This window comes from Rubrivivax sp. A210 (assembly GCF_904426505.1).
In the GTDB taxonomy this organism is placed as follows: Bacteria; Pseudomonadota; Gammaproteobacteria; order Burkholderiales; family Burkholderiaceae_C; genus Rubrivivax.
The window spans coordinates 397,976-511,710 of sequence record NZ_CAJGBN010000001.1; the positions used below are offsets into that span (position 1 = coordinate 397,976).

General features: G+C 66.6%; 107 protein-coding genes, 2 tRNA genes, 1 pseudogene and 1 riboswitch (2 of these 111 running past the window's edge). Of the genes and pseudogenes, 67 read left to right on the forward strand and 43 right to left on the reverse strand.

Annotated elements, in window-relative coordinates; all coding sequences use genetic code 11:
* From JMV16_RS01650 to JMV16_RS01670, 5 genes are all read right to left on the reverse strand, one after another.
* A protein-coding gene (locus JMV16_RS01650; RefSeq protein ID WP_201492405.1) for a 2-hydroxyacid dehydrogenase crosses the window boundary here: on the reverse strand, positions 1-850 show its 5' portion. It extends 143 nt beyond the left edge of the window; only the first 850 of its 993 coding nucleotides appear in the window; the start codon lies at positions 848-850; the stop codon falls past the left edge of the window.
* A gap of 4 nt (positions 851-854) precedes the next feature.
* On the reverse strand, positions 855-2,207 hold the full coding sequence (locus JMV16_RS01655) for a citrate transporter (RefSeq protein ID WP_201492406.1): 1,353 nt from the start codon (positions 2,205-2,207) through the stop codon (positions 855-857).
* A 67-nt stretch (positions 2,208-2,274) separates the two neighbouring features.
* Complete coding sequence (locus JMV16_RS01660) at positions 2,275-2,979, reverse strand: nitroreductase (RefSeq protein ID WP_201492407.1); 705 nt, start codon at positions 2,977-2,979, stop codon at positions 2,275-2,277.
* On the reverse strand, positions 2,976-3,446 hold the full coding sequence (locus JMV16_RS01665) for an acyl-CoA thioesterase (RefSeq protein WP_201492408.1): 471 nt from the start codon (positions 3,444-3,446) through the stop codon (positions 2,976-2,978). Before JMV16_RS01665 ends, JMV16_RS01660 begins: the two co-directional genes overlap by 4 nt.
* Positions 3,443-4,420, reverse strand: coding sequence for a histone deacetylase (locus tag JMV16_RS01670; RefSeq protein WP_201492409.1), 978 nt, complete (start codon positions 4,418-4,420; stop codon positions 3,443-3,445). The genes JMV16_RS01665 and JMV16_RS01670 overlap by 4 nt, the downstream gene beginning before the upstream one ends.
* 160 nt (positions 4,421-4,580) lie before the next feature.
* Between JMV16_RS01670 and JMV16_RS01675 the strand changes: the two genes are divergently transcribed.
* The gene (locus JMV16_RS01675; protein WP_201492410.1) at positions 4,581-5,153 is read left to right on the forward strand and encodes a phasin family protein; all 573 of its coding nucleotides are present in this window, start codon (positions 4,581-4,583) and stop codon (positions 5,151-5,153) included.
* Positions 5,154-5,377: 224 nt separating this feature from the next.
* Here JMV16_RS01675 and JMV16_RS01680 read toward each other — a convergent pair whose 3' ends face one another.
* Positions 5,378-6,304 carry a patatin-like phospholipase family protein gene (locus JMV16_RS01680; protein ID WP_201492411.1) on the reverse strand — a complete coding sequence of 309 codons (927 nt, stop codon included), beginning with the start codon at positions 6,302-6,304 and terminating at the stop codon, positions 5,378-5,380.
* Between the two features lie 148 nt (positions 6,305-6,452).
* Here JMV16_RS01680 and JMV16_RS01685 point away from each other — a divergent pair, with 148 nt between their 5' ends.
* From JMV16_RS01685 to JMV16_RS01750, 14 genes are all read left to right on the forward strand, one after another.
* Positions 6,453-7,220: a sulfite exporter TauE/SafE family protein gene (locus tag JMV16_RS01685; RefSeq protein WP_201492412.1), complete on the forward strand. Its 768-nt coding sequence runs from the start codon at positions 6,453-6,455 to the stop codon at positions 7,218-7,220.
* 3 nt (positions 7,221-7,223) lie between these two features.
* Positions 7,224-8,933: a nitrite/sulfite reductase gene (locus JMV16_RS01690; RefSeq protein WP_201492413.1), complete on the forward strand. Its 1,710-nt coding sequence runs from the start codon at positions 7,224-7,226 to the stop codon at positions 8,931-8,933.
* A gap of 19 nt (positions 8,934-8,952) precedes the next feature.
* Positions 8,953-9,327: a DUF934 domain-containing protein gene (locus tag JMV16_RS01695; RefSeq protein WP_201492414.1), complete on the forward strand. Its 375-nt coding sequence runs from the start codon at positions 8,953-8,955 to the stop codon at positions 9,325-9,327.
* Positions 9,327-10,079: a phosphoadenylyl-sulfate reductase gene (locus JMV16_RS01700; RefSeq protein ID WP_201492415.1), complete on the forward strand. Its 753-nt coding sequence runs from the start codon at positions 9,327-9,329 to the stop codon at positions 10,077-10,079. Before JMV16_RS01695 ends, JMV16_RS01700 begins: the two co-directional genes overlap by 1 nt.
* Complete coding sequence (cysD, locus tag JMV16_RS01705; RefSeq protein WP_201492416.1) at positions 10,076-11,035, forward strand: sulfate adenylyltransferase subunit CysD; 960 nt, start codon at positions 10,076-10,078, stop codon at positions 11,033-11,035. Before JMV16_RS01700 ends, cysD begins: the two co-directional genes overlap by 4 nt.
* Positions 11,035-12,342 carry a sulfate adenylyltransferase subunit 1 gene (locus tag JMV16_RS01710; protein ID WP_201492417.1) on the forward strand — a complete coding sequence of 436 codons (1,308 nt, stop codon included), beginning with the start codon at positions 11,035-11,037 and terminating at the stop codon, positions 12,340-12,342. The genes cysD and JMV16_RS01710 overlap by 1 nt, the downstream gene beginning before the upstream one ends.
* Entirely contained in the window at positions 12,339-13,097 is a 759-nt protein-coding gene (gene cobA, locus JMV16_RS01715; protein WP_201492418.1) for a uroporphyrinogen-III C-methyltransferase, read from the forward strand. Before JMV16_RS01710 ends, cobA begins: the two co-directional genes overlap by 4 nt.
* A 62-nt stretch (positions 13,098-13,159) precedes the next feature.
* A complete protein-coding gene (gene fdxA / locus JMV16_RS01720) occupies positions 13,160-13,483 on the forward strand; it encodes a ferredoxin FdxA (RefSeq protein ID WP_201492419.1) in 324 nt (107 codons plus the stop codon).
* Between the two features lie 7 nt (positions 13,484-13,490).
* Positions 13,491-14,567, forward strand: a complete 1,077-nt coding sequence (locus JMV16_RS01725) for an NAD(P)/FAD-dependent oxidoreductase (RefSeq protein ID WP_201492420.1) — start codon at positions 13,491-13,493, stop codon at positions 14,565-14,567.
* 110 nt (positions 14,568-14,677) lie between these two features.
* Positions 14,678-14,778: riboswitch (TPP riboswitch) on the forward strand.
* Between the two features lie 60 nt (positions 14,779-14,838).
* Positions 14,839-17,016 carry a TonB-dependent siderophore receptor gene (locus tag JMV16_RS01730; RefSeq protein WP_201492421.1) on the forward strand — a complete coding sequence of 726 codons (2,178 nt, stop codon included), beginning with the start codon at positions 14,839-14,841 and terminating at the stop codon, positions 17,014-17,016.
* 36 nt (positions 17,017-17,052) lie between these two features.
* A tRNA-Asn gene (locus tag JMV16_RS01735) sits at positions 17,053-17,128 on the forward strand.
* A 927-nt stretch (positions 17,129-18,055) separates the two neighbouring features.
* Positions 18,056-18,676, forward strand: coding sequence for a hypothetical protein (locus tag JMV16_RS01740; RefSeq protein WP_201492422.1), 621 nt, complete (start codon positions 18,056-18,058; stop codon positions 18,674-18,676).
* A gap of 184 nt (positions 18,677-18,860) precedes the next feature.
* Positions 18,861-19,346, forward strand: coding sequence for a hypothetical protein (locus JMV16_RS01745; protein ID WP_201492423.1), 486 nt, complete (start codon positions 18,861-18,863; stop codon positions 19,344-19,346).
* Between the two features lie 140 nt (positions 19,347-19,486).
* Positions 19,487-20,941, forward strand: a complete 1,455-nt coding sequence (locus JMV16_RS01750) for an ATP-dependent nuclease (protein ID WP_201492424.1) — start codon at positions 19,487-19,489, stop codon at positions 20,939-20,941.
* A 101-nt stretch (positions 20,942-21,042) separates the two neighbouring features.
* Here JMV16_RS01750 and JMV16_RS24570 read toward each other — a convergent pair whose 3' ends face one another.
* The 7 genes from JMV16_RS24570 to JMV16_RS01785 form a co-directional block, all read right to left on the reverse strand.
* Positions 21,043-21,246 carry an HNH endonuclease gene (locus JMV16_RS24570; RefSeq protein ID WP_411565003.1) on the reverse strand — a complete coding sequence of 68 codons (204 nt, stop codon included), beginning with the start codon at positions 21,244-21,246 and terminating at the stop codon, positions 21,043-21,045.
* A 32-nt stretch (positions 21,247-21,278) separates the two neighbouring features.
* A complete protein-coding gene (locus tag JMV16_RS01760; RefSeq protein WP_201492426.1) occupies positions 21,279-21,974 on the reverse strand; it encodes a M48 family metallopeptidase in 696 nt (231 codons plus the stop codon).
* The gene (locus tag JMV16_RS01765) at positions 21,971-25,276 is read right to left on the reverse strand and encodes a type I restriction endonuclease subunit R (protein WP_201492427.1); all 3,306 of its coding nucleotides are present in this window, start codon (positions 25,274-25,276) and stop codon (positions 21,971-21,973) included. Before JMV16_RS01765 ends, JMV16_RS01760 begins: the two co-directional genes overlap by 4 nt.
* Before the next feature lie 117 nt (positions 25,277-25,393).
* Positions 25,394-27,058: an ATP-binding protein gene (locus tag JMV16_RS01770; RefSeq protein WP_201492428.1), complete on the reverse strand. Its 1,665-nt coding sequence runs from the start codon at positions 27,056-27,058 to the stop codon at positions 25,394-25,396.
* Complete coding sequence (locus tag JMV16_RS01775) at positions 27,055-28,371, reverse strand: restriction endonuclease subunit S (protein ID WP_201492429.1); 1,317 nt, start codon at positions 28,369-28,371, stop codon at positions 27,055-27,057. The genes JMV16_RS01770 and JMV16_RS01775 overlap by 4 nt, the downstream gene beginning before the upstream one ends.
* Complete coding sequence (locus JMV16_RS01780; protein WP_201492430.1) at positions 28,364-30,847, reverse strand: class I SAM-dependent DNA methyltransferase; 2,484 nt, start codon at positions 30,845-30,847, stop codon at positions 28,364-28,366. The genes JMV16_RS01775 and JMV16_RS01780 overlap by 8 nt, the downstream gene beginning before the upstream one ends.
* 152 nt (positions 30,848-30,999) lie before the next feature.
* The gene (locus tag JMV16_RS01785; protein WP_201492431.1) at positions 31,000-31,467 is read right to left on the reverse strand and encodes a hypothetical protein; all 468 of its coding nucleotides are present in this window, start codon (positions 31,465-31,467) and stop codon (positions 31,000-31,002) included.
* A 794-nt stretch (positions 31,468-32,261) separates the two neighbouring features.
* Here JMV16_RS01785 and JMV16_RS01790 point away from each other — a divergent pair.
* Together JMV16_RS01790 and JMV16_RS01795 are read left to right on the forward strand one after the other, a co-directional pair.
* Complete coding sequence (locus JMV16_RS01790) at positions 32,262-32,507, forward strand: helix-turn-helix transcriptional regulator (protein ID WP_201492432.1); 246 nt, start codon at positions 32,262-32,264, stop codon at positions 32,505-32,507.
* Between the two features lie 313 nt (positions 32,508-32,820).
* Positions 32,821-35,169, forward strand: a complete 2,349-nt coding sequence (locus tag JMV16_RS01795) for a VapE domain-containing protein (protein WP_201492433.1) — start codon at positions 32,821-32,823, stop codon at positions 35,167-35,169.
* A gap of 507 nt (positions 35,170-35,676) precedes the next feature.
* Here JMV16_RS01795 and JMV16_RS01800 read toward each other — a convergent pair.
* Positions 35,677-37,041, reverse strand: a complete 1,365-nt coding sequence (locus JMV16_RS01800) for a tyrosine-type recombinase/integrase (protein ID WP_201492434.1) — start codon at positions 37,039-37,041, stop codon at positions 35,677-35,679.
* Positions 37,042-37,171: 130 nt separating this feature from the next.
* On the opposite strand from JMV16_RS01800, the gene JMV16_RS01805 reads away from it, so the two are divergent.
* The 15 genes from JMV16_RS01805 (at position 37,172) to JMV16_RS01875 (ending at position 51,113) form a co-directional block, all read left to right on the forward strand.
* Positions 37,172-37,248, forward strand: a tRNA-Asn gene (locus tag JMV16_RS01805).
* A gap of 141 nt (positions 37,249-37,389) precedes the next feature.
* Positions 37,390-38,289: a ParA family protein gene (locus tag JMV16_RS01810; RefSeq protein WP_201492435.1), complete on the forward strand. Its 900-nt coding sequence runs from the start codon at positions 37,390-37,392 to the stop codon at positions 38,287-38,289.
* Complete coding sequence (locus JMV16_RS01815; RefSeq protein ID WP_201492436.1) at positions 38,286-40,208, forward strand: hypothetical protein; 1,923 nt, start codon at positions 38,286-38,288, stop codon at positions 40,206-40,208. The genes JMV16_RS01810 and JMV16_RS01815 overlap by 4 nt, the downstream gene beginning before the upstream one ends.
* Entirely contained in the window at positions 40,205-40,873 is a 669-nt protein-coding gene (locus tag JMV16_RS01820) for an STY4526/YPO1902 family pathogenicity island replication protein (protein WP_201492437.1), read from the forward strand. The genes JMV16_RS01815 and JMV16_RS01820 overlap by 4 nt, the downstream gene beginning before the upstream one ends.
* A gap of 37 nt (positions 40,874-40,910) precedes the next feature.
* Positions 40,911-41,510, forward strand: coding sequence for a hypothetical protein (locus JMV16_RS01825; protein ID WP_201492438.1), 600 nt, complete (start codon positions 40,911-40,913; stop codon positions 41,508-41,510).
* Between the two features lie 123 nt (positions 41,511-41,633).
* Positions 41,634-43,304 (forward strand): hypothetical protein, encoded by a 1,671-nt coding sequence (locus JMV16_RS01830; RefSeq protein ID WP_201492439.1) that lies wholly within the window; start codon positions 41,634-41,636, stop codon positions 43,302-43,304.
* 313 nt (positions 43,305-43,617) lie between these two features.
* Entirely contained in the window at positions 43,618-44,697 is a 1,080-nt protein-coding gene (locus JMV16_RS01835; RefSeq protein ID WP_201492440.1) for a PFL_4669 family integrating conjugative element protein, read from the forward strand.
* A gap of 187 nt (positions 44,698-44,884) precedes the next feature.
* Positions 44,885-45,421, forward strand: a complete 537-nt coding sequence (locus JMV16_RS01840; RefSeq protein ID WP_201492441.1) for a hypothetical protein — start codon at positions 44,885-44,887, stop codon at positions 45,419-45,421.
* Between the two features lie 304 nt (positions 45,422-45,725).
* Complete coding sequence (locus JMV16_RS01845) at positions 45,726-46,019, forward strand: hypothetical protein (protein ID WP_201492442.1); 294 nt, start codon at positions 45,726-45,728, stop codon at positions 46,017-46,019.
* A gap of 186 nt (positions 46,020-46,205) precedes the next feature.
* On the forward strand, positions 46,206-46,808 hold the full coding sequence (locus JMV16_RS01850) for a hypothetical protein (RefSeq protein WP_201492443.1): 603 nt from the start codon (positions 46,206-46,208) through the stop codon (positions 46,806-46,808).
* Positions 46,809-46,947: 139 nt separating this feature from the next.
* Positions 46,948-47,346: a single-stranded DNA-binding protein gene (locus JMV16_RS01855; RefSeq protein ID WP_201492444.1), complete on the forward strand. Its 399-nt coding sequence runs from the start codon at positions 46,948-46,950 to the stop codon at positions 47,344-47,346.
* A gap of 208 nt (positions 47,347-47,554) precedes the next feature.
* Positions 47,555-47,716, forward strand: coding sequence for a hypothetical protein (locus JMV16_RS01860; RefSeq protein WP_201492445.1), 162 nt, complete (start codon positions 47,555-47,557; stop codon positions 47,714-47,716).
* 42 nt (positions 47,717-47,758) lie between these two features.
* Positions 47,759-48,442, forward strand: coding sequence for a hypothetical protein (locus JMV16_RS01865; RefSeq protein WP_201492446.1), 684 nt, complete (start codon positions 47,759-47,761; stop codon positions 48,440-48,442).
* Positions 48,439-49,137: a hypothetical protein gene (locus tag JMV16_RS01870; protein WP_201492447.1), complete on the forward strand. Its 699-nt coding sequence runs from the start codon at positions 48,439-48,441 to the stop codon at positions 49,135-49,137. The genes JMV16_RS01865 and JMV16_RS01870 overlap by 4 nt, the downstream gene beginning before the upstream one ends.
* Before the next feature lie 203 nt (positions 49,138-49,340).
* The gene (locus JMV16_RS01875) at positions 49,341-51,113 is read left to right on the forward strand and encodes a DEAD/DEAH box helicase (protein WP_201492448.1); all 1,773 of its coding nucleotides are present in this window, start codon (positions 49,341-49,343) and stop codon (positions 51,111-51,113) included.
* Between the two features lie 24 nt (positions 51,114-51,137).
* Here the strand turns inward: JMV16_RS01875 and JMV16_RS01880 are convergent, their stop codons facing one another.
* Positions 51,138-51,662 carry a DUF1566 domain-containing protein gene (locus JMV16_RS01880; protein WP_201492449.1) on the reverse strand — a complete coding sequence of 175 codons (525 nt, stop codon included), beginning with the start codon at positions 51,660-51,662 and terminating at the stop codon, positions 51,138-51,140.
* 190 nt (positions 51,663-51,852) lie between these two features.
* Here JMV16_RS01880 and JMV16_RS01885 point away from each other — a divergent pair, with 190 nt between their 5' ends.
* The 20 genes from JMV16_RS01885 (at position 51,853) to JMV16_RS01980 (ending at position 67,097) form a co-directional block, all read left to right on the forward strand.
* On the forward strand, positions 51,853-52,731 hold the full coding sequence (locus JMV16_RS01885; RefSeq protein ID WP_201492450.1) for a restriction endonuclease: 879 nt from the start codon (positions 51,853-51,855) through the stop codon (positions 52,729-52,731).
* Positions 52,732-52,911: 180 nt separating this feature from the next.
* Entirely contained in the window at positions 52,912-53,190 is a 279-nt protein-coding gene (locus tag JMV16_RS01890; RefSeq protein WP_201492451.1) for a hypothetical protein, read from the forward strand.
* 151 nt (positions 53,191-53,341) lie between these two features.
* The gene (locus JMV16_RS01895) at positions 53,342-53,860 is read left to right on the forward strand and encodes a DUF3577 domain-containing protein (protein WP_201492452.1); all 519 of its coding nucleotides are present in this window, start codon (positions 53,342-53,344) and stop codon (positions 53,858-53,860) included.
* Between the two features lie 617 nt (positions 53,861-54,477).
* Positions 54,478-55,065, forward strand: coding sequence for a DUF3275 family protein (locus JMV16_RS01900; RefSeq protein ID WP_201492453.1), 588 nt, complete (start codon positions 54,478-54,480; stop codon positions 55,063-55,065).
* Positions 55,066-55,146: 81 nt separating this feature from the next.
* Positions 55,147-55,485 (forward strand): hypothetical protein, encoded by a 339-nt coding sequence (locus JMV16_RS01905; protein ID WP_201492454.1) that lies wholly within the window; start codon positions 55,147-55,149, stop codon positions 55,483-55,485.
* A 585-nt stretch (positions 55,486-56,070) separates the two neighbouring features.
* Positions 56,071-56,613 carry a hypothetical protein gene (locus tag JMV16_RS24090; RefSeq protein WP_236580306.1) on the forward strand — a complete coding sequence of 181 codons (543 nt, stop codon included), beginning with the start codon at positions 56,071-56,073 and terminating at the stop codon, positions 56,611-56,613.
* A gap of 62 nt (positions 56,614-56,675) precedes the next feature.
* Positions 56,676-57,245, forward strand: coding sequence for a hypothetical protein (locus tag JMV16_RS01915; RefSeq protein WP_201492455.1), 570 nt, complete (start codon positions 56,676-56,678; stop codon positions 57,243-57,245).
* Positions 57,238-57,876 carry a ParB N-terminal domain-containing protein gene (locus tag JMV16_RS01920; RefSeq protein ID WP_201492456.1) on the forward strand — a complete coding sequence of 213 codons (639 nt, stop codon included), beginning with the start codon at positions 57,238-57,240 and terminating at the stop codon, positions 57,874-57,876. The genes JMV16_RS01915 and JMV16_RS01920 overlap by 8 nt, the downstream gene beginning before the upstream one ends.
* A 285-nt stretch (positions 57,877-58,161) precedes the next feature.
* Positions 58,162-58,350 carry a hypothetical protein gene (locus JMV16_RS01925; protein ID WP_201492457.1) on the forward strand — a complete coding sequence of 63 codons (189 nt, stop codon included), beginning with the start codon at positions 58,162-58,164 and terminating at the stop codon, positions 58,348-58,350.
* 325 nt (positions 58,351-58,675) lie between these two features.
* The gene (locus JMV16_RS01930; protein ID WP_201492458.1) at positions 58,676-59,098 is read left to right on the forward strand and encodes a hypothetical protein; all 423 of its coding nucleotides are present in this window, start codon (positions 58,676-58,678) and stop codon (positions 59,096-59,098) included.
* Positions 59,099-59,243: 145 nt separating this feature from the next.
* Positions 59,244-59,555, forward strand: coding sequence for a hypothetical protein (locus JMV16_RS01935; protein WP_201492459.1), 312 nt, complete (start codon positions 59,244-59,246; stop codon positions 59,553-59,555).
* Between the two features lie 13 nt (positions 59,556-59,568).
* Complete coding sequence (locus tag JMV16_RS01940) at positions 59,569-60,774, forward strand: DUF6094 domain-containing protein (protein ID WP_255511405.1); 1,206 nt, start codon at positions 59,569-59,571, stop codon at positions 60,772-60,774.
* 319 nt (positions 60,775-61,093) lie between these two features.
* Entirely contained in the window at positions 61,094-61,615 is a 522-nt protein-coding gene (locus tag JMV16_RS01945; RefSeq protein WP_201492461.1) for a hypothetical protein, read from the forward strand.
* A complete protein-coding gene (locus JMV16_RS01950) occupies positions 61,612-61,941 on the forward strand; it encodes a hypothetical protein (protein ID WP_201492462.1) in 330 nt (109 codons plus the stop codon). Before JMV16_RS01945 ends, JMV16_RS01950 begins: the two co-directional genes overlap by 4 nt.
* 125 nt (positions 61,942-62,066) lie before the next feature.
* On the forward strand, positions 62,067-62,654 hold the full coding sequence (locus tag JMV16_RS01955) for a RadC family protein (protein ID WP_201492463.1): 588 nt from the start codon (positions 62,067-62,069) through the stop codon (positions 62,652-62,654).
* Between the two features lie 79 nt (positions 62,655-62,733).
* The gene (locus tag JMV16_RS01960; protein WP_201492464.1) at positions 62,734-63,351 is read left to right on the forward strand and encodes a hypothetical protein; all 618 of its coding nucleotides are present in this window, start codon (positions 62,734-62,736) and stop codon (positions 63,349-63,351) included.
* Positions 63,352-63,358: 7 nt separating this feature from the next.
* A complete protein-coding gene (locus JMV16_RS01965; protein WP_201492465.1) occupies positions 63,359-63,556 on the forward strand; it encodes a hypothetical protein in 198 nt (65 codons plus the stop codon).
* Positions 63,557-63,687: 131 nt separating this feature from the next.
* Entirely contained in the window at positions 63,688-66,006 is a 2,319-nt protein-coding gene (locus tag JMV16_RS01970) for an SNF2-related protein (RefSeq protein ID WP_201492466.1), read from the forward strand.
* 114 nt (positions 66,007-66,120) lie between these two features.
* Positions 66,121-66,327: a hypothetical protein gene (locus JMV16_RS01975; RefSeq protein ID WP_201492467.1), complete on the forward strand. Its 207-nt coding sequence runs from the start codon at positions 66,121-66,123 to the stop codon at positions 66,325-66,327.
* An 89-nt stretch (positions 66,328-66,416) separates the two neighbouring features.
* Positions 66,417-67,097, forward strand: a complete 681-nt coding sequence (locus tag JMV16_RS01980) for a hypothetical protein (RefSeq protein WP_201492468.1) — start codon at positions 66,417-66,419, stop codon at positions 67,095-67,097.
* Between the two features lie 278 nt (positions 67,098-67,375).
* Here the strand turns inward: JMV16_RS01980 and JMV16_RS01985 are convergent, their stop codons facing one another.
* Positions 67,376-68,599, reverse strand: coding sequence for an aminotransferase class III-fold pyridoxal phosphate-dependent enzyme (locus JMV16_RS01985; RefSeq protein WP_201492469.1), 1,224 nt, complete (start codon positions 68,597-68,599; stop codon positions 67,376-67,378).
* Positions 68,596-69,198 carry a DJ-1/PfpI family protein gene (locus tag JMV16_RS01990; protein ID WP_201492470.1) on the reverse strand — a complete coding sequence of 201 codons (603 nt, stop codon included), beginning with the start codon at positions 69,196-69,198 and terminating at the stop codon, positions 68,596-68,598. The genes JMV16_RS01985 and JMV16_RS01990 overlap by 4 nt, the downstream gene beginning before the upstream one ends.
* A gap of 127 nt (positions 69,199-69,325) precedes the next feature.
* Here JMV16_RS01990 and JMV16_RS01995 point away from each other — a divergent pair, with 127 nt between their 5' ends.
* The gene (locus JMV16_RS01995; protein ID WP_201492471.1) at positions 69,326-70,315 is read left to right on the forward strand and encodes a GlxA family transcriptional regulator; all 990 of its coding nucleotides are present in this window, start codon (positions 69,326-69,328) and stop codon (positions 70,313-70,315) included.
* A 400-nt stretch (positions 70,316-70,715) separates the two neighbouring features.
* On the opposite strand, the gene JMV16_RS02000 is transcribed toward JMV16_RS01995, so the two are convergent.
* The 8 genes from JMV16_RS02000 to JMV16_RS02035 all read right to left on the reverse strand — a co-directional run bounded on the left by JMV16_RS02000 (position 70,716) and on the right by JMV16_RS02035 (position 80,785).
* Positions 70,716-71,279, reverse strand: coding sequence for a hypothetical protein (locus tag JMV16_RS02000; protein ID WP_201492472.1), 564 nt, complete (start codon positions 71,277-71,279; stop codon positions 70,716-70,718).
* 13 nt (positions 71,280-71,292) lie between these two features.
* Positions 71,293-71,682 (reverse strand): hypothetical protein, encoded by a 390-nt coding sequence (locus tag JMV16_RS02005; RefSeq protein WP_201492473.1) that lies wholly within the window; start codon positions 71,680-71,682, stop codon positions 71,293-71,295.
* 49 nt (positions 71,683-71,731) lie between these two features.
* Positions 71,732-74,851, reverse strand: a complete 3,120-nt coding sequence (locus tag JMV16_RS02010) for an efflux RND transporter permease subunit (protein ID WP_201492474.1) — start codon at positions 74,849-74,851, stop codon at positions 71,732-71,734.
* 1 nt (position 74,852) lies between these two features.
* On the reverse strand, positions 74,853-75,971 hold the full coding sequence (locus JMV16_RS02015) for an efflux RND transporter periplasmic adaptor subunit (RefSeq protein WP_201492475.1): 1,119 nt from the start codon (positions 75,969-75,971) through the stop codon (positions 74,853-74,855).
* Positions 75,968-76,528: a hypothetical protein gene (locus JMV16_RS02020; RefSeq protein WP_201492476.1), complete on the reverse strand. Its 561-nt coding sequence runs from the start codon at positions 76,526-76,528 to the stop codon at positions 75,968-75,970. The genes JMV16_RS02015 and JMV16_RS02020 overlap by 4 nt, the downstream gene beginning before the upstream one ends.
* Before the next feature lie 38 nt (positions 76,529-76,566).
* Positions 76,567-77,901, reverse strand: coding sequence for a TolC family protein (locus tag JMV16_RS02025; RefSeq protein ID WP_201492477.1), 1,335 nt, complete (start codon positions 77,899-77,901; stop codon positions 76,567-76,569).
* A 162-nt stretch (positions 77,902-78,063) separates the two neighbouring features.
* Positions 78,064-78,426: a cation efflux protein, CzcI family gene (gene czcI, locus JMV16_RS24575; protein ID WP_411565004.1), complete on the reverse strand. Its 363-nt coding sequence runs from the start codon at positions 78,424-78,426 to the stop codon at positions 78,064-78,066.
* Between the two features lie 103 nt (positions 78,427-78,529).
* Positions 78,530-80,785: a heavy metal translocating P-type ATPase gene (locus JMV16_RS02035; RefSeq protein WP_201492479.1), complete on the reverse strand. Its 2,256-nt coding sequence runs from the start codon at positions 80,783-80,785 to the stop codon at positions 78,530-78,532.
* A 76-nt stretch (positions 80,786-80,861) separates the two neighbouring features.
* Here JMV16_RS02035 and cadR point away from each other — a divergent pair, with 76 nt between their 5' ends.
* Positions 80,862-81,302: a Cd(II)/Pb(II)-responsive transcriptional regulator gene (gene cadR / locus JMV16_RS02040; protein WP_201492811.1), complete on the forward strand. Its 441-nt coding sequence runs from the start codon at positions 80,862-80,864 to the stop codon at positions 81,300-81,302.
* 320 nt (positions 81,303-81,622) lie between these two features.
* On the opposite strand, the gene JMV16_RS02045 is transcribed toward cadR, so the two are convergent.
* The 6 genes from JMV16_RS02045 to JMV16_RS02070 all read right to left on the reverse strand — a co-directional run bounded on the left by JMV16_RS02045 (position 81,623) and on the right by JMV16_RS02070 (position 88,560).
* A complete protein-coding gene (locus JMV16_RS02045; protein ID WP_236580307.1) occupies positions 81,623-82,684 on the reverse strand; it encodes an alpha/beta hydrolase in 1,062 nt (353 codons plus the stop codon).
* Positions 82,685-82,789: 105 nt separating this feature from the next.
* Positions 82,790-83,968: an aldo/keto reductase gene (locus JMV16_RS02050; RefSeq protein WP_201492480.1), complete on the reverse strand. Its 1,179-nt coding sequence runs from the start codon at positions 83,966-83,968 to the stop codon at positions 82,790-82,792.
* A 20-nt stretch (positions 83,969-83,988) separates the two neighbouring features.
* On the reverse strand, positions 83,989-85,077 hold the full coding sequence (locus JMV16_RS02055; RefSeq protein WP_201492481.1) for an alpha/beta hydrolase: 1,089 nt from the start codon (positions 85,075-85,077) through the stop codon (positions 83,989-83,991).
* A gap of 1 nt (position 85,078) precedes the next feature.
* A complete protein-coding gene (locus tag JMV16_RS02060; protein ID WP_236580308.1) occupies positions 85,079-86,272 on the reverse strand; it encodes a cupin domain-containing carboxymuconolactone decarboxylase family protein in 1,194 nt (397 codons plus the stop codon).
* Positions 86,269-87,699: an MFS transporter gene (locus tag JMV16_RS02065; protein WP_201492814.1), complete on the reverse strand. Its 1,431-nt coding sequence runs from the start codon at positions 87,697-87,699 to the stop codon at positions 86,269-86,271. Before JMV16_RS02065 ends, JMV16_RS02060 begins: the two co-directional genes overlap by 4 nt.
* Positions 87,700-87,708: 9 nt before the next feature.
* Complete coding sequence (locus tag JMV16_RS02070) at positions 87,709-88,560, reverse strand: aldo/keto reductase (protein ID WP_201492482.1); 852 nt, start codon at positions 88,558-88,560, stop codon at positions 87,709-87,711.
* Positions 88,561-88,683: 123 nt separating this feature from the next.
* Here JMV16_RS02070 and JMV16_RS02075 point away from each other — a divergent pair, with 123 nt between their 5' ends.
* Positions 88,684-89,670: a LysR family transcriptional regulator gene (locus tag JMV16_RS02075; protein ID WP_201492483.1), complete on the forward strand. Its 987-nt coding sequence runs from the start codon at positions 88,684-88,686 to the stop codon at positions 89,668-89,670.
* Between the two features lie 349 nt (positions 89,671-90,019).
* On the opposite strand, the gene JMV16_RS02080 is transcribed toward JMV16_RS02075, so the two are convergent.
* Complete coding sequence (locus tag JMV16_RS02080; RefSeq protein ID WP_201492484.1) at positions 90,020-90,514, reverse strand: hypothetical protein; 495 nt, start codon at positions 90,512-90,514, stop codon at positions 90,020-90,022.
* Between the two features lie 9 nt (positions 90,515-90,523).
* Positions 90,524-91,249 (reverse strand): SOS response-associated peptidase, encoded by a 726-nt coding sequence (locus JMV16_RS02085; protein WP_201492485.1) that lies wholly within the window; start codon positions 91,247-91,249, stop codon positions 90,524-90,526.
* A 108-nt stretch (positions 91,250-91,357) separates the two neighbouring features.
* Between JMV16_RS02085 and JMV16_RS02090 the strand changes: the two genes are divergently transcribed.
* The 8 genes from JMV16_RS02090 (at position 91,358) to JMV16_RS02125 (ending at position 97,649) form a co-directional block, all read left to right on the forward strand.
* A complete protein-coding gene (locus JMV16_RS02090; protein ID WP_201492486.1) occupies positions 91,358-91,666 on the forward strand; it encodes a hypothetical protein in 309 nt (102 codons plus the stop codon).
* A 265-nt stretch (positions 91,667-91,931) separates the two neighbouring features.
* Complete coding sequence (locus tag JMV16_RS02095; protein WP_236580309.1) at positions 91,932-92,381, forward strand: antirestriction protein; 450 nt, start codon at positions 91,932-91,934, stop codon at positions 92,379-92,381.
* 3 nt (positions 92,382-92,384) lie between these two features.
* The gene (locus JMV16_RS02100; protein ID WP_201492487.1) at positions 92,385-92,789 is read left to right on the forward strand and encodes a hypothetical protein; all 405 of its coding nucleotides are present in this window, start codon (positions 92,385-92,387) and stop codon (positions 92,787-92,789) included.
* A gap of 90 nt (positions 92,790-92,879) precedes the next feature.
* Positions 92,880-93,263 (forward strand): hypothetical protein, encoded by a 384-nt coding sequence (locus JMV16_RS02105; RefSeq protein WP_201492488.1) that lies wholly within the window; start codon positions 92,880-92,882, stop codon positions 93,261-93,263.
* A 71-nt stretch (positions 93,264-93,334) separates the two neighbouring features.
* Positions 93,335-93,703, forward strand: a complete 369-nt coding sequence (locus JMV16_RS02110) for a hypothetical protein (RefSeq protein ID WP_201492489.1) — start codon at positions 93,335-93,337, stop codon at positions 93,701-93,703.
* Positions 93,704-93,822: 119 nt separating this feature from the next.
* Positions 93,823-94,413: a hypothetical protein gene (locus tag JMV16_RS02115; RefSeq protein WP_201492490.1), complete on the forward strand. Its 591-nt coding sequence runs from the start codon at positions 93,823-93,825 to the stop codon at positions 94,411-94,413.
* An 81-nt stretch (positions 94,414-94,494) separates the two neighbouring features.
* On the forward strand, positions 94,495-95,919 hold the full coding sequence (locus JMV16_RS02120; protein ID WP_201492491.1) for a DNA cytosine methyltransferase: 1,425 nt from the start codon (positions 94,495-94,497) through the stop codon (positions 95,917-95,919).
* A gap of 365 nt (positions 95,920-96,284) precedes the next feature.
* Positions 96,285-97,649, forward strand: coding sequence for a serine/threonine protein kinase (locus JMV16_RS02125; protein WP_201492492.1), 1,365 nt, complete (start codon positions 96,285-96,287; stop codon positions 97,647-97,649).
* A gap of 4 nt (positions 97,650-97,653) precedes the next feature.
* Here the strand turns inward: JMV16_RS02125 and JMV16_RS02130 are convergent, their stop codons facing one another.
* From JMV16_RS02130 to JMV16_RS02155, 6 genes are all read right to left on the reverse strand, one after another.
* Positions 97,654-98,160: a hypothetical protein gene (locus JMV16_RS02130; RefSeq protein WP_201492493.1), complete on the reverse strand. Its 507-nt coding sequence runs from the start codon at positions 98,158-98,160 to the stop codon at positions 97,654-97,656.
* A gap of 235 nt (positions 98,161-98,395) precedes the next feature.
* Positions 98,396-101,572, reverse strand: a complete 3,177-nt coding sequence (locus JMV16_RS02135) for a type I restriction endonuclease subunit R (protein ID WP_201492494.1) — start codon at positions 101,570-101,572, stop codon at positions 98,396-98,398.
* Positions 101,569-102,831, reverse strand: a complete 1,263-nt coding sequence (locus JMV16_RS02140) for a hypothetical protein (protein WP_201492495.1) — start codon at positions 102,829-102,831, stop codon at positions 101,569-101,571. Before JMV16_RS02140 ends, JMV16_RS02135 begins: the two co-directional genes overlap by 4 nt.
* A gap of 101 nt (positions 102,832-102,932) precedes the next feature.
* Positions 102,933-104,768, reverse strand: coding sequence for a class I SAM-dependent DNA methyltransferase (locus JMV16_RS02145; protein WP_201492496.1), 1,836 nt, complete (start codon positions 104,766-104,768; stop codon positions 102,933-102,935).
* Positions 104,769-104,864: 96 nt separating this feature from the next.
* On the reverse strand, positions 104,865-106,895 hold the full coding sequence (locus tag JMV16_RS02150; protein ID WP_201492497.1) for a phage integrase family protein: 2,031 nt from the start codon (positions 106,893-106,895) through the stop codon (positions 104,865-104,867).
* A gap of 274 nt (positions 106,896-107,169) precedes the next feature.
* Complete coding sequence (locus tag JMV16_RS02155; protein WP_236580310.1) at positions 107,170-107,415, reverse strand: hypothetical protein; 246 nt, start codon at positions 107,413-107,415, stop codon at positions 107,170-107,172.
* Between the two features lie 36 nt (positions 107,416-107,451).
* Between JMV16_RS02155 and JMV16_RS02160 the strand changes: the two are divergent.
* The 3 genes and pseudogenes from JMV16_RS02160 to JMV16_RS02170 form a co-directional block, all read left to right on the forward strand.
* A pseudogene (locus JMV16_RS02160) lies at positions 107,452-107,721 on the forward strand (Tn3 family transposase); the annotation flags it as partial.
* 103 nt (positions 107,722-107,824) lie between these two features.
* Positions 107,825-108,061 carry a type II toxin-antitoxin system ParD family antitoxin gene (locus JMV16_RS02165; RefSeq protein WP_236580311.1) on the forward strand — a complete coding sequence of 79 codons (237 nt, stop codon included), beginning with the start codon at positions 107,825-107,827 and terminating at the stop codon, positions 108,059-108,061.
* Complete coding sequence (locus JMV16_RS02170; RefSeq protein WP_201492500.1) at positions 108,058-108,384, forward strand: type II toxin-antitoxin system RelE/ParE family toxin; 327 nt, start codon at positions 108,058-108,060, stop codon at positions 108,382-108,384. The genes JMV16_RS02165 and JMV16_RS02170 overlap by 4 nt, the downstream gene beginning before the upstream one ends.
* Before the next feature lie 349 nt (positions 108,385-108,733).
* Here JMV16_RS02170 and JMV16_RS02175 read toward each other — a convergent pair whose 3' ends face one another.
* From JMV16_RS02175 to JMV16_RS02190, 4 genes are all read right to left on the reverse strand, one after another.
* Complete coding sequence (locus JMV16_RS02175; RefSeq protein WP_201492501.1) at positions 108,734-110,170, reverse strand: IS1182 family transposase; 1,437 nt, start codon at positions 110,168-110,170, stop codon at positions 108,734-108,736.
* A 372-nt stretch (positions 110,171-110,542) separates the two neighbouring features.
* A complete protein-coding gene (locus JMV16_RS02180; RefSeq protein ID WP_201492816.1) occupies positions 110,543-110,980 on the reverse strand; it encodes a carboxymuconolactone decarboxylase family protein in 438 nt (145 codons plus the stop codon).
* A gap of 86 nt (positions 110,981-111,066) precedes the next feature.
* Positions 111,067-112,563: an MFS transporter gene (locus JMV16_RS02185; protein WP_236580312.1), complete on the reverse strand. Its 1,497-nt coding sequence runs from the start codon at positions 112,561-112,563 to the stop codon at positions 111,067-111,069.
* The gene (locus JMV16_RS02190; RefSeq protein WP_201492502.1) at positions 112,560-113,105 is read right to left on the reverse strand and encodes a hypothetical protein; all 546 of its coding nucleotides are present in this window, start codon (positions 113,103-113,105) and stop codon (positions 112,560-112,562) included. The genes JMV16_RS02185 and JMV16_RS02190 overlap by 4 nt, the downstream gene beginning before the upstream one ends.
* Before the next feature lie 150 nt (positions 113,106-113,255).
* Between JMV16_RS02190 and JMV16_RS02195 the strand changes: the two genes are divergently transcribed.
* Positions 113,256-113,735, forward strand: the 5' portion of a protein-coding gene (locus tag JMV16_RS02195; RefSeq protein WP_201492503.1) for a LysR family transcriptional regulator. It continues 426 nt past the right edge of the window; the window shows 480 of its 906 coding nt (coding positions 1-480); it begins with the start codon at positions 113,256-113,258; its stop codon lies off the right edge, out of view.

Consider the following 113,735-nt stretch of genomic DNA (forward strand, 5'->3'; position numbering starts at 1 on the left):
GCACGACATTGGGCACGGTGAGCAGGTCGGGGTGGACCTGGGGCTCGCCCTCGAAGACATCCAGCGCCGCAGCGGCGATGCGGCGCTCGCGCAGCGCCCGCGCCAGCGCCGCGTCGTCGACGATGCCGCCGCGCGCCACATTGGTGAGCGTGGCGCCGGGCTTCATCAGCGCCAGCTCGGCCGCACCGATGGCGTGGTGGCTGGCGGCCGAGTAGGGCAGCACCAGCACCAGGTGGTCGGCCTCGGCCAGCAGCGTGGCCTTGTCGACCCAGCGCGCGCCGACGGCGGCTTCCTGCTCGGCCGCCAGGCGGCTGCGGTTGTGGTAGATCACCTTCATGCCGAAGCCCAGGGCGCCGCGCCGCGCGATGGCCTGCCCGATGCGGCCCATGCCCAGGATGGCCAGTGTGGCGCCGTGGATGTCGCTGCCGGTGAACATGTCGAAGGACCAGCGGTTCCACTCGCCGCGGCGCAGGAAATGCTCGCTCTCGGCCATGCGACGCGCCGCCGCCATCATCAGCGCGAAGCCGAAATCGGCCGTCGTCTCGGTCAGCACGTCGGGCGTGTTGGTGGCCAGCACGCCAGCAGCATTGCAGGCCGGGATGTCGAAGTTGTTGTAGCCCACCGCCATATTGGCCACCACGCGCAGCTGCGGGCAGGCCGCCAGCACCTCGGCGTCGATGCGCTCGCTGCCGGTGGTAAAGGCACCAGCCTTGCCCTGCAGCCGGCCAATCAGCTCGGCCTTGGTGAAGATGCTGTCCTGCGGGTTGTCGTCGACATCGAAATGCGCGCGCAGCCGCTCCACCACCTCGGGAAACACGGCGCGTGCCACCAGAACCTGTTGCCTTGCCATCTTGCTAATCTCCTGAAGCCGCTGTTGCTGCTGATGCCGCCACCGCCGGCGCCACCGGCGCCGCACTGCCCTTGAGCTGGGTGCCGGGATTGAAGCCGATGGTGGCGAGCATGACGAAGAAGCCCGCCACATAGGCCACCGGCACATGCCAGCCGTGGCGCAGCCAGAGGCCGACCGAACGCGCCTCGGGGTACATGTTCGACAGCGCCACGCCGGCCGACGAGCCAAACCAGATCATCGAGCCGCCGAAGCCCACGGCATAGGCCAGGAAGCCCCAGTCGTAGCCGCCCTGGCGCAGCGCCAACGCGGTGAGCGGGATGTTGTCGAACACGGCCGACAGGAAGCCCAGGCCCAGGGCCGAGGGCCACGAAGCCGCCGGCAGATGCTCCACCGGCATCATCGAGGCGCACAGCACCAGCGAGAGCAGGAAGACCGAACCCTTGGTGGCGCCCGGCAACAGGCCCCAGTTCGGCACGCGCAGCGGCGCGCAGGCCAGCAACGCCAGCCACACGGCCGCACCCAGGAAGGGGAAGGCGTCGGCCTGCTCGGTGTAGCGCAGGTTGACGGTGACATTGACGGCGATGGCCGCCGCCAGGATGAAGACGACGATGGCGACGCGCGCCCAGTCGATGTGGACGCCGGCGTCGGCGTCCTTCTGGATCGGCTGCCAGGCGTGCTGCTTGAGCGCGGCCGGAATACCGAAGACCAGCAGCGCCACGCTGGCGCCGATATAGGCCTCGAGCACCTCTTGCGGCCGCACGCCGGCGATCCACATCATCGTCGTCGTGGTGTCGCCCACCACGCTGCCGGCGCCGCCGCCGTTGGAGGCCGCCACCAGCGCCGCCAGATAGCCGATGTGGACGCGACCCTTGAACACCGTGTGCGCCACGGCGCCGCCGATCATGGCTGCGGCGATGTTGTCGAGAAAGCCGCTGAGCACGAAGACGCAGACCAGCAGCACGAAGCCGCCCTTCCAGTCGTCGGGCAGAAAGCGCGGCAGCACCGCCGGCACCTCGCTCTTCTCGAACAGGTCGGCCAGCAGCGCAAAGCCCAGCAGCAGCAGCAGCAGGTTGACCAGCACCACCCACTCATGGCCCAGGTGGCCCGCGAAGCCGGCCAGGCCGGCCCCGGTCTTGAAGGGCGAGAACAGGATCTTGTAGAGCGCAATGACGATGGCGCCCGTCACTGCCACGCGCAGCGTGTGGATGTGGAAGATCGCCACGCCGGCCAGCACGCAGGCGAAGAAGACGAACTCCAGCGGCACCGGCCCGAGGCTCGGGCCGGCGGCGGCTGCCAGCGCGGCACCGGGAAAGGCCAGCGCCAGGCCCAGGGCGCCAGCGGCAATTGTCTTGTTCATGGTCGGGCCCGTGGGAGAAACCGGGCCATTCTAGGAACGGCGCCCATGGCCCAGGCCGGTGCCTGCCCTACTCGTGAAACCGGGCAAACCCCGACACCGGCTCGCGCTCGGTGACCAGGCTGTTCTCCACCGCGGCCGGATCGGCGTGGCCCAGCGACATGCCGCAGACCACGATCTCGTCGGCGGCCAGGCCCAGCTGCCGCTCGATGATGCGGTGGTACTGGGTGAAGGCCGCCTGCGGGCAGGTGTCGAGGCCGCGTGCGCGCGCCGCCACCATCACGTTCTGCAGAAACATGCCGTAGTCCAGCCAGCTGCCCTGCTGCATCACGCGGTCTATCGTGAAGATCAGGCCCACGGGCGCGTCGAAAAAGGCGTAGTTGCGACCGTGCTGCTCGTGCATGCGCGCCTTGTCGGCCTTGCCTATGCCCAGCAGCGAATACAGATCCCAGCCCACCTTGCGCCGACGGTCGATGTAGGGGCTGCGCCATTCGGTGGGGTAGTAGGCGTATTCCTCGCTGTGGCGGGCGCGTTCGGCCGGGTCGTCATAGGCGGCACGCACCGCGCTGGACAGCGCCTGCTTGGCAGCGCCGGTGAGCACATGCACCTTCCAGGGCTGGGTGTTGGTGCCCGAGGGCGCGCGGGCGGCCACCTCGAGGATTTCCTCGATCACCTTGCGCGGCACCGGCGTGGGCAGGAAGGCGCGCAGCGAGCGGCGCGAGCGGATGGCGGCGTCGACCGCGGCGGTGGTCTGGGGAGTGATGGCGTCGTTCATGCTTGCAGGGTAGACGGAGTGGGCGGGGCGGGCAGGGTCAGGGCTTGGAGCGCGGCGCGCAGCACTTCAGGCAGCGGCACCGGGCGGCGCGAGTCCCGGGCAACGTAGACGTGGACGAAGTGGCCGACGGCCGCCGCCAGCGGCGCGGCGTCGGCAAAGAGGCCGATCTCGTACTCCACGCTCGAGCGCCCCTGGCGCAGCACGCGCAGGCCGGCATGCACCGTCTGCGGGAAGGCAATGGACTCGAAGTAATCGCACTGCGTGCGCACCACCAGGCCGATGACGGCGCCGGCGTGGATATCGAGCGCGCCGGCCTGAATCAGGTAGCGGTTGACCGCGGTGTCGAAGAGGCTGTAGTGGACGACGTTGTTGACGTGGCCGTAGACATCGTTGTCCATCCAGCGCGTGGCGATGGTCTCGAAGTGGCCGAAGTGGCTGCGCGGCAGGGGCTGGGGGCGGGTGCTCATGGCGCGCATTCTTCCATCGCCCGCCACGCACGCCAGGAATCGCAGGCCAGCTCCAGCGTGCGCCGGTGGACGGCCACCGTCTGGCCCAGCTCGCGGCCATAGCCGCCGGCCATCGAGATCGCCACCGGGATGCGGCGAAGTCGCAGCGCTTCGAGCACGCGGCGGTCGCGCTCGGCCAGACCCTCGGCGCTGAGCTTGAGGCGGCCGAGGCGGTCGTTCTCGTGCGGGTCGGCGCCGGCCAGATAGAAGGCCAGGCCGGGCGCGCCCTCGGTGTGGCGGGCCCAGGCCTGGGCCAGCGCGCGGTCCAGCGCCTCCAGATAGCTGTCGTCGCGGCAGCCGTCGGGCAGTTCGACATCGAGGTCGCTCGCCTCCTTGCGGAAGGGAAAGTTGCGCGCGCCGTGCAGCGAGAGCGTGAACACCGTGGCGTCGTCGCGGAACACCGCGGCCGTGCCATTGCCCTGGTGGACGTCGAGATCGATCACGATCACGCGCAGCAGCGCGCGGTGCTGGCGGTGCCATTCAGCCTGCATCAGCCGCGCCGCCACCGCCACATCATTGAAGACGCAGTAGCCCGAGCCCTTGTGCGGATAGGCATGGTGGGTGCCGCCGGCCAGGTTGGCGGCCACGCCCTCTCGGCACTTCGCGCCCTCGCCCCCTGCACCCATCAACGCCGTGCGCGCCGCCATGATGGTGGCGCCCACCGAACGCCGGGCGCGCTCGGCCATGCGCTCGCTCCACGGAAAGCCGATCTCGCGCTGCTGCGCCGCGGTGGTCGTGCCCTCGGCGACGGCGGCAATCCAGTCGGGCTCATGCACCAGGGCCAGCTCGCCGTCGCTGGCCGGTGGCGCCTCGCTCACGCGCACCGCCGGCAGCGTGGCCTCGGCCGCCTCGCGCAGCAGCCGGTACTTGCTCATCGGGAAGCTGTGGCCCGGCGGCAGCGGCAGCACGAAGTGGTCGGAGTGGAAGGCGCGCACGGGGCCGGATTCTAGGAAGCCGGACCTAAAATGTTGCATCGCAGCAAAAAGTGCTTGCATGGTGCGCCGGGTTCTCTATACTTCGCACCATGTTGCAGCGCAGCAATTCTGGCTGAACGGTGCGACGAGTCTTCCAAGTCAACCACCCCAGGAGATCCCCATGACTTTCACCACCGAACAATTCGCCGCCGCCCAGAAGGCCAATGTCGAGACCCTCTTCGGCCTCACCGGCAAGGTCTTCGAAAGCGTTGAGAAGCTGGTCGAGCTGAACCTGCAAGTTGCCAAGACCTCGCTGGCCGAAGCCGCCGAGACCACCTACGCCGCCCTGTCGGTGAAGGACGCGCAAGAGCTGCTGTCGCTGCAAGCCGGCCTGCTGCAACCGGCCGCCGAGAAGGCCGCCGCCTACAGCCGTCACCTGTATGACATCATGGCCGGCAGCACCGCCGAGCTGAACAAGGTCACCGAAGCCACCCTGGCCGACGGCCAGAAGAAGGTGCTGGCCCTGGTCGACAACGCTGTCAAGAACGCCCCGGCCGGCAGCGAGAGCGCCGTCGCCCTGGTGAAGTCGGCCGTCGCCGCCGCCAACAACGCCTACGAAAGCGTTCACAAGGCTGCCAAGCAAGCCACCGAAGTCGCCGAAGCCAACTTCACGGCCATCACCAACTCGGCCGTCAGCGCCACCAAGACCGCGACGGCCACCGCCGCCAAGGCCGCCAAGCGCGCCGCCGCCTAAATCAGGCGCCCTCGGGCTGGCTGCGGCCGGCCCGAACCGCTTGCCGCTTCAGGCCGGATTTCGATCCGGCCTGAACTTTTTTGCGCCGGCCGCATCCATCACCGGCCTGGGACGTGGTTCCAGGTCTCTCGAGTGGAAGGTTGTGAACCGGCGCCCGGCCTCTGCGGTGCGCCTTTCGGCCCGGTCGCAAGCCCGGGCCGATTTCTTTTCCGGCCTTGATGCTTCTAGCGCGATAGCGCCGTGATGCGGGCACGCAGCGCCGCCAGCTGCCCCTGGGCCGCCTCGCGGCCAGAGCGGATGGCGCGCACGCGCGAGGTGAAGTCGGCCGACGACACGCCCACCAGCGGCGGCCGCACCACGATGTCGGCCTCGCGCAACTCGAACTGGTTGATGCTCTTGCCCATGATGGCGAAGGTCTGCAGCAGCATCTTCATCACGCCGTCGGTGGCCGCACCCTCGGGCGGGCTGGAGATGTCGACCGCAATCACCAGCTCGGCCCCCATCTGGCGCGCCGAGCGCACCGGCACCGGCGAGACCAGGCCGCCGTCCACGTATTCGCGCTCGCCGATCTTGACCGGCTGGAACACCGCCGGCACCGCGCTCGAGGCGCGCACGGCCGCGCCGGTGTCGCCGCGCTGGAACAGGATGGCGGCACCGCTGTCCAGGTCGGTGGCGACGATGCCCAGCGGCAGCGGCAGCTGCTCGATGCTGCGGCCCTTGGTGTGCTCGCGCACGAAGCGCGCCAGCGCCTCGCCGCGGATCAGCCCGCGCGTCGGAAAGGCCCAGTCGGTGATGGCGCCCTCGTCCATGGTCAGCGCCAGCGACTCCAGCTCCGCGCCGGTCTTGCCCGCGGCGTACAGTGCCGCCACCAGGCTGCCGGCCGAGGTGCCGGCCACCAGGGCCGGGCGTATGCCGGCTTCTTCCAGCACCTGGATGACGCCGATGTGGGCAAAGCCGCGCGCCGCGCCGCCGCCCAGGGCCAGGCCTATGCGCGGCGGGCGCAAGGGCGGGCGCGGCGCCGAGGCCGCGGCGGCAACCGGCGGCGGCGTGGACGGCGTGATCGGTGGATGGGCCGGCGGTGTCTGGCAGGCCGCCAGCAGGAGCAGCCAGGCCGCGGCAAATGTCCCGCGGCAAAGAGGGGTTGTCTTCATGCGGCCATTCTAGGAAGCCGGGCCACCCTCCAAATTCCGAATAGGTATATGCAAGCTACTAATTTGTAGTTCCCGGCGATATGGATTTTTCTTACATTGCCCCACTTCGGCGAGCCCTCCGGGTTCACCCTCATCCTTCAAGGGCAGCATGGATCTGATTGCGGTATTGGCCGGTTTCGGCGTCGGCGCCATCGTCGGCATGACCGGCGTCGGCGGCGGCTCGCTGATGACGCCGCTGCTGATGAGCGTGTTCAAGCTCAACCCGGCGGTGGCCATAGGCACGGACCTGTGGTTCGCCGCCATCACCAAGTCGGGTGGCAGCTGGGCGCACTGGCGGCTGGGCCACGTCGACACCCGCCTCACCGGCCTGCTGCTGGCCGGCAGCGTGCCGGCCACGCTGGCCACGGTGGCGCTGATGCACTACACCGGCATCACCAAGGGCTGGGCCAGCGCGCTCACCACCTCGCTGGGCGTGGCCCTGCTGCTGACCGCGGTTGCGGTGTTCTACCGCCGCGCCTGGCACGGCCTGGGCCTGCGCCTCGAGCGCGTCCTCACGCCGCGCCGCCATCTCATCGCCACCGTGGCCAGCGGCGTGCTGCTGGGCGTGCTGGTCTCGCTCAGCTCCATCGGCGCCGGCGCCATCGGCGCCACCCTGCTGCTGCTGCTCAACCCGCGCCTGGCGGCGCACAAGGTGGTCGGCACCGACATCGCCCACGCGGTGCCGCTCACCCTGCTGGCCGGCATCGGCCACGCCACCCTGGGCCACGTTGAGTGGGCGCTGCTCGGCGCCCTGCTGCTGGGCTCGCTGCCCGGCATCTGGCTTGGCGCCCGCCTCACGCGCTCCATGCCCGAGCGGCTTGTGCGCGGCGTGCTGTGTGTTTCCCTGCTCGGAGCAGGCCTGAAAGTGCTTAACTGACCTATGTACGCCTACACCGATTTCGACCGCGAGTTCGTCCGCGCACGCGCCGCGCAGTTCCGCGACCAGTTGCAGCGCAATCTGGCCGGTGAGCTGGCCGACGACGACTTCCGCCCGCTGCGCCTGCAGAACGGCTGGTATGTGCAACGCCACGCCCCCATGCTGCGCGTGGCCGTGCCCTACGGCGAACTGGCTGCGCGCCAGCTGCGCCAGCTGGCCCGCATTGCCCGTGAGCACGACCGCCAGGACGCCGGCCTGCCCACCGAGCGGGGTGGCTTCGGCCACTTCTCGACGCGCCAGAACCTGCAATTCAACTGGATTCCACTGCCGCAGAGCGCCGACGTGATGGACCTGCTGGCCGATGTGGACATGCACGGCATCCAGACCAGCGGCAACTGCATCCGCAATATCACCACCGACGCCCTGGCCGGCATCGCACCGGACGAGGAGGTCGATCCGCGGCCTTATTGCGAGCTGCTGCGCCAATGGAGCACGCTGCACCCCGAGTTCGCCTTCCTGCCGCGCAAATTCAAGATCGCCGTCACCGGCGCCCGCGAAGACCGCGCCGCCACCGCCTGGCACGACATCGGCCTCACGCTGCGCCGCAATGCCGCCGGCGAGGTCGGCTTCGCGGTGGCCGTGGGCGGCGGCATGGGCCGCACGCCGGTGATCGCCGTGCCCTTCCACGCCTTCGTGCCCTGGCGCGAGATCCTCGTCTACATCGAGGCCATCGTGCGCCAGTACAACCTGCACGGCCGCCGCGACAACATGTACAAGGCGCGCATCAAGATCCTCGTCAAGGCCGAGGGCCAGCGCTTCGTCGACGCCGTCAATCGCGAGTACGAGGCGCTGCGCGCCGACCCGGCCACACCGCTGATCCCGGCCGCCGAGCTCGACCGCGTCGCCGCCCACTTCCAGCCGCTGCCACCGCTGCCGGTGCTGCCCACCGCCGCGGCCACGCCGCCGCTGCCAGCCTACGAACGCTGGCTGCAGCGCAATGTGCATGGCCACCGCGTGCCCGGCTACAAGGCAGTGACGTTGTCGCTCAAGCGTCCCGGCCTGCCGCCCGGCGACATCACGGCCGACCAGATGGACGCCGCGGCCGAACTGGCCGAGCGCTTCAGCCACGCCGAGCTGCGCGTCACCCACGACCAGAACCTGCTGCTGCCCTGGGTGCGCGAGACCGACCTGCGCGCGCTCTGGCTCGATGCCCGCGAGGACGGCTTCGCCACCCCCAACATCGGCCTGCTCACCGACATGATCGCCTGCCCCGGCGGCGACCTGTGCGCGCTGGCCAATGCGCGCAGCATCCCCATCGCCGCCGCCATCACCGAGCGCTTTGACGACCTGGACGAACTGCACGACATCGGCGACATCGACCTCCACATCAGCGGCTGCATCAACAGCTGCGGCCACCACCACAGCGGCCACATCGGCATCCTCGGCGTCGACAAGGACGGCAGCGAGTGGTACCAGGTCACGGTGGCCGGCTCCGACGGCAGCGCCATCAGCGGCCCCTCGGTGGCCGGCAAGGTGATAGGCCCTTCGTTCGCCGCCGACGAGGTGCCCGACGTGATGGAGGCCGTGATCGCCGTCTATCTGCGCGAGCGCCAGGCCGGTGAGCGCTTCATCGACACCTCGCGCCGCCTCGGGCCCCTGCCCTTCCGCCGCGCCGCCGACGAGGTGCGCCGCAGCACCGCCGCAGTGGACTGAACCAGGAAAGCCCCCCGACATGACCGATTTCCGCTTCATCGCCCCCGAGCAGGAACTGCCCGCCGGCGCCCTGGTGCTGGCCAACACAGCCGACGTGTTGGCCCATGCCGACGAGGTGCGCCGCCACGCTGCCGTGGTGCTGGATTTTCCCAAGTGGACCGACGGCCGCGCCTATTCGCAGGCCGTGCTGCTGCGCGGCCGCCTGCACTACGCCGGCGACATCGTCGCCACCGGCGACGTGCTGACCGACATGCCGCCACTGCTGCGCCGCTGCGGCTTCAGCGCCGCACGCCTGCGCGCCGACCAGAAGCTCGAAAGCGCGCAGCGCTCGCTGGGCTTCTTCGACACCCATTACCAGACCGTGCCGCCCGAGCGCACGGTGGAGCAAGCCTGATGAGCCGCGCCATCGCACTCAACGCCCGTGCCACGGCCGGCTTCGAGGACCGCGTCGCCAACGCCCTGGCGGTGCTGCAGGCCGCGGCCAGCGCGCACCCGGGCCGCATCGTCCAGACCACCAGCCTGGGCGCCGAGGACATGGTCGTCACCGACCTCATCGCCCGCCACGGCCTGCCCATCGCGCTGGCCACGCTGGACACCGGCCGCCTGCATGCCCAGACGCTGGCGCTGATCCCGCGCATCGAGCAGCGCTACGGCCTGGCCGTCGAGGTCTGGTCGCCGCCGGCCGAACAGGTGGTGCAGTTCGTCGACCGCCACGGCGCGATGGCCATGCGCCAGAGCATCGAACTGCGCAAGGCCTGCTGCGCGCTGCGCAAGCTCGAACCGCTGGCCCGCCTGCTGCAAGGTCGCCAAGCCTGGGTGACCGGCCTGCGCCGCGAGCAGAGCGGCGCCCGCGGCACCGTACTCTTCAGCGAAGCCGACGACCAGGGCCGCAGCAAGATCAACCCGCTGGCCGACTGGAGCTGGGCCGACGTCTGGCACTACATCCAGTTGAACGACGTGCCCTACAACCCGCTGCACGACGAATTCTTCCCCAGCATAGGCTGCGAGCCCTGCACCCGCGCCATCGCGCTGGGCGAAGATTTCCGCGCCGGCCGCTGGTGGTGGGAGGATGAAGCGGCCAAGGAATGCGGGCTCCATGTGAGCCATGACGTGAGCCACGACTACAACAAGGAAGCCACCGCATGAACGCGCCCGTCGCCATCGACCATCTCCTGCCAGGGCTGGACCACCAGCACCTCGACGCGCTCGAGGAAGAGGCCATCTTCATCCTGCGCGAGGTGGCCGCCACCTTCGAGCGCCCGGCCCTGCTGTTCAGCGGCGGCAAGGATTCCTGCGTCGTGCTGCGCCTGGCCGAGAAGGCCTTCAAGAATCACGTCTCGGGCCAGGAATTCAGCGGCCGCCTGCCCTTCCCGCTGCTGCACGTGGACACCGGGCACAACTTCCCCGAGGTGATTGAATTCCGCGACCGCCGCGTCGCCGAGATGGGCGAGCGCCTGCTGGTGGGCAGCGTCGAGGACAGCATCCGCCGCGGCACCGTGCGCCTGGCCCATCCGCTGGAGTCGCGCAACGGCCACCAGACCGTGGCCCTGCTGGAGGCCATCGAGGAGCACCGCTTCGACTGCCTGATCGGCGGCGCGCGGCGCGACGAGGAGAAGGCGCGCGCCAAGGAGCGCATCTTCAGCCACCGCGACAGCTTCGGCCAGTGGCAGCCCAAGGAGCAGCGGCCCGAACTGTGGACGCTGTTCAACACCCGCATCAAGCCGGGCGAGCATTTCCGCGCCTTCCCCATCAGCAACTGGACCGAGCTTGACGTGTGGCTCTACCTGGCGCGCGAGCGCGTGCCGCTGCCGGGCCTGTACTACAGCCATGCGCGCGAAGTCGTGCGCCGCAAGGGCCTGCTGGTGCCGGTGACCGAGGTCACGCCGCCGCTGGCGGGCGAGCAGATCGAAACGCTGCCGGTGCGCTTTCGCACCGTGGGCGACATGACGTGTACCTGCCCGGTGGAGAGCGACGCCGCCAGCGCCAGCGACATCGTCGCCGAGACGCTGACCGTCACCATCAGCGAACGCGGCGCCACGCGCATGGACGACCGCACCAGCGACGCCTCGATGGAGCGGCGCAAGAAGGAAGGGTATTTTTGATGAACGCCATTGCCCAGGCCAAGACCGTGGCCGTGCCCCAGCAGCACAAGGCGCTGCGCTTCCTCACCGCCGGCAGCGTCGATGATGGCAAGAGCACCCTGATAGGCCGTCTGCTCTTCGACAGCCGCGCCATCCTGGCCGACCAGCTCGACAACCTGCATGCGCGCGCCGCCGGCGAGCCCATCGACCTGAGCCTGCTCACCGACGGCCTCGAGGCCGAGCGCGAGCAGGGCATCACCATCGACGTCGCCTACCGCTACTTCACGACGCCGACGCGCAAGTTCATCATCGCCGACGCCCCGGGCCACGAGCAATACACGCGCAACATGGTCACCGCCGCCGCCGGCAGCGATGCCGCCGTGGTGCTGGTCGACATCACCAAGCTCGACCTCGCGGCGCGCCCCGTCGTGCTGCTGCCGCAGACCCGCCGTCACAGCCTGCTGGCCCAGTTGCTGCGCGTACCCAGCATCGTGTTCGCCATCAACAAGCTCGACGCCGTGGCCGACCCCGGCCCCGCCTATGCGGCGGTGAGGGATGCATTGCTGGCCTTTGCCGCCGAGGCCGGCATGGCGGTGGCCGGCGTCGTGCCGGTCTCGGCGCTGCGCGGCGACAACGTCACCACGCCGCTGGTGGCCGATTGGTACGACGGCCCCTCACTGCTGCAGCTGCTGGAGCAATTGCCGGCGACCCAGGAACGCCTGGACGGGGCTTTCAGCCTGCCAGTGCAATACGTGGCCCGTGAAGGCCAGGGCGTGGGCGCCCAGCCGCGCGTGCTGTGGGGCCGCGTGGCGCAAGGCGCTGTCAAGGCCGGCGACGAGATGCAGGTCTTCCCCAGCGGCGAACGCGCCATCGTGGCCGAGGTGCGCCGCGCCGGCGCCACCGTGGCCGCGGTCGAGGCCGGGCAGTCGGCCGGCGTGGTGCTGGACCGCCAGCTCGATGTCTCGCGCGGCGACTGGCTGGCCGCACCGGGCACGCTGACCCCGGTGCGCCGCTTCAGCGCGACGCTGGCCTGGCTGGACACCGAGGCCGCCACGCTGGGCCGCAAGTACTGGGTGCGCCACGGCAACCGCTGGGTGCAGGCGCGCCTGGTCGAGATCGTGCATTGCCTGGACATCCACACGCTGGAGCCGCAGGACGCGCACTCGCTGGCCGTCAACGACATCGCCGAAGTCGTGTTCGAGCTGCAACAGCCGCTGCCGCTGGCACCCTATGCCAGCAACCGCATCGGCGGCGCGCTGATCGTCGTCGACCCCGCCAGCCACCGCACCAGCGGTGCGTTGCTGGTGCGCGAGGTGCAACCGACATGACGGTGCGCGTCGTCTTCATCGGCGCCGGGCCGGGCGCGGCCGACCTCATCACGGTGCGCGGCGCGCGCCGCCTGGCCGAGGCCGAGGTGGTGTTGTTCGACGCCCTCACCGACCCCGCGCTGCGCAGCATGGCGCCCCAGGCGCTGTGGGTGGACGTGGGCAAGCGCGGCTTCCGCCACGGCACCGGCCAGGCCACGATAGACGCGCTCCTGGTGCGCTATGCGCAAAGCCATCAGCGCGTGGTGCGGCTCAAGGGCGGCGACCCCAGCGTCTTCGGCCGCCTCGAAGAAGAGCTGCAGGCCCTGGCCGCCGCCGGCATCGCCTGCGAGGTCGTGCCCGGCGTCACCGCGGCGCTTGCCGCCGCCGCCCAGACGCAGCGCCCGCTCACGCGCCGCGGCAGCGGCCGCAGCGTGAGCCTGGCCACGGCGATGACGCGCGAGGGCGAGCTGCAGGGCGGCCGCCACGCCGACACCGAGGTCTTCTACATGGCCGGCCGCCAGCTCGGCGCCCTGGGCCGCCGCCTGCTGGCCGCGGGCTGGGGCGCCGACACGCCGGTCTGCGTGGCCTCGCGCGCCGGCTGGACCGATGCGCTGGCCAGCACGCACAGCCTGGCTGAGCTGGGCGCCGCGGCCGTGCTGCACGCCGGCCGGCCCAGCATCGTCACCGTGGGCGCCGGTGCGCACGCCGTGGTGGCGGGTGCAAAGACCCCTGCGCGCCACGCCTTGGCGGCCGAAAAGCCCGTCACAGCACCGTAAAATCATGGGTTTTGCGGGTTGCGGCATGCGCCCGCGGCCCCTTCATCGACAAGAGCCTCCACATGACCCACGTCGTCCTCGAATCGTGCATCCGCTGCAAGTACACCGACTGCGTCGATGTCTGCCCCGTCGACTGCTTCCGCGAGGGGCCCAATATGCTGGTGATCGACCCCGACGAGTGCATCGACTGCGCGGTCTGCATCCCCGAGTGCCCGGTCAACGCCATCCTGCCCGAGGAAGACGTGCCGAACGACCAGCTCGCCTTCATCAAGCTCAACGCCGATCTCTCGCCCAAGTGGCCCAGCATCACCAAGCGCAAGGCCGCCCTGCCCGACGCCGACGAATGGAAAGACCGGCGCGACAAGCTCGATCAACTGGTGCGCTGAACCCCGAATGAACGCAGACAGCAACTCCGCCGCTCCCCTCATCGAGACCGACGCCGTCATCATCGGCGCCGGCCCGGTGGGCCTGTTCCAGGTCTTCGAACTCGGCCTGCTCGAGATCAAGGCCCATGTCATCGACTCGCTCGCCTACCCGGGCGGCCAGTGCATCGAGCTCTACCCCGACAAGCCCATCTACGACATACCGGCGGTGCCGGTGTGTACCGGCAAGGAACTCACCGACAACCTGCTCAAGCAGATCGAGCCCTTCGGCCCCACCTTCCACTTCGGCCACGAGGTGACGGTGGTGCGCAAGGAGGAAGACGGCCGCTTCTTCGTCGAAACGGCCAAGGGCACGCGCTTCCTCAGCAAGACCATCTTCATCGCCGGCGGCGTGGGCTCGTTCCAGCCGCGCCTGCTGCGCGTGGACGGCCTCGACAAGTTCGACGAGAGCCAGCTCTTCTACCGCGTGCGCAACCCGGCGCAGTTCGCGGGCAAGAACCTGGTCATCGTGGGCGGCGGCGATTCGGCGCTCGACTGGACGCTCAACTTCGTGCAGGACGGCCCCAACAAGGCCGAGAGCGTGATCCTGGTACACCGCCGCGATGGCTTCCGCGCCGCCCCGGCCAGCGTGGCCAAGATGCGCGAGCTGTGCGACGCCTACGAGATGCAGTTCGTGGTCGGCCAGGTCACCGGCTTCGACGAAGCCAACGGCCAGCTCAAGAGCCTCAAGCTCACCGGCGGCGACGGCGTCACCCGCGTGCTGCCGCTGGACATGCTGCTGGTGTTCTTCGGCCTCAGCCCCAAGCTCGGCCCCATCGCCGACTGGGGCCTGGGCCTGGAGCGCAAGCAGATCGTCGTCGACACCGAGAAGTTCGAGACTTCGATCCCCGGCATCTTCGCCGTCGGCGACATCAACACCTACCCGGGCAAGAAGAAGCTCATCCTGTCGGGCTTCCACGAAGCCGCGCTGGCCGCCTTCGGTGCCGCGCCCTATGTCTTCCCCGAGAAGCGCATCCTGCTGCAATACACCACCACCAGCCCCAAGCTGCACAAGGTGCTGGGCGTGGAGACGCCGGTCTTCGACTGAAGCCCTGGCCCCTTCACCCCGTAACAAGGCCCGCCGCGTGCGGGCCTTGCCCTTTTCTGGCGGGCTTCATGCATCTGCAATAATCCACCCGTCGCCGGCTCTGGCCGGCGTCACTTCGCTAGGGGTGTTGGTGCCGCAAGGCATCGACTGAGAAAGTCCCTTTGAACCTGATTGAGGTAATCCTCGCGCAGGGAAGCAGTCGAATGCCAGGGCCCTCATCGCGTGCCCGCGCCGCCGATACGCCGACCTGCCATCTAACCGGACGTGCAGGATGGCAAGCCCCAGACCCTTCTTCCCTCTCCGCCTCGTGGCCCTGGCTGCCGCGGTGGCCACCGCGCTGCCAGCGGCGGCGCAGCAGGACACCGTCACCATCACCGGCACCCGCCAGCAGGGCCATGCCGGCGTGGCCGGCTTCGGCGACATGCCCCTGGCCCGCACGCCGGTGCAGGCCGCGAGCTGGAGCCCGCAGCAGCTGGCCGACAGCGGCATCGCCTCGTTGGGCGCGCTGACGCGGCTGGACGCCAGCGTGGGCGATGCCTACAACGCCGAAGGCTACTGGGCCATCGTCTCGACGCGTGGCTACACGCTGGACAACCGCTTCAACTACCGCCGCGACGGCCTGCCCATCAATGCCGAGACCGCGCTGCCGCTGGACAACAAGGAACGGCTGGAACTGCTGAAAGGCACGAGCGGCATGCAGGCTGGCACCAGCGCGCCCGGCGGCCTCGTCAACCTGATCGTCAAACGGCCCGCCGGCACGCTGCGCCAGGGGCGCATGGAATGGCGCGGCGCCGGCAGCGTGTTGGGCGCGGTGGATCTGGGCGAGAGCTTCGGCAGCGACGGCACTTTCGGCCTGCGCATCAACGCCGCCTACGAGCATCTGAACCCGCCTCAACGCCACACGCACGGCGAGCGCCACCTGATCGCCGCCGCCGCCGACTGGCAGCTCGGCGACTACAGCCTGCTGCAGGCCGAGCTCGAAATCAGCCGCCAGCGCCAGCCCAGCGTGGCCGGCTTCAGCATGCTGGGCGCCAGCGTGCCGGGCGCGCAGGACATCGACCCCCGCCTCAACCTCAATGACCAGCCCTGGCGACAGCCGGTGGTCTTCGATGGCCAGACCGCCTCGCTGCGCTGGCGCCAGCGCCTGGCCGGTGACTGGCAACTGTTCGCCCATGCGATGCAGCAGAAGCTGCGCACCGACGACAACACCGCCTTCCCCTTCGGGCTCTTCGACCCCAATACCTTTGATTGCGGCCAGACCTGCGACCGCTACGCGCCCGATGGCAGCTTCACCTACTGGGAGTTCAAGAGCGAAGGCGAGCGGCGCACCAGCCGCGCGCTGCAACTCTCGGCCTCGGGCCCGGCGCGCATGGCGGGGCTGGAACACCGGGTCGAGGCCGGCCTGCTGTTCACGAACTACACGGCGCGCATGAACGATGCCGTGTTCGACATCGCAGGCCTGGGCAAGGTGGACGGCAGCCTGCAAACCCCGCCGTCGGCAGGCTTTCTCGACAGCAACACCCACCGCGACGAACGCAGCACCGAACTCTTTGCGCGCGACACCGTCAAGCTGGCCCCGGCCTGGCAACTGTTTGCCGGCCTTCGCCACTCGCGCATCGAGCGCAAGAGCCAGCGCACGATCACCCCGTCCGATGCCCTGGGCGACAAGCCCTACGAGCAATCCTTCACCACCCCGTGGCTGGCGCTGAGCCACGAACTGGCACCAGGGACCATCGCCTATGCCAGCTGGGGCCGCGGCCTCGAGTCCGAAGCCACGCCCAGCCGGGCGCGCTACACCAATGCCGGCGAAACCTTCACGCTGCAGAGCCGCCAGCTCGAGATCGGACTCAAGCATGCCGGCCGCGATGGCGAAGCCTCGGTGGCCCTGTTCGACATCACCCGCCCCCAGACCTTTGACCGCTGCGACTTCACCGCCAGCACGCCCTGCACCCGCATCGTCGACGGCAGCGCCCGCCACCGCGGCCTGGAGGCCGCCGGCACGATGCGCACCGGACCCTGGCTATGGCAGGCCAGCGCAATGTGGCTGGACGCCCGGCGCCAGGGCTCGAGCCAAGCTGCGGTGAACGGCCGTAGCCCCGCCAACGTACCGCGCGCCACGCTGCGCCTGGGCAGCGAATTCGCGGTCGGCCCACTGCCCGGCCTGGCGCTGCTGGCCCAGCTCAGCGCCGAGGGCCAGCGCCATGTGCTGCCTCCGGGACGCGAGGTCTACGCGAGCGACGCCGACGCGACCATCCCGGGCTGGACGCGCCTGGACCTGGGCCTGCGCTGGCGCCAGCAATGGCAGGCCACCACCCTGGTCTGGCGCCTGGGCGTCGACAATGCCACCGACCAACAGGCCTGGAAGGAATCGCCCTACCAGTTCAGCCATGTGTACTTGTACCCACTCGCGCCCCGCACATGGCGAGCTTCCGTGCAGGCAAGCTTTTGAAGCCCTGGATTTTCAGGCTATACTGAGCGGCTCTGTTCCCCGATAGCTCAGTCGGTAGAGCGCCGGACTGTTAATCCGTAGGTCCCTGGTTCGAGCCCAGGTCGGGGAGCCAAAAACTCGAAGTGCGACAAGCACTTACAACGCCCACCCCGTGTGGGCGTTGTGCTTTCTGGGGCCAGCGTTGCCGTTGCGTTGCCGTTATGCGGAGCCCTTGCCCTGCCCCGAACGACCAGAAAGCCCCGTGACGAGGCACGCTGTCCTGCTAGGGGCTGGCTCTTGGCCCTTGCGCAGCAGGCTGCCGATACCGCGCGCCCACCCGCAGTGATGGCTGCCGCGCCCGCCACGCAGAGCGATCAGGTGTACGAGGCCATGGAGCCCATTTTCCTAACCGACCCGACCAAGTTCAGTGGGGGACGACGCCCGACCCCCGGCAGCCCCCGGACACCCCCGCGGGCGGGCCGGTAAACCCTGGCTTAGTCATCCGGACCCATGGACCTGTTATCGGAGCCCCTGCCGAAAATTTGGCCAAAAATTCAGGGAGATGCATTCCCGGCGGTCACGGGCAACGACGTGGCGCCCAGCTCATGGATGCCGATGCCCAGGCCCAGGCCCAGGCCCAAGCCCGCCGTGCGCTAAATCTTGGAACTGCCGCCGCGGCCCGGCCCAATGCCCGCGATGCCCTTCAAGCCCCGCACGCGGCAGAGAGGCCCTGCCGGCACCGCAGCGCCATGCAAACGACACGGCTAGGGGCTGGGCCACACGACCGGGCTTCCAGGGCCCTGGGGAGCACCAAGTGGCCCGGGCAGTGGTTACCCTTCACGTCCCGGGGCGCGCGGGCTTGCGCGGGCCAGGGGCGCAAGCTACAAGAGCAAGAATCGCGTCTGAAAACTGCCGCTCCTACAGATCGGCCATATGGGGCTGCGACGCCTCGAATCTCAGGCAATTTCGATCAGGGCTAGCAAGAACAGGTCTACCGTGACAGAATTTGTTCCCGTCTGTGGCAACTTTGCGGCGCTGTCAATCACACGTTAGGCGTCACATGGATCAAAACGTCCAAGCTCTTGCCCAGTTCTTCGAAGAGAGTTGGCAACCAATGCTCGCGCTAATGGCGCGCGCCCGTGCCATTGAATTCCGAATCAGACTTGCAGCTGAAGTGCATGCGCAAGCAACGTTCTCGAACTCCCGAAACTGGGAAGAGTTTCAGAAGGGTTCCCGTCGAGTAGTCCGCCAAAAACTCGAGCGCCATGTTAAGGCCCTTTTTCCAGCGTCGGCAGATCAAATGATCCTGATTCGGCAGTGTGCCGACGGCCTAGCTCATGCTGACTACCGTGCTGCCCGTCTTCGCATAGATCAGTACGGACAGCAATTCCCGCTGTCTTCGCCGCGTTCTAAAGATGATGTTGGCGTGATGCTCTACAAGAATATTACGCACCCCGATGGATCGGCAGGCGACCTTGCGTACCTTCTCAATACATCGGACGATAATCTGATCCTCGAAGAATACGAAGTCTTCGCAAAGCAGGGCTACGTAGTTGCAGCAGAGGAGCTCTTGGCTCTTGCCGAACAACAATTGGGAGCAATCGCGCCAAGGCTCAATCTGAAGTACGCGGCACTTGTAATGTCTCGGGGCCTCAAGTACGGGAAACGCGTTGACGGCTAACCCCTCGCTCATGCGGAGCGGCAACGGCAGGCCACCAGGCCCGGGCTGGTGGTACGCGGTACATTTTCACCAGCCCGGGCCTGGCGTCCTGCCGTCGTCGCCCGCTTACCTCGAACGTTAGGCCGCACAACTACACCCGAGGTTGCTACGCGCGCCCTCTAAGGAAAGCCTAGGAGAACTCGCTTTGGGCCGACTTCTTGCAGTCTTCAATATTATTGCTGGTAGCTCATCAATCGTGGGCCTGTACATAACGGCTTTCACCGAATATCGCTCTTGGGTTATTGCTGTGATATTTGTGGTCACAGCAATATTTGTAGCCTACGTACTCTTCGTACCTGGCAACAAAGTCGAGACCAATGTTTCAGCGAAGCTAAATCAGTATAGGTCGCCAGATGGAGCTGGAACCATAACCAAATTGCATGATGAATTCATCGTTGGCGGGTTTGCCTGGAGGGAGATTCCTTTCCCGCATCCGTTTGCAGAACCTCCTCACGTTGAACTAATTAAGCTTTCCGGGCCTGGATCTGTTTCACATTCAGTTAGCCAAGTCACGGTTCACAAATTCGTAGTCATCGCGCATCCCAAAGCGCAGAGCAGCGAGGATGCTCGGTATCGCTGGATCGCCACAGGGACGCCACTCCAGAAGGCTGAGGCAACAAGTGCGGCCTAACCCCTCGCTCATGCGGAGCGGCAACGGCAGGCCACCAGGCCCGGGCTGGTGGTACGCGGTACATTCTCACCACCCCGGGGCTTGGCGTCCTGCCGTCGTCTCCAGCTGAGCCCCCACGTTAGGCCTCGAAAACAACCACTATGGCTGATCCGCGCTCTCAAATCCAGAAGAAGTACGCGCCGAAAAATCGCTATGCGAATTTCGGTCCCTCCCTGAAGTCAATCCGAATCCAGGGCTTCCGTGGGGTTACGGACCTTGAGATGGACTTTCCATTTCCAATCACTGCGATCTCCGGCCTCAACGGGGCAGGCAAGAGCACCGTAGGGCAGCTATGTCTTGGCGCATATCGAAAGCCATCGACAGTTACTGGAATCAAGCGTTTCTACGTTCGAGACTTCTTCCCTGCTTCGGCCGCCGATCCGAACCCGTTCGGACCGAACTCTTCAGTCATATTTGAGTACAACACGACCGATGTTGACAATCCGCAGACACTGACAGTAACGCGAGCCGCGAAGGAGTGGTCCGGCTACAAGCGTCAACCCGAGCGTAGCTGTTACTACATCGGATTCACGATTTACATTCCCAAAGTTGAGCAGCGCGATCTCAGTATGTATCGTGCTGCAGAGATCCAGCTCGGTGCTAAGAGGCCAATTCCTGATGATGTTAAGGATCGTGTTGGCCGCATTCTGGGGCAACAGTACCAGGGCCTCCACTTTCAGGGAATAACTCACGGCCCGAGACAGGGAGAACTGTGCATCGCAAGCAGGTTTGGAGCACAATACTCAGAGAACAATATGGGTTTCGGCGAGGGTCGCACATTATATCTGGTGGATCTGCTAGAAAACTCTCCTGAGCAAAGCCTTTTCGTCATTGAGGAGCCGGAGACTTCCCTTCATGAAAATGCCCAGTTCGAGCTTGGCAAGTACATTCTTGACGTTTGCAATCGGCGCCATCACCAGATAGTGCTGACGACGCACTCAAGCACGCTGCTGAACTCACTGCCAGCAGATGCTCGGGTAATGCTTCTGAGAGACGCCGCTGGAGTGGCGGCCTTTCCGCAGATGTCTGCCGCCCGAGCCCGCTCAATCCTCTCAGGCGGGCAACATCGCGACCTTTGTGTCTTGGTAGAGGATGACTTCGCCAAGCTCCTGCTGACCGAGATGATCCGAACCGTTGATCCGGTACTCCTGAAATGCATAGATGTGCACGGAATTGGGGACACCAAGGCCGTTCGCAGTGGCGCTCTATTTATGCAGAGATTGAAACGCCCATATGCTGCCGTGCGCGACCCAGACATCGGACCTGAACCGGCTATTGGACTCTTCTCATTTCCAGGCACCTTACCTCCAGAGCGTGAGGTGTACGGACAGCCGCACGTCCGGCAGCACCTAAAGGCAGAGTTTGGCATTGACGTAGAAAACGTCCTTGCGCAACACAACGTCACGGATCACCATGAGTTCACGAAGGTGCTAGCTGATGACGCCAGTGCAATTCCGGGGTACTTGTCAACGTGCGCGATTAAGGCTTACCTGGCTAGCATCGGTGTCGCGGCATACAAGCCTTTGGTACAAGCCATTCAGGGCCGGTTGCCGTGAGCGCGAGGCCTAACATCGCTCAAGCGGAGCGCCAACGGCAGGCCACCAGGCCCGGGCCGTGGCACGTAGAGCTTTGCGTCCAGCGCACAGGCCGCGCGGTTTTAGTCCACGCCCCCGACCGCTAGCCGCAGCCCCTCCACCCCCATCGGGGGCTCCACCGAGTGCGCGAACCGGTGGCAATTTGCGCACAGCACGGCCAGGTCCTCCAGCCGGGTGCGGCGCTGGCCCTCGGAGATGGGGTCCAGGTGGTGCAAGTCGAGCTGGCTGTCCCCCCGCGGCGCGAAGGCGCAGGCCATGCAGGCCATACCGGTGCAGCACGGCGCGGCTATGAACCGCCCTACAGCCCCTCAACCTCAATCCCCCGCGCCCCCAGCCACGCCTTGCGCCGCTCATAGTCCGGCATGGCCCGTTCCACCCGCAACCAGAACCCCGGCGTGTGGTGCCGCTCATGCAGGTGGGCCATTTCGTGCACCACCACGTACTCGGCCATCTGCGCGGGCAGCAGGATGGTCTTCCAGTGGAAGTACAGCACCTCGCCCTTGCCGCAGGACCCCCAGCGGTAGCCCAGGTCCTGCACGCGCAGGCCGGCGGGGTTGACTTCCATGCGGGCGGCGTAGTCCTGCACCTTTGCCGTTAGCCAGGGCCTGGCTCGCTCGGTGTACCAGCGGATCAGGTGCTCTCGGCCGTCGCGGGCCAGGGCCTGGGGCATGACCAGGCGGCCGCCCAGCAGCTTGACCGCGGCGTCGGCCTCGGGCACCAGGCGCAGGCGGTAGCTGCGGCCTAGGTACACGAAGCCCTCGCCGTCCACAAACGCCTTGCGCGGCGCCTCGCGGCCCAGGGCATCCTTGCGGGCGAGCTGCTGGTAGACCCACATGCGCTTGCGCTGCACGAACTCGCGCAGCCGTGCATCGGGCACCTCGGGCGGCGCCGACAGGATCAGCTCGCCGCCGCGGTCCACGGTGATTTCCAGCGCGCGGCGCCGGCTGCTGCGGCGCACGTCAAAGCGCAGGTCGTTTACGGTGAGGGTGCTCACGCCTGACTCAGCCGGTGGTGGTTGGCCCGGGCCAGCTCCATGAGCTTGTCCACCAGCGCCTCGATCTGCGGCGTGGGCAGCGCCAATGGTGAGCGCATCAGCAGCTCGAAGATGCGCGCGTTCAGCGCGTCCTGCGCCGGCCGGCGGTACGGCTTCCAGAAGTTGGGCACCAGCTCCGCGGCGATGGTGTCCACCACCTCCACGGTCAGGTCCAGCAGCAGCGCGCGCTCGGCCTCGGTCAGTGTACGGTCGCCGGCCGCGGCGTCCGCGATCAGGCGCAGGAAGGGCCCGTAGTGCTCGGGCAGTTCGGCATCTGCCGGGTCCGCGGGCACCTGCCCGCCGCGCAGCTCGCCGATCAGCCCGGCCAGCGCCTTGGCCAGCTCGTCCCATTGCCCTTGCAACTGGTCCAGCAGTTCGCGCAGCCGCTCGCTGAGCTTGCGGTAGGCCACGGGGTCCTGATCCAGGTTCTCGCGGATATGGGCGCGCAGGGCATGCTCCATCTCGCTGGCCTTGGCGCGGTCGTTCGCCTCACGCCCGATGTGGGTGTCGAAATTGGCGTCGGTCAGCGACACCGGCGGGATCTTGGGGTTCACGCCCATCGACAGCACGTGCTCGTCGATCAGCCGACGCACCTTGGCGCCCACGTCCTTGCCCAGCACCGGCGTGTCGCGGTAACGGTTGCGGGCGCGGGCGTAGATGAAGGCCAGCAGCTTGGCGTCGGGCGCAAAGGGCAGGCCCTCAGGCCGCGGCAGCACCACGTCCAGGCTGGCCAGAAACGCCTTGAGCTTGACCGTGAACTCGGCGCGCAGCCGCTCGTTGGCCAGCACGTCTATGCAGCCCTCGATGTCTGTCAAGCTTTCCACGCCGCGGGCGCGGAACAGGTCCACCACGCGCAGGTGGCGGTCGCGCAGCACCGGCACCTCGTCCTTCAGGCTCTGCAGGGCGCCTTCGATGTCTTCGTCGGCGTAGACGTTCAGCGCCTGCTTGAGGTGGTGGGCCAGGCCGAAGTAGTCCACCACGATTCCGAACTGCTTGCCGTGGCCGGTGCGGTTGACGCGGGCGATGGTCTGCAGCAGCTCGGCTTCGCGAATGGGCCGGTCCAGGTACATCACGCCTTCGATGGGGGCGTCGAATCCGGTCAGCAGCATGGACTTGACGATCAGGAAGGCCAGCGGGTCACGGCGGGCCGGGTCGGTGTGCTGCAGCGGCTTCTTGAAACGCTCGATGCGGGCCTTCTGCGCCGTGCTCTCGGTCCAGACCTTCCAGGCCGGGTCGTCGTTGTTGCTGCCCGAGATGACCGGCGCGAATTCGATGGCCCGCAGCGTCTCGCGCAAGCGCCAGGCCTGCACGCGGGCCTGCACGGCGGCCGGGCGGCGGCACAGCGCCTCGTCGTCCATGGCCTTGTCTTCGGTGGGCAGCGCCTCGGCCTCAGCCAGCAGCTCGTCGCGGGCGGCGATGAAGGCGTCCAGGTAGCGCACCACCGCCAGCCGGCTGTAGGCCACCACCTGCGCCTTCAGCCCGTTGGGCAGGATGTGGGTGACGTAGTGGCGCAGCATGTCGCGCGCCTTGTCGGCGATCAGTGCCGGGGCCTCGAAGATCTGGCCCTTGGTCGCGTACTTCTTGCGGATGGCCTCCAGCTCTTCGGGCGTGTGCTCGCGGAACAGGTCCTCGAACAGCTCATCCAGGCTGGCGCCGTCCTTGACGGCGCCGTGCGCCGTGCGGCCCTCGTACAGGATGGGCACGATGGCGCCGTCGGCCTCGGCCTCGCGGATGGTGTAGCGGTCGATGAACTCGCCAAAGATTTCGTGCGTGCGCTTCTTCTCGCCCATCAGGATGGGCGTGCCGGTGAAGGCGATGCGCGCGCAGTTGGGCAGCCCGGCCTGCAGGGCCGCCTGCAGATCACCGGCCTGGCTGCGGTGGGCCTCGTCCACCAGCACCAGGATGCTGTCGTCATCGTTCAGCACCTCGGGCGCCGTGGGTTCGCGGGCCTGCAACCGGGTGGGCAGGTCCGCGGCCTTCAGACCCGGTTCGCCCGTGGTGTCGCCGCCGCGCTGCTTCTGGATCATGCCGAACACCACGCCCGGGCCCTTGCGGCGCAGCAGCCGGCGCAGGGCCTCGGTGCTGGTGGCGATGTCCACGGTCTCGCCGGTCAGGGCCGCGGTGCCCGAGAGCTGATCCTCCAGGTCGGTGCGGTCGGTGACCACCACCACCTTGAAGCGGCGCAGCACCGGGTCGCTGCGCAGCTTGCGAATCAGGAACACCATGGTCAGGCTCTTGCCCGAGCCTTGGGTGTGCCAGACGATGCCGCCGCGGCGGTCGTGCTCGCCGTCCTGGCGCCGGGTCTTGCCGCTGCGCAGGCGCTGCACGGCATGGGTGACGGCGCGGTATTGCTGGTAACGGCACACGGCCTTGACGGTCGTGCCCTCCACGCTCATGAACACGCTGAAGTGCGCCACCACGTCCAGCAGGTTGGCGGGGGCCAGCAGGCCGGCCACCAGGCGCTCTTGCGGGCTCAGGGCGGCCTTTCCCAGGGCCGTGGCTACCTCGGCCTCGGTGCGCAGCCCTGCGGCCCCTGCAACGGTCTTCCAGGCCGCGTAGTGGCGGAAGGCGGCGCCCACGGTGCCCACGCGCGCCTCGTCGAAGCTGGTGGCCACCAGCAACTGGTTGGTGTGGAACAGCTCTTCGCTGCCCTCGTTGTCCTCGATTTCGTGGCTGGCGCGGCGCTGGTTGGTGTAGCGGCGGAGCTGGTCCACGGCCTCGGGCAACGGCTCGGGCACGCTGGGGCTCTTGCACTCCACCACCCCCAGCGGGATGCCGTTCACCAGCAGCACCAGATCGGGCACGATGAAAGCCTTGCCGCTGTCGTAGCCGGGCCGGCAGTCCACGCGGTACTGGTTGACCACGGTGAACTCGTTGCGCTCGGGGTGGGCCCAGTCGATGTAGTGGATGGTCTGCCCGCGGCCGCCGTCCCAGCCGGGCAGGCCTTCGACCACGATGCCGCCCAGCAGCAGCGCGGTGGCGGCGCGGTTGGCTTCCATCAGGCGCGGCGCCGGTATGCGGGTGATGGCGGCCACGGCCTGGGCGATGCGCGCCTCGTCCAGCCAGGGCTGGGCCGCGCCAGCGGCATCGCGCAGGTTCAGCGCGTGGAGCTGGCGGCGCAGCGTGCCCTCCTGCACCACTTCCACAAAGCTGCTGCGGCCGGTGGCGGCAGGGTCGTCGAGGTCGCCCGCGATGTAGCGCCAGCCCATGCCGACCAACTGCTCGACAAACGGGCGCTCCACCTCGTCCAATTCCCAGCCCATAAGCCTCCCTGGCCTGCGCTAAGTGCTTGATCCGTCGCGTCTCTTGCGGGGCCTACCCCTGGGCAGACCATCCGTTTCCATCCGATTCCCGGCCGTTTCCATCCGTTCTGCCTGCGTTCAGGGCTCCGGCTTCAGCCGGTACACCGATCCGCGGCCGGCGCCTTCTAGCTGCAGCAGGCCAGCGGCCTTCATGCGCTTGAGCAGGTCCTTGGCCTGGCCCTCCGACAGCCGGCACAGGTCCATCACCTCGGCGCGCCGGATGGCCTGATGCTGCCGCACATAGTTGAGCACCAGTTGCTCATGCTGCAGCGGCGCGAAGCCCGCCTGCCGCGTGTAGGCGGCCTTGTCGCCATCGGCCTGGTAGACGCCCGGCGCCAGCGTGTAGGTGCGGCCCTTGGTGGCGCCGTGGGCCTGCACCAGGCCGGCCTCCAGAAGCGTTTCCAGCGTGCGCCGGGCCTGGGCTGGCTCACGCTGGATGTGCCGGGCCAGCTCTTCGGTGGTCAGCCGCTTCAACTCGCGCAGCGCGGCCAGGGCAATCAGGCTGTCGATGGGCAACGCGGTGCCGCGCCGGCCTTCCTCGGCCACCACCAGCTTCAGGAAGGCCTCGTCGGCGTCCACCGTGGCCAAGCGCAGCACCACGTTCTGGGCATCGGTGCGGCGGTAATCCGGCTCGGGCCGGCCGAAGCGCAACATGCCGCGGTAGATCTTGTCCACGCCGCGACCGGATCGCTCGACCACACCCACGCGCTTCATCGCGTCGGCCAGCGCGCGGTTGCGCGGCCGCGGCTCGGTGGTCAGCAGGTTGGCCAGGGTCACGCCGTCCACCAGGCCGCCGGGGTTGCTGATGGTCAGGCCCTCGTCGTCCAGCCGCACGTGCATGGCGCCCAGGCGGTGGTAGTCGCGGTGTACCAGCGCATTGGCCACGGCCTCGCGGAAAGCGCCCAGGTCCACGCGCGGCACCGGCACGCGGAAGAGGCCGATCTGGATTTCGCGCTCGGGGTTGTAGGGGCGGAAATTGGTTTCAAGCCAATCCAGCGCCTTGAGCAGCGGGAAGCGGCGGAACTCATTGAAGCCCACGGCCTCGCGCGCCAGCACCTGGAAGGCGAACTCGTGCGTGGGCACCAGGTCGCGCAGGGCCTGCTCGCGGCCCACCAGCAGCAGGCCGGTGAGCGTGGGCACGCGCGTGCCATCGGCCTGGCGGATGGTCAGGCCCAGGGCGCCGTCCAGCGCCTCGTCGTCCAGCTCCAGCAGCACGCGGTCGCCGCCGTACTGTTGCACGCTCTGGCGCAGGCGCTCGCGCTCCAGCGGGTCCAGGTCTGCAAGCTGGGCGCCGGCCACGGCCTGGGCCGACGCATCGGCCAGCCCGAAGTGCGTGGCGCGGCTGGCGCGGTCATGCGGCAGCATGGGCGCACATTCGGGCGTGCCGTCGTGCCGGATGCGGCGGCGCAGGTAGACGCCGCTGCTGGTGGCTACCTCGGCGCTGCCCTTGGGCACGGCGATATGGGCCACCTTCACGCCGCCCAGGCTGACCAGCGTGACATTGACGGCTACCGAGGGCGAGGTGCGCGCCGCCACCAGCCCGGCCAGGCCCACCAGATGCAAGTGTTCGGCGTGCAGGCCAGTGGGCGTACCGTCGTCTTCCACGCCCAACCACAGCTCGCCGCCTTCGGCATTGGCCAGGCAGACCACGGCCTCAACCAGATCGGTGTCGGGCAGGCGCTTGCGGTCGCTCTTGAACTCGACCGTGAGCGATTCGCGCGGGGGCAGCGGCGGCGAGGTCATGCGGGGGCGGCGGCGTCCAGCAGCGGGGTGACACGGACGCGGCCGGTGAGGAGGTCGTCCATGAGGCCAGATTTCGCTAGGCGAAGTTTCCTCACGACACCTTCTTCAGTAGATAGCCGAACTTCTATAGGTCGGGCTCGCTCCACAACCAGCTCTTGCTCTCTACGACTGGGGAGCGCAATTGACATTTCAGCAAAACGATCAGCGCCAAGGTGTGCCATGCTTGTGGTCTGCTTGGCAACCTGCATGAACTTTCCTATGTCTAGCCATCGCTTAAACACGGCTCTCAGGTATTCAGGAATGGCGCCACTGCCGCACCGAAATCGAACCAACGAATTCTGATAGCAGTACGCATTTGGCGGTCCATCGTAGAGCGCACTGCGCCCAACCAACTCCAGACTTTGGCCTTCGTTCAGAAAAATGTCGCCGGGCAAGACAGAGAACACCTCCTGCTCTGTCGGGTTGAAATTCATTTCGTACACGTCCGAAAAGTCGATCAACCCGTCGAATACGTTTGCTACGCGCAAATATGGCATTAGGTAGCGGCCTCGCTCGTGCTGGGGTGAACGCTGCCGACCCAATTGAACCGTACCGGCGCCCCGAACGCTGACACATGCCCAGTCCCGCGGAATCCAGCCGAGCGGCGATTGCTTGTAGAGGTGAGGCGCCTCGCCCAGCGGCGGGCGCAGTTCTCCGTTGTCGTCGATGCCGCGGTTCAGCAGGTCGTGCAGCAGCCCATGCTTGACCAGCTTGAGCTTCTCGATGAGGGTCTCGGTCTGGTGGATGGTGGTGTCGAGGATGTCGAGCACCGTGCGAATCAAAACCTGATCGTCTTCGGGTGGAATCGGAACTCGATGCGCGCGAACGATGCCGCCGCTTATGTTGGCTTGCGTCGTCTGACCGGAGAAGCGAGACCACAGCGGCCGTATGTGTTCAAGGTGGTGGAAAAGGTATCCCGGATCGCACCGAAACGGCGGCACGAGTGCGCAAAGTGCTTGGTTGGCTGCTAGCGGAAGGGCACAAACCTTTGCTAAGCCAATCGTGCCGTACATCGACAGCAAGATGGTGCCCAACGGGTACAGCTTCGCGGCGGTCTCGCGAAGCGCGACATCTGTAACCCTCAGATTGCACAACTCCAGGTAGCGCCCTTTTGCCCGCGTCAGGTCCTCAATCTTGGCGAACGGGACGCCGCCATCAGCCGTGTAGTAACGAGGATTTCCTGCCTCCGGCGTAGCGCCACTTGTGACCGTCTGGGCTAGGTCGGCAAGCGATACCGCCGGCCAACTGGGGAGCGTGCCGGCGCTGTTACACATAGCGCATCCTCTGAAGGAAATCGCGAAGCGAAGCCTCCGCATGTTCACGCGCTGTCTCGACTTCGGTCAATGTCACGCTGTACTTGTCCCACCAGTTCTCAAACGTGGCCACGACCTTCTGCCGGTGCGCGCCGATATAGCGCGCCAAGATGGCCTGCATGTCGCTGCGCAAAATGCCCAGCAGCAGCGCCGCGGCGCCGCCCTCGTCCAGCGCGTCCACCGCCTCGTTCAACCGCTGCGCGAAACCCTGCCCCCGGGCTTTCAGGTCTTTCTTCAAGGCCACCAACTGCCGCTTCCACTCCTTGAGCTGCGCCTCGTCCACCGCCGGCTCGTCGTCACCGGCCTCGGTCTCGTCGCCATCCTCGCCAACCTTGTTGGGCGTCGCCGCCTTGATCTGGCCGTCCAGCTCGGCCTTGCGCGCTTCTAACTCGGCCAGCGCCTCAACGAACTCGGCCATCAGGAACTTGACCAGCTTGTGGTCCAGCGGGTTGTCTTTGCTCTGCTCGTCGTCCATCGCAGTCAGGATGCTGGTACGCCAGGCATCGACCACGCCGCGCGGCCCGCGGGCCACCAGGGTCAGGAACTCGTATTTGGCCGCTTCCCAGAACCCGGCCACGATGCCGCGCACCTGGAAGGGGTTGAGCAGGCCCGGCGGCTCCAGCGCCGCGCTGAAGCTGTTCAGCAACTCGGCCCGCAGGCCCACGATGCTCTGCTGGCCCTGGCCCCGGTTGCCCAGGGCCACGATGCGCGGGCTGTGGGCCTGCCACCAGGCCGCAAAGGCGTCCTGCACGGCCTGCTCGCGGGCCAGCAGGCCGGGGTTGGCTTCCGCCGCGGGCTTGATGGCCTGGCAGGTGGCGATTTGGGGCCGGAAGTCCAGGTAGGCCGCGTCCTTGCCCGTGGCGCCCGGCCGCTCGGCCAGCAGCGCCAGCGGGTCCAGGCCGTGCGCTGCAAACAGCGCGGCCTGGGCCTGTACCTCGGCCTTGGGGATGCCGCCCAGCAGGTGGGCGCGCACGTCGTGCGGCTCGGGCGCCGGCGCGTTGTCGGCGTAACGGCGGATGTTGAGGTTGTAGTCGTTGTCGCGCAGCGTGGCGTTGGGCACGATGGCGCTGAAGCCCGGCACCTCGGCAAAGGCGTCGAAGGTGTGGACGATCTTCTCGATGTGCTCGGGCAGCAGGTGGTTCTGCGCCCGGCCCTCGAAGTACTCGCGGTCGGCGTTGATGAACAGCACGCGGCCCTGGCGTTCGGCCGGCTTGCCGCTGTGCAGGCCCTGGCGCTGGCGCATCACCAGCACGCAGGCCGGGATGCCGGTGCCGTAGAACAGATTGGCCGGCAGGCCGATCACGGCCTCCAGCAGGTCTTCCTCGATCATCTTGCCGCGGATTCCGCGCTCGTCACCGCCGCGGAAGAGCACGCCGTGCGGCATCACCGTGGCCAGCAGGCCGCCCGCTCGCAGCACGGCCACCATGTGCTGCAGGAACATCAGATCGGCCTTCTTGCTGCCCAGCGGCACGGCGCCGAAGCGGAAGCGTTCGGGATGCCTGGGCTGGTAGACCGGCTGGCCCTTGCTGTCGGTGTCGGCCGTGCCCCAGTTGATGGAAAACGGCGGGTTGGACAGCACACGGTCGAAGCGCATCAGTTCGCCGCCCTCTACATGCTGCGGCTCGGCCAGCGTGTCATCGTTCAGCAGGTTGGCGGTGCTGATGCCGTGCAGCAGCATGTTCATCTTGGCGATGGACCAGACGGTGCCGTTGGCCTCTTGCCCGCACAGGTCGGCGCGAGCGCCGTTGCCTCCGTGCTCGTCGATGTATTCCTTGGCCAGGATCAGCATGCCGCCCGAACCGCAGCAGGGGTCGTAGACGCTGTGCTGCTGCTCGGGCTTGATCAGGCGCACCATCATCCGCACGACAGAACGCGGGGTGTAGAACTCGCCGCCCTTCTTGCCGGCCGAGTCGGCGAACTCGCCGATCAGGTACTCGTAGGCGGCGCCCAGCAGGTCCGGGAACTCGAAATCGCTGTTGCGCAAGCGGTAGCTGCTGAAGTGCACGATGAGCTGCCGCAGCTTGATGTCGGGGATCTGGCTCTGGCCCACCTTGCGCGTGAAGTCGATGTGCTCCAGCACGTCGTTCAGGCTGGTGTTGTTGCTTTCCAGGCCGCCCAGGGCCTTGTTGAGGTAGCCGCCGACGCCCTTGTGCGCGTCGTTGACCAGGAACTCCCAGCGCGACTCCAGGGGCACGTAAAACGATGAGCCGTACCAGCGTTTCAGCTCGGCACTCATCACGGCCTCGACCTTGTTCTTGCCGGCGGCCAGCTCCTGGGCTGTGACCTGCTCGCGGCGCTCATCGAACACGTCGGAACATCGTTTGAGGAACAGCATGCCGAAGATGTATTCCTTGAACTCCGACGCATCCATCTTGCCGCGCAGGATGTCGGCGGCTTTGAATAGATGGCGCTCTAGCTGGGGCAGGGTCAGGGGCATGGGGGCTCAGTCTTTGGGGTCGGCTGCCGGTGGGCTCCATTCTGGTGGCGCCGCGGGCCCGTCAGGCCATGCATTCGACGCCGTGGTTCAGGTCGACCTGGTCGGGCAGCACGGCCTGCCGGCGGCCGAGCCCGCAGGCGCCCGGCCAGGCGCTACTCATCGAACGTCAGCCCCCGGCCCGTCTGGTACTCATAGCCCAAGCCCGAGGCCGGCGGTAGCAGCCGGTTCAGGCGGTGCCGGGTGCGGTGGTGCCAAGCGGCCAGGCCTTCCCAGCCGACCGGCGGGCTGCCCGCCCACGCGAGCACGACGGGCGAGGGGTAGCGGCCTATCTCAACGCCGTACATGCCGGCGTCGAGCACAAGCTCACTGGATGCCGCCGGGCAGATGCTGATGCGCTCCAGTTCACCCATGATCGTCTTGAAGTCGGCCGGGGGCAGCGCGGCTTCACTCACTTCCGGCCCCAGCGCCCCTGGAGGCGTTACCTCAAGGTCGAGAGTGCGCCGCACCACGTGGCTGCGCGCTGCCGTGATGACTGACCACGTGTAAGGCGAGGCTAGTGGAGAGCTGTGCCACAGCCGCAGTACGGGCGGCTGGTCACGGTGGGCGTCGGGGAGTTGCATGGGCCGCATCGTAAGCGTGGCCGGGGGCGTGGCGCCCGTGCCGGGCGGGACCCGGGGGGCATGGATTCGCTATGGAATCTAGCCCGCATCGCGCGGCGATAGGGCGCTGCGCGCTGGTGTCGCTGGGCGACCGGGACTTGCTGAGACTGCTGCGGTGGTGTTGTCTGGCGCGGCGCCTGGTGCCTCAGCCTGGGCCCCGTGGTGCTGGTCGCGCTGCGCGCACGTCAGTCCATATTTCATAATGTGAAATTGCAGGCGCGCGGCGCGCAGGTCCAGGGGATGGGGGCGCAACACGCGCTCACTTAGCTCGCCCCCTCGGCCCCGCCCCTTTGCTCCGCAGGCCCGGTCGGGGGCAATACCCTGCTCCGTGCGTATCCCGTCCCGGCGCGCGCCGATTAGATGGTGGCGGCCGCCCATTGCACGCAGTGGCGCTGGGCGGCAGTGATCGCCGGGACACGGGGCTCCGCGCCCATTGCCTGCCCTGCCCTGCCTCGCTACCGGCAGGGCGAAGACCCGCCTGAGACCGTCAGCAGTCCTTTCAGGGGCTGAGAGCCTTGGAGAAAGTGGTGAAAGCGCAACGAATCATTGGGGATTTCCCTTCTCCTGCCAGACTTTAACGTGCAAGCAGGTGTCGCGCGGCTAACTACAGGAGTTAACAGGACATTACACCAGACTCCTACCTGGTTACAGGGCACATCCTTTCATGTCGAATTAGCTAAAATTAGGCTGCATTTGCAGGATGACTCGCCACGCGATACGGTGCGGTGTCAGTCAATATTTGGAGGTCCCAGCAAATGTCAGCGCGTATCCCACCGCCTCAATGCATCCAATTGCCAGCCACCGGCTATCTGCGCCTGAAGCAATTCACGCTTGACCGTGAGCATCCTCAGCTCCCCAAGCTGGTGCCCGTGTCCCCGGCCACGCTCTGGCGGATGGTCAAGAACGGCGACTTTCCCCAGCCCATCAAGCTCTTGCCCCACAACATAACGGTGTGGCGCGTCGAAGACGTTCTGCAGTGGATTGCCAAGGCGCAAGGTTGAAGGGCCCGCGATGCAGAACTTGACGCACGGCACATTGTTCCTGACGGAATTGACCAGTGATGGGCCAATGCTCTCCAAGCCTTGGCTTGCGGATGGGACCCTCGGCAATTACGCCCACGCCTTCCAGTTCACGGTGCGCATTAGACGCATGCACAGCATCTCAGAGCTACACGCGGCCATCGCAGAGATGGCCCGCGACCCTCGTTGTTGCTTCATCCGCGGAGTGCCTTGCGCCCCGGTCCCCGCTGGCCGCCGCACAACCAGGCGCATTGGCCCCTTCGTGGATGGCCCCAGCCGGCTACTAACGCTGGACGTGGACGTGCACGTGCCCGAGGGCATCGACCCGGTGGCCGACCCGCTGGCGGCCATCGAGCACTACATCGAGCACCACCTGCCCACCTGCTTCCATGGCGTGGGCTACGTCTACCAGCTCAGCGGCAGCATGGGCCACCCCTCCAAGCCCGGCCAGCTCCGGTGTCACCTGTACTACCTGATGGCCAAGCCCCTGCTGTGCGTCGAGGCCGAGGCCTGGGCCCGGCAGTGGGTGCCGGAGTGCGACCACACAGCGCACCGCATAGTGCAGGTCAACTACACCAGCGACCCGGTGCTCATGGGCCAGCAGGTAGACCCCCTGGCTGGCCGGCGCACCGGCATGGTCCAGGGCTACCTGCAGGACGAGCTGGAGCTGCCGCCGACGATGCCGGTGCCTGACCTAAGCCGGCTGCGCAGCCTGGGGGCGGCGGGGCGGCGGGCTCTGCTGGACCCCCGGGGCACGGCCGGCGTGATCGGGGCGCTGTGCCGGGCGTACCGGCCCGACCAGCTCCCCGAGCTGGTCCCGGACCTGTTCACCGCCAGCGCCAACGACCCCAGGCGCATCACGTGGCATGCCGGCGGGGGCACACCCGAGGGGGTGCGGGTGACGGATGACGGGCTGCACCTGTTCAACAGCCATCACATCGCACCGGTGCAGCACGCCTGCCATCTGTTCGATTTCATCCGCGCCCACGTCTACGGTGACCTCGACGTGGACCTGGACCCCGATGCCCTGGCCATGGCCCCGGCGCTGGCCCCGAGCTACAAGGCCACCGAGGCCTGGGCCCGCGGGCTGCCGGCGGTGGCCACCGAGCTGGTGGGCCCCGGCGCCGCGGTGGCCGAGGTGGCCCGCATCGAGGCCCGCGAGGACAAGGCCGCCGAGGGCCAGCTATCCGAGGCCGACGAGCGCGCCGCGCGCATGGACCGGGTGCTGGCGCTGGTGGACAAGGCCGACATGGACGGCCTGGAGCTGAAGCTGGCGCGCGAGGCCAGCTGCATCGACTGGACAGACGGCGAGCGCGCCAGGCTGGTCAAGGCCATGCAGGACCGCACCAAGGTGCTGCTGGGGGGCCGGGGGCTACCCCTGGACCAGATCAGGGCCTGGCTGGCACCGCGCGGAGCGGATGGGGAGGCGCTGTTCGCACGCCGCGGCGTTGCCGGGCAGCCGCTGGCCACACTCGAAAGCTTGGCCGCCGTGTTCGCGGCGCGCGGGTGGACCGCCCGCTACAACGTGATCGCCAAGAAGCAGGAGGTGCTGGGCGTCGAAGTCTCGGCCGACGACAGCCGAGCGAATGCGACCTTCGCGCGCGTGCAAAGCGAGTGCGCCAAGATGGGCCTTTCCATATCGCGCCCAGCCCTCAAGGCCTACCTGCTCTGTGTGTGCGGCAGCAACCCGTACAACCCAGTGGCCACCTGGATTGACTCTGCCCCGTGGGATGGCACGCCCCGGGTCGAGTTGCTGCTGGGCACGCTCACCCTGGCAGAGAGCGCCGACACCGAACTGGCGCTGACGGTGCTGCGCAAGTGGTTGATCCAGTGCGTGGCCATGGCACTCTCCGCTAAGCCCCTTCAAGCGCAGGGCGTGCTAACCCTGCTGGGGCCGCAAAACATCGGGAAGTCTCGATGGACTCAGCGGCTGTGCTGGGGCGGGCCGCCCAAGCTGGTGCTCACTGGGCGGCTCATCAAGCCCCGCGACAAGGATTCGGTGAAGACGTGCATCTCGTGCTGGATTTGCGAGATAAGCGAACTGGGCGCCACGGTGCGCAAGGCCGACCGGTACGCGCTCAAGGCGTTCATCACACAGGATGTGGACGCCATCCGCCTGCCCTATGCCGCCGAGGATTCCGAGTTCCAGCGCCGCACCTGCTTCGTGGCGTCGGTGAACGATGAGGAATTCCTCAACGATGAGACGGGCAACAGCCGCTTCTGGATCATGCCGGTAACGGCCTGCGACGCGGACCACGACATCGACATGCAACAGGTCTGGGCCGAGATGGCGGCTGCCTGGCGCGGGGGCGAGGCGCACTACCTGGAGCAGCAAGACATGCGCCGCGTGAACACCGCCATCGAGCGCCACCAGGTGGGAAATCCGATACAGGAGGCCATCTCTAGTTGCTTCGCCTGGCCCGAGCTGCCGGCCGGCCAGCACACCTACAACACCTCCCACACCTCGGATTGGACTTCCATGAGCTGCACGGCGATATTGAAAGTGTGCGGATACCGCACGCCGAGCAAGGCAGACACCACCAGCGCGGGCCGGGCGCTGCGGCGCCTGGGGGCCAGGCAGTCCTCGAAATGGCGCGAATGGATGGTGCCTGCGCGGCGAGCGGGCTTCGCCGAGGAGGGCTAGCACTCCTCGGCGACGGATTTCACTGTAAGGGATAACCCTTGGCTGTTGTTGTAAGTTGTTGACCTGCAACCATTTTCACGCTCTTCACTCCTTCAACACTTCTTTCTCTATGTAGTAGGAGGGGGATATATATTGAGATGGTAGGGTATACCCCATATTTAACAGTTCCTATATATATCTCCTATAGGGTTGGGGAACGCTCCCGTGGTGGTGTGGAGTGAAGTGTTTGAGGGCGTTCTTTGAGGGGTCTGAGACACGCGCGAGTTTGTAATCGAGAAGCACTTTGTAGACGGGGCCACCAGGCTGGGCGGCGAGGCCAACAAGGTCGGGCACAGCTCCTGGCCCGACCGGGTGGTGGTGGTGCCCGGGCGTGCACGGCTGGTCGGAACTCAAAAGGCCCGGCGAGGGGCCTAGGAAGGCCCAGGCTGCGCGAATAGCCCAGCTGCAGGGGCCAGGGGGGTGCAACGCGGGCGTTTGCGCGCCCCTGGCGCCCTGCATGGCCGCTGGCTAGGACGGCTCGGCGGCGGCCAGGCTCGCGACGTGCGCCGTGAACTGCGCCAGCGCGGCCCGCTTCTCTTGCATGTAGTCGTGCCGGTCGTAGTGGCGGTCCTGCACGCCCCCCAGGCCGTGCGACTGAACCTGCGCCCGCACATCCTTGCCCACGCCCAGCGCGGCCATCATGGTCTCCGCGGTGCGCCGCAAATCACGCACCTGGAAGGCCGCCGTGATGTCGCCCGCGTCGAGCAACGCGCGGACGATTTCGGCCCCGGCATCGCTGACCGTCTTGGTGACGGTGGCCGACTTCCCGTGCGCAAACAAAGCAGTGGACTGCTTGCCTGCCGCACGGGCCACCAGCGCCTTGACAATGGCCAGCGCGTCACCTTCCAGCGGCAGCACATGCTTGCGCGGCTGCTGTCTGCGGCCCTTCGGGTCGTGCAGCACCAGGGTGTTGCTGTCAGGGTTGAAGTCTTGCAACTTCGCCCGCAGTAGCTGGGTGGTGCGCTGGCCTCCCAACAAAATGACCAGAGCGATGGCGCAGTGCGCAAGGGGCGCGTCGGTCAGCGGCTTTTCGGTGAGGTAACGCCAGAGCGCGCCCAGTTCGGCGCCACTGAGGGCGCGCTCGCGGGCCCGGCTGAAGGCCGACAACGCCGCCGTGTTGGCCACGGGGTTGGCTTCTATGCCGAAGCGCGTAAGTTCCTCCGGCGCGGTGGCGTCAAGCTCGGCCTTCAGCGCCAGCGCGTAGGCCGCGTGCAGGTACGCGCGCAGCTTGGCGGCCGTGCGCCCGCGTCCGCTATCGACCACGCCGCGGACTAGCGCGGCCACCTGCTTGCTGGTGAGGTCACGCGCCGGCAAGACGGCCCATTCCGTGCCCTTGACGTTCTTGCTGAAGATCGTGCGCACGTCCGTGGCGGAGACCTTGCCGGCCTGCTGCAGGTGCTTGACGTACCAATCGCAAAGCGCGCTGACGGTGTAGTCGGTTGCCAGCATCTGCTCCAGGCGTTGGCTTTCGGCCTGCTGCACACGGCTGCGGGCCTCGGCCTGGCGGGCGCTCTCGGCGGCGTCGAGATGGGCGGCCACATCGCGGCTTCCTTCGGCCCGGTGGAGGGCCGAAAGCGCGCGTGCACGCTCACGGGCCTGCTCCAGCGTGTAGCGCCCTTCCATGGGCTTCGCGGTGAACGGGCACAGTGGGATGACCTTCCTGGCCCCGTCGATGGAGTAACGGTAGTACCAGAGCTTGGAACCAGTGCTGGACACCCGCAGCACAAGGCGGCCGCCGCCACGGGTGCCGTCGTTGTCGCTGAGGTAGTAGTCGTCGGCCCCGGGCTTAGCGCGGTCGATGGCCAGTGCGGTCAGTCTGCTGCCAGTGGCCATCCCGTTGCCTTTACGTTGCCGTTATGCGGCAAGATTGGCAGAGATGCCGTGAGACGTCAAGAGACGGCGAACCGCGATGCCTAACGTTTAATCTAATCAAATCAACAGCTTACGTAGTCACCGCAAAGTGTCCTGTAAACCAGAGTCTGTAGAGTTCAAGGACTGTTAATCCGTAGGTCCCTGGTTCGAGCCCAGGTCGGGGAGCCATAGGTGTACAGGGGCTCGCATGCATGTGCATGCGGGCCCCGCAAAGGCACCTAATGTCTTGGGGAATTCGCGAGTTCTTTGATGGCGTAGCAAGCGCCTCCTGCACCTCCACGCACCGTGTTTCACGGATCGGAGGAAGCAGTGATACGGACTTTCGCGGCTCTGAACAGCAAAGGTGGCGTCGGCAAGACGACGCTGCTCGCAAACATTGGTGGATTGCTCGCCGACATGGGTGCCCGCACCCTGCTCGTCGACGCCGACCCGCAGCCCAGCCTGACCAAATACTTTGACCTCGGCTACGAGGCCCCACAGGGCCTGGTCGAGGTAGTCACGGGCGGCACGGTCACGCACCTGTCGATCTCCCGGACGTCGATCGCCAACCTCGACCTCATACGGTCCAACGACGGCGAGGCCCAGCTGCAGCACTGGCTGCACGGTCGCGATGACCGCAGAGTGCGCCTGGCGAGGGCGCTCAACAACCCCTACGTCCGCGATCACTACGACTACGTCCTGATCGACACCCAGGGCGCCATCGGCCCCCTGCAAACCGCGGCCGCCTTCGCGGCCGACACCCTGATCTCGCCGCTGCCGCCCGACACGCCCAGCATCCGCGAGTTCCGCAGTGGCACGCTGCGCGTCCTGCAGCGCCTGGAGCACGACGAGAACGAGCCGCGCGCCGAGCTGGCGCCCATCCAGGCCGTCATCTGCCGCTACGACTACTCCCGCAACGCCAAGTCGCTGCTCTCGGCACTGCGCAGCGAGTTCGGCGAGCGCGACCGGGTGACCATCCTGGACACCATGATCCCGAATGCAGTCGCCTACAAGGACGCATTCACGGCTCGTGTCCCGGTCCACACGGTCAACGACCGCAGCGGTGCCCGCTATCCCTCGGGCTACGAGGTCATGCACCGCATCGTCTGGGAGCTGATGCCCGATCTCTACGGCAATTTCGCCGGTCGGCTGCAGGGCAATCCCGACGAAGTGTTCGGCACCCGCCCGACGGAATCGGGCCCGGCCGCGCGCCAGGGGGTACAGCCGTGACCGCCCCGAAGAACCCCAAGCCCCTCGGGTTGCCCATCAGCATCCCCGCCGCCCAGGCCATGGCCAACATGAAGGTGGCCGAGGAAATGGACACGAAGCGCGCCGCCCGCCGCGCAGGAACGAAGGTCAGCATGAACGCCCTCAAGCCTGCCGAAGTGGCTCCCTTTGCTCGCACCGCGACCGAACGGCAGCCCAACAAGTCCGAGCGCGAGGCTGCGGCGATGCGCGCGAGTTACCTTGTCGGTGACACCACGCCTTCGGCGGTGAACCTGTCCGTCAAGGATATCCCCGGGCCGATGCTGCTCGAAGTCACGGACATCGACTGCTTCGACCTCAACCCTCGGCTCTTCGCGAACGAGAAGGTCGAGGACATCGAGGTCAGCATCCGCGCCGGCGGCTTCCACGATGCGTTGGTGGTTACCCGTCGCCGCGACGGCGACCGCTACATGCTGGCCGCTGGCTCGAACACCACACTGCGCATCCTGCAGGAGCTGTGGCGGACCACCCAGAACGAGCGCTACCGCTGGGTCAACTGCATCTACCAGCCCTACGAGAGCGACGCACGGCTGCTTGCCCAGCACCTGGGCGAGAACCTGAACCGTGGTGACATGAAGTTCTGGGAGATCGCCAAGGGCATGGTGGATCTCCTGGATCAGATCGAAGGTGAAGCGCGTGCTGCTTCGACCTCGGCGAAGCCGATGTCGCTGCGGAACCAGGCGGACGCACTTAATGCCCGCGGACTCCGTGCCAACAAGTCAGATATTTCGCTGTGGAGGTTTGCGGTTTCGGGACTTTCTGAGCTGGGCGAAAAGCTGCAAGCCCTGACCTTTAGAGGCGTACAAGACCACATCCAGCCGAAGACAAATGCCCTATGCAAGCTAGCCAGCAAGTTTGGCATTGACGAAGCTGCCTTCTGGTCTGAAGTCGTCAGACCAACCTTGGCAATCGTCGCTGGGTCGCATGCCAATGGGGACATCGCAGTCGCCTTTGACGCCGCTGAGCTGTGCGACCAGATCGAGGCCGCGTTCGCCTACAGGGTCTCCGAGCCAGTGTCCAGCATTCGCCAGATGCTCAGCCTGCTCAAGCTGTCACCGGAGTTAACGCTCGTCGAGCTGCGCATGCCGTCTCCCAATCTCATCGCAGGCGGGCCCGGCGAGAGAGAGTCCACCGCCGATGCCTCCCTGGCGCCAGAAGCCGAGAAGCCCAATGCCGCCGCACCGGCCCTCCAGGCCGCGCTGCCGCTGGGCCCGGGCCAGGTTCGTGGCGCCGGCGTCAACCCGCCAGCCACGAGGCGCGCGCCATCTCCACCCGCAGACGTCGATCCGGCAGCCGGCCTGCCGGCCACACGCACGCCCGCCGCGGCACCCAAGCCCAGCGTCGCCGGCCCGCTTTTCGACGGCGTGCAAGGCGACGCGGACCCATTGCAGTTCCTGCACACAACGGTCGAGCGCCTCCTCTTCGTGGCCGGCCTGCAGGACACGCTCCGCTATCGCGATGAGATGCCCTTGGGCTTCTTCATCGAGATGCCGGACCCGACCATCCATGCACGCCGCAAGGTCGCACCTGGCAGTCCTGAGCATGGCGCGAGAGCCGTGAAGACGGTCGTCTGGTGGAGCCTTGTGCTGATGACCGGGCAGTTCCGCGACGGCTGCGTGCCCTACATCGATCACGACAGCCGGTTCTTCCGCCACTACTCGGTCGAGTCCGAAGCCACCAGTCCCCTGCATGGCACCGACATCGAGCAGTCGGCGCCCGAACTCGACGAGATGCTGATGCACCGGCTCACGCCGGGCCAAATGCGCGAGGCCATGCAGGCCCTGCGCGACGTGGAGGAAGCCGCCGTGGCATTGCTAGACCAGCGCCCCGAGCGGTGGCGCCGAATGCTCGAACTCCGCCAAGCCTGGGGAGGCCAGTCGTGAGCGCCCTACCCGCCTCCGGTTCCCTGTCGGCGGGAGGCGCCCGCGGCGTGCTCCTGCCCGTGCGCGATCCCGCCACCCGCCTCTTCCTGCTCACGCGTCTGATCGTGTCCTTCGACGAGTCCGACCAGCAGACGCTGGCCGCGCTGGTCGCCTGCGGCTTCACGCCGGAGCTGATCGACAAGCTGCGGTCCATGTCGATGGCCGACGCGATGCGCTTCGCCTCCTCCTGCTGCGGCCTGTCGGTGGGTGTCGACGGCGCTGCGGTACGACAGCAGATGAACAGCCTGGAGCGTGCAAGAACGGATCGCCAGATGTACGAAGGCTTCATCCGTGCGGGCGCCTCGCCAACCCTGGTGTCGCGGCTGTTCGGCGTGTCGTCGGACGATGTGCGCCGCCTGCGCAAGCTGATCGCGCCCGGCGCGGCCACCGGTGGCCGGCCGCGCATTCCCGACGAGGTCGTGCGCGGCGAAATCGAGTCCGTCTGGCGTGACCTCGAGAAGCAAGGGCACGGTGAGCGTGAGGCGCTGTGGCGGCTTCACCAGCAGTTTCAAGACCTGTCCATGGCCACGCTGGAGACGGTCATTCGCCCGCCCCGTCCACTGGTCGACGTGGGCCCGGCCTGGCCGCTCACGAGCCGCGGACTCGGCAACCAGGCCACCGCCTGAGCGAGTCCGAATTCAGTAGCGACTTCGAGGAAGCACCATGGCCACTCTGCCCGTCGAGAACGCCCCTCGCACCCTAGCTGAGGCGTCGAGCACGACTGCTGTGAGCGCCGAGCGAGCGCCGGCAATGCCTAGCACGAGCCCCGTGAGGGTGCGCCGCAGCCCCCGGCCGGCCGCCACCGACGAGCTGGCCATTGCGCGCCGCCGCAAGGCCCACGAGCGAAGCACCGTGGCCCGCTACGTGGACGAACGTCTGGACGCGATGGAGTGCGAAGAAATCTATTCCGTGCCGGTGCTGTACGTGGCCGTCGCCGGTAGCCTGGCTCCGGCGCATCTGCTCTTTCTGGTCGCGAAGTGGAGCGAGCGGACCTATGCAGACACCGGCTCAGGCTGGGTACGCCAACCGGTGCAGACCTGGGTGAATTTCTCCGGTCTGGCCGAGAACGACTGGATGGCAGCCCGCGAGACGCTGCGCGAGCGCGGCCTCATCGAGGAGCGCCGGGGCTTCGATCTTGTCGAGCACGAGATCGTGACCGAGATCGCCTTCGTTCCCAGTGTCTTCGCGGCCGAGGTCGCCCGCGTGAGAGACGAATTGAGGAACGACGCCTGGCAGCGACTGCGCGACGGCCAGGGCCTTTGAGGACGCCGAAGACAGCAAGCCTCCCGGAACCTCGTGGTCCCATTCCGCAAACCCGCTTCGACCGGCTCCGGCCTTCGGATGCCCGAGTTCGGGCGTCGGCTCCCCGGCGAACCTGAGCCGGACATGTCAGGCGCGGCCGCCGCCCAAGTCGGGGCCGCATTCGATTCACCCGATCCGAGCGCGCGGCAGCGCGCCAAGGCGCCGAAGTGGCCTAGAGCTGCTGCGCCGTCACCGGGCGCGGGCGAGACGGCACGCGGACCGCTCGCCGCCCCGGGCGTTCGCTCGAGATCGATCGCCATCGCGACGCGCGTGATGGGCATCGTGCGCGACGCGGCAGCCGGCGTGCTGCTCTGCCAGCTGATCTATTGGACTCGCCGCGGCGTCGACGTGCTGGACCGTGACGGCTGGGTATTCAAGACCGCCCGCGAGTGGGAGATTGAGACCGGCATGTCCTGGAAGGTCCAGCGCCGGGCCCGCAATACCTTGCTGGGCATGGGCGTAATGGAGGAACGCAAGCAGCTCATGCCTGCCCGTCTGGAGTTCCGGCTCAAGCTCGGCGCCCTGAGCCTGATGCTGGCCGAGCGTGCCGAGCTTGAGATCGACGGCATGGACCTGGAGCAATTCCGCGACAGCCGCAACCCGGCCGCCGACGAACTGGTCGGCCGGGCCTTCCTGTTCCATGGAGCACTGGCTCGGGTGCTTCCGCTGAACTCGGCCATGATGTGCTCGCGGCTGCTGGCCGGGGCCCGCATGCCCTCGTTGGAGCCACAGATGCTGCTCCAGACGGCGGCGCGCGTGCCTGGCGGCTGTACGCGCCTGGTGACCCTGCACCGCGACGAGTGGCGCGGCGAGACCGGCCTGTCGCGCGATCAGTGGCAGACCGCCCGGCGCAATCTTCGCGAGGCCGGCGTGCTGGTCGAGCGCCGGCACAACTTCCCTCGCCGCGTGGACCTCGCGGTGAACCTGCGTGCCCTGGCCGACGTGCTGCGCCAGTCGTCCAAGTCCCCGGTGTTCTTCGAGGAGGCCGAGGCGGGCCGGATGGACGGCGACAGGGATGCCGACCACTCTGGACACCCAGAACGCCCCTATAGGTTGGATCGGGCGAAACAGCAAGGTGGATTTGGGCATCGCCCGATCCCACCCAGCCAATCGCCCGATCCTGCCGATACGGATCGCCCGATCCTGCCGACAGTGATCGCCCAATCCCGCCTTTACCCTCTTGGATTACAGGATTCATTACACCCACCACGACAGGAAGCGCGGGCGCGCGGCCCGGAGCCAGTGCCGTCTGATCGCCCATTCCCACCCAGCCTCGGCACCTGGGGTGGGGGTGGGTTCTATGCAGCCATCAAGATGGAATACCGGCCGGTGCAGGCACCGGCAATGGTGGCGGCCCGAAGCAGCACGCCACCAAGCCCGCTGATCTGGCCCAAGCTTTTCGCCGAGACTGACCAGGCCATGGCCCAGCAGCACCTGCATGGGCTGGATCGGTCGATACAGCAAAGCGTGCTCGACGAGATCGACTGGATGCGCGAGTCGGGCAAGCCGATCCGCTCGCCGGTGGCTCTTGCCCGCGCCCTGGCCACCAGGGCCCGCAGGGGCGAATTCGCGCCCGACGGCGCTCACCGGGTAGCCAGCGCCCGCCTGCAGTCCGTGGCCGATGAAATGCGCCGACAGGAAGAAGCACGAGTGCGTGCCCAGCAGACCAAGGCCGCACTCAGCCCCGAGGCCGAAGAGGCGAGAAAGCGCGCGATGAGGGCCCGCGATGAGATCGTCAAGCGGAGGGTGGCGTGAGCACGTGGGCCCTCGGAAGTTGTAACTGTCCAGCCGCTGGACAGTTACAGACTGACACGTTCGACGGTCCTTCGGTCCATGTCGCCCGACCAACTGTCCACCGCGAACCCACCACAGTTGCGATTGATCAACCGAAAGCCGAATCGAGCATGGCGTCTCCAGATGCTAGGCGGGATCGGGCGAAACAGCCCCTCCGCCTAGTTCGCGCGGTTTGGACTCTCAGCGATCCACGAATTCCCCTCAATCCGTCTTCACCACCGCGCGCCGGATCACCTGCGCGTGCTTTCTCAACCTTTGCCCAAGGAGTAACCTGATGGCCACCACCAAATCGGCGGCAGGCGGTAAATCGGCCGCCAAATCCCCGCCACCGTTTCCGATCAGCGCCGGTTCGCCGTTCCCGGACAAGTACGACATCGAGGCCGAGCGCATCGCGCTGAAGGACTTGGTGGAGTTGGACGATTTCGACAAGGTGACGATCGATGCCAGGTATCCGCGGTATCTGGAGCTGGAGCGGCGCGAGGAATTGCTGCGCAGCATGCAAAACCAGCATGCCAAGCGCGGCGGCGCTGATGCCGAGGTCGGTTCGACCGAGGCGTCGATCATTAATTTCACGCTGGGAAATCTCACGAATGAGGAAGAGGACGCGATGCTGTTGCATACGCGGGAATCTTCCAGGCTATTCATGGGACGTACCGTCGAGCCCGGTCGCCAAGGTTATGGCCAATCCGGTGCCAAGAAAGTCGGAGCGGCCCTGCGGGCGGTCTGGTATCTGTCGGGCAACGACAATCCCTATGCCGACTTTGCCCTGATCGAGGCTGCGTCGAGAATATCGACCCTGGTCCGGGAGCTGGAAAAGGCCATCACGGAGATGGAAGACCGGCTGGGGCAGTTGAAGAAGCGCGGCCTGACGTATTCGGTCCTCAAGGCCGATCCGCCGGTGCGGGTGGGTCTTGGTTTTCGGTCGCCATATGGGTATTCGGTCGTGAACCTGGTTTCGACCTTCGATTACTACGTGCGTGTGATCAAGACGATGGTGCGCAAGGACATGCTGTCGGACAAGGAAGGGTATGCCGAGGTTTATACCCAGACCCGCCGCTGCCGCAGCATCTTCGAGCGGGTGATCTGGTTTCAGCGATATCTGCTGCGCGAGGAGATGCGCCCGCTGACGCGGTTGGACTGGCTGCCGACGGCCGACGAGGAGGCACGCAAGCGTGTCCAGGCGGCGGTGGCCTTGTTCGGCGAGCTTCCGCGGGAGGTGTTCAACGGCCAGGTGATGCCGCGCCATTCGCGCCGGAGGCTGGACCTGTCGGAAGAGGAACTGCGCCTGCTGGACGCGGTGCCGCTGGCCGGCGCCGACCAGGCGTTGGAAGCTGCGACAGCTGCGCTGGTATAGGCTGGTGCGGCGGACCCAGCCTTGAAGTGCGTGCGCCAGGGGTGTGCCAGTGGCCCGCCGCCTCGTACGCAGAGAGCTTCAAGGCTGGCATGGGAGTGAAAAGGGCTTAGGTAGAGACCTGTCGCAGTGGTGAAGCAGTGCGCTGGTCCAGTTGCTGGGTGTGGATTCCTGAAACAGGGGTGACTTCGTGAAGACGACCGTCGATGACATGGGTGTTGTCAAACAGGTGTTTGACCTCAAAGGGCCCTTAAAGGGTAAGGGCGGAACGCTGGCGCAATGGCGGGATGACACGCAGGCGCGGTTGGCCGAGGTCTACGCGGAGATGGCCCAGTTGTCGACCGAGTCGCGGTCCATCGATGGCCGACAGTTCGCCTTGTACGTTTATCGGCTGCGCGATGCGAGTCAGCTGCGCTGGCGCATGAAGAACAAGGACCATGCGACCTGGCCGGTGATCGAACCGCTGCTGGCGGACATGGCCCCGGGCCTGGCGCAGTGGTATCGGCGGGCCGAGGAAGTGGCGCAGATTCTCAATCACCGTGAGCAGGCGCTGAGGTACGAGCTGAAGACGGTGTGTCGGGTGATTTCTGTGGGGCCACGCACGGCCCAGAGTTACAGGGGTTCGATCGGGCGTGGTGTGGGCGGCGGCAGGCCTCGGAGTAAATCCTCGACTGCGGCAGTCAAGGCCACAGGGGATATCAGGGGTGCGGCGGAACTCAGCCGCTGACGGCCGAGTATTGAGTCGGTTGACAGGAAGAGGTCTTCGATGTCACACCAGCACTGGGATATGGATCGCAGCCCCGACAAGGGTGTCAGGGCGATCGTGAAGGTATATCCTGCTAGGCGTGCCAAAGCGAATGGCATGCGTTATCGGAGACTGTGCGGGCCTTGGGAAAATACGGGATCTGTTCTGCGTGATTTCTATGTCAGTCAGGAAGCGCTGAGAAATCGACTGGCTGCGCTAGAGACGCGGTTTTCATCCGACTGACGTGGAATCTGTCTTAAACTATCTTTCAATCCGAGGAATGATCATGAATCTCATGCCCATGGAATCAAGCACCCTGGTTTTGGCTGTGCTCGGTCTGGCGCTCACGGTGTATGCGGTTTATTACCGCTATTTCGAGATCGTGCAGCTGGCCGATCTCGACGATCCGCAATTGATGGCGGAATCCATCATCTGGATTCCCGACCACCAACTCGCGCGCATCTATTCCAGGGGTGGCATGACGCGCCACCAGTGGCGCCTGTTGCAGATCAAGCTGATGAAGGACTGCGACAAGGCGCTGGGCACGCACAAGGGACGTGGGCCGGCGACCTTGGCCTAATTCTCTTTCGGCTGACTGCGGGTCGGCCGGGCTTTCATTTATTTCTCTGCCTCAGCAGTTTCCATTTCTGGCTTTCCGAATATGCACGCTGCCAACAGCCGAAGGAAACGTGACGTGACTAATTCGATTGAGTCTATCGAGATTCACCTGAACACGAATACTCTCGAAGTCCGGCACTGCCTGACGATGAAGCAGTTCTACTATCACGATGCGTACACCAGAGCCGACGACGAAGCGGGCTGGGTGCAGGTCGAGGCCTTCCGCGCGGAAGGCGTCAGCGAGGCCGAAATCGAGGAGCACAAGGCCGCCGCGCTCAGTTCCCATCGCACCTACTGGCTGAACCTCCTGGCGTGCCAGGATGGACACTCCGTCATCTCCAAGGGCAAGCACTTCGTCCGCCATGACCTGGGTGTCGACTGGGGCTTCGGTGGTACGGTCTTCCGCGTCGACTGGATCGACCCACGTCGACCTCCGCTCACCTGCAACCTCACGGGCCAGGGCCGGATTCCGGGTTGGCTGCGGCCCCAGTATCCCGACAACGCCACGATCACCGACCTGGGCTATCTGCTCGACGAGCGGCCAGTGATGTCGCGCACGCGCCTGAGACGCCGCCTGCGTGCCGCCGGCGCCCGAGCGGCAGAGGTGAATGCCTTCCTGCGAGACCGATACACGCCGGGCCAGCCCAGCTTCTTCGACTACTGGCCAAGCAGAGGGCTGCATGAACTGATGAGGCATGGCAAGCGCCACGCGCATCGCTGGTTCCCGAACAACATCCTGATCGCTGGTTGAACGCAAGTTCAAGCCTGCGGAAAACAATATCAGAAATCTCTTTTCGACCCCGCGCCTTCTCTTCAACTGATCAATACAACTGCGCGGTATACAGGCTGGCGATTCACAGTGGAATGCAAACCAAACTGGAGTCGCAATCATGGGAATATGGGCCAAGGTCACGGGTAATCTGACCAAGAACCCCGAGGGCCGCACGGTGGTCGCCAACGGCGAACCGCGCGCGCTGGTCGAACTCAGGGTGTTCGCCGACGTGAACCGCAAGGTCGGTGACCGCTGGGAACAGGACGACGAACGCAGCACAGCGGTCGACGTGACGATCTGGAGCGAGTCGCTGGGCGCCGTCGTGCTGCAGCACTTCCGCAAGGGTGCGCGGGTGGTGGTCGAGGGCGAGATGCACCTCAACGAGTACGAGGACTCCGACAACGTGCATCACGCCGGCCTGCGGCTGACTGCCGAGTCGGTGGCTCTGGTGCCCTACCGCATCGACAGCTTGGTCTTCACGCCGTCGCGGCGCGAGCGCGAGGCGGCCGACGCCTGACGGCCGCGGCGCCCGGCCGGCCCGCCTTTGATCTGGACGCGCCATTTCGGCGCTGAGATCCAGGGTTGGGTGCGGCGGCGCGCTCGCGGCCGCAAGCCGATGCCACGCCAGCTCTGGAGGCTGCATGAGCCAGACATCCGGACCGGGTCTGACCGACCCGAGGACTGCGTCAACAACTTTGCCCGCATCCGGCCCAAGCCCGGCTGCCTTGCCCACGGACAGCGACGTGCTCAGTCGCCAGCTCTGGCGCCATCGCTTCGGCGAGATGCTGATCGAGACGCGCAACGACGGCACGGTGTGGATCGACGGCAAGGTGGTCCCCGACACCCTCCCCTCCGGCCTGGCCGATAGCGGCAGGCCGGCCCCCTGAATCCCTGTGCCGCCGGGTCGGTCCGGCGGCAGGAGAACGATCATGAAACTGTTGAATGGACTTGCCGCGTCCTTGTCGGCCCTGCTCGGTCCCCAGACTGCCCGGGCGACGGCGGCTGACGCGGCGAAGCCGCCCGGAGCCGCGGCACGCCATCGTCATGCCACGGAGGCGATGAGCGACTTCGGCCGGGATTACGGGCCCAACGATCCGGTGACGAGCGCTCCGGGCCTCATCTGGCCTTGCCCCTGCGGTGGCACTCCCGTCATGCGCTTTGAGCTGCACGACGAGGCCAGCCGGGAGCCCTACCACTTCGTGCAGTGCGTGCTGTGCGATCGCGAGGGTCGGCCCGCCCTTCTCCCCTGGGAGGCCGTGGCCGAGTGGGACCGCGCCTATCCGAACCTGAAGGTGACGATGGGCAGCTTCCCCTTCTTCATGATCGGCGAGCTTTCACCGCGCGATGCGCGCACACGGCTGTTGTCCATCCGCCACGATCTTGAGCGGCGCCGCGCCGAAACCAAACTGCGCAGCCGCGAAGGTGTGGTGGTGGGCAAGCGTTACCGAGAGCGCATCGACGCCTACCTGCGCTGGACCATCGTCGCCCAGTCGTTGGCGACCGCCCATCTGCGCCTGCAACAGCGGGAGCTGGCCGAAGGCGCCGTCGCATTCCGCGGCGCGAAGGCGCCGAATCTGGTGCCGTCGCTGGGTCAGCCGGAGTGCTCCGCATGACCGGCCTGGTCGAGGTGGTGGCCCCTCGCTGGTCGATGCGAGGCCAGCAATGCCACGGCCGCGGCACGCCGTCGCGGGGATGGATGGGAATCGCGCTGAGCCGTGGTCCAAAGCCCGATGGCCAAGAGATCGATCAGCTGATCGAGTGGCCTTGCAGTGCGGACCGCCTGGGTCAGCTGATAGACGCGATGCAGCGGGGTCTGGTGGGTCAATGGGCGCTGCGCCTGTATGGGGACGGTGGGTGCGGCGGCTCGGCTTCCGCGGAGCCGAGCGCCGCCTTGGAACTGTCCGTCTGGTTCATGGATCAGGCATCGGTCGCTGGGTTGGTGGGGCCGGTGGACTACCTGCTTGCATCGGGCCTGAACACCCACTGCGGAAGGGCGGTCGCGGTCTACGAGCGCCTGGAGCCGCTGCTGCTGGCCATGCCTCGCCTCGTGCCGGGCTGTTCCTACACCCTGGATGCAGCAAGCCCTGGTCCGGTTGCCCGGCGGCTGGTCGCCGAAGTGCGGGATCTGGAGATCTCCCGACTCGGCCATTCCCGCTGCCTGGAGCAGATGCCGCGCTGCCTCTTCGAGATGTTCTCCTGGTCAACGGGCGAAAGCCGTGTCTCCGCCGCCTACTCTGCATCGGTCGAACGCAAGTGCCACGCCGCCTTGCACCCGGACGCGGGGCGCGGCACAAGCCTGAGCGCATAGCACCGCCTATGGGCCCTGGTCCCGGTACGCTGGCGACGGCGTCGACCGCGTTGCCGCCCTTTGGGCCGGTGGCGCCGGCGCGGCGGCCTTTCGTGCTTCGGGCGGTGTGCGATGGCAGGCGCCTTGGCCTGGCCGTACCCTTTGGGGACGGCATAGCCGAGCTGATGCGCGATCTCGGCTGCACCTGGTCCGGGCCGCGGCGAATGTGGGTCTGCCTGGCGTCGCAGGCCCGTCAAGTCTTCGAGGGTCTGCAGCGGCAGGCGCCGCGCTGGCCGGCCTTTGCGATGGACGAGGTGCGCGAGCTGGCGGCGATCGCCTGGCGCGCGCCCGAGCCCGACTTCTTCGCCTGCATGCTGGACCTGCAGGTACTGCCGCTGGCCCATGGGGGCTTCGCCGTGTCCTCGGCCTATGACGCGCTGGTGGTGACCGCGCTCAAGGGCCTGGGCGGCCGATTTCACCGGCACGCCGCGGCCTGGGAGGTCCGCCGGTCGCGTGAGGAGATCATGCGCGCGTTGCTCGAGGTCGCCGGCGTGGCCGACACCTTTGTGTTCGTACACGACGGCCAGGTCGTGCTCGAAGACCTGGTGTCGGCGCCCAAGAGCGAGCTGCCGATCTCGGTGCCCGGCGCCTCGCCACCGCGCGGCACTGGACAGGGCGATGGCGAGGACATGGGGGCCGGCTTTCTATCGGCCTTCGGCGCGCCGATGCAACGCCTGCAGGTCGACGAGAAGGCCCTCGCGGCGGCCGCGGCGGCCTGCGGGCTACGGGACTACCAGGTCGGCGGCGTTCGCCACCTCCTGGGGCTTTCTGGGGGCTTGCTGGCGGACGACATGGGCCTCGGCAAGTCTCGTCAGGCGGTGGTGGCCGGCCGCATGGCCGCCGGCGCTGCCAAGGTGCTGGTGGTGTGCCCTGCCAGCCTGGGCATCAACTGGGAGCGCGAGATCCGCGCCGTGTACCCACGGGCCCTGATCGCCACCATTGGCCAGGCCGATGCGAGTGCGCTGCGCGCAGCCGACTGGATCGTGGCCAACTACGAAAGACTGGGCGGTCTGGTGCGCGACGCCTCGCTGGACATCGGTGTGATGCTGATCGACGAGGCGCACTACCTCAAGGAGCACCAGGCCGGTCGCACCCGCAACGCCTTCTTGCTGGCCGACCGCATCCCTCGCGTCTTCCTGCTGACCGGTACCCCGGTCCTCAACCGCGAGATCGAACTGCACACCCTGCTCAGGCTCTCCGGCCACCCCATTGGGCGCATGCCGCTGGCCGAGTTCCGCAAGCTCTACGCCGGCGACAGCGCCCGCCGCGACGAACTCGCCGGGCGCCTGTCGGAGTGGATGCTCAGGCGGGGCAAAGACGTGCTCAAAGACCTGGGCGACAAGACCCAGCAGCTGCGCCACGTCCAGGCACCTGACGGGCTGGCGGCCTACAAGGCCATCCTGGCCGATGGGTCGCTGCAGGCCATGCCCAAGATCACCAAGCTGCGTCAGCACCTGGAGGCGCTCAAGGTCGAGTTCCTCGTAGAGTCCATCGAATGCCTGCCTCAGGATGCCAAGGCGCTGATCTTCTGCGAGTACATGGACACCGTGGAGACGCTGAAGCACCTGCTTTCCGCCAACGGCATAGGCTGCGTCAGCCTGGTCGGTTCCGACACGCCCAAGAAGCGTATGGCGGCGGTAGACGCCTTCCAGCAGAAGCCGGACGTGCGGGTCTTCATCGGCACCACGATGGCGGCCGGCGTCGGCATCACGCTGACGGCCGCGAACTACGTCTTCTTCGCCTCGCTGCCCTGGACGCCGGCGCTCAAGCGCCAGGCCGAGGACAGGGCCTACCGCAGCGGCCAGACTCGCGACGTTCTCGTCATCGTGCCGGTGGTTGCCGGCACGATCGACGAGCAGATCTTCGCGCTGCTGGACTCCAAGCGCGAGATCGAGGTCGCCATCATCGAGTCGAATCGACGGGCGGTCACGGCCTGAGCACTGCAGCGGCCGGCCGACGGTCTAGACCGGCCGCGTTGTCTCGCACCGAAGGGCGCTGCGACAGCTGCGTCGGCGCAGCACCAGCACCGCCAGGGCACCGAGAAGCAGCACTGCTGCGGGCGGCTCAGGCACTGGCGCCGCCGTCACGACCCAGGCAAAGAGAGAAGCGCCGTTGTCGAGGTGCGCAACCGTGAAGCCAGTGCGCGTGTCCAGCCCAAAGATGTTCACGCCACTTCGATCCGACGACCAGTACTGGCCCGGGCTCACGGCATCGAAGGGCCCGGTGTTCATGGCGCCGCCGGAGGAACCCAGCGTCGCGTAGAGCGAACGCAGCTCGAGCATCGTCGGCAGGCGCCAGTTCACGACGCCGGCAAAGCTCTGGGCGTCGGCCCAGGCCGAAGCCGCCGAGAATCTCTTTGCGCCGTCGACATTGGCGGTATGAAACCAGAGGACGTTGGCGTCGGATTCCAGGTAGGCATCGAAAGCGCGGTCACCGTCGATATCGACGGGGCTCAGGGTTCCGGCCATTGCCTGTGCCGCGGCCATGAGGCAACCGACAAGCAGCATTCGTCTCTTCATGATTCCTCCCCGATGGTTTTGTAAAGCCATTCTAGGAAAGAAATTGACGCTGGCGGCCCGGGCCGCAAGAGTGGGCGCAGAGCGAGTTTCCTTCCGGCCCGCTTCGAGTAAAACCCAGGTTCAACATGCCGCGAAAGACGGCGGGAGGAAATGCACGATGGCGAGAAGAGGAAAGACGAGCCCGGCCGAAGATGTCGTGGAGCTTGTATCCAGGCTTCCCTGGTGGGCCGGTGTCGTGCTGGCCCTCGTGACCTACCTCTTCTTCCATGCCGTGGCCAGCCGGCCCGCCGCGGTCTCGATCAGCCCAGGGCAACTGGGGCCGTCCATGGTGTCGATCATGTGGGTAGGCTTGGCAACCGGCCTACAGTATGTCGCGCCCCTCCTCTGCCTGATCGCTGCAGCTGTGTCGGCATACCGCCGAAGAGAGCGAGCAGGTCTGCTCGAAGCCGCCAAGCGAGGCCAGTCGGCCAGCGTCCTGAACGGCATCAGCTGGCAGCAGTTCGAGCAGCTTGTGGGCGAGGCCTTCCGACAGCAGGGCTACGGCGTCGTCGAAAGCGGTGGCCAGGGACCGGACGGCGGCGTGGACCTGGTGCTGACCAAGGGGGGCGAGAAGTTCCTCGTGCAGTGCAAGCAGTGGCGCGCCTTCAAGGTCGGCGTCGAGGTCGTGCGCGAGATCTACGGCGTCATGGCGGCCCGCGGCGCCGCCGGCGGCTTCGTCGTCACCTCGGGTCAGTTCACCGACGAGGCGAAGGCCTTCGCTAGCGGGCGCAATGTCACGCTCATCGATGGGCCAAAGCTGCACCGGATGATCCAGTCGGCCCAGGCCGGGCCGGCGGGAGCGGCAGGCCCTGCTCGGCGCCCCGCGAGTCCCGCTTTTGCGGAGCCGCCTGCCCAGCCGGCACGGACGCCGGCTTGCCCGAAGTGCGGCAAGGCGATGGTGCAACGGACCGCGCGCAAGGGCGCGGCGGCGGGCAGTGATTTCTGGGGCTGCGGCGACTTCCCGGATTGCAGGGGCACGAGGCCGCTGGCCGGGTAAACCATTGCGTGGCGCATACCGTAGGCGCAGAATGGCGGGGCTTTCTGCCCGACCGACAGCTTCGGTCCGATCTGTGCCACGTCACGGCACGCAAAACACCGCCAGGCTTCTGTGAAAGCGGTGGGTGCAAAGACCTGATTGGGTTTGCGCGCCTGGAGCTCTGTCTATCAGCCCCTGGGGATGTCAAACATCCCTGCGTGGGCTGGTGCGTCCCCAATTTGCATTGGAGGCGCAAGTGCAGTTTTCCATTCCCCGTACGATGCCCTGATCGGCGCGAACGTCGCGCCCGAGAAGGCCAAGGCAGCCGTCGAGGCCTTCGAGAAGGAGCGCGAGACGATGACCTCTACCCTGGCAACCAAGCAAGACCTGCTGGTACTGGAGTCGCGCATGACGATCAAGCTCGGCGCCATGCTGGTCGCGGCCGTCGGCCTCATCGTGACCCTGATCAAGGTGCTTTGAAGCACTGAGTTTTCCCCAAATCCGGCGCCTTAGGCCGGTGCAGCCGTATTCGATCGGCTGTCCTTCTTCTCCCGTTCATTCAACCCCCTGGGGATGTCATCCATCCCCGCAGGGGCTGGTGCGTCCCCTTCATTCCCCAAGGAGATCCACCATGAACCAAGCTCAACAGTCCCAGGCCCAAGCCTTCGACCTCATCATCGAAGGTGTCGGCTACCTCAACCGCGTGCGCACCGTCACGCCGAAGAAGGGGCCCGCCTACATGGCGTGCACCATCAATGCATTGATGGGCAGGGCCGACGCCGTCGAGCACGTCAGCATCGACTGCATCGTGGTCGGCACGATCGCCAAGCAGGCGGTCAGGCAGCTCACGGAGGACGTCGAAGCCAAGCGCAAGGTCTTCATCGGCTTCCGGGCCGGCGACCCCAAGCCCGACTTCTACGAGTTTCCCGATCGCGAGACCGGGGAGCCGAAGAAGGGCTCGGGCCTCAAGGCTCGCCTGCTGCAGCTGACCTTGGCCAAGGTCAATGGCATCAAGGTCGACATCCCGCTGGTGCCGCGCAACTCGCAACCCGAGTCGGCCGCCGGCCACGCTGGCCACAACGATGACGGCGGAGTCGGCAGCGCCTGCGGCGACGAGTCGAGCCGGCAGCGCGAACCCGCGCATGCCTGATCGGAGCAACTTCGATCGACGGAAGCACCTCGCGCCCGTCGTCGAAGTGGCCACCATCGCGCATTTCGCGGTGGTTGGCTACACTTTGACCTGCTCTCCCCCCACAAGCCCTCCCTGAGGGGGCTTTCTTCAGCGGCTGGCCTGATCGGCCGATGAAGAAAGTCAAGTTTGTTCCCGTGTTTGCGGCTTCCCGGAAACTCAAGCCGCGCCAGGTAGCACGTACCTTGAACGTGACCCTGACACCGTCCGGCTCCTGAAATGGCGGTGCGGTTCCAGGCCCTCGGGCCTGGGACTCTGGAGTGCGATCGACGCACGGGACGGTCACCCCATGGTGATCCGCCCATCAATGCACGGTGGAACTCCCTGCGCACATCCGTACCCCACAAGTTCGAGACTGCATACAGTACCCACCCAGTCGTGAACGGCTGAACCCCGGTCACCACGTCTTTCCTGGACCGGCGAGGCTTCGGCCTCGCCCCCGTCCTTTGCCCAGTCGGCGCTGACGCCAGCGCTCGCAGCGGCCACCTCTTTCACCACCGCCTAGCGGGACTCCAGTCCCGCCGGGATTGGTCTTGTCCTGCTGAGGCCTTCTTCCCCAGCCTCATCAAGGAGCAGGCATGTCCATCTTTGTTCGCGGAACCATCACCATCCAGCGCAAGACCGGAGCGCGCGGTGCCTTCAGCATCGGCGACCTCGCCACCGAGATCGGTGAGTTCGAGGTCAAAGACCCGCTGATCGAGGAATTCGAGCCGGGGAAGTACACCGGCGCCTTCCTGATCAAGTGGATCGCCCCCGACAGCTTCACCTGGCGCGGCCGCGTGTTCGTGAAGAACCGCGCGACGCTCGAGGAGATCCTGATCGACGTGGCCGACGAGGGCGCAGACGCGCCGTCAACGCCGCCCGAACCCGACCCGCTCGATCACGCACCGGAGCCGGCCAAGCCTGCAGGCATGCCAGTCCCTGAGATCGTTCCCGAGCTGGTTGGCGGCAACGGCCGCGGCGATCAGTCCCAGGCTGCTTCCGCAGACCTCGTCTTGTTCGGCGAAGAGCTGATCGGCCTGGTGCAGTCGCTTGCGCCCATCAAGCTCGATCCGACGGTCGATCGCCAGCGCTTCCGCGAACAGCGGGATCGCCTCAAGGAACTCGGCTACGCCTTCGATGCCAAGGCCCAGACCTGGTCCATCAAGGAGCACGCTGGCGCATAGCGCCGTTGTGCAGGCCCAACGCCCACCGACGACACCGGGCCCACGCCGGGTGTCGCCGCCAACAACGCAGCCACCACAGCCATGTCGCTGGACCCATCCCGTATTCGCGAAGTCTTCATCGCTGCGAACACCCTGCAGCGCGAGCTGCAGGCCCTCAACGCGGTGCTGTCCAGCGCAGTCGATCAGACCGCCGTCTGGCGGCAAGTCGACCTGCTGCAGGACGCCATGCAGGCCCTGCGCGAGTTGCTTCGGGACCAGCCGACCCGACTGGCAATGGAAGCAAATTCTTCGGCCTTCGCCTCTGGCTTGCGGTTGATCAATGACCCCAACGTCGCACGCCTGCTGGCCAGTCTTCAGCACGGCCGACCGAAAGCCAGTGAGCTTGGCGCTCAGCTCCCGCCACCTGCCAATGGTGCGTGAGCACAAAGGCGACGATGAATCGAGCCAGCGGCCCGTCCCTGCGGATGGGCGGCCGGCTCTCAAGCCCACCGCCGGTGAGCTTCTCCGAGGAGATCCACGGTCGCCTCGGAAAAGCTCTCGCCCCGCGCGGGACTGTCTTCTCAGGGCCGCCACAGCCCCATGTGTGGTGCCGTATCGCGTGAAGCGGTCGCGAGCGTCGTAGTGGTGTCCTTGAAGTCTGCATCGAGAGGACACGCCGGATGAAGGCCTTGGCATGGGCCTGCCGCCCGGTATTGCAGACGCTGTTGATCCTGAGCACGGCCCCATCCGGGGCCGGGTTCTTCAAGCCCTCCACCGCGTAGACGAGGCCTTGAAGTACCCACCGAGTCTCGTGACGACCGGCCTCTGGCCGATCCGAAGGCACCGCGTCAAGGTGCGCCTCGCCGGCCTGCTCATGCAGCGCCGTCACATTGACCCGAACTGGCTCCTGCAGGGGTTCGGGGGCGCTGCAAGGCGCCGGGAGTTTGCTGCGATCTGTTCCACCCGTCGGGGAAGTTCCCCGCCGGGGCCCTTCCCTTCAACCATCAACTTCGAAGGAGAAGCCAAATGACCCATGCATCCAACATAGGCGGCAACGGCGCCGAAATCATCGTTCCCCTCTGCGGTCTGACCTGGACCCAGCTTCTGCCTGCGCTGATTGCCGCCCTCGAGGACGGCAACTCGGAAGGCAAGGCCGTGGCCCGCCCGCAACTCGCCCGCATGGCCGCGGCCGCCGACCTGGCCATCACGGCCATCGGCTCCGCGCTCGACGCCGCCGATCGCGAGATCGAGAGCGACGAGACCGCCCAACAAGTCATCGCCAAGGCGTCCGCAAGGCCCGCCGCCGAACCGTCGCCTCAGGACGCCTCCGACGGTGTGGCTCAAGCTGAAGTGAAAGCACCTGGAAAGCCCATTGGCCACCTGGCCATGCGCTTCTGCGGCAAGTCGCTGCCCCTCACCGTCTGCAAGTCTCAGCGGGGCTTCTACCTCGGCACATGGGACGACAACGAAGGCCCCTGCAGCCGCGAGTCGGCCGAGTACTGGCTCAAGGAAGCCGAGGCGGCCACTGCCCTGGCGACCGGCCGCTGGACTCAACGTCAAGAACCCTGAAACCACACGATGGCCCCACCCGGGGCCATCCCTCCACACCATCCATCACCAAGGAGAGATTCATGGCAACCATGGGCAACAAGCTCCGTCCCGAGGAGCCTGGCTTCGAAGTCAAGCTGACCGTCCCCAAGAGCAAGCTCGCGGCATTCAACGAGATGCTCGACGAGTTCTGGACGGGCGAGTCGAAGTGGGACGCGATGCAAGTCCTGAGGAAGCAGCGTCGGGAGCTGGCCGTTGAGTCGCTCAGGCGGCTGTTCGAGTTCGCCGAGCAGAACGACTGCGGCGGCAGCCGTGTGATCGCAATGTTCCTGGCCTCGCTTTACAACGGCTATCGCTTCCACGTCGATCTGACCGATCTGCGTCTGCTCAGCAGTCAGTACCGCGACGACATGCTGAACGTGCTCTACCTCGACGGCGCGCCGGAACAAGAGGTCCACTGCTACTTCCAGGACGGTGGCAAGCGTTTCGAGCGCTTGTTCGAGCGCTATGGCTTGCCAGATCGCGACAAGGTCACCACGCACCTGGAGGGCCTCGAGAACTTCCAGGAGGAGAGCCTGCAGGCGGGTCTGGATGAGCTTCCGCACATCGCCGACAGGCTTCGCAATGCCCTGAAAGCAGGCCGCCATGGCTGACCTCGCAGAAGGCCGCGCGCTAGCATTTCTGGACCCCGCCGCGGTGGCCTTTCCATCGTGGTTGCGCTTCAGGGCACCGCAGTCGTTCAGCGATGCAGGCTACGCAAGGTTGAAGGCATCCATCGTCCATATGGGCGGCAATGTCCAGCCGATCAAGGCCTGCCCCGTGGATGCCGGGCGGTACGAGCTGGTCTTCGGCACCCTGCGCCTGCGGACCTGCCTGGAACTCGGCCTGCCGGTGACGGCAAGTCTCGATGTGGTCACTGGGCCGCGCCTGGTCGTGGAACTGGACGCCTCGAACGGCGACAAGCAGGTGTCAGCCTTCGAGCGCGGCTGCCTCTACGACAGTGCGCTGCAGGCCGGGGTCTTTCCGTCGCGGCGGCGTCTGGCGGAATCAGTGGGTCGGCCGCTGCGCGACGTGTCCGATGCGATCCTGATCGCCACCTTGCCACCGCCCGTCCTGACCTGCCTGCGCGATCCGCGGGCGCTCAAGGTCGGCATGGCCACCAAGGTAGCCGCGAGGTGGGAGGCCGACCCGGACGGCGCAAAGCGGCGCATCGCCGCATTGAGCACTCAGGACTTCAGGCGCGACTCTCAGCTTCTGGCGGCCTTCCTCGAATCAGACCATTGAGGCCTGCCAGCCCGGCCATGTGCCGGGTTCTTCAAGCCCTTGCGGCACTTGCGTCGCGAGGGCTTGAAGAACAGAATTAAGTCGTTCTCTGCCCGACCGTCAGCTTCGGTCCGACTGTGCCCCGTTACGGCACGCCCGACACCGCCAGGCTCCTGCAAAGCGGTGCATCGCTGGATCTAGGTCTGGCTTTGTGGAGTGTGGTTTCCTGGCCCGAGTGGCGTTGCCCCCCGAGCGCGTGTATGCGCGTTCCGGGGGCAACGTCGCCCGACCCGTCAGGAGCACACCATGGCTGTCACGCAGCACACCCCCCAAGTCACCGATGACGTCTCCCCGGAGCGTATGGCCGCTGCCGGCGTCCCTTTGGCGCTGGCCCGCTGGTACCACCTGATCGGCAAGCGGCTGCGCCGCTATTCCGAGTGGGACATCGATCGCATCATGGAAGTCCGCATGCGCGTTGCGCAAAGCGGCGCCTGAGCGACAACTCATGTCGATTCCGCCCTCGCTGGGCCTGGTTCTCCAGGCCCAGACGGGCTCTTCAAGTGCTCGCGCACACGAGCCTTTGAAGAGCACGTCCCGCCCACCTGTGGGCGGCCGGCACCATGTCTTTCTGCCCGACCGACAGCTTCGGTCCGACTGTGCCTCGTTACGGCATGCCCAACACCGCCTGGCTCCTGTGAGAGCGGTGGGTGCAACGACCTGCTTGGGTCCGCGCATCTGGAGTTCGTTTCTTCAACCCACTGGGGATGTCATCCATCCCCAAGGGGGCTGGTGCGTCCTCTTCTCCATAAGGACGCATCTCATGAGCACCAACGTCATCCCTGCTGCGCAGGTTGCCGAAATGGAAGCTACCGGTCAGTCCGTCGCCATCGGCGACAAGGGCGAGACCGTGGAAGTCTGGGAGTACTTCGCCGAGAACATCGACGACTTCGCCACCGCGAAGACCATCGTCGACCACTTCGCCGAGAACCCCAAGCTGCTCCACAGCGACGAGTTGGACCTCCACGGTCTGTTCGTGCGCGCCAAGCTGACGATCAAGCGTCAGCACATCGCCTACGCGAGAGCGCAGGCGGCCATCGATCAGGCCCGTGAGAAATCGCGTGGCCTGCGCGGTGTCCGGAAGTCCTTCGCCGCCTTCGTGGCGTCGGTGCGTTCGGCCGTGGCTTCCAACCCCACGCCCGTCGTCCTCGCCGTCGGCCTGGTCGCGTCGTACTGGCTCCGCTGAGCCCGGCTTCCGCCGGCCCCAGCGTTCGGCCTGCTGCCCCCTGGAATGCCTCGTGCATTCCAGGGGCTCAGCTCTCCCTTTCTCAACCCGCAGCGGACCACCTCCCGCTCGGGATGGCGGCCGTCTGCAATTCATCGGAGCCGTCATGCCCCCTCATCACCTCACCCTGGTTTCCAACGTCACCGCCGCCATCCCGGGCGCGACCGGGCGGAAGACCGCCTGCAAGGTCTTCTGGAAGGTCTTCCTCGACTGGCTGGCCGTGGCCACCGCCGACGAGACCGAGCAGCTCGAGCGGGCCCTCGCCGGCCAAGCCCATCATGTGCGCCCCCTGGTCGATGCCGTCAGCGACGCGCTGCACGACAAGGCCAGCGCCCAGCGCCTGCCGTTCACGCTGCTGGCCTCCCTGGTCGCCGCCGACTGGCGACCGGCCGTCGCTCCCGCCGCCCGCGCCGCCTGAGCGCCAATCCTTCATGCCCTGTGCGCCGCCTCCCGGTGGCGTGCAGGGCCTTCTGTTTGCGGCGGCCACCACCCGGGCCCGACGCAGGCTGCCTCACATCCTGGAGATCACCATGGCCCTGATCTTTCCGCGCATCGCGCGCAACTTCATCAAGAACGGATACTTCCCGACCGACCTGCCGGCCCTCGAGCGCATCGCGACCGCGCTCGATGTCGATGGCGAGTCGATACGCATCGTCGACCCTTGCTGTGGTGAAGGTGCGGCCCTGCAGCACCTCGCTGGCCACCTCCAGTCCTGCGGTGCGGCGGTCACCAGCTTCGGCGTCGACGTAGACGAGGAGCGTGCCTGGCACGCCAAGACCGTGCTCGACACGGTCGCCCATGCCGACGTGCATGACGTGCGCATCTCGGAGCGCAGCATGGGCCTGCTATTTCTGAACCCTCCCTACGGCGACCTGATCGGCGACAAGGCGGGCACAGGGGACCGCAAGCAGGGCCGTGAGCGGCACGAGAAGGTGTTCTGCCGTCGCAGCTTCAACCTGCTTCAGCCCAAGGGCGTCCTGGTGCTCATCGTCCCCTTCTATGTCCTGGATGCCGAGCTGGCCACGTTGATTGCCCGTCACTTCGAGCGGGTGGAAGTCTTCATGTCGACGGAGCAGGAGTTCAAGCAGTGCATCCTCTTCGGTGTCAAGCGCAGGCCTTCCCATCCCGATGCCAAGCTGGTCCAGCGGCTGCAGGCCTTCGCCGCGGGCGAGGACCAAGTCGCGCTGCCGCACCACTGGGGCGGTGAGCCCTACAGGGTGCCGGGGATCAAGGCCGGCGAGGACTTCCACTTCACGGTGGTGCGCCTGGACGGCCGCCAGCTGCAGGACGAGCTCGACAAGGGGCTGGACAAGTCCACCCTCTGGCCTCGCTTTCATCTGCAGATGCGTCGGCATGCCAATGAAGCCCGCCGCCCGCTGCGCGCGATGACGGACTGGCACCTGGCCCTGGCGCTGGCCGCGGGCCAGATCTCGGGAATCGTGACCGCAACCGACGGCCGGCGCTTGCTGATCAAGGGCCGCACGCACAAGCAGAAGTCGGTTCAGGTCACCCATGAGACCCAGTCCGATGGCGGCGTCGCCGAGACGCGGGTTCTGACCGACAAGTTCGTCACCGTGATCCGCGGCATCGACCTCACCCCCGGCGCGGCGTTCGGTCAGATCGTGACCATCGCCTGACGCCAGACATCTCCCGTCCCCTCTCCCTGGGGCTGATTCGGTCCACGGGCCGAATCTTCTCCTCCGACGGCGCTTGCGCCTCGGAGGGCTTTTTGGAGGGACTGCCAACTTGGCGGCCCCTGCAAACAGCCTGATTCACCAACCTCCGCTCGAAGGCATCGAGCCGCTGACCGCGTCAACGTCGCCCTGACCGCACAGGCCTTCTGAAAAGTGCGGCTACCGAACGCCCGTTCGGTTGAAGGTTTCGTCGTCACCCACCCACCGGGATACCGCTTCCCGGACGGGTAGCGCTCTCGGTTACTACCTCCTGGAGAACGCCATGCGCATACCCGACCCCACGACCCTTGGCGCCTCGTCGCCACCTCCCGAAGCCACGACCCCGGCGGGCACCGCCGCGGCCGATGTCCACATGCCCTTCACGCTCGTCCAGCCGGTCACGGTGACGGCCGGGCTCTGTCTGAACAACACCTCGGCACCCTGCCCGCCGCCTCAGGACGAGCAAGGCTTGCTGGCCATGACCCAGCGGTGGACGGTCTGCCTGCAGCTGGACCAGACGGTGATCAACCGGCTGTTCTGCCTGTGGAATGCGTTGCACACGCTGGCGGCCGACGAGATCGCCGACTGGGCGCTCGCGGTTCGCTGCGCGATCACCAGCGCCGATGACGTGCCGGTACCGTCGCTGCTGTGCGTCTCGGCCACGGTCTACGCCAATGGCGATGTCTCGTTTGCGGTGACCTTGGAAGGCGTCGATCCGGCGCTGTGGCTCGTCGAGGGCATCGACCTCAACGAGTTCGAGTGCGTGACCGGCCTGGCGCCGATCTCGGCGGGGGTGCCGGCATGAGCCAGCACTACTTTCGCACCAGGCTGCAGGGCGAGCCCGTCACAGTCGTGCTGGGCTGGAGCCGGCCGCTGCATCAGTTCTTCCTCATCGTCGAGCGCCCCGAACCCAAACCGGGACAGGACGACTACGTCTACATCGACCAGGACGACAGCCGGCGCGACCTGCCCCACTTCGCCGCCAAGCTCGAAGAGCTCGGCATCGAAGTACCCAGGGCCATGTTCGAGCAGGTCCAGTTGGACCCGGTCACCACCGGCTTTGACCGAGTGGTGAGTTATCAGCTCGACGGCGGCTTCACCAGCGCCGCCCTGCACACCGCCGTGCACTAGCCGCCGCCTGGGTGTGCCCCTGCAAGGGGGCCCTCCAGCGCCCTCCTACCCCGCTTGGCCCGACCACCCCCAAGGGGTGGCTGGGCCTGCCTGCCTTTAACCCCTCCACCACTTGGAGATTCCTCATGCACAACATCCCCGTGAATCTGTCCGACTCGGCCATCGAAGACCTGCTTCTAGTCGGCGCCCGCGCCGTCACCGCCAAAGGCACGCTCGTCTGCAACGAGGTCCGGGCGCCATACAAGGCCAGCCCGGAGCGCCGAGCCGCGGCGCTCTCGGGCTTGCTGCAGTGCGCCAACGAGCTGCTGCGTCGGCAGGCCTTCAAGAACCTGCACAAGGTCGTGATGAACACGCCGGACGAGGTAGCCAACTACCTGCAGATCCACTTCCGAGGCTATGAAGTCGAGGCCTTCGTCGTGGTCTTCCTCAATGCGCAGAGCGCTCTCATCGCGGTCGAGGAAATGTTCAGGGGCACCCTGACCCAGACCAGCGTCTATCCGCGCGAGATTGTCAAGCGCGCCCTGGCGCTCAACGCCGGCGCCGTGATCCTGGCTCACAACCACCCTTCGGGCCTGGCCGAGCCGTCAAGGGCCGACGAGTACCTGACCTCGACCCTGAAAACGGCGCTCGGCATGGTGGACGTGCGCGTGCTCGACCACTTCATCGTGGCTCAGACCGCTTGCACCTCGTTCGCCCAACGCGGCCTGCTCTGACCCTGCCCACCCAGGTGGCCTCCCCCATCAGGGGGGCCGCCGCTCCACCCTCTTCCCATGCCCCATAAAGGAGGCCCCCATGTTCATGCTCGAAGAACAGTCCGACGTCTTCATCGACGCCATGGCATCGGACCATCACGCCCAGTTGCTCTTCGTCTCGGCCTACGGCCGCGACACCTCGATCCAGCAGTTCATGGCGCGTCTGCACCAGTCGTCGAAGGACGGCGGCGTGGACAACCTGACCGCGATGAAGGGCTACGGCCAGAAGCCGGCACTCAGGGTGTTGGTGGGCGACCCGAAGCGACTTGAAAAGTCATCGGGGCGTCTGGCCAGGACCGGCTTGCTGGGCAACCTGGTCCATGTCTGGATCTTCGATCCGGCGGTCCTGGCCGTCGATCACGCCTGCCGCTCGGCCTGGATTCTCGACACCAAGGCCGATCGGGAAGGCCAGCTGGCGGAGGCCTGGCGGCTGATCAAGGAACTCTCGCCGGTGCCGCTTCTGGACGACTGGATGACGCCGGTGATCGAGCACATCCAGCAGATGGGAGGTTTTGCGCTGCCGCCCTGCATCGGCCACATCCATGCCTGCCGCGTCGAAGTGCATGAAGCGTTCTCCGACTGGGTGTCGCGCAGCCTCCGCGAAGGACACCTCGCCGTACCCGGAACCGATCAGGCGCCAGCATTGCTGGCCGCCTGAGGTATCGATGGACGATTCCGTCGACAAGGAAACGGCGCTGGCGCGCGCAGTCCGCAAGGCTGTGAATCGCCGGGCCTCCATGTACGTCGTCTGGACCGGCAGCAGCTATGCCGTGGCCAGTGAGGCCGACCTCGACACCTGGTGGCTCGGAGCCACCGTCGTCGCCGAAGTCATGAGCGACGGCAGCTGCGTCAGCGCGGACTAGGCGCTCGCTTGCCAGGTGGCCGCCCCCAGCGGCCACCGCCCCTACCCATCCCGGCCATTGCGGCCTTCTCTGCCATGCAGCGTGGACACAGGACACGCAGCAGGGCCCCCATTGCCCAAAGGAGTTGAACCATGACACAGGAATCCGACACCCTCGAGCTCGTCGCATCCAACCCGGAAGGCGGCGACGACTCGGTCTCCGAAGACGGGACCACGATGCCCATCGCGGCCTTCATCGCCGACTTCCGGAGCAGCTTGCTCGCCGCCGTCCGCGGCCAGAACCCGCCGGTCTACAACGGCGTGCCAGACCCCCTCAGGGAGGGTCTGCTCAATCGCCTGCTGCGCAGCCCGTTCGTCGAACAGCGCGCGGTGATTCAGGCCGCCACGCGGCACCTGGTCGACGCTGGGCAGCCCGCCGCCACCATCAATGGTGAGATGGGCACGGGCAAGACCTTGATCGGCATTGCCACGGCCTGGCTTCTGCACCACGCGGGCTTCCCACGCACGCTGGTCGTGTGCCCGCCCCACCTGGTCTACAAGTGGCGGCGCGAGATCAAGCAGACGGTCCCCGAGGCGCGGGTCTGGATTCTCAACGGGCCGGACACCCTCAAGAAGCTCCTGCAGCTGCGCCTGGTGACGGGCCGGCCCTCGGTGCCGGAGTTCTTTGTGATGGGCCGCGTTCGCATGCGGATGGGCTTCAACTGGGCGCCGGTCTTCCACAGCAGGCACGTTCGTGCGGATGATGACGAGGGCCTGGTGACCCAGGTGGCCGCCTGCGGCGACTGTTTCGCACCGATCGTGGTGCCGGACACCGACGGCGCAGATCGACCCTTGGGTCCAGCCGAGGCCAGATTGAAGCTGGACGCCCGGCAGATGCGGTGCACGGCCTGTGGCGGTGCCCTGTGGTCGCTGGTTCGGCCGGGCACCTCGCCCAAGTCGCGCCGCGACATCCTGCACGACGCAATCACGCAGATCCCGACCATCGGCACCAAGACGGCCGCCAGGCTGCTCGACACCTTCGGCGAGGACATGCTCGGCGGCATGCTGGAGGACAACGTCTTCGAGTTCATCAACCTGATGGACGAGCAAGGCGACCTCTTCTTCACCGACCGCCAGGCCAGGCGCATGGAGCGCGCCATGGCGCACATGGAGTTCTCGTTCGGGCAAGGCGGCTACCAGCCGACCGAGTTCATCAAGCGCTACCTGCCCAAGGGCTTCTTCGGCCTGCTCATCGGCGACGAGGGGCACGAGTTCAAGAACGATGGCTCGGCCCAGGGCCAGGCCTTTGGCGTGCTGGCCAGCCAGTGCCGCAAGGCCTTGCTGCTGACCGGAACGCTGATGGGCGGCTATGCCGACGACTTGTTCTTCCTGCTCTTCAGGCTCAACCCACGGGCCATGATCGAAGACGGCTTCGGCTACCAGCGGGGCTCGCTGGGCAGTGCGAGCTGGGCCTTCATGCGCGCCCACGGCGTGGTGAAGGACATCTACAAGCAGTCATCCAGCCCGGGCGAGGAGCGGGCACACAGGACAGCCAAGGGGCGCAACGTCACGCACCGCGAGGCCAAAGCCCCTGGCTTCGGCCCTGTCGGCGTGATGCGTTACGTCCTGCCCATGACCGCCTTCCTGAAGCTCAAGGACATCGGCGGCAACGTCCTGCCCCCGTATGAAGAGTTCTTCACCGGGGTGGCCATGGCACCGGAACAGCAATCGGAGTACCTGCGACTGGCCAACGCGCTCAAGGGCGAGTTGCGCCAGGCACTGCGGGCCGGCGACCAAAGCCTGCTCGGGGTGGTGCTTAACGCGCTGCTGGCCTGGCCGGACTGCTGTTTCCGACCCGAGACCGTGATGCACCCCCATCGGAAGTACGTGCTGGCCAGCGCTCCGGCCCTCTTCGACGACATCACGGCCATGCCCAAGGAGATCAAGATGATCGATCTCTGCAGGCAGGCCAAGAAGGCCGGTCGGCGCACGCTGGTCTACTCGGTCTACTCGGGCACGCGGGACACGATGTCGCGCCTGAAGGCTCTACTCGAGGTCGAAGGCTTCAAGGTGGCCGTCCTGCGCGCGAGCGTAGAGGCGGCCAAGCGCGAGGACTGGTTGCTCGAGCAGGTAGACCGCAATGTGGACGTGGTGATCACCAACCCGGAGCTCGTGAAGACGGGCCTGGACATGTTGGAGTTCCCCACCATCGTATTCATGCAGAGCGGCTACAACGTCTACACCCTGCAGCAGGCCAGCCGGCGGAGCTGGCGCATCGGCCAGAAGCTCGCCGTCGACGTGCATTTCCTCGGGTACGAGGGTTGCGCCCAGATGGAGTGCCTGGCGCTGATGGCCGCGAAGATCGCGGTGTCTCAGAGCACGTCCGGCGACATGCCGGACTCGGGTCTGGATGTCCTCAACCAGTCGGGAGACTCGGTCGAGGTCGCGCTGGCCAAACAGCTGCTGGCCTGAGCGTCAACCACGGGGCCATGGCCCCGCTTGGGTGGCCCCCGTCGTGGGGCCCCACCTTCCTATCCCCCATGGCCCTCGAAAGAGGGCCCCCTTCCTTCGGAGGACATCAAGTCAATGCGGCCCTTCACCATCGTGTTCAGCAACTACACCTTCCGGCTCTTCGCCTGGACCGGGACACCGCAGGCCAATCGCAAGTTCCTGGGCAACCGCGAGGTGCTCGGTAGCGTGGTCGCCGCAGACAGCGACGAGGCCATGCGCATCTGGGATCACCAGGTCGCCGCTGAGCGTGCCGCCAAGGCCCGCGGCGGTGGCGCACGGTAGTGGCCCATCGCGGCCACACCTTCTTTCCTCTCAAGAACCCGCCGACGGCCCCGCCCGGGCTGCCCTACAACCTTTCAAGGACTCCACCCATGTCAAACACCTACTACGACCAGACCGGCGTTCTGTGCCTGCAGACGATCACCCCGGTCATCAAGGCCCTCTTCGGAGGGCTATCCCTCGACCCCGACTACCCCGGAAATGGGGAGGTCTATTTCCGCAAAATGGCTGAGGTAGACAGCCACACCTGGGACGACGTGGTGGACGAACTGGACGACCTGGCTCGGTCGCTGGGCATCGATCTGGAATCCGCTGACCCTGATGAGTCCGAAGAGGACACCCTGCTCTGGAAGCTGGCCGCGCACTTCGGCGTCGGCGAGGACGAGGTGCTCGCCGCCTTGATCGAGGCCTCGACCTTTGAGGGTGATGCCGACCTCGAGTCGCTGTTCGTCATCGCCCAGGCCTTCGACGACGGGCACGGCCTCACGGCCATCCGCTTCGAGGGCTGCTGGCACTGCGACAAGCCTCGTCTCTTCGAGTTCGGTGGCGACGGCGGCTACATCGGGCGCAGCGCATCGGTGCAGGGCTCATCGACCGAGTTCCTTCGCCTCGGCGAGGAGATCGACGCGGCGCTGGGCAAGTCCGATGTCGACGGCGCCGCGGAGGTGTTGCAGCGCCACATTGCCGGCATCCTGGCGGGCATCGATGCCGATACCACACGCACGGCCCTTCGGGCCTCGATGGCGGCGCTGCTGGCACAACCAGCGATCTGAGGTTCCCCAACTGCCCCGCATGCGCCCGCAAGGGCGCGGCGGGGCTTTCTCGCTACATGAGTGTTGGCGCCGGCCTCGATTTGAACCACATGCCGAGCTTCAGGTGAGTCGGTCTCGGGACCCGAAATGTCAGCGCGCAAATTAGTTTGCGTCAAGCCTTGGTGGCTCACCAAACTGTCGGCGCGCGGCCCCAATTGAGGGTGGCGCCAACACCCCTGTGCACTCGATGAACATGAGTCACGCGCCGGCGCAGAGGGCGCGTGCGCGGTGCCGGCAGCTCAGGTCATGGTGACCTGCAGCGCCTCGTGCAGAAGCTTCATGCCCTGGTCGATCTCGTCGTCGCTGATCGTCAGCGCCGGCATGAACCGCAGCACGTTCGGGCGCGGCGCGTTGATCAGCAGCCCGACGGGCGACAGCGCCTGCGCCGCCGCCACCACCTGCGGGGCCGTGTCGGTGGGCAGCACCAGGGCGCGCAGCAGGCCGGCCCCGCGCTCGGCCACCAGCCCGTGGTCCTGCACTAGGGCCTGCAGCCCGCGCGCCAAGTGCCCCGCGCGCAGGCGCACCTGCGCGAGGAAGCCGTCCTGGCAGACGGTGTTCACCACCGCCAGCCCCACCGAAGCCATCAGCGGGTTGCCGCCGTAGGTGCCGCCCTGGTCGCCGGGGGCAAAGCAGTTGAACGACTCCTTGCACAGCAGGGCCGCCAGCGGCACACCGCCACCGATGCCCTTGGCCAACGTCATCAGGTCGGGCTCGATGCCAAACAGTTCGTGGGCGAAGGCCCGGCCGCAGCGACCGATGCCGGTCTGCACCTCGTCGGCGATCAGCAGCAGCTGCCGCTCGGTGGTGAGAGCGCGTAGCTCGCGCACGAAGCCGGGGTCCGCCAGGTTCACGCCGGCTTCTCCCTGCACCAGTTCGATCATCACGGCCACGCTGGCGGGCGTGATGGCGCGCTCGACCGAGCTGATGTCGTTGAAACGCGCCCTGGCGAAGCCCGCGGGCATGGGTGCAAACACGCTGTCCCAGCCCAGCTTGCCCGAGGCGCGCATCATCGCCAGCGTGCGGCCGTGGAAGGCGCCGTCGAAGCTGATGACCTCGTGCGCGCCATGGCGCATGCGCTGGCCCCAGCGCCGCGCCAGCTTTACGGCCGCCTCGTTCACCTCGGCGCCGGAGCTTCCGAACCATACGCGGTCGAAGCAGCCCAGGCTCACCAGTCGCCGGGCTAGGTCGAGCATCGGCCGGTTGTGGAAGGCCGGGCTCGGGTTCAGCAGCCGCCACGACTGCCGGGCCAACGCCTCGGCGATCAGCGGCGGGCTGTGGCCCAGGCTGTTGACTGCCCAGCCCTGCACCAAGTCCAGATAGCGCTTGCCGCCTTCGTCGGTCAGCCACGAGCCCTGGCCGTCGACGAACACGGTGTCCGGCCGGGTGGTGACGGTGATCAGGTCGCGGTCGAGGTCGGCGTCGGCCAGCGCCGTTGCGCTGTCCTGGGATAGAGGCGTCGTCATGCGGCAGCCCGCCAGTCGAAGTCCATCTGACGCGCGGTGCGCACCGCGAGGTCACGGCTGTGCAGCCGTTGCACCAGGTGCAGGCTCATGTCGATGCCCGCCGAGATGCCGGCCGACGTCACGACCGCGCCCTGGTCCACCCAGCGCGAGCCGTCCTGCACCCGCACCGCCGGCCGCAGGGTGCGCAGCGCGTCCAGGTCTTCCCAGTGGGTGGTGGCGTCCAGCCCGTCGAGCACGCCGGCCTGCGCCAGCAGTAGCGCGCCGGTGCACACCGAAGCCAGGATGAGCGCCGTCCGCGCCTGCGCGGCGATCCAGTCGATCAGGTCGGGCTGGCCCAGTTCGGCATCGACCACACCACCGGGGACGATGGCGCAGGCCAGCGGTGGATGGTCCGCCAGGCCGTGGTCAGGCTGCAGACGCAAGCCGGCGCGCGCCCGCACCGGGCCGGGTCGGCGTGCGATCGTGCTCACCGAGAACAGGGCCGGGGCGCCTGGTGGCTGCGAGCGCGCCAGCACACGCGCAGCGGTGGTGAAGACCTCGTACGGCCCCGCCATGTCCAGAAGTTCGACCTCGTCGAAGACCAGGATGCCCACGTTCATCACGCTGTGCTCCCCTTGCGTTGTTGCGTCAGGCGCACAGCATGGCGCTGGATGGCCTTGGCTGCCATGACGCTGTGCCCACCTTTCCTGCCAAGCGGCCGGCGGCGTTTCAAGCCATGATCCGACGATGACCTGCCGCATCGCCTTCGTGCTGTTTCCCGGTTTTCAGCAGCTGGACCTGGCCGGGCCGATGGCGGTGTTCGAGGTGGCCCGGCTGGAACGTCCCGGCAGCTATGCCTGGCGCCTGGTGGCGAGCCAGGCGCCCGCCGTGTGCAGCTCGGCCGGGGTGCACTGGCCGGCCGGGCCGCTGCCACGGCGGCTGGACGGGATCGACCTGGTGATGGTGATCGGCGGCGACGGCGTGGACGCGGCCTGCCGCGATCGCCAGCTCATCACCTGGCTGCAGCGCGCCAGCCGCACCGGCGCGCGCATGGCCAGCATCTGCAGCGGCAGCTTGGTGCTGGCGGCGGCAGGGCTGCTGGATAACCGCATGGCAACCACCCATTGGTCACGCAGCCGGCAGTTCGCGACCGATTTCCCGGCGGTGCGCCTGCACCCCGACCGCATCCACGTGCGCGAGCCCGCGGTGCGCCGCGGCGACCAGATGCTGCCCGAGGTGTGGACCAGTGCCGGCATGACGGCCGGCATCGACCTGTGCCTGGCGCTGCTCGCGCGCGACCACGGCGAGGCGCTGGCGCGCGAGGCGGCGCGCCAGCTGGTGGTGGAACGTCGGCGCCCGGGCGGGCAGTCGCAGTTCTCGCCCTTGCTGGACCTGCAGCGCCCGGAAGGCCGCTTCAGTGCCTTGCTCGACCAGGTGCGCGGCCGGCTGCACGATGACCACAGCGTCGATGCGCTGGCGGCGCGGTCCTGCATGAGCCCGCGCCACTTCGCACGCTGCTTCCGCGCCGAGACCGGCGCCACGCCGGCGCAGGCCATCGAACGCGTGCGGGTGGAGGCGGCCCGAACCGCGCTGCAGAGCGGCCAGCCCTCGGTGCAGCGCATTGCCGAGGACTGCGGCTTCGGAAACACCGAGCGCATGCGGAGATCCTTCCAGCGGCTGCTGGGCCGCCCGCCCGGGGCGTTTCGCCAGCCCGGCGAGCCCACAGTGGATCACTGAAGTGGATCCATCGAAGCCGGGTGCGGCAATTGCGAACAGACGGCCGTGCTCAGTCTGGGTGCAGTAGCCTGTTCTCCGATGCGTGCAGCCACCGATGCCGGCTGAAGACTGGGTGCAGACGGTCAGGATGCGCTGGCCAATGGGCGGCGGGCGCCGATACCTGACTTTGGCCGGCTGGCCGGGCGGCTGACCGCTGTACCTCGGAACTTGCCCTTCGGCGGCGGACGGGCGGACGGGCGGACGGGTAAGTCGACCATCAGGAGGCGATGCCGGGCCAGCGACTGCTCCCGCTGGCGGCGAACTGGGACTTTCGACCCAATGCAGGCATACAGGCCTTGCGGAACCGGCCGTTGAGCGGCCGGCTCACTCAGCCCACTGCAAACTCCTGGACCAGTTCTGTCTAAAGAATCGTATGGACATCGGCCACCAGCTTGGTGGCCTGTGCACGCTCCCTGACATCCTCCAGACGGACAACTTGCCAACTGAAGGTGTTGCCCCAAGCCCAGCCTGAACCCTTCAGTTCGACGACTCGGACTTCTCCGGCCTGGCCGTCGACGTTAATGTCTGCATCGCGACCGTCCCACTTCGCGGCGAGCCGGTGATTGCCCGGGGCCAGGCGCAGGCGCACCAACGAGTCCGGAATCGTCGCCGCGCCCGTCGTCCCATCTACGGTGATGGGAACCGCAACCAATGCATCGCCCCAGTTCCGCCTCAACACATACACCGTCAGGGCACCTGCCGTGCCTTCGAAACGCTTGGCCTCCGCCTCGACCGAAGCAGCTGGTACGGCTTGCGGCGTACAGGTCAGAGTCGGGCGGTAGCTTCGGCCGATGCGGTGGCAGTAGGTGCCGTCGGCGTTGACCGGGTGGATCGGCTTGGTCATGCAACCGGCGAGCGGCATGAGGCCGACCGCTGTGAGGCCGAGCAGCAGAGTTCTGCGTTGGGGAAGTGTGGCGACACTCATGATCGACCTTGGGCTACTTCAGCGCAAAACGCACGGTGCCGGCGGGCTTGCCGCCGATGGTGACCAGGGCCACAACCTTGGTGCCGGGCCCGACCTTGAACGCGCCCGAGGCTTCGAGCTTGTCCCCGGCCGGCTTGAGTTCGACTTCTTGCTTTTCAGCGCCGCTGAGCAGCGTCAGCTTGGCGCTGGCCTTGGACACGTCCGCAGGCTTGCCGTGGTCGCGCAGATGGAGCTGGATCATGCTCGGCTTGGCAACCAGCTCGTAGTCGATGTCCTTGACCTCGACGACCACACCACCGTGCAGCGGCGTGTGCTCGTGAGCATGATCGTGCTTGTCGGCAGCGGCGAAGGCGGAACCGGCTATGGCCAGTGCGATGGAGGCAAGAACGGATTGCATCTTCATGGTTTACCTTTCGGATTGGGTGGCTTGAAACGGGTGACGGGATGGGATGTCAAAGGGCTTCGGCGTCCTTGTCGTCCATCAGCTGCTCGGCAGGCTTGCGCCCGAACAGCCAGAACATCGCAGGCGTGAGGAAGGTGTCGAGCAGGGTCGAGCTGATGAGGCCGGAGAAGATCACCACGGCCACCGGATGCAGCACCTCGGTGCCCGGCCGCTCGGCCTCGAAGAGCAGCGGGGCAAGCGCGAAGGCGGTGACCAGGGCCGTCATCAGCACCGGGCTCAGCCGCTCCAGCGAACCACGCAGGATCATCTTGTGGTCGAAGGACTCGCCCTCGAAGCGCATCAGGTTGATGTAGTGGCTGACCTTCAGGATGCCGTTGCGCACCGAGATGCCGGCCAGGGTGATGAAGCCGACCAAGGCAGCCACGGACAGCGGCTGGCCTGACAGCCACAAGCCGAGCACGGCCCCGACCAGCGCTAGGGGGATGTTCACCATGATCAGCGCTGACAGCGCGACCGACTTGTAGCGGCTGTACAGCACCACGAACATCAGTGCCAGCGAGACCAGGGACAACAGGCCGACCAGGCGTGAAGCCTCTTCTTGCGCCTGGAACTGCCCGCCCAGCGTGATGAAGCTACCCTCGGGCAACTGGGTCTTCGCGACCACCTGACGGATATCGGCCACGACCTCCGACAGCGCCCGCCCGGACGCGTTGGCCGACAGCACGATGCGCCGCTTGCCGCCGTCACGGCTGATCTGGTTGGGGCCGTCGCCATCCTCGATGGAGGCGATCTTCGACAGCGGTATGCGGCCGGTGGGCGTCTCCACCAGGATCTGGCCCAGGCCTTCCACCGATCTCGCCGATTCCGGCAGCCGCACCACCAGCGCGAAGCGGCGTCCCCCCTCGACGATCTGAGCGACCTTCTCGCCTTCCACCAGGCTCTGCAGCACTGCCAGCACCTGAGGTGCCGGCACGCCGTACTGCGCGGCTGCAGCGTAGTCCACGCGAACCTTGATCTGCGGCGCCAGCACCTGGCGCTCGATCTCCAGGTCGGCGACACCAGGGATGGTTGCCAGCCGGGACCGAAGCGTCTCCGCCTGGCCACGCAGAGCGTCCAGGTCCTCGCCGAAGATCTTGACCGCGATCTGCGTGCGGACGCCCGACATCATCGCGTCGATGCGGTGCGAGATCGGCTGGCCAATGGACACGCCTGCCGGCAAGTTGGCCAGCCGCGAACGGATGTCCGCTTGTACTTCGGCCATGGGGCGGGAAATCTCTGCGACCGGCTTCAGCCCGACATCCAGCTCGCTGATGTGCACCCCTTCGGCGTGCTCGTCGAGTTCGGCGCGGCCCGTTCTGCGGCCGACATGCACGACCTCGGGTACTTTGGCGATCAGCACTTCCGCCTGCCGGGCGAGCTGCGCCGCCTCGCTCAACGTGACCCCTGGCCTCAGCGCCAACCCCACCAACAGCGTGCCTTCGTTGAACGGGGGCAGAAAGGTCGTCGGAAAGAACGGTACGGCGACCGCGGCCGCCAGCACGGCCGAACTGGCCGCCGCAATGGCTGCCTTGGGCCGCGCCAGCACGCCCTGCAGGCTGCTGCGGTAGCGCGCCTTCAGCCAGGCAAGGACCTTGGTGTCACCGTGGTCCAGGTTCTTCATGTGCGGCAGCAGGTAGAAGCTGAGCACGGGGGTCACGGTCACCGACACGATCAGCGACGCCAGGGTCGACACGATGAAGGCGATGCCCAGCGGCACGAACAACTTGCCCTCCAGCCCCGGCAGTGCGAAGAGCGGGATGAAGACCAGCACGATGATGACGGTCGCGTACAGGATCGCGGACCGCACTTCCATCGTCGCGTGTGCGACGACTTCGATCGGATGCAGCCGGTGGTGCGGATGCTTGGCGCGGTCGGCCTTCAGCCGCCGGAGCACGTTCTCGACGCCTACCACCGCGTCGTCGACGAGGCCGCCGATCGCGATGGCCAGGCCACCCAGCGTCATCGTGTTGATCGACAGGCCGAAGTACTTGAAGACGAGGGCGGTGATGAAGATCGACACCGGAATGGCGGTCAGCGCGATCACGGTCGGCCGCAGCGTGCCCAGGAAGAAGAACAGGATGACCGCGACGAAGACCGAGGCGCCGATCAGCTTGCCCTGCAGCGTGGAGATCGAAGCCTCGATGAAGCTGGCCTGACGGAAGGTCACGCGCGGCGCTTCCATTCCAACGGGCAGCGATGCCTTCAGCCCCACCAGGGCGTCCTCGATGGACTTCGTGAGCGCAATGGTGTCGGCGGTCGGCTGCTTCTGGATGCCCAGGATCACGGCCGGCTTGCCTTCGAAGCCGGCGTCGCCGCGCTTGAGAGCCGCGGCGAACGTGACCTCGGCAATCTGGCGCAGGAGAATGGGCTGGCCACCCTTGGCAGAGAGTGCCAGATTCTTCAGGTCGTCGAGCCGGGAGGTGCGGCCAAGGTTGCGGATCAGGTATTCGCGGCCATTGAGTTCCAGGAAGCCGCCGGAGGTGTTGGACGAGAAGCCCTTCAAGGCTGCCTCAAGCTGGTCGTGCGTGATACCCAGCCGGGCCATGCGCGCGGTGTCGGGCTGCACCTGAAACTGGCGCACCTCACCGCCGATAGGGATGACCTGCGCCACACCCGGCACCGACAGCAGCCGCGGTCGCAGCACCCAGTCGGCGTACTCGCGCACCGCCATCGGCGAGATCTTCTGCGTATCGACCGGGATGGCGATCTGCATGATCTCGCCCATGATCGAACTGATCGGTCCCATGCGCGGCACCACGCCTGCGGCGATGCCCTCTTCCATCGAGGACAGCCGTTCCGACACCAATTGCCGGGCGCGAAAGATGTCGGTGCTCCAGTCAAAGGTGACGTAAAGGAAGGACAGGCCGGCCGACGAAGTCGAACGCACCGACTCGACGCCGGGCAGACCGTTCATGGTCGTTTCCAGCGGGAAAGTGATGAGTTGTTCCACCTCCTCGGCGGCCATGCCCCCGGCCTCGGTCATGATGGTGACGGTGGGCTTGTTGAGGTCGGGAAACACATCCACCGGTGTGCGCGACAGCGTGAAGGCACCGTAGGCCATCAGAACCACGCTGGCGATGATCACCAGCAGCCGGTTCGTCAGGCTGTGGTCGAGCAGCCACTTGAACATCTCAGCGCACCTGGTTGATCAAGGTGGCGCCCGTCGTGGCGACGCGATCCCCGGGCTTCAGGCCCGAAGTGACGGCGACACTGACCCCATCCAGGACCTCGGTCGTCACGGTGCGCGGCTCGAATCGTTCAGGCGCGGTCTTGACCCAGACCACCGTCTGGTTCGCCGGGTTCTTCATCAGCGAGGCGACGGGCACCGCAATGCCCGAGACCTTCTGCTTGGTCTGCAGGAACACGCGCACCGGCTGGCCGACGGCCAGGCCGTTGAGTGCCGGACCCTGGGCGCGAAAGCTCAGCGGCAGCGCCTGCTCGCGCAGACTGCGCGCAGCGCCCACGAAGGACAACGGCACGCGCTGGCCGCCGATCGCCAGCGTGGCGCTGCCGACATCGGCTGCCAGCGCCGGATCGTAGGCAAGTGCTTCGATGCGGAGGCGGCCGGGATCGATGATCTCGAACACCAGCTCGCGGGCGTCGACCACCTGGCCCGTGACCACGTGTGCCGATGCGATCACTCCCGATAGGGGTGCAACCAGGGCCTCGCGCGTTGCGAGTCCGCCACCGACAGCGGCAATGCGCTCGGCCAGACTCGCGGCTTCGCTTTCGGCGGCCTCGATGTCCTTGCGCGGCACGGTGTCGGACAACTCCTTCAGCCGTACGACGCGCTTGTCTGCCAGAGATTTCGCGGCGCGCAACTCGGCGAGCTGCGCAGACTGGTTCGAACGCTCGATGGGCGCGGTCGAAGGAACGACAAAGGCCAGCACTTCTCCCTTGCGCACCGTCTGGCCCGGCGTCGGCAGGCCGCGCGGTCCGGGCTCGATTCGTCCGGCATTCAGCGGCTGCACCTTGCCGCCAGCGTTCGGGTCCATCAACACCGTGCCGTTCAGTTCCACCGCGCGTGCGAGCGGCTTCTCTTCGGTCACCACCGTGCGCACACCCAGCTGGCGCTGCGCCGGCTTGGGCAGGAACACGCTGCCATCCGGCTGGCGCTGCGGGCCGTTGGCGCTGGGTGCGGCCGGCGCATCGCCATGGTCGTGGCCGTCTCCGGCATGCGCAGTCCACGGGGCCGCCAGGGCGAGCAGGACGCAGGCCGTCACGAGCCGAGATTTCTGGGCGCGCCTCATGCCTCAGCTCCCGCGCGAAGAGCCTGGCTTGCCTTCAGCCGCCGCCCGCCGAGCACAAGCACAGCCAGGCCCACCAGGCCACCGGTGACCCATGCTGCGACTTCCTTCAGGGAGTGCCCGTGAGCAGCTTCCTGCTCGTGCGCCTGCTCGTGGATGTCAAGTTCGCCGGCCAGCAGGTCCACCTCGTTGCCGGCGGTCACGGTGGCGGTGATGGGTAGCACGCCAGGCTTGGGTGCGTCCGCGAGCACGACTTCGTAAACGTCGTCACCGTGCTTCTGTGCCTTGAACTTGGCGCCGGCGATCTCGAGTTCGATCTGCGCGTCGCGCACGGGTGCGTTGTCGGCAAGGCGATCCAGGTACAGCGTGAGTTGCTTGCCGGCGAGCACGCCGACGAGTTCGAGGGTTTCGGACACGGCAGCGAAGCGGGGCAATGCCGGGCCGCTGGCGACAGGCGCGGTGTCACCGTGGTCATGACCATCGCCGGCGCGGGCCGGAATGCCGGCACCGAGCAGAGCAACGGCCAGTCCGAGAGCGGCCAGGGCTTGAGAGGATTTCATGGGGGCGGGATTCCTGAACGTGTTCGGTGTGAGCGGCTTCATGGCAGCAGGCCGAGGGCCTGCCGCCACGCGGAGATCGCCGCGGCGAGTTCGATGCGGGCGCGGGCGGCCTGCCGCTCGGCATCGACGGCCTCGGCCTCGATGCGCAGACGGGTGGGCAGGTCGGTCTCACCAAGCCGGAAGGACTTGTCGAAGAAGCCGCGTGACTCACTCGCGAGCTGTGCACGGCGAACGGCGGCAGCAAGCTGGGAACGCGCCGCATCGGTGCGCAAGCGGGCAGACTCGCGTTCACTCGTCAGGTGAGCGCGTTCGAGGGCCAGCTGGGCCTGCAGTTCGGCTGCTTCGGCGCGAGCCGAGGCCACGCGTGCATCGTGGCGAGGCCCCGATCCGAAGGGGATGCGAACGCCGACCGTGAAGGTCTGCTGGTAGGACTCCCCGAAGGCACTGCGGTCGCGGGTGGTGGCGATCGTCAGTTCCGGGTTGGCGCGTGACTGCGTTGCCGCGAGCACGGCCTGGCCTTCAGCGACGGCAACTCGGTCCTTCAGGGCGATCATCTCGGCGTGCGTCTCTGCCTGCACGTCGACGCCTGCCGCGGCCACCGCCGCGATGGACGGGTCGGGTTCGGCGTCGGCGCTCGCCGGGTCAAGGGACCCGCTGGCCCCAGGCACGGCAGTGAGAGAGGCCAGCTGCTGACTGGCCACGGCCAGCGATGCCTCGGCTTGCGCAGCGGTCGCCTCGGCCGCGGCCACTGCGCCCTCGGCCTGATGCTGGTCGGCGCGAGCCAGGTCACCGGCCTTGAGGCGTCTGCCGACATCGGCGGCAATGCGACGGGCGTTGTCGAGCTGTCCGCGCGCCGCCTCCAGCTCCGCGCGCGACCGCTGCCAAGTCCACCAGGCGTCCCGCACGGTGGCCGCCACACGCAGCTGGGCCGCCGTGGTTCTGCTCTCGACGGCGCGGCCCTCGGCATCGGCCACTGACTGCCGCTGACCACGTTCACCCGGCAGCCACAAAGGGATGGCCACACCGACCTCGAACTCGCGCACGCCGAGATTGCGGTTCAGGCGATCCGTCTTCGTGGCCAGTTCCAATGCCACGGGTTCGGGCGTCCAGGATTGGACCGCTTGCTGCTGGGCGCGCACCGCGTCCCGCCTGGCTGCCAGCGCCTGCGCCTCGGGCTGGCGCGACCAGGCGGCCTCAAACGCCTGCCGCAGGGTCTGCCGGTCGGGCTCCTTCGGTGCCGCGGCAGTCTGGGCCAGCACGAAGGCCGGCCCGCCAGCCAGTGCAACGGCGAGCGCCGTCTTGAACAGGGCCGCCAGCGTGGCACGGGCGGCGCGTGGCCACCTCCCAGTGGCCGGGAATCTACTTCGGTACATCCGATGCTCCAGTGTTGACACAACCCACGGGAGATCGGCAAGGAGCGACGCTGATGGGTTCAGGGTCGCGTCGTGCCCGCAGCGGCACCGCTGACCAAGGCGTCAGCAGCGCGCAATCAGGCGCGAACGGGGTTCAGAGAGTGAGGAAACCCGCCTCGCCGATCAGGCGAGGGGCGACCACTGAGGGCGTTCGGGCGGGCTTTGAGGGAGCGTTCGCACCGCGACTTCGGCCTGAACGACCGGATGCGGGGCCCGGAGGGCCGACGACAGGCTTGCCGCAGGCGCAGGCAAGCTTGCGAACGAGACGTGGCAATGGCCGCAGTCGAGGTCGAATCCGGCCGGAGCGCCCTGATCAACCGGAGCACCGTCCTTGTCGAGGCCGGCCTGGCCCTCATGCTGGTGCTCGTGGTGGCCGAGATGCCGGGCCGGTTCGCCGGATTCATGCCCGCAATAAACTGCCGCTGCTGCCCAGCTGAACTGGAGCGGCAACAGGGCGAGCAAGAGCATGGCGAGCCAACGGCGCATGGAAAAGAGTCTAGCAGCTACAGAGTTTGAAGCGAAGATACAGGGGGCTGATCGTCGTGATCGACATCACCAATTCCTGCCAGGCGCGGCATCCTTCGTCGCCTCACCTTCGCTCCGAGTTCCGCAGCAGCCGCAGGCCATTGAAAACAACCAGCAGGCTGGCGCCCATGTCGGCGAACACGGCCATCCACATGCTGGCGTTGTCGAACAGCGCGAGCGCCAGGAACACTGCCTTGATGCCCAGTGCCAGGGCAATGTTCTGCCAAAGCACGGCGTGTGTCCGTTTCGACAGGCGCACGGTTTCCGCAATGCGCCGCAGATCGTCATTCATCACCACGACATCGGCGGCTTCCATCGCGATGTCGGTGCCGGCCGCGCCCATGGCCACGCCGATGTCGGCCTGGGCCAGGGCTGGCGCGTCGTTGATGCCGTCGCCGGTCATCGCCGTCGCTCCATACTGCGCCTGCATCGCCTTGATCGCGTTGAGCTTGTCCTCGGGGAGGAGGTTGCCGCGAATGTCCGTCAGACCGGCCTCGCGGCCGATCGCCTCGGCGGTGGCCTGGTTGTCGCCGGTCAGCATCACCGGGGTGATGCCCATGGCCTTCAGCTCGCCGATGGCTGCGGCCGACGAGGGCTTGATGGTGTCGGCCACCGCAAAGAGCGCCAGCACCTCTGAGCTGTTGGCCAGCAGGCTGACCGTGCGACCGGCTTCCTCGTGCCGGCGAAGCGCGGCCTCGATCGCGGCGGAGCACTGGCCACGTTCCTCGATCAGGCGGTGATTGCCGAGGACGTAGCGCTGATCGGCGATGTCTGCTTCGATGCCGCGCCCAGACAGCGCAGCAAAGTTTCGGGCCTCGAAGCTGTTACGAGTGAGCCCAGCCGCGATGGCCCGTGACACGGGATGGTCCGAGTGGCCCGCCAAGGCGGCGGCGATGTGCTCTGCTTGGGCCTTGGGCAGGCTGGTGCTCAACATTTCCCACTCGACGAGGCGCGGCTTGCCCTCGGTGATGGTGCCGGTCTTGTCGAGGGCGATGGCCTTGAGCAGGCGCGCCTGCTCCAGATGGACGCCCCCCTTGATGAGGATGCCGCGCTTGGCGGCCGACGCCAGGCCGCTGACGACGGTGACGGGCGTCGAAATGACCAGTGCGCACGGGCACGCGATGACCAACAGCACCAGGGCCTTGTAGACCGCGGCCAATGCCGTCCAGCCGAACAGCCAGGGGCCGGTGATGGCCACGGCGAGTGCCAATGCGAACACCGCCGGCGTGTAGATGGCCGCGAAGCGGTCGACGAAGCGCTGCGTGGGCGCACGGCTGCCCTGGGCCTGCTCCACGGCGTGGATGATGCGGGCCAGGGTCGAGTTCGAGGCCGCGGCCGTGACGCGGCACTCGATGGTGCCGGTCTGGTTGATGGTCCCGGCGAAGACCGCATCGCCCGGTCCCTTGTCCACCGGCAGGCTCTCGCCCGTCACGGGCGCCTGGTTCACGCTCGTGCTGCCATCGGTGACGACGGCATCGATTGCCACACGCTCGCCGGGTTTGACGCGGACCGTGGCGCCGATGGGCACATTGGCGACGGGCACCAACTTCCAGGTGGCGTCGGGCTGTCGCAGGTCGGCCGTGTCGGGTGAGAGCGCAAGCAGGCCGCTGATGGCGTTCCGCGAGCGGTCAACGGCACGGGCCTCGATCAGTTCGGCGATGGCGTAGAGCGCCATGACCATTGCCGCTTCGGGCCACTGGCCGATGACGACGGCGCCAGCGACCGCCACCGTCATCAACGCGTTGATGTTCAGTCGGCCATGCCTCAAGGCCGACAAGCCCTTGCGGAAAGTGCCGAATCCGGCAAGCGCGATAGCGGCCGCGGCGACAGCCAGGCCAAGCCACCTGGACCAAGGCGCATCGGGTACTTGGAAGGACAGGACCTCTGCTGCCGTCGCGAGGGCCAGAGCAGCCAGCAGGCGGGGAAGCCCGGAGCCAGCCTCATGGTCGTGATCCGATGTGCCACCGACGTCCGATGCTGCGGGGGCGTCGGGCCAGGCCTGAATCTCGAACCCGGTCTTCCGGATCGCATCAACGGCCGCCATCGCGGCCAGAGGCTCGCCGTCGATACGCAGACTGCGCTCACCGAGCTGGAAGCGCAGGCCGAGCACACCAGGGATGCCTTCTACGGCGCGGCGGATCTCGGACTCCTCGCTCGCGCAATCCATCGCAGGGATGCGGAAGCGTCGGCCGCCGACCAGCTGTTTCGCCCCCGGGACGAGGGGTGGTGGCTCCGAGGCCCCGCAACATGCGCCGCAATGGGGCGTGTCCGAATTCGTGGCCGGAATCGATTGGTTGACGTGTGGTTGATCGTGAGCCATGCCGCCATTGAAAACCCTGAAGTGGGTATAGAGTCAAGACACATCGCGAACCATGACCGCCAAAGGGGAACCGCACATGCGCATCGGCGAACTGGCCCAGGCCAGCGGCACTCCCATCGAGACGATTCGCTTCTACGAGCGCGAGGGCCTGTTGCCGGCTGCCGCGCGGACAGAGGGCAACTACCGCATCTACACGCTTCTGCACGCAGATCGGCTGGCGTTCATTCGCCAATGCCGCAGCCTGGACATGACGCTTGACGAGGTGCGGGTGTTGCTCCGGTTCAAGGATGACCCGCTGGCCGACTGCGGCGAGGTGAACAGCTTGCTGGACGAGCACATCGGACATGTGGCCGAGCGCATCCGAGCCCTGCGCGCCCTTGAGAAGGAACTGCGCGCGCTGCGAGCGGCCTGTCCCGTGCCGCATGCCGCTGCCGACTGCGGCATTCTTCAGGGCATCGATCACGCGGGGACGAAGCCAGTGGCGGCTTTCAAACGCCACGTTCGCGGCGCTCACTGAGCACCGCATCAGCGGTTTGACCAGACCCGGAAGGCATTCCTGCGCCGGCCCAGGAACGATTGAGCGGTGCGGCCCAATTGCGGCTCTGCCGCGGGACTCAAAATGCCGTTGAGTGACCGGTTCCTGCCGTGAACGTGTCCGACTGCTCCTGGCCGACACCGTGAGTCCGAGGCCGCGCCAGGAAGCTGACTGTCGGCAGCGCTGTTCTCCGACACCACCCTAACTTGACGGGCAGCTGCCAGGCGGCGCCTCGAACTCACAGTCACGGCCAAATGCCGCCAACCGCCACCGTCCGATCTACGGCACCGGGCCTGCAGACTTCATTTGCCAGCGTGAGGCATCACGCCTTCCCAGAATCGGATGGCATCGTCGATCCAGCCTTCGGCTGATGTGCCGGTGCCGGCTCCGAAGCCGTGCCCGACACCGGCGTACCGGCGGTACTCCACACGCGCCCCCGCGCGCCGCAAGGCGGCGACTCGCCGCTCCATCACGTCTTCAGGCGCGATGCGGTCTTGTTCGCCCGCGATGACGAAGGTCGGGGGATCAGTTTCACCTTGCCTGGCGATCTCCGAGTGTCCGGTGTAGGCCATGACGACAGCTGCCGGCCTCGGCAATTCGTCGCCGCCATACGCAGCCGTGCCATGCGTGCCATGCGTGCCAATGGCCGCCACCATCCGCGCCCCGGCCGAGCTGCCCCACAGCGACCAGTCTCGCGATGACACGGCCAGCTCTGCGGCATGGCGCACGACATGCGACAGCGCGACTGCGAGGTCGCGCGTCGCGGGTGCGCCGCCTTGGCCCACGCGGTAGACCAGGACAAAGGCGTTGTACCCGCGACGGTTGATCTGCAGTGCGTACGGCAGACCTTCGTGGAGTGTGGCCACATAGGAGAACCCACCCCCCGGCGCAACCAGCGCAAACGGTGCCCCCGGCCTGCCGCGCAGGAAGAAGAGGCCCGTGGCTTCCAGCGACGGATCCCGGTGCTTCTCGGCCGCCGTGTAATTGTCGTGGAAGACCACGTGGCCGCTCCGTGTGTCGTCGATCAGCCGATTCAGAGCCGCCACCACCTCGGGCGGATGCACGCGCGAGTGATACGGCATCAGCGAGCCGACCTCGCGTAGCCGCATGTCGGGGTCCACAGCCACGCTGCCGCCCGGCAGCAACAAGCGAGCGAACCCAGCAAGGTCCGGGTGCTGCAGCAGGTCCGAGATCCGATCTTCGATGTGTAAATGCCTGTTCATCGGTGGTGAGGTGGTGGCGCCTGCTGTGGTGCTCGTGGACTGGACCCCGCCCGCGGCCGTCAGGGCTGCAGCGCCCAACAGCGACCGCCGGCCGACGCCGCTACTGCCGCTTGAGGTCGCTTGCTTCAAGTCGGTGGACATTCGAGGCGCCGTGGAGCGGCCCAGCGGTGAAACACCTGGTAGGCGAGGCTCGCGTAAAGACCGACGACGGCGAGATGGTGTCCTGTGAGCATCTGGCGATGCCTGTCACCGCTTGGGCGGTGCCTCGACGCCGGTCGCCGACAGCACGGCCGGCGAGAGGCGCTCGCCCCGGATCGGGATGGCTGCCACAGCCGCGTTCAGCTTGTTCAACTCGGCGGTGCTGAAGGTGACCGAGGCGGCGGCGATGTTCTCCTCCAGATGCGCCAAGTTGGTGGTGCCGGGAATCGGCACGATCCACGGCTTCTGCGCACTCAGCCAGGCCAGCGACAGCTGAGCCGGGGTGACGTTCTTGCGCGCCGCCCAGGTTCTGACCAGATCGGCGAGTGCCATGTTGGCCGGCAGGGCATCGGGCGCGAAGCGCGGAAGGTTGGCACGGAAGTCCTCCCTTTCAAACCGACTCGCGGCGTTCACCGTGCCGGCCAGGAAGCCCATCCCGAGCGGGCTCCAAGGCACGAATCCGATGCCCAGTTCCTCGCACAGGGGCAGCACCTGGGCCTCGGGGCCGCGCCACAGCATCGAGTACTCGTTCTGGATCACGGCCACGGGATGCTCGCGGTGCGCGCGGCGGACGGTCTGCAAACCCGGCTCCGACAGGCCGTAGTGCAGCACCTTGCCCTGCTTGATCAGGTCCCTGATCGCGCCCACCACGTCCTCGATCGGCACGTTTGGATCGACGCGGTGCTGGTACAGCAGGTCGATACGGTCGGTGCGCAGGCGCCGCAGCTGGGCCTCGACGACCTGCCGGATGTGCTCGGGGCGGCTGTTGGTGCTGCCGCGCCGCTGCCCCGTCACCAGGTCGACATCGAAGCCGAACTTGGTCGAGATGACCGCGCGCTCCCGCCGGCTGCCTTGCAGCGCCTCGCCGAGCAGTTCCTCCGACATGAAGGGGCCGTACACCTCGGCCGTATCGAAGAGGTTGACGCCCAGGTCGGCGGCGCGCTGGATCAGCGCGATGCCAGCCTGGCGGGTGGTGCGGCTGGCATACAGGTCGGTCACCGCCTGCGGGCCCTGACCGGGATGCCACTGCACCCCCAGGCCGATCGGGTACACATCCAACGGGCCCAGGCGCCGGCGTGCAGAAGTAGACGGTCCTGTCTTGGCCGGAGTAGCACCGGGAGCGCCGGCAGTCTGCGCGCAGGCGGACAGCAGCCATGGGGCAACGCCCAGCGTCGTGGCAGCGGCCAGCAGGCGGCGTCGGTTGGAATCAGCGGGTTGATGGGTCATGGGGAAATCTTCTTCAGGGGTTATCGATCCAGCTTCTTCTCGGCGAGGAAGCTGGACACGAGGTCGGCGATCTGGACGTTGTTCAGGTCGGACATCAGGAAGTGCGTGTTGCCGCGGATGCCGATCTCCGGGAGGTGCACCAGGCGGGCGTCGCCGCCGTGCCTGTTGACTGCATCCACCCAGAGGCGAGCCATTGCCAGGCGCACGCGCCAGTTGTCCTGGCCTCGTTCCCTGGTCGGCGTGACGGGGAAGTTGTCGCCGTAATAGACGACGATGGGCAGGCGGGTGAGCTTCAGGAAGTCCGACAGCGGTACCGCTTCGGGCGACAGCGTGCCGGCGGCGCTCGGCATCACCGGCGGCAGCTCGCCCTGCGGGAAGATGAATCCGCTGCCGGGCTCGAACGCGACGATCGCCTTGACGTTCGGGCTCTTGATGGCGGTCAGCCACCCGGAACCGCCGGCCTGCGAATGCGAGAACAGGACGGCGGGTCCGATCTTGTCGAACAGCGCCGCCATGGCGTCCGAGATCACGGCTGCGTCATACGGCCCGGTGTTGGGCGTCACCGAGCGGAAGAACTGATCCAGCGTCTGCGGCTTGCGATCGAACTGCACGTTGTCGAAGTAGTTCGGCCACTTGCCGAGGCGGAACTGGTCGAAGAAGAGCTGGTCGTAGGGCGTCGGCTCGACCGTGGTGGCCACCGTGCTGTTGCCCGCGCGTCCGCGACGCGGCTGGTCGACCAGGTAGACGGGGAAGCCGCGGCGCAGGAACAGGGTCTGGAAGCCTTCTCGGCCGTCCGACGTGGTCTCCCAGCTGCGCGCCGACTGGAAGGCACCGTGCAGCATCACGACGGGCGTGGCCTTGGCGTTCTGCGGCACCTGGTAGAAGGCGTAGAGGTGGTCGCCGTGGAAGCTCTGCCCCGCGGCGGTCGGCTTGTTGTTGTCGTAGTCGCCCGGGGTGCGTCGTACGGTGCCGCCGACGGCGAAGCTGCCCTGGGCCTGAATCACCAACGGGCCGGTAGCGCCAGGCGCATCGTTGACGCGGGTTGCACAGCCACTGGCGAGAAGCGTCGTGGCGAGGGCGGTGACGAGGAGGATGCGGGATGTCTTCATGTCAATCCTTCGATGCGGCGGCAAGGGCCTCCGTGAGCGCTTCGTTGGCGCGACGAGCGGCATCGGGAACGCCTCCGTCCTCCAGCGCCCGGGTCAATTGACGCAACTGCGCGGCAGTCAGGCCGACGCGCAGGCTGGCCCGCATGTGCGAGCGCAACTGCGCCTCCACGCCGGGGGTGGCCGCGAGCGCACCGACGGTGGCGAGCTCGCGGCTTTGCCAGTCGAGGTTGTCGCGCTCGAAGATGGCGCCGAACAGGTGCGCCTGCAGGAACTGGTTGATGACCGTGGCGAAGTCGAAGACGGGACCCTGCACCGGACCGCCGGAGATCTCGGTCTGGTTCGCCTTGCCGGCCGCGAGCAGTTCGGCTCCGGTGGGCACCGGCCTGCCGGGCTCCTGGCCGGGTGCGTCCTGGATCCCGCGCTGCTTGCGCGCCTCCACGACCTTGAGCAATTCACCGAGGGCGTTGAGGCTCTTGGGGAAGCCCGCGTAGGCATAGAGCTGCACCAGGACTTCCTTGGCCTCGCTCACGGTCAGGCCCGCATCCAGGCCACGGTTCAACGCGGCGTTGAGTCGAGGCATGTCACTGCTGGCCATGAAGGCGGCCACCAGCGGGATGGCCTGCTGCCTGGCGGACAGCGTTTCCGATGTGGGTCGTGCGCGCGCTGCGACGGACGGCATTGCGCGGTCGGCAGCCGCGAGCCCAGCGCCGGCCAGCGCTGCCTGGTAGTCCTGGTCGCTGACCTTGTCCTGCCACCTCACCGAGATGCCATCTTCACGCTCGGCGATGGCCACATGGGTCATCGCGTCGTCGGGGCCTGCGCCGTGCCAGTGCCGCACGTTGGGCGCAATGGTGACGACGTCGCCGCGGCGGATCACCCGCGCGGGCTGGCCTTGCTGCTGAACAAGACCCAGCCCGGCCGTGACGATCAGCGTCTGCCCTAGTGGATGGGTGTGCCAGGCCGTGCGGGCGCGCGCCTCGAAACTTACGGTGGCGCCACCGGCTCGGCCTGGATCGTTCATCTTGAATGGGGCACCGATGCGCGCGACGCCGGTGAAGTTCTCGTTGGCGCCGTTGACAGCGGGTACGGACGAGACGGGATGCACCTCGACGGCCGGCGCCGCCGGAGCAGCCGGAGATTGCGCTGCCGTCGTGATGGTGGTGGCGCTTAGGGCCATGGCCAGCAGTGCTTTCACGAGAGTGCCTCTTGTTGCCGCGCACGGGCGCGACGTTGCGGTCTGACGATGAGGACCCAGTACACGAGCAGTGCCAGGGCCAGCAACAGAGCTGCGACGTCCATCACGGTAGATATGCGGTGGGCGAGGGCCACGCTGTCTTGTGCGCTAGCGGGGGCTGCGCTGGCGAAGACGAGCACCAGCACACCCAGCCCCAGCGCGCCGCCGAGCTGGTGCGCGACATTGACGAGGCCCGATGCGGCACCGGCGTCTTCGCGGCCGACCCCCGCCATACCGGCTGCGGTCAGTGGTGCCAGCAGCAGGCCCTGGCCCAGGCCGATGAGCAGCATGGGAGGCGCAACGTCCGCCCAGTAGCTGGCACCGGCATCGGCCAGGCCCAGCCACAACAGGCCGAGGACACCGAGCATCAAGCCGGCGAGAAGCAGTCTCTCGTTGCCGTAGCGGCGCGCCAGCCTGGGTACAGCGATCGCGGAAGCGAAGTTGGGCAGCGTCACCGGCAGGAAGGCCAGGCCCGCCAGCAAGGGTCGAAGATGAAGCACCCCTTGCAGCAGCTGCGTCGAGAAGAACCAGAAGCCCACCGCGCCCCCGAGGAAGAGCATGCGCGCCAGATAGGCACCAGCGCGCTCGCGGCTGGCCAGCAGGCGCAAGGGAAGGATGGGCTGGCGGACCTTTCGCTCGACCGCGACGAAGGCAGCGATCATCAGCACGCCGACGGTCAGCGCTGCCGGCACAAGGCCATCGTGCCAACCGACATCAGCGGCACGCACCAGGCCGTAGACCAGCGCCGTCATGCCGAGCGTTGAGCTGAGCGCGCCGCCCAGGTCGAAGTCGCCCGGTTGCGGAGGTGTCTCCGCGATGTGGCGCCTGGCCGCGAGGATCAGCAGCACGCCGATGGGCAGGTTGATGAAGAAGCCTGCGCGCCAAGACACCAGGTCGGCGAACATCCCGCCCAGCACGAGACCCAGCGTGGCTCCCACCCCCGCCGCTGCGGCATAAATGGACAGCGCCCGCGTCCGCGCCGGGCCCTCGGCGAAGTGGGTGGACAACAGCGCCAGCGTGGACGGTGCCAGTACCGCCGCACCCGCACCCTGGATGGCGCGCGCGGCCAGCAGCCAGCCAGGAGACTGCGCCAGACCAATGGCCATCGAGGCCAGCGTGAACAGCGACAGCCCCGCGATGAACATGCGCCGGCGGCCGAAGATGTCGCCGAGGCGTGCGCCCAGCAGCAGAAGGCCGCCGAAGGCGAGCGTGTAGGCATTGGTCACCCAGGACAGCTGCGCCGGGCTGAAGCCCAGGCTGGCCTGAATGCGCGGCAGGCCGGTGATGACGATGGAGATGTCCACCACGATCATCAGGTAGCTGGCCACGATGATCGCCAACACGCTGCCGGCATGGCGGGGCGACGCTTGGGTCTCGGCGAGGTTCATGGCCATCGCTCAGATGTCCAGCTTCCGTTCTGACATCCACTTGACGATCGCCGGATCACGGTGCGAGAAGAAGCTGCTCGTGTTGGTGTCAAGCGTCGCAATGCCGGCCATGTCGGCGTCGGAAAGTTCGAAGTCGAAGATGGCGATGTTCTCGGCCATGCGCTCCTTGCGCACCGACTTCGCCAGCGCCACGATGCCGCGCTGCACCAGCCAGCGCAGCACGACCTGCCCGACCGACTTGCCATGGCGCGTGGCGATGGCCCGGAGCACGTCGTTCTGGAAGAGGCCGTTGCGCCCTTCCGCAAAGGGTGCCCAGGCTTCGGGCTGCACGCCGATCTCCTGCATGAAGGGCACGCTCTCCAGCTGCTGCTGGAAGGGATTCACCTCGACCTGGTTTACCGCCGGCGCGATCTCGTTGAACACCTTGATGTCCATCAGGCGGTCCGGCTGGAAGTTGCTGACGCCGATGGCGCGCAGCTTGCCGGCGCGGTGTGCCTCCTCCATCGCGCGCCAGGAGCCGTGCACGTCGCCGAAGGGCTGGTGGATCAGGTAGAGGTCCAGGTAGTCGAGCTGCAGGCGGCGCAGCGACTTGTCGATGGCCTGCTGCGTGCGCTCGTAGCCGGTCTCCTGGACCCAGAGCTTGCTGGTGACGAAGAGCTGGTCGCGCGCGATGCCGCTGACCCGCAGACCTTTGCCGACGGCCTCCTCGTTCATGTAGGACGCGGCGGTGTCGATCAGGCGATAGCCGACTTCGATGGCATCGACAACGCTGCGCTGGCACTCGTTGGCGTCCGCAATCTGGAAGACGCCGAAGCCAAGCACGGGCATCTGGAGGCCGTTGTTCAGGGTGACGTGTTGCATGGGGTGCTTCCTTTCCTTGTCGATGAGACGAACTCTAGGCAGGCGACTCGCATCTGAATAGCTACCGAAAGGTTGATGGATTGACATCCAATCTATGACAATGGACGGCAAGGGGATCCCGCTGTGGCCATCAACGAGCTTCGTTCCGTTAGCACCTTCATCAAGGCGGCCGAGCTCGGCAGCTTGCGCAAGGCCGCGCTTGAGCTGGGCATCAGTCCGCAGGCGGCGAGCAAGGCGCTTGCCCAGTTGGAGACCCACCTGGATGCGCGCCTGTTCCACCGCACGACGCGCGTGATGTCGCTGACGGACGCGGGTCAGCGTCTGCTGGAGGATGTCCAGCCGTCCGTGCTCGGACTGCAGCGCGCTTTGCAGAACGCGAGAACGGCGAAGGATGACTTTGCCGGCCCGCTTCGGATCGCGGGACCGCGGACGACGTTCCAGCCGATCCTCTGGCGGCTGGTGGAGGAGTTCTGCGACCTGCATCCCGGGATCCAGCCCGATGTGCTGCTCGAGGACCGCGTCGGGAATTGGGTGGAAGATCGGGTCGACGTGGGCTTTCGTCTGGGGGCGTCACCTCACGAAGGGGTCATCGCACGGCGGCTCTTCCCCCTGCAACTGGTGATCTGCGCTTCGCCGGAGTACCTGCAACAACATGGCGTTCCGGAGTCCCTTGCGGAGCTGACGTCCCATCGCTGCAGCGCCTTCCGGAATCCGGGCACGGGCAAGGTGGTCCCCTGGCACGTGAAGATCGGCGACCAGGTTGTCGACCAGCCGGTGGTGCCCGCGATCTGCAGCAATGACGAGATCTTCGAGTTGCAGGCCGTGCTCGCCGGCAAGGCCCTGGGGCAACTCGCGGGAGTGACGGCGGCGCCCTTCGTGCGGGACGGGCGTCTGGTTCCCGTGCTGACAGAACACATGCCCGAGTACGCCGGCTATTTCGTCTACTTCGGCAGCAGAACCTCGCAGCCGGCACGCGCGCGGGCATTCATCGACCTGGCGGTGCAGCGTCTGACCGATAACCCAGAGTACCTGATCGGTGAAGAACACCTGAGGCGCAGACAGGGCCGGCGGCGCTCGCCTGCCACTAGGCGAAAGACAGCCGGCCAGTGACAGCGCAAGGGTGTGCTTGGCCGGCGGACAGGGACCAGGGTGCCACCGGAGATCGGTGACGAGTGGCCGCTTCGCGGTATGTCATTTGCGCTTGGCCAGGACCGCAATGGGTCGGTTGGGTGAGTTCGGCCCGGTGAACAGCAGTCACCGGCCGAGTGCCGGCGGTGCTGGCCCAGTGTCGGTGCCGGCTTCGTCAGCAGTACTTCGCATAGCTGTCACTCGGACCAGCGCAGGCCGATGAGCCGAACGTCGGCTTGATGGCGCTTACCGTGAGTACGCTGGCCGCAGGCGACCGGCCGCAACCGCTGCCGAGCGGTCACCGCCAGACTCGAAATCCCGGTCAGACAGGCTAAGACGCAATGCTCGCAGAAATACCCAGCGCTCGCGCCGCGTCGTGGAGTGAGAAGGTACCGACAAAGTGCTCCACCGGCGGCTGGTCCAGAAGGTCGACCTGATCGAACGCGGCCGCGGACACGAAGGGGGGCTGGTCGCAAACCTCGACACGAGCGGCCTCCACAGCCTGGCGCCATGCGAGGGCCGCGTCGCTCTCGCGGGCGGTCAACTCCAGCTCTTCGGGGAAACCGCGGTCATCCCAGGTCTCGAGCTTGAACTGCGCCGCAGAGGCCTCCCAGGGGTCAATCCCTGCCGCCGCCAACACGATGCTGAAGGCCGCCAGCGCCCGTGCCGCGTGCTCGGGCTGAACCTTCTCGACCAGCTCGGCGTGCAGGACCAGCTGCTGCCTTCGCCGCGCCTCCATGGCGACCCTGCTGTAGGCCATGCGGTAGGCCACCCATTCGGCTTCGGTGGCATCCGGTCCAGGCTGCACGATTTCGACGGGGTCCATGAATCGACCTCAGAAAAGTTGAGGGTTGTTCGGTGAAGGCTCGGAGGCCTCTTGCTTCATCCTGGCGAGCAGCCCGTCGGTGTGCAGAGTCACGCCCTGATCGAAGACGTCGGTGGCTGGCGGACTTAGCAGCGCACGGGCATCGCCTTCATCGCCGTTCAGCCATGTGTCCCATTGCGACGGCTCCAGGCACACCAGGGACCGCTTGTCCTGAGCATCCGCGGGCAGCTTGTCGTCCGGCTTGTGCAACCTGGAAAGCAGCGGATGATCATCGCAGTTGACCGTGACCATGGTGTAGTTCGGCACGACCTCGCCGGTATCGGGATCGACCCACTCCGACCATAGCCCGGCGATGCCCCAGGGCGCGCCGTCGGCGCGCTGGAGGCGCCACCAGATGTTGCGTCCGGTCTCCCAGTTGGGCTCCTGATACCAGGCCGCGGGGATCAGGCACCGTTGCCCGCGCTCCCAGGCCTGCCGATAGGTCACGCGCTCGGCAATGCCCTCGATCCTCGCGTTGTTGGTCAGGATCGCGCGCGAGGTGGGCCGCCGCGTCTTCGATCCGGGCTTGATCATTCCCCACTGCCCAAGGGAACCTGCCAGGGCACCATCGGCCTGGGCGCGCAGCATCAATCCCGAGCCAAACGGGCCGACGGCCGCGGGCACATAGTCCGGCACGAGGGCGCGAAAGTAGATCGCCACCGAGTCACGGGGCGACAGATGGTAGAGATTGCACATGGCCCCTCTTCAAATCTCGCGCCGCACCCGCAAAAACTGTATAAACATACAGTGTACTGTGATGTCGTTTGTCTGCGCCACCGAGGAATCAAGCTCCCTCGAGAGGCCGTGCTCGCCGCCGCGCCTTTGCGCGGCAACCTCCAGCTTAACAACCGCCGCCCCGGCTACTACGTGGGTCAGCGCAATGCCCCCTTGCTTGCGGGCCTGGTAAGCCCGGGAGAGACGCGGTGGATGCTTCCGCCGCTGGATCAGGCCCGCGTGGTGGTAATCCGCGGGCCGGAGATGGTCATTTCCGGCATCGAGGCCATCGAACAGGCCCGCCAGCTCCTGGAGTTCCACCAAGCCTGGTGGTGCCGTCTGTTGCCAGAGGCCGCCGGCGGTGCCGCCGTCCGAACGCGAGCTGTCGCCATGGCCTGATCGCAGGGCTCGCCAAGCAAGGCCAGTGGTGCTATTTTTCGGTCTGAGCGCGCGGCGAGCCGCTCAACCAGGCTTCCAACCTCTGCTCGAAGGAATCGAGCCGCTGGACAGCGTCAATGTCGCCCCGACCGCACTGGCCTTCTGAAAGGTGCGGCGGCCGAACGCCAGTTTGGCCGAAGGTTTGATCGTCACCACCCCGCCGGGAGTTCACCTCCCGCCAGGGGAGTGCTCTCGGCTTCTTTCCATCCCCTGAAAGGAGCCTCCAATGGCTGATTTGACCCTGGGCGAAGCCTCGCTCGCCACCACCACGACCACCACCGGAATCCGGTGCAACATCGTCCCCGACGACCAGCGCATGGATTTCCTGCCGCGCGTCTTCGGTGCGCGTCACATGCTCGCCGGCGAGGCCGCCGTCTTCAACTGGATGGCCCAGCTCTGCCCCGAATACAAGGGTGGCTTCTGGGACTTCGTCGACCTCTCCAACGGCGGCTTCTACCTGCGCCTGAAGAGCGACAAGCACTTCACGTTGAGGGTCGACGGCAACGGCTTCACCGGCACTCTGTCGGCCGACGCCGCCAGCATCGTGGCCACGCTGTTCGCCATTAACGGCCTGCTGTTCAAGGGGGCCCATCACCTTCACGATGCGTTCTACGCCTTGAAGGACTTCGCCGTCTCCCACCCGGAGGGCCACTCCATCCTCTGGGCAATGGACTGAGCCATGGCCGGCTGGATCGACAGCCATCTGCCGACCGATGCGGATGCCACCCGGCGCGGAGCCGGTCAGCGGCGCGCTCACCGGGATCACCCGGCGGCCGCTGCTGTCTACAGGCGGTTGTGCAGCCGAACCATCGTGCTGACCCATCCGGTGCCACTGGGCATCCGGCAGTTGATCGCGGACTGGTTGCATCGGGACGGCCTCGTGCTGGCTTGTGCGACCTACGTCAGCGGCAACGGCAGGCGCTTGCGCTGCCATGCCCAGGCTTTCGCGCCGCAGCAGTGGCGGCAGAGCGCCCAGGCGAGCTGGGCCCAAATGCCGGTGCCCAACATGCGCCTGGCGAGCACGCCCGTGCTATGGCCCGCCCCGCCTGGCAGCAGGCAGATGTGGCCTGAACTTCCGTTCTAGGGCGCGGCTACCGCGCGAAGCCCTTCATTCCTCAACCCGGCCGGGTCCATGTCCCGGCGGGACATGGCTCGGCCTCCCCTGGGAGCCAACATGTCCACCACCAATCGAACGTTGCAGGCGGCCTTCAACACCGGGGCGTTCTACAGCCCCAAAGGCCAGCGCATCGCAGTATGGATGCGCAAAGCCGAGGCGGGTCACGTCGACCGCTGCTGCCTGGTCGATTTCGACCGCCAGATCTGCTGCCAATTCCCGGCGCGCATGACAAGCGCAATGGGATCTGTCCTGGACCTGGGCATGCACGCCATGCACATGTACCAGCTGGGGCAGTACGACCTCGTCCTCGACCAGGGCGAGGACGCAGTCGTCCGCGGCGAGATGGCCGATGTCCTGGCCAAAGGCTACGACGCCTTCATCCAGTCGCCCGAGGTCCAGGTGATCGCCTCCATGGCCGCGCGCCTGCGCAGCCTGCACTGATCGTCCTTTTCAACCCTGCCGGGTCAATGACCCCGGCAGGGGCGACCTGGCGCTCTTCGCAGGAGAAAAGCATGTCCGAAACCAACCGTCGGCGCGAGGGCTGGATCGAACTGGCCACCCAGCGCCGAGGCCGCGACCGCACGGGGCGCGAGCACCTGGTGACGCGCATCGAGGTCAAGTCACGGGGCTACATACCCGACGTCTACGTCCGCATGGACCACGACGTACTCGACGAAGCGCTCTATGACGACGACGCCTTCGTGGCGTTCGTCAACCAGGTGCTCAATGAGATCGGCTACAGCGGCCGGCCCTTCGACCGTGCCGAGCTCGGTCTGCAGGGCCGCAACTACATCGTCCTCGAGCCGGGCCGCGAGTTCCGCGCCTTCGTCGTGCAGCGCTTCGGCTGGTGCGACCTCGCGGCACCGCCACGGGTGCATTGACCAAATCTCAGTGCGGGGCCTGCCGGCCTTTTGAGAGCAACCGCCCGGATTGAACCGGGCTTTCATCACTTCGCGGGGCCCGTCGCCGGGCCCCGCTTCATTGAACGGAGGAATTCACCATGTCCACCATGACCGGACACGAGCTCTGCGAGGCTGTCGAGCAGCACCTGGGCACACTTGGATACAGGGTCTTCGGCGAGCCCTGCGAAGGCTGGGACTGGGAGCTTGGCGGCTATCAGTCCCCTGCCCTTGCTTGCGACAGCCAGGGCGAAGCGGCAGCCGCCGCGCTGGCCGATCTCGTCAAGCGCACGTCCGAACTGCTCGACGCGGCCGAGGCAGTCATCGCTCGCTGGGAGCGTGGCAACCTGGCCGCGGCCGTCCGAGAGCTCGAGCTGAGCGTCACGGCCTTGCGCAAGCCCAATGGCGATCTCGCCAGGGACGCCACTCCGAGCATCTCTGCTGACGAGGTCGCCCCCGAGGGCTGGTTGCTTCATGGCGAGGGGCCCGACGGGCCATGGACCGAAGCGGTCTTCCTCGACCTGGCGGCTGCAACTGGATCGGCCATGGAGTTCGCACGCGAATGGATCGAGGAAGGCCTGGAGATCGACCTCGACCACTACGAGGGCCAGCTCGCCGAGCACAAGTTCATCCACATGCCGGCCCTGAACCGGACCGTGTGGATCGACGCCGTCGACGTCATCGGCGCCTGAGCTTTACCCATCACCTCCCCCGAGCGGGCCACCCCGCTTGGGGGAGGCCCCGCCGGGGGGCACCAGAAAGGAGTCCCCTGAATGCACGTACTTCTCCGCCGATTGGGCGAGCACCGCGGCTCGCCGCGCCTCTACCTCGACACCACGGCACTGGCCGCGGCCGGCTTCGTGCCGGGCGTGGCCATCGACTTCACGGTCGGCACATCCGAAGAGGCCCGCCTCACCATCCGCGTGGCCAGCGACGGCAAGCGCAAGGTGTCCCGCAAGCGGCGCGGACACCAGGTCGTGCCGGTCATCGACATCAACAGCAGCCACGACCTGCAGCCTTTCGTTGCCGGAGGCGCGGTGCGCGTGGTCATCGAGATCGGCGCCGTCCACGTCCTGATGCCGGCCAGTGTCCGCAAGGCTCTGGCCAGGTCGGCCAGGCTGGTAGCCAGGATCGCGCTGGGACAGCCCTTGAGGACGGCCGGCATCGCCTTCGGGGCCGGCATCGCTTCCGGGGCGCTGCATGCCGGCCTCACCGCCGGCGGCGTGGCCTCGGAGCTGGCCCTGGCCAACGAGATCGCCGAGGAGTACCTGGACATCGCCAGGCGATCGAATCCGGTGGTAGGTCCGAAAACCACGACGGCAGCCATGCCGATGCAGGAACTTGCACAAGACGACTGGCTGCTCCGCCGCGTCCAGACCGTCGAAATCCTCGAGGCTGGCATCCCCTGCTCGGGGGCGTCCCGTGCGGGGGCCGCCAAACGGGGGCTCACCCGAATGGAGGACCACCCCCATGTGGGCCACCTGATCGGGGCCGCCCTGCAGGTGATCGCCGCGCTGCAGCCGGCCATCCTGGTCATGGAGAACGTCGAGACCTACCGGAACACCGCCAGCGCTTCCATCCTGCGGGCTTGGCTGCGAGATGCGGGGTACACGGTGGCCGAGACGGTGCTGAGCGCCCGGGACTTCGGCAGCCTGGAAGCCAGGGTGAGGTGGTTCCTGGTGGCCTACCCACCCGAACTGCCGCTCGACCTCGAAAATCTGGCTCCGGCGGAGCCTGACAGGCCATGCCTGGGGGATTTTCTCGAGCCAATCGCCCAGGACGATGAGAGGTATCGCCGCGTGGACTACCTGAAGGCGAAGCAGGAGCGCGATGCCGAAAGCGGCAAGGGCTTCGGCATGCAGCTGCTGACGCCGGCTTCCCAGCTGGTGCCGGTGCTGCGCAAGGGCTATCACAAGGGAGGCTCACCCGACCCGCGCCTTCTGCACCCGACCGACGCGGAAAGATCGCGGCTACTGACGGCCGCGGAGCACGCGAGGATCAAGGGGATCAGTCCCCGCCTGGTGGACGGCATGCCGGAGACGACTGCGCACCAGGTGTGTGGGCAGTCGGTCGACGTCAGGCCGGTCCAGGCGATAGGCCTGAGAGTCGCCCAGGCGTTGACAGCCCTTGGAAGGTCCAGAGACGGGGCGCAAGGCGGCACAATCCAATCTGTTGCTGGGTTTGCAGCGGTAGCCTAGAAGCACTCCGAGTCCTTCGGTACACGGTGGCCCAGCAGGATTTCTGCTGGGCCTGCCTGCTCTCGGCTTTCCGCCCCCGTGTCACCAAGTTCGAAATGACTTCTCAGCACTGCAATGCCGGGCTATAGACTGATGTGCGACGTTCGTGGCTCAGGGCCTGACCGACTGCTCCTGCTACGAGGGGTCGATTGAGCGCAGTCGGCCTAAGTGTCAGCTTCAGCGATGGAACCCAGATGCGACAGCCCTGACAACGGCGCCACCGGCATTGGTTCCCTATTCATGGCGCGTCAGATGCACGATGAATCACCAGCAGAGGTGCCGAGCGGATGCAACGGCATCCGGGGCATACGTACCAGGGAGAATAGATGCAGCCTGTCTTTGACGGAAAGTTTCAGGTCGTGGGCCCGTGCAGCAACGCGGGCGGCATGGGTACGCTCTTGTTCGTCACGCCAGTGGGCACCGCAGGCCCGACTCTGGTGCTCAAGCTCTGCAAGCTGGCGGACGAGGAAATGCGCGCCCGGTTCCGGCGCGAGGTCCGGCTGATGCAGCAGTTTGCCGGCAGCAGCTATGTCGTACCCATCACCGACGCCAACCTGGACCACGACCCGCCCTACTTCGTGATGCCTCACTACGAACACGGCGACCTGATGGGGAAGGCCGAGCGGCTTAGGGGCAACCTGGAGCATGTCGAAACAGTCTTCAACCGGATGATCGACTGCCTCGCCCACCTTCACGAGAAGCAGGTCTACCACCGCGACGTGAAGCCGCAGAACTTCCTTTTGGGGAACGGCACGATGGTCGTCTCGGACCTCGGCCTCTGCACTGAGCACGCGTCCCCAACTGGCTTCACCCGGAGCACGCAGTGGGCCGGCACGCCGGGCTACATGCCGCCCGAGTTCCTCAACGGCGGGTTCAAGGACGCGAACGCCACCTCCGACATCTTCATGCTCGGCAAGTCGTTCTACGTGCTGCTGTGCGGTAGGGATCCCATGTACCTGGTCGCAGAAGGAATCCCGCCCCAGCTATTCCCGATCCTGGAGCGTTGCTGCGCTGTGAACTCGGCCAGCCGCTACCAGTCGCTTGCCTCGCTCAAACAGAGCCTCCAGTCAGCGTTCGACGTGCTGCTCGGCCGCGCGGTTGGCCCCGGTAAGGCCTACGCACTGATGCGCGCCATAGCGGACCGGCTTAGGCTGTCGCAGCAGTACAGCCCCGCCGAGGTGGCCCAGTTCGTGGAGGAACTAGGGCACCTGGAGCCGAGCGACCAGCACCAGATGTGCCTTGAACTGCCGCCGGAGGCCTTCTCCGTCCTATCGCAGGCCCTGGTGCGGCCGCACCTCTCGCGCTTCATCCAGATCTACAAGGGGATGGCGGAGAACGCGACCTACTCGTGGAGCTTCGCCGAGGACATCGCCAAGAACATGAAGGTGCTGTTCGATTCGGACAGCACCACATCCGTGGACAAGGCGGAGGCGCTGCGCGTGGCCATCATCGCGGCCGTGCGCCAGAACCGCTTTGCGGCCATGGACACCTGTAAGGCGATGATCGTTCTCGCCGAAGACGCCGAGCTTGGGCAGCGGGTCCACGACATCCTCATCGAGCACGACACGCACTTCATCCGTCACATAGACCCGGCGGAATGCAGAGCCCCGGCGGTCCGGGCTGCGGTCGTGAGCCTGAAAGCTGCCGAGGATGCGCGCCCCGCCGCCGAGGACGACGATTTCCCTTTCTGAGGCGTCAGATGCCCACGGCGAGCTGTTCGAGCCGCTGCTCCGTGAACTTCCACGCATCGGGCACGGCATCGACGGTCCCCGCCGCGTGCGCCCTGTCGGTCCACTCCTTGCGCTCGTGGAGGATCGTGTCGCCCCGGCCCTTGGCGGTGACGCGGAGCTGCGCGCCGATCTCCGCCGGCGTGGCCAGGTACATGCGGGGAAGCTCCGTGACCGGGACCCCGCGGAACTGGGCGAGGCAGAAGATGGTCAGGCGCGTGTGCTTCGAGAGCCACGCGTCGATTGCGCCGTGGTAGTCCGCCGAGCCCTTCGTCAGGTAGCTCTGCGTCAGCCCCCAGCTCCCGTCCTTGCTGCCCTTCACGGACACCTTGAGAACGCGATCGCCATCGACTGCGACGAGGTCGTACTCCGGCTGGTTGGCGCCGTACTGGATGGACACGTCCCACCCGCAGCGCGCGAACTGCGCCGCCGCGAAGGCCTCGCCCGCCGTGGCCACCTGCCAGGATGTCTTCATGTTGTTCTCCCCGAGATGCTGCGGCCAGTCTATCGGCTCGCAGGCAGAGCCAGGGCCTCGCAGCAGCCTCCGCCGCTCACGACCAAACCACTCCAGTTACCGGTCGCGGGAGCCGCTGCATTGCCATGTGAGGCCATGACCGCTCCGTGGCACTCAACGTGAACTCGGCGCCCGAGCTCGAATGACGGCAACCGCTTCATAGTTGCCACGCAATAAACCCAGTCCGCGGCGATCCTCAGCCGCGCTCAGACAGCCCCGAAGCACCTCTGGCTCGCAATGCTTCCCAAAGCCCCGCAGCACCCAGCAAGGTTGCCTTGAGATCAGCCCGTATTGCAGGGGACTCAAGCGCCTGCTTGCTCATGATGCTGTGTGCCTCCAGGGCATCAATGATCGCGCCCTCAAGCTCTCTGTCGATGTCGGGTGAGCTATCAAATTGTTCCTTCGTGTTGTTCGCCGCCTGCTCCGCGAGCTTCTCCGACTCCATCAGCTTGCCCTTGATCACGTCGTTGACGTAGACCAGCTTGTCGCCCGGCGTCAGGTCGCCCTCGAACAGGTCGTTCACCTTGGCGATCAGCTCGGACAGTGCGATCTTTGCCTTGCCCTGCACCTCGCCGGAGCCGCCTTCATCGGTCGGATCGATCTTGACCTGCTCACCGGCTCCAAGGTTCAAGGTCGGGTCGCCGATGTTCTTGATCGTGTAGGCCGTCAATTTCAAGGCCGACAGGTCCACGCCTTCGCGCTCGCGGCCATAGGTCAGCAGCGGATGCAGCAGCCGAAAGAAGATGGCGCGCTTCTCGACATCGGTATTGCCGTAGTCGAAGATCTGCGACAGGAAGCCGTAGATGCGAACGTAGGTCGCGATGTCGCTCTTGAACAGGATGAGCGAGTCCATCGCCTCCTTGGCGCGCTTCGCTGCCTGCTCAGCTGCAGCGTTCCGCTGGCCTGCTACCCTGGCAGCGTCAACCAGAGCGGTCGCTGCCGTGTGCTCGGACTTGGCCTTGGCGAAGGACTTCAAGATCCTGTCCGCCACCGGCGTACAGGCGGCGTCCAGTTCGGACGGCTTGGCGCGCTTGCCTTTGAGCGCCACGTTCACCACCCGGTCCACCTCGAAGGTGTCGTACAGCGCCAGGGCATCGAGCTTTGCCTTGAGCTCGTTGACGATGTACGGGTCCGTCACGCCCGAGAGTTCAGCGGTCTCGTAGTACGGCTTGAAGGCCGCCAAGATGTCTGCCGGGTCGTTGACGAAGTCGACCACGTAGGTCTGGTCCTTGCCGGGGTAGCAGCGGTTCAGGCGCGACAACGTCTGCACCGCCTGGATGCCGCCCAGACGCTTGTCCACGTACATCGCGCAAAGCAGCGGCTCGTCGAAGCCGGTCTGGAACTTGTTGGCTACCAGCAGCAACTGATAGTCGCCTCCCCTGAACGCGGTGCGGATGTCCTGGCCGCCCAGCTTCGGGTTCAGCTCTTTGCTGTGCTCGGTGAACGGATCAGGCCCGCTGTCCAGGTCGACCACCTCGCCTGAAAAGGCCACCAGCGTCTGGATCTTGTAGCCGTGGTCGGCGATGTACTTGCGGGAAGCCTTCTGCCAGCGTACCGCCTCTTTGCGGCTGCCGGTTACCACCATGGCCCTGGCCTGACCGCCAAGCAGGCCGGCCACATGCTTGCGGTAGTGCTCCACCACCACCTGCACCCGCTGCGCGATGTTGTACTCGTGCAGGCGCACCCAACCCATGATGCCCTTCATGGCCTCGGACTTGTCGACCTCCTTGGATTCGATCGTCTTGCCCTTGTGCGCCAGCGAGAACGCCACCTTGTACGAGGTGTAGGTCTTCAGCACATCCAGGATGAAGCCTTCCTCGATGGCCTGGCGCATCGAGTAGACGTGGAAAGGGGCCGGGATGTTGTCGGGCGCCGGCTTGCGCGTGGGGTCAGGGCGAGTGCCGAACAGCTGCAGCGTCTTGTCCTTGGGCGTTGCGGTGAAGGCCACGTAGGTAATGCCGGCCTTCTCGTCGTCGCCGGCCTTCGCCGTCATCTGCGCGGCCAGGATGTCCTCCGCGCTCACACCACCCCCGTCGATCAATTCGGCCATCTCGGCGGCGCTGAGCACCATCTTCAGCTTGACGGCGGTCTCGTTCGTCTGTGACGAGTGCGCCTCGTCGACGATCACCGCGAAGCGCTTGCCCTTGGTGGCCGCCAGCTTGCGCACCTCTTCCAGCGCGAACGGGAAGGTCTGGACCGTGCACACCACGATCTTCTTGCCGGCCGACAGCGCCTCGGCCAGCTCCTTGCTTTTGCTCGCGCCCTCGCCGGTGATGACGGCCACCACGCCCTGCGTGCGCTCGAACGACATGATCGCCTCGCGCAGCTGGTCATCGAGCACCGTGCGGTCCGAGATCACGATCACCGTGTCGAAGACCTTCTGGTCCTTGGCATCGTGCAGATCGGCCAGGAAGTGCGCGGTCCAGGCGATCGAGTTGGTCTTGCCCGAGCCGGCTGAGTGCTGCACCAGGTACTTGTTGCCGGGGCCCTCCAGCGTGACGGCCGCCACCAGCTTGCGCGTCACCGTGAGCTGGTGATAGCGCGGGAAGATCAAGCCGACCAGCTGCTTCCTGGCGTTCTTCACCGGCACCAGGTAGCGCCCGAGAATCTGCAGGAAGCTGTCGCGCTGCCAGACCTCTTTCCAGAGGTAGTCGGTGGCGATGCCGGCCTTGGGCGGGTTGCCAGCGCCACCAGCGTTGCCCTGGTTGAACGGCAGGAACATGGTGTCCAGCCCGGCCAGCCGGGTCGTCATCTCGGCCGCCGCGTTGCTGACGGCGAAATGCACCAGCGCCCCGCCGGGGAAAGCCAGCAGCGGCTCGGCCACGTTCTTGGGCTTGAAGAACGGTTCGCGGTCGGTCTTGTACTGGTAGACCGCGTCCTGCACGCTCTGCGTGTAGTGGCTCTTCAGCTCGGCCGTGGCCACCGGGATGCCGTTGACGAACAGCACCAGGTCGATGCTGCTTTCGTTGTGGACGGAGTAGTGCACCTGGCGCACCACCCGCAGCCGGTTGGCGGCGTACCGGGCCTGCAGGTCGGCGTTCATGGCCAGCGCCGGCTTGAACTGGCACATGGCCACCGCGTGTTTGAGGCCGATCATCTCGAAGCCATGGCGCAGCACCGCCAGCGTTCCCTGGCTGTCCAGCGACTTGCGCAGGCGCTCGGCCACCACCTTGGGCGCGGCGGCACCGTGGCTCTTCTCGATGGCTTCCCAGGCCTTGGGTTGGCCGGCCTTGATCCAGGCGACGGCGTCATCGACAAACAGCGCCTGCGTGCGGTCGTAGCGGCCCGCGTCGGCAGCGTCGAAGAGCCAGCCGGCGGCCGTCAGGTCGGCGCAGATTTCATCTTCGAGGTGGATTTCCTTGTGGATGCTCATGCGGCTACGGCCTCTGGTTGCGGCGCCAGGCCGCGCACGTCGATCTTGCCAGTGACGGCGGCGCTGATGAGGGCACTACGACGATCGCGCAGTAGCGTCATCGCTGCCTCTGCCTCTGCTACGAGTTCGTCGAGCTTGGCCGTTTCGGTGTCCAGGTGATCGGCGATCAACTTCTGTTCATCCTTGCCAGGCCTGGGAAGGATGAACTCGACCGCGTGGCTGATGTTGAACTGTTCTTGCGCTGCACCGTATTGGACGACCTCGACTTGAAATCTGACCACCCGATCGTTCATGGTGTAGCAAAGCCAACGGGAATCGAAGTCGCCACGTCTGATCAACATCACCGATGCGCAGTTGCCACCTTCCGCTTCTCGCGGAACCACTGCAGTCACTCCAGGGGCACCAACGCGGACCGTTACAAGGTCACCGGCCTGCAGCCTTGTTTTCGCGTTCCTCTCGCTGTCTTCTGTCGAGATGCGACGGCAGTCAAACAAGTCAATGCGATCTTCGCGGATGTCTCCGCCGTAGAGAAAGGGCAGCCCTTCGCTGGCGACATAGCTGCTCGGGTTGACAACGATTCCCACGGTCAATGCCGGCGAGATGCGCTTGAGCGCAACAGCATCCCAGTGCGCAGGAATTCGCCCCAGCCAGTTCACCCCGGAATCCCTCGTCGCCACGGTCGGGTTGAGACCCCTCACGACGGCCTGCGAGATCATCGCCTGGCGCTTCTCTTTCAGCAGCTCGATCAGGCGCCGATGCTCTTCGACTAAGACGTTGATCTTGACAGTCTCGCGCTCAAGGTACTCGGCGATCTGGCGCTGTTCAGGCAGCGGCGGAAAAGTCGCGACGAACTCAACGATGCTGGACTGCGGCAGGTTGTTTGCGAGGCCTGCAGCGCCGCTGATTGCACGCTCAATCTGCGCCCTCAAGGGGTACGAAGTAAGGCTCCAGGCAAGGAAGTCCTTACGCACATGCTCGTAGACATGCAACCGGAATGTCTTGTCAGAGAGCAGCAGCTTTGGTGGTGTTTCACCGACCAACGCTGCTGCTCCGACTAGGCTTGGCGAGCCACTGGCCCGCGACATTAGAAGATCGCCGCAAGCAACTTCCAATTCACGGGGCACCGCATGATGAATTGGCAGCGCCTTGTTTTCCAGCGGATTGAATTGGCCACCATTGACGCAACCAGACTTCAGTACGCCCCATTCGCCAGCATCGGCCGGGCGGCTATCGCACTCCGGGCTCCAGCCTTGTTCCATACGGGCGATGACTCGCCGCAGTTGGCAGACCTTCCAGTGCTTCGGCACAAGCCCCAGCCAAGGTGTGCCACTGTCCTTGTAGTTCGAATACCTTGGAGGACTCATGCAGACAGCCCCTCGATCATGGCCTTGATGCGGTCGGTGACCTTCTTCAGGTCCGTATCGATTTCGGCCAGCTCGCGCGGCGGCTCGAAGACATAGAAGTGCCGGTTGAACGGAATTTCGTAGCCGACCTTGGTCTTCTCGTGGTCGATCCAGGCATCAGGCGCGTGGGGCAGCACCTCGCGCCTGAAATACGTATCTACGTCTTCTGACAGTGGCACGTTCTCGGTGTCGCGCAGGCTGCTGTCAGGCTGCGGCTTCCCCTTGAGCTTGCCTTTTTCACCCAGGATGAGCTTGCCGGCTTCGTCGCGCAGTGGCCGCTCCACCGTGATGGTGTGGTAGCCGAATTCCTCGTTGCGGAAGATGCGCGACACCGGTACGGTCTTCACCTTGCCACCGGCCGGCGCGTCGGGCAGTGTCTCGCCGTCCATCAGCACCTGGCGGCTGGCCTCTTTGCCATCGGCACCCACCAACGTCACCAGGTTGGCTTCGACGAAGTCGCCGAACATCTTGGTCACCTGCGCGATGTGCTCATCGCTCATCTCCTTGCGCTTGGAGCCCAGGCTCTTGCGCATCTTCTGCCAGAAGCTCGATGCGTCGATGAGCTGCACGAAGCCCTTGCGGTCGTCGGGCTTGCGGTTGCTGAGAATCCAGACGTAGGTGCTGATGCCGGTGTTGTAGAACATGTCGGTGGGCAGCGCGACGATGGCCTCGACCAGGTCGTTCTCCAGGACATAGCGTCTGATCTCGGACTCGCCCGAGCCGGCGCCGCCGGTGAACAGCGGTGAACCGTTGAGCACGATGCCGACTCGGCTACCGCCTTGCACGGCCGGGCGCATCTTGCTGAGAAGGTGCAGCAGGAACAGCAGCGAGCCGTCCGACACGCGGGGCAGGCCGGGCCCAAAGCGGCCGCTGTGACCTTGCCTTTCGTACTCGTCGCGGATCGCCTTCTCGATCTTCTTCCACTCCACGCCGAAGGGCGGGTTGGACAGCATGTAGTCGAACAGCTTGCCCAGCATGCCGTCGTCGCTGAGTGTGTTGCCCAGGATGATGTTGCTGATGTCCTGGCCACGGATCAGCATGTCGGCCTTGCAGATGGCGTGCGACTCGGGGTTCAGCTCTTGACCGAAGAGCGTCAACCGGGCCTTGGGGTTCAGCTCGGCCAGGTACTCGCCCGCCACCGACAGCATGCCGCCGGTGCCGGCCGTCGGGTCGTACATGGTGCGCACCACACCCGGCTTGGTCAGGGCATCGCTGTCCTCGATGAACAGCAGGTTGACCATCAGGCGGATGACCTCGCGCGGGGTGAAGTGTTCACCGGCGGTCTCGTTGGAAAGCTCGGCGAACTTGCGGATCAGCTCCTCGAACACGAGGCCCATCTGCATGTTGTTGACCTGGGTAGGATGCAGATTGAAGTTGGCGAACTTCTCGGTAACCAGGTAGAGCAGCTTGGCCTTGTGCAGCCGCTCGACCGTGGCCGCAAAGTCGAAGTGCTCGAAGATCGAACGCACGTCGGGCGCGAAGCCCTGGATGTAGCTGTCCAGGTTGGCGCGGATGTTGTCCTGGTCGCCCATGAGCTTGCCCATGTCGAGCGACGACACGTTGTAGAAATCCAGGCCCGCCTTGCGTTTGACAAAGGGCTCGAAGGCGATGCCGGCGGCCTGCTTGGCGGCGTGCTCCTTGAGCACCTCGGCCTTGGTCGGCGCGAGCACGCAGTCCAGGCGCCGCAGCACCGTGAACGGGAGGATGACGCGGCCGTACTCGCTCTGCTTGAAGTCGCCGCGCAGAAGGTCGGCCACGGACCAAATGAGGGATGAGAGGGCTTGTTGATTCATTTGCAACTTCTCTGGACAACCGGCCGGCCGCAGCTTCGAGGGATTCATTTGGCGGGGCAGCCCGCACTGATTGTGTCAGTCGATCTCGGCCCCAGGTCAGCGTGAACCTTCAGCAGCCGCCTGCTCCCAAAAGCTCTTCAATGACCTGAGCCGCCGGGCCTGTTCCGTCGTGACGTAGGCCGACGTGGTGTTCAGCGATGCGTGCCCCAGGTTCTGCTGTACCTCCTGCAGACTCACCCCATTGGCCAGCGCATGCGTCCCATGGGTGTGCCGAAGCCAGTGCGTGCTGGCCCTCGCCAGGCGAGCTGCGGCGATGTGATCGCCGGTCTTGGCGAGCGTGCTCGAGCAGGCCTCGAAGTGCAACTTCAGCTGCCGGTACAACGTCGCCGCCGAAATCCCACCCTTGGAATCACATCGCGCACCTCTGGCCAGCCCAGCGGCCCGCGCTGCAATGTCCATGGCCCCCGACAGCACATAGGCCTCCTGAACCTCAGGCGCGGCCAGTTTGGCACCCAGCCCACGGTGCATCAGGTAGGCCCGAATCTGAGCAACCAGGCCTTCCGGCACCGGCACCTCACGCAGGCGCTCGCCCTTCCCGACCACCATCAGCATCCACCCGCTCACGTTCTCGTGGGCATCGGCATCGAAGTACTCCACCGCCTGCAGGTCGCCGATTCGGGCATTGACCGTCTCGGCGGTGCGCAGGCCAGTTGCATAGAGCAGGTCCAAAACCAAGCGCAGCCGTATGGCCGCCGAGTGCTCGCCGGCTCGGGCCGCCTGCTCGCGCACAAAAGCCCATTGCTCCCCCGTGAGGCTGCGGGAGGTGTCCAGACCTTGCCGGATCACCTGCGGCATCGGCACGGCCGACCACGGATTGCCAATCAGGTAAGCCTGGTCCACCAGGAAACCATAGAGGTTCTTGAGGATGGACACCGCCTGCCGGCGCGCCGCGGCCGACAGCGGCCCTTCAAATGGTCGCCAGAGCGGCGACCAGCGCTCTCGCGCCCTGGTGCCGCACCAGCGCGCCCGCGGCTGCGGATCGGTCAGGAAAGCGGCGTACTCGATGCAGTCCTCGGCGGTCATGGACGACAGCGGCCTGCGGCGCTGCACGATGGCCCACAGCATGAAGCGCTCGGCTTCCTTGCGGTAGGAGCGCTGCGTGTGCGACAGGCTGGCCTGTCCTTCCCTTTTGCCTTCGTCGCCTGCGCCCTTTGGCTCGGCGTGGCCCGGCCGCCCCTTGGACCGCAGCCAGGCCATCACTGCGTCGTAGTCGGTGTCGGCCTGCAGGAGGCAGTGCTCTCGCTGTCGTCGGAATCGACCTTCTCGGCCGTCGAGATCGGCCGGCACGAGCAGCTTCTCCAGGGGGCGGATGTCGGTCGCCGGCGGCACGACGGCCGCCAGCTCACCGGGCCCAACCAGGTGGCGGGCGGGCAGCGTGTGCGGCCCGATGGCCACACCTATCGTCGCAGCGTGCTCGGCCACCCACGCGGCGATACGCGCCGACTTCAATGGCCCGATGCCGCGGATGCTTCGCGCCCAATTGCGGCCGACGCCGTTGATGCGCTCGGCGAGCTGGGCGAGCGTGAAGACGCCAGCGTTAGCCAGGTAGCGCGCCAGCTCCGGCCGCAGCCAGGACGCCAGGGCATCGCCGCCGGCCGGATCGCGCGCCGCGACCGACTCGAGCCAGCGCAGCGCCGCGAGCTGCCGCTGAAGCAACCTGGCGCGCTTGCGCACCTTGGCCGAAGCGCTGCCAAAGCGGCACTCATAGGCCTCGATCTGGTCGGCCTCGCGCTCGTCCTCCAGCCCCTCTTCCTCGGCGAACTGCTCCAGGGTGGGCAGGGCCGGTGACGCGGCGGCCAGGCGCTCGATGTCCAGGCGCAGCAGCCGCGCCGTGCCAGGTCGGTCCTCGCGTTTGGCCGCGGCCGCGAACTCGGCGCGTATCCAGGCCAGCGTCGACGGCACCAGGCGCAGGTCGGTGTGATCGCCCTCCACGGACAGGTAGCGGTCCCAGACCCTTTCCAGGGGCACGCCTTGCAACAAGGCGCTGAAGAAGGCGAAGTGCTCCCGCTGCAGGAGCCGAGTACGGGCCGGCGAGCCGGCCTTCGCGGGGGTGCGGGGCGTCGTCATGCGGCTCAGGCCCGGCGATGGCCGGCGGGCCGACACCCCGGCGGGTGACGGCCGACCGCGACGACTTCTGAGGTTGCCGGTGGCCACCGGCGACCCGACACACAGCCTTGGGCCGAGGGCCCCGGAGATCGACCCGACTTCATAGGTGGGCTGCCTGGTGAGGCGGACCAGACCTGGCCCGCACGAGGGAGTTGAGCGGCTTTTCCTAGCATCTTGATTATGTTCATAATCATGATGCTGTGGTGAAGACTGACGACTTCGGCCCGCCTTGCCGTCACACCTTGATCGGGCCGAACATGCCGGCGTAGATCGGCGCTTCCCACACCTTCTCGATGGCTTGCCCGGTCTCCTGGTTGACGAACAGGGACGACCGGGCTCCGCGCGGGGAGCCCGGTCGGCTTCCGAGAAAATACGGGCGCATCGACTCCCAGGTCTCAGCCACCTGGGACCACTCCCAGGAGGGCACCTTCTTCACAAGCAGGAGAGGCATGGCGATTGAAAGGGGGATCAGCTTGTCCATCGGCAACGACCTGGTCCACTCGCATTTGACAAGGATGGCAGGCGCCGCGACGAGATGAAGGCGATCCCCGGTTCGCACGCCCTGCTGACGAACATTGTTCTGGCCTGGAATACCGCCCGGATGCACGAGGTGGTCCAGAGGCTCAAGCGAGACGGTACCCCGGTCGAGGACGACTGGCTGCGCCGCATCGGCGCGGCGCACTTCTCGCACATAAATTTCCCCGGCACGATGAGATTCGGCGACGAGAAGTTCGCTGTGGCGCTGATCCAGCGCGCGCCGGGCCAGACAACTCGGATGGCTTCCTGACGAGGAACGGGCCGGCATCCCCGGGCCAGCAGACACGCGGTCAGCGAGGCATGTTGACAACCGTTGTCAAATCGCCCAAGATTTCGCCATGAGTCGCCAAACCATGAGTTTCGCCTTGCCCGAGTCGATGCGGGAGTACATTGACAACCGGGTCGCCACTGGCAACTACGGCAACACGAGCGAGTACATCCGCGACTTGGTCCGGCGCGACCAGGAGGAACAGGCCAAGAAGAGGCTTCGCGATCTCATCGAAGAGGGGCTGGCATCCGGGCCAGGCCGGCGTCGCACCAAAGCGGACGAGAAGGAACTGCTGGCGATCGCTCGCGGCGAGATCGATTGAAGCCGGCGGTTCTGCGCCCGCAAGCGCTGCGCGACCAGCAGGGCGAAGTGCGGTACTACCGCAAAGAGGGCGGCAGCCGCGTGGCGGTGAAGCTGGCCAACGCCACCAACGCCGCGCTTGACCAGATCGAACTCGACCCAGGGATCGGCTCGCCGAAGCTCGGAAGGCTCCTTGGTATCCCAGGGCTTCGGACCTGGCGGGTCTCGAAGTTCCCGCTGCTCTGGTGCTACTTCGAACTCGGGGAGTACCTGGATGTGGTCCGGCTGCTGGGCGAGCGCCAGGACATCGCCGCGATCTTGGGCAACGAGTTCGCTTCGAACTGACGTCACTCGCGTCCCGGCGTGCATAGGGCCGGAGGCTAATGACCGGTCTACGGCCGCCTGTTCGTCAAGTTGGCTGGCCGGAACCAACCCTCTGCTGCCGATGGCCGCGACGGCGTGGGCGTTGGCGATGCAGCGGAAAGCTGCCGGTCCCCTCAGGGCCGCTTTGGAGAACCAGAGCCTCAAGATCGGCTGCCGGTCAGCGGTCGGTCGTGTTGGCCGGCAATCGACCGAGGACGTGTGGAAACGCGCGCACTTGAAGCTACGGCGGGCATCCCTGACGTGACTGACGCGGGCGTCGTCAAAGGTTGACGATGCACCCTGAGTGCACGAACCAAAAAGGGCTCTCGCCCTACGCCCTCATCGCCTTGATCAGCGTTGCAGTTCCGAGGATCTTGATCACCCGCTTCAAGTTGTACGCCAGGACATGCAAGCACATCTCGGTGGCCACCCGAGGCAGCGTCTTGGTCAGGAAGTGACTTGATCCCATCCAGCCCTTGAGCGTGCCGAAGACGTGCTCGACGGTCTGACGGCGCAGCCTCATTGCTTCAGGTGCACCTTCGAGCCGTTCTTGAACGACATCCAGTACGTCTTCGTGTTCCCACCGCGAGATGCGCCGTTCCTTGCCCGTAGTACATCGCGGCTTCATGGGACATCGAGGGCAGTCTGACGACCAGTACTTGTGCTGGATCTTGCCGGCCTCTTCGGAAGTCATACGGTGGATGGCAATGCTGCCCGCCGGGCACCGGTACTGGTCTGCCTTGTCGTCGTACACGAAGTCGCGCTTGTCGAACAAGCCGGCTGCTGCGTTGTTCGATGTCATCGGCTTGGGTACCACCGCGGCAATACCCGCACGTTCGCACTCCAGGATTTCGTAGCCTTCGTAGTAGCCGCGATCTGCCAGCGCGATGAGCTCGTCTTCAGCGGTTGCTTCCTTGGCAAGCTTGGCCATGTGCGCCAGTTGATTGCGGTCATGGCCGACATTGGTGACCTCATGGGCCACGATCAAGTGGTGCTTGGCATCGACCACGGTCTGCACGTTGTAGCCGACGATGCCCGTGCCTCGGCCACTGGTGGCCATCGACCGCGCATCGGGATCGGTCAAGGAGATCTGTCCGTCTTCGGACGCCTTCATCTGTTCGCCGATCTCGTTCAATGCCTGGATCTGCTGCTTGACCTTGATGATCTTGTCCTTGAGGTGGGCGACCCGACCAGGCAGTACTGCAGCGGCGTCGCGGTCAGCGCGATCGAGTTCGACCAAGTAGCGCTTGATGCTCTCTTCCAGCTGCTCGATGCGAGCGGCAAGCTTGCGGTCGGTGAAGTTCTTGTCGCGGTTGTTGACTGCCTTGAACTTGCTGCCGTCGATGGCGACGATGCCGTCGGTGAACAGCTTCATCCGGCGACACAGCAGCACGAACTCCTTGCAGACCTTGCGGATGGCCTCGCCGTTGTCGCGGCGGAAGTCGGCGATGGTCTTGAAGTCCGGAGCCAGACGACCAGTCAGCCAGATCAGTTCGAGGTTGCGCTGCGCTTCTGTCTCCAGGCGCCGACTCGACTGCACCCGGTTGAGGTAGCCGTACACGTAGATCTTGAGTAGGGTCGCCGGGCTGTAGGCCGGGCGGCCAGTCGCCGCGGGCGCAGCGCGCTCGAAGCCCAACTTACCCAGATCAAGTTCTTCGACGAAGACATCGATGACACGGACCGTGCTGTCCTCATGGATCCAGTCATCGAGTCGCTCGGGGAACAGAACGCTCTGCGTTCGGTCCTGGCCTTCAACGTATCGCCCCATTGATCGCTCCCGCCGCAAGTGCTGGAGCTACGACTCTGTCGGTGCGAAAGAGTTTCCACACAGCCTCGACCCATAGGAGCCGCCGGCGGTTTTCTCAGCGAGCGACCGGTCTACCCAGGAACCTGACCTTCACTCACTCCGACGAGAAAGGCAGCGCTGGCGAGAGCTGTCGTTCGGGGACCGCAACCCCTTACTGGGGCCAGTTCCAGCTCAACGACTGTCTCTGCGGGCCGGCGACTGAGGCTGCCGACCCTGAGTTGATGCACGCCCGATCAACAACGGCGCCCGAAATCCGCTACCTGCTGCCGAGGTATGGCGGTTGCATCGCGACCTCGGCGCAATTGGGACACCCGACAGCAGGGGCTCCAACCCTCAGGCCGGCATCTTGCGAAACGCGATGGCGAATCGATTCCAGGCGTTGATGGTGTTGACGAGCAGCGTCAGGTCAACGAGCTCGGCAGGCGTGAAATGTGGCTGCACGCGCTCCCACACGTCGTCTGGCACACGCGTGTCCGCCACTCGTGTGACCGACTCGGTCCACTCCAAGGCGGCGCGCTCACGCTCGTTGAAGAACGGCGTCTCGCGCCAGACGGCCACGGTCGCCAGGCGCCGCTCACCTTCTCCTGCTTTGCGGGCGTCGGCCGTGTGCACGTCGATGCAGTACGCACAGCCGTTCATTTGCGATGCGCGCAGGCGTACGAGTTCGACCAGTGACTTCTCCAGGCCTGATCGGGCGATCTGCTGATCGAGGCCGGCCATGGCCTTCATGGCCTCTGGGCCGGACTTGAAAAAGTTGAGACGGGGTTCGATGGTGTTCTCCTTGAGTGGTGGATGGTGGTTGGATGCTTCTGGCTGATCCCAATTCAGGGGCAAAGAATCTTGGCGATGGGGCGGGCTCATGGCGCGCTGGTCTCCATCAATGGCTTGACCCGCAGCACGCTCACTAGCCCTGCCGCCAAAGTCAGCACCGCCCCGATCCCGAGACCGACTCTGGGTGCTGACTCGACGGATGCGACGGTGAACAGCAGGCTCATGACGACCCCACCCGCGGTCTGACCTGCAAGCCGTGCGGTGCCCTGCATACCGCCCGCGGCGCCCGCTCTTTCGGGTGGCGCCGAGAGGAACATGTTGCGGTTGTTGGGCACTTGAAAGAGGCCGAAGCCCAGGCCGCACAACATGGTGATCGGCACCAGCGGCAAGGCGCTGCCGTGCAGCGGCCAGAGTGAGGCCGCGGCAAGCCCCAGCGCGAGACAGGTACCGCCGGCCGCGCAAAGCCATGCCGTCGGTACGCGATTCGAGAGATAGCCGGACAGCGGGGCAGCGACAGCCACGGTCAGTGGCCAGGGCGTCATGTAGAGCCCGGTCATCAGGGTGTCCTGCCCGAGGCTGTGCTGTAGGTAGAAGGGCAAGGCCAGCAGACCCATGGTCATGCCTGCGAAGCAGCAGACCGAGGCCATCACCGAAATGCGGAATGACGGCGCGCGCAGAAGGTCCAGCGGAATCAAGGGCGCGGCCTTGGGCGTCTCCCGCCGGATCAGCGCTGCCAGGCTGAGCGCAGCCGCGGTAAGCAGAGCGGCTGCCAACACTGGCTGCTCCACCAACACTTCCGCGCCAACCACCAGCGATGCAAAGACTGCGGCATTCAGCGCCACACTGAACCGGTCAAGTGGCCGCGCCGTGCCGGCGAGATCGGGCAGTGCACGGCACGCGAGAAGCACCAGTCCGCCCAAGGGCAGGTTCAGCGCAAACAGCCAAGGCCAGCTCGCGCCGGACAGGAGCACCGCGCCAATGGTCGGGCCGGCCGCAGAGGACAGGGCAACCGCCAGCGCGTTCCACCCGATGGCCGCGCCGAGCTCGCGCGGGGGAACCACCATGCGCAGCAGCGCGATGCCCAACGCCATGATGGCGGCACCCCCGAGCCCTTGGAGGAAGCGGGCCGCGACGAGCCACGGCAGCGACGGCGCCAGTGCGCACAACGCGGACGCGGCCGTGAACAGCGCGACACCCATCGTGAAGACTCGGCGATAGCCCAGGCTTTCGCCGAGCGCGGCACAGGGCAGCAGGCACATCACCAGGGCGGTCTGGTAGGCCGTGATGATCCAGACCGCCATGCCCGACGTCACCTGGAGCGACCGCGCCATGCTGGGGAGCGCCACGTTGGTGATGGCGCCGTCCAGCACCGCCAGCACCATGGCCGCCAGCACGGCAGCGATCGCTGCGTTGCGCCGCGGGCCCTGCAGTCCAGAAGGCGCATCGTCTGTTTGCAGTGGGGATCGCACTGCCTCGCGGTCACCGTCCTGGGCCGCGGGTGGTGACTTCTTGAGTGCGGTCAAGGTTGCCTGGAACGGTGGCAACCGGTGGCGACTCAGGGCCAGGTGGACAGGATGGTTCACGGGGACCCCACGGTCCAGGCGCCGTCCCGCTCGACGTACCTCGTCACCCTGTGTTCTTCCTTGTCCTCCCTCTTCAGGTCTCGCTCCGTGAAGCGGAACAGCAGGGCGGGCCCGGTCATGCACAGCGTGTCGTGGATGTCTCCGGGCAGGTACACCTGGACCTGGCCAGGCCGCACCCGCGTTGAACCCCGCTTCACCAGCCGGACGCTGCCGTCTGGCGCTTCCAGCCGGCCGTAGGTGCCCATCTCGATTTCGCCCTGCTGGATTGCATAGATGACCCAGCCCCGGCCGTGGTCGTGGGGCGGTCTGTAGAGCCCCTCGGGTTCCGTGTGCGCCAAGAGCACGAACCCGTGCGTCGGGTCGCGGTACAGCTCTTGGTTGGCCGGCGCGTCCTTGTGCAACGCCGCCAACCAGTCCTCGGTGGCGGGCGCCTTGAGCAGGTCCTCCAGGTGTGCGCGACAGGCAGCGACCATGTCGGTGCTGAGCGGCCCCCAGGCCGACTTGATCCCCTCGATCAATGTATCAAACGTATTGCGAGCCATGAATTTCTCCTTGCGGTTCCGCTCGGACGAAAGCCGTTCAAGCGCATGTCCAGAAGATATTCATTCGCCAGAGATAGCGGAAGGCGCATCATTTGCACTCAGTTCGTGCGTCAAACGCCATGTCAGACCCGCAACGCTTGGAGCCACGGCTTGGCCAGACCCGATCTCAATCTGCTCTTCACCCTGGACGTGCTGCTCGCGGAAGGCAGCGTGGCGCGCGCTGCGCGGCGCTTGCACCTGAGCCCGTCGGCGATGAGCCGCGCGCTGGCGCGGCTGCGTGAGGCAACCGGCGATCCGCTGCTGGTGCGCGCGGGTCGCGGACTGGTGGCCTCGCCCCGGGCGCTTGAGCTTCGCGATTCCATCAGCCAACTCGTCCATGACGCCGAGGCGGCCCTGCGGCCCGCTGGCAAGCTCGATCTCGGGCAACTCGACCGGACGTTCACGCTGCGGGCCAGCGAGGGGTTCGTCGAGAACTTCGGGGCCAGCCTCCTGTCGCGTCTCGCCGCAGAAGCCCCTGGCGTTCGCCTGCACTTCCTGCACAAGCTCGACAAGGACAGTGGGCCGTTGCGCGATGGTTCGGTCGATCTGGAAACCGGCGTCGTGGACAAGGCCATCGGCCCGGAAGTGCGT

Coding starts and splice junctions, on each gene's coding strand:
- JMV16_RS01655 (WP_201492406.1), bottom strand. CDS start 2,207: ATGAACAAGACAATTGCCGCTGGCGCCCTGGGCCTGGCGCTGGCCTTT.
- JMV16_RS01660 (WP_201492407.1), bottom strand. CDS start 2,979: ATGAACGACGCCATCACTCCCCAGACCACCGCCGCGGTCGACGCCGCC.
- JMV16_RS01665 (WP_201492408.1), bottom strand. CDS start 3,446: ATGAGCACCCGCCCCCAGCCCCTGCCGCGCAGCCACTTCGGCCACTTC.
- JMV16_RS01675 (WP_201492410.1), top strand. CDS start 4,581: ATGACTTTCACCACCGAACAATTCGCCGCCGCCCAGAAGGCCAATGTC.
- JMV16_RS01680 (WP_201492411.1), bottom strand. CDS start 6,304: ATGAAGACAACCCCTCTTTGCCGCGGGACATTTGCCGCGGCCTGGCTG.
- JMV16_RS01685 (WP_201492412.1), top strand. CDS start 6,453: ATGGATCTGATTGCGGTATTGGCCGGTTTCGGCGTCGGCGCCATCGTC.
- JMV16_RS01690 (WP_201492413.1), top strand. CDS start 7,224: ATGTACGCCTACACCGATTTCGACCGCGAGTTCGTCCGCGCACGCGCC.
- JMV16_RS01695 (WP_201492414.1), top strand. CDS start 8,953: ATGACCGATTTCCGCTTCATCGCCCCCGAGCAGGAACTGCCCGCCGGC.
- JMV16_RS01700 (WP_201492415.1), top strand. CDS start 9,327: ATGAGCCGCGCCATCGCACTCAACGCCCGTGCCACGGCCGGCTTCGAG.
- cysD (WP_201492416.1), top strand. CDS start 10,076: ATGAACGCGCCCGTCGCCATCGACCATCTCCTGCCAGGGCTGGACCAC.
- JMV16_RS01710 (WP_201492417.1), top strand. CDS start 11,035: ATGAACGCCATTGCCCAGGCCAAGACCGTGGCCGTGCCCCAGCAGCAC.
- cobA (WP_201492418.1), top strand. CDS start 12,339: ATGACGGTGCGCGTCGTCTTCATCGGCGCCGGGCCGGGCGCGGCCGAC.
- fdxA (WP_201492419.1), top strand. CDS start 13,160: ATGACCCACGTCGTCCTCGAATCGTGCATCCGCTGCAAGTACACCGAC.
- JMV16_RS01725 (WP_201492420.1), top strand. CDS start 13,491: ATGAACGCAGACAGCAACTCCGCCGCTCCCCTCATCGAGACCGACGCC.
- JMV16_RS01730 (WP_201492421.1), top strand. CDS start 14,839: ATGGCAAGCCCCAGACCCTTCTTCCCTCTCCGCCTCGTGGCCCTGGCT.
- JMV16_RS01740 (WP_201492422.1), top strand. CDS start 18,056: ATGGATCAAAACGTCCAAGCTCTTGCCCAGTTCTTCGAAGAGAGTTGG.
- JMV16_RS01750 (WP_201492424.1), top strand. CDS start 19,487: ATGGCTGATCCGCGCTCTCAAATCCAGAAGAAGTACGCGCCGAAAAAT.
- JMV16_RS24570 (WP_411565003.1), bottom strand. CDS start 21,246: ATGGCCTGCATGGCCTGCGCCTTCGCGCCGCGGGGGGACAGCCAGCTC.
- JMV16_RS01765 (WP_201492427.1), bottom strand. CDS start 25,276: ATGGGCTGGGAATTGGACGAGGTGGAGCGCCCGTTTGTCGAGCAGTTG.
- JMV16_RS01770 (WP_201492428.1), bottom strand. CDS start 27,058: ATGACCTCGCCGCCGCTGCCCCCGCGCGAATCGCTCACGGTCGAGTTC.
- JMV16_RS01775 (WP_201492429.1), bottom strand. CDS start 28,371: ATGTGTAACAGCGCCGGCACGCTCCCCAGTTGGCCGGCGGTATCGCTT.
- JMV16_RS01780 (WP_201492430.1), bottom strand. CDS start 30,847: ATGCCCCTGACCCTGCCCCAGCTAGAGCGCCATCTATTCAAAGCCGCC.
- JMV16_RS01785 (WP_201492431.1), bottom strand. CDS start 31,467: ATGCAACTCCCCGACGCCCACCGTGACCAGCCGCCCGTACTGCGGCTG.
- JMV16_RS01790 (WP_201492432.1), top strand. CDS start 32,262: ATGTCAGCGCGTATCCCACCGCCTCAATGCATCCAATTGCCAGCCACC.
- JMV16_RS01800 (WP_201492434.1), bottom strand. CDS start 37,041: ATGGCCACTGGCAGCAGACTGACCGCACTGGCCATCGACCGCGCTAAG.
- JMV16_RS01825 (WP_201492438.1), top strand. CDS start 40,911: ATGGCCACTCTGCCCGTCGAGAACGCCCCTCGCACCCTAGCTGAGGCG.
- JMV16_RS01830 (WP_201492439.1), top strand. CDS start 41,634: ATGTCAGGCGCGGCCGCCGCCCAAGTCGGGGCCGCATTCGATTCACCC.
- JMV16_RS01835 (WP_201492440.1), top strand. CDS start 43,618: ATGGCCACCACCAAATCGGCGGCAGGCGGTAAATCGGCCGCCAAATCC.
- JMV16_RS01845 (WP_201492442.1), top strand. CDS start 45,726: ATGAATCTCATGCCCATGGAATCAAGCACCCTGGTTTTGGCTGTGCTC.
- JMV16_RS01850 (WP_201492443.1), top strand. CDS start 46,206: ATGAAGCAGTTCTACTATCACGATGCGTACACCAGAGCCGACGACGAA.
- JMV16_RS01855 (WP_201492444.1), top strand. CDS start 46,948: ATGGGAATATGGGCCAAGGTCACGGGTAATCTGACCAAGAACCCCGAG.
- JMV16_RS01865 (WP_201492446.1), top strand. CDS start 47,759: ATGAAACTGTTGAATGGACTTGCCGCGTCCTTGTCGGCCCTGCTCGGT.
- JMV16_RS01870 (WP_201492447.1), top strand. CDS start 48,439: ATGACCGGCCTGGTCGAGGTGGTGGCCCCTCGCTGGTCGATGCGAGGC.
- JMV16_RS01875 (WP_201492448.1), top strand. CDS start 49,341: ATGTGGGTCTGCCTGGCGTCGCAGGCCCGTCAAGTCTTCGAGGGTCTG.
- JMV16_RS01880 (WP_201492449.1), bottom strand. CDS start 51,662: ATGGCCGCGGCACAGGCAATGGCCGGAACCCTGAGCCCCGTCGATATC.
- JMV16_RS01885 (WP_201492450.1), top strand. CDS start 51,853: ATGGCGAGAAGAGGAAAGACGAGCCCGGCCGAAGATGTCGTGGAGCTT.
- JMV16_RS01890 (WP_201492451.1), top strand. CDS start 52,912: ATGTCAAACATCCCTGCGTGGGCTGGTGCGTCCCCAATTTGCATTGGA.
- JMV16_RS01895 (WP_201492452.1), top strand. CDS start 53,342: ATGAACCAAGCTCAACAGTCCCAGGCCCAAGCCTTCGACCTCATCATC.
- JMV16_RS01900 (WP_201492453.1), top strand. CDS start 54,478: ATGTCCATCTTTGTTCGCGGAACCATCACCATCCAGCGCAAGACCGGA.
- JMV16_RS01905 (WP_201492454.1), top strand. CDS start 55,147: ATGTCGCTGGACCCATCCCGTATTCGCGAAGTCTTCATCGCTGCGAAC.
- JMV16_RS24090 (WP_236580306.1), top strand. CDS start 56,071: ATGACCCATGCATCCAACATAGGCGGCAACGGCGCCGAAATCATCGTT.
- JMV16_RS01915 (WP_201492455.1), top strand. CDS start 56,676: ATGGCAACCATGGGCAACAAGCTCCGTCCCGAGGAGCCTGGCTTCGAA.
- JMV16_RS01920 (WP_201492456.1), top strand. CDS start 57,238: ATGGCTGACCTCGCAGAAGGCCGCGCGCTAGCATTTCTGGACCCCGCC.
- JMV16_RS01925 (WP_201492457.1), top strand. CDS start 58,162: ATGGCTGTCACGCAGCACACCCCCCAAGTCACCGATGACGTCTCCCCG.
- JMV16_RS01930 (WP_201492458.1), top strand. CDS start 58,676: ATGAGCACCAACGTCATCCCTGCTGCGCAGGTTGCCGAAATGGAAGCT.
- JMV16_RS01935 (WP_201492459.1), top strand. CDS start 59,244: ATGCCCCCTCATCACCTCACCCTGGTTTCCAACGTCACCGCCGCCATC.
- JMV16_RS01940 (WP_255511405.1), top strand. CDS start 59,569: ATGCCCTGTGCGCCGCCTCCCGGTGGCGTGCAGGGCCTTCTGTTTGCG.
- JMV16_RS01945 (WP_201492461.1), top strand. CDS start 61,094: ATGCGCATACCCGACCCCACGACCCTTGGCGCCTCGTCGCCACCTCCC.
- JMV16_RS01950 (WP_201492462.1), top strand. CDS start 61,612: ATGAGCCAGCACTACTTTCGCACCAGGCTGCAGGGCGAGCCCGTCACA.
- JMV16_RS01955 (WP_201492463.1), top strand. CDS start 62,067: ATGCACAACATCCCCGTGAATCTGTCCGACTCGGCCATCGAAGACCTG.
- JMV16_RS01960 (WP_201492464.1), top strand. CDS start 62,734: ATGTTCATGCTCGAAGAACAGTCCGACGTCTTCATCGACGCCATGGCA.
- JMV16_RS01965 (WP_201492465.1), top strand. CDS start 63,359: ATGGACGATTCCGTCGACAAGGAAACGGCGCTGGCGCGCGCAGTCCGC.
- JMV16_RS01970 (WP_201492466.1), top strand. CDS start 63,688: ATGACACAGGAATCCGACACCCTCGAGCTCGTCGCATCCAACCCGGAA.
- JMV16_RS01975 (WP_201492467.1), top strand. CDS start 66,121: ATGCGGCCCTTCACCATCGTGTTCAGCAACTACACCTTCCGGCTCTTC.
- JMV16_RS01980 (WP_201492468.1), top strand. CDS start 66,417: ATGTCAAACACCTACTACGACCAGACCGGCGTTCTGTGCCTGCAGACG.
- JMV16_RS01985 (WP_201492469.1), bottom strand. CDS start 68,599: ATGACGACGCCTCTATCCCAGGACAGCGCAACGGCGCTGGCCGACGCC.
- JMV16_RS01990 (WP_201492470.1), bottom strand. CDS start 69,198: ATGAACGTGGGCATCCTGGTCTTCGACGAGGTCGAACTTCTGGACATG.
- JMV16_RS01995 (WP_201492471.1), top strand. CDS start 69,326: ATGACCTGCCGCATCGCCTTCGTGCTGTTTCCCGGTTTTCAGCAGCTG.
- JMV16_RS02000 (WP_201492472.1), bottom strand. CDS start 71,279: ATGAGTGTCGCCACACTTCCCCAACGCAGAACTCTGCTGCTCGGCCTC.
- JMV16_RS02005 (WP_201492473.1), bottom strand. CDS start 71,682: ATGAAGATGCAATCCGTTCTTGCCTCCATCGCACTGGCCATAGCCGGT.
- JMV16_RS02010 (WP_201492474.1), bottom strand. CDS start 74,851: ATGTTCAAGTGGCTGCTCGACCACAGCCTGACGAACCGGCTGCTGGTG.
- JMV16_RS02015 (WP_201492475.1), bottom strand. CDS start 75,971: ATGAGGCGCGCCCAGAAATCTCGGCTCGTGACGGCCTGCGTCCTGCTC.
- JMV16_RS02020 (WP_201492476.1), bottom strand. CDS start 76,528: ATGAAATCCTCTCAAGCCCTGGCCGCTCTCGGACTGGCCGTTGCTCTG.
- JMV16_RS02025 (WP_201492477.1), bottom strand. CDS start 77,901: ATGTACCGAAGTAGATTCCCGGCCACTGGGAGGTGGCCACGCGCCGCC.
- czcI (WP_411565004.1), bottom strand. CDS start 78,426: ATGCGCCGTTGGCTCGCCATGCTCTTGCTCGCCCTGTTGCCGCTCCAG.
- JMV16_RS02035 (WP_201492479.1), bottom strand. CDS start 80,785: ATGGCTCACGATCAACCACACGTCAACCAATCGATTCCGGCCACGAAT.
- cadR (WP_201492811.1), top strand. CDS start 80,862: ATGCGCATCGGCGAACTGGCCCAGGCCAGCGGCACTCCCATCGAGACG.
- JMV16_RS02045 (WP_236580307.1), bottom strand. CDS start 82,684: ATGTCCACCGACTTGAAGCAAGCGACCTCAAGCGGCAGTAGCGGCGTC.
- JMV16_RS02050 (WP_201492480.1), bottom strand. CDS start 83,968: ATGACCCATCAACCCGCTGATTCCAACCGACGCCGCCTGCTGGCCGCT.
- JMV16_RS02055 (WP_201492481.1), bottom strand. CDS start 85,077: ATGAAGACATCCCGCATCCTCCTCGTCACCGCCCTCGCCACGACGCTT.
- JMV16_RS02065 (WP_201492814.1), bottom strand. CDS start 87,699: ATGAACCTCGCCGAGACCCAAGCGTCGCCCCGCCATGCCGGCAGCGTG.
- JMV16_RS02070 (WP_201492482.1), bottom strand. CDS start 88,560: ATGCAACACGTCACCCTGAACAACGGCCTCCAGATGCCCGTGCTTGGC.
- JMV16_RS02080 (WP_201492484.1), bottom strand. CDS start 90,514: ATGGACCCCGTCGAAATCGTGCAGCCTGGACCGGATGCCACCGAAGCC.
- JMV16_RS02085 (WP_201492485.1), bottom strand. CDS start 91,249: ATGTGCAATCTCTACCATCTGTCGCCCCGTGACTCGGTGGCGATCTAC.
- JMV16_RS02095 (WP_236580309.1), top strand. CDS start 91,932: ATGGCTGATTTGACCCTGGGCGAAGCCTCGCTCGCCACCACCACGACC.
- JMV16_RS02100 (WP_201492487.1), top strand. CDS start 92,385: ATGGCCGGCTGGATCGACAGCCATCTGCCGACCGATGCGGATGCCACC.
- JMV16_RS02105 (WP_201492488.1), top strand. CDS start 92,880: ATGTCCACCACCAATCGAACGTTGCAGGCGGCCTTCAACACCGGGGCG.
- JMV16_RS02110 (WP_201492489.1), top strand. CDS start 93,335: ATGTCCGAAACCAACCGTCGGCGCGAGGGCTGGATCGAACTGGCCACC.
- JMV16_RS02115 (WP_201492490.1), top strand. CDS start 93,823: ATGTCCACCATGACCGGACACGAGCTCTGCGAGGCTGTCGAGCAGCAC.
- JMV16_RS02120 (WP_201492491.1), top strand. CDS start 94,495: ATGCACGTACTTCTCCGCCGATTGGGCGAGCACCGCGGCTCGCCGCGC.
- JMV16_RS02125 (WP_201492492.1), top strand. CDS start 96,285: ATGCAGCCTGTCTTTGACGGAAAGTTTCAGGTCGTGGGCCCGTGCAGC.
- JMV16_RS02130 (WP_201492493.1), bottom strand. CDS start 98,160: ATGAAGACATCCTGGCAGGTGGCCACGGCGGGCGAGGCCTTCGCGGCG.
- JMV16_RS02135 (WP_201492494.1), bottom strand. CDS start 101,572: ATGAGCATCCACAAGGAAATCCACCTCGAAGATGAAATCTGCGCCGAC.
- JMV16_RS02140 (WP_201492495.1), bottom strand. CDS start 102,831: ATGGAACAAGGCTGGAGCCCGGAGTGCGATAGCCGCCCGGCCGATGCT.
- JMV16_RS02145 (WP_201492496.1), bottom strand. CDS start 104,768: ATGAATCAACAAGCCCTCTCATCCCTCATTTGGTCCGTGGCCGACCTT.
- JMV16_RS02150 (WP_201492497.1), bottom strand. CDS start 106,895: ATGACGACGCCCCGCACCCCCGCGAAGGCCGGCTCGCCGGCCCGTACT.
- JMV16_RS02155 (WP_236580310.1), bottom strand. CDS start 107,415: ATGGACAAGCTGATCCCCCTTTCAATCGCCATGCCTCTCCTGCTTGTG.
- JMV16_RS02165 (WP_236580311.1), top strand. CDS start 107,825: ATGAGTTTCGCCTTGCCCGAGTCGATGCGGGAGTACATTGACAACCGG.
- JMV16_RS02175 (WP_201492501.1), bottom strand. CDS start 110,170: ATGGGGCGATACGTTGAAGGCCAGGACCGAACGCAGAGCGTTCTGTTC.
- JMV16_RS02190 (WP_201492502.1), bottom strand. CDS start 113,105: ATGGCTCGCAATACGTTTGATACATTGATCGAGGGGATCAAGTCGGCC.